The sequence below is a fragment of the Aquidulcibacter paucihalophilus genome (genome assembly GCA_030285985.1).
GTDB lineage: Bacteria > Pseudomonadota > Alphaproteobacteria > Caulobacterales > Caulobacteraceae > Brevundimonas.
In genome coordinates, this window is the sequence record CP127384.1 from 2169817 (window position 1) to 2277750 (window position 107934).

At 67.8% G+C, this 107934-nt stretch carries 124 protein-coding genes, 7 tRNA genes and 2 pseudogenes (2 of these 133 cut by a window edge); 39 read left to right on the plus strand and 94 right to left on the minus strand.

Features of this window, described 5'->3' with window-relative positions:
- A protein-coding gene (locus KB221_10650) for a DUF2189 domain-containing protein (GenBank protein WIY68550.1) crosses the window boundary here: on the minus strand, positions 1 to 179 show its 5' portion. 586 nt of this gene lie to the left of the window's left edge; the window shows 179 of its 765 coding nt (coding positions 1-179); it begins with the start codon at positions 177 to 179; its stop codon lies off the left edge, out of view.
- Positions 180 to 267: 88 nt separating this feature from the next.
- Positions 268 to 1710, minus strand: a complete 1443-nt coding sequence (locus KB221_10655; protein WIY68551.1) for an aldehyde dehydrogenase family protein — start codon at positions 1708 to 1710, stop codon at positions 268 to 270.
- 124 nt (positions 1711 to 1834) lie between these two features.
- On the opposite strand from KB221_10655, the gene KB221_10660 reads away from it, so the two are divergent.
- From KB221_10660 to KB221_10680, 5 genes are all read left to right on the plus strand, one after another.
- The gene (locus KB221_10660; GenBank protein ID WIY68552.1) at positions 1835 to 5476 is read left to right on the plus strand and encodes a hydantoinase B/oxoprolinase family protein; all 3642 of its coding nucleotides are present in this window, start codon (positions 1835 to 1837) and stop codon (positions 5474 to 5476) included.
- 42 nt (positions 5477 to 5518) lie between these two features.
- Positions 5519 to 6244: a DUF969 domain-containing protein gene (locus KB221_10665; protein ID WIY68553.1), complete on the plus strand. Its 726-nt coding sequence runs from the start codon at positions 5519 to 5521 to the stop codon at positions 6242 to 6244.
- Positions 6241 to 7206: a DUF979 domain-containing protein gene (locus tag KB221_10670; protein WIY68554.1), complete on the plus strand. Its 966-nt coding sequence runs from the start codon at positions 6241 to 6243 to the stop codon at positions 7204 to 7206. Before KB221_10665 ends, KB221_10670 begins: the two co-directional genes overlap by 4 nt.
- A complete protein-coding gene (locus KB221_10675; GenBank protein ID WIY68555.1) occupies positions 7206 to 8219 on the plus strand; it encodes a DUF2891 domain-containing protein in 1014 nt (337 codons plus the stop codon). Before KB221_10670 ends, KB221_10675 begins: the two co-directional genes overlap by 1 nt.
- 55 nt (positions 8220 to 8274) lie before the next feature.
- Positions 8275 to 8350: transfer RNA gene (locus KB221_10680), tRNA-Thr, on the plus strand.
- Positions 8351 to 8360: 10 nt separating this feature from the next.
- On the opposite strand, the gene KB221_10685 is transcribed toward KB221_10680, so the two are convergent.
- The 3 genes from KB221_10685 to KB221_10695 all read right to left on the minus strand — a co-directional run bounded on the left by KB221_10685 (position 8361) and on the right by KB221_10695 (position 11084).
- Complete coding sequence (locus KB221_10685; GenBank protein WIY68556.1) at positions 8361 to 8690, minus strand: hypothetical protein; 330 nt, start codon at positions 8688 to 8690, stop codon at positions 8361 to 8363.
- A gap of 247 nt (positions 8691 to 8937) precedes the next feature.
- Positions 8938 to 10809, minus strand: a complete 1872-nt coding sequence (locus KB221_10690; GenBank protein ID WIY68557.1) for a ferrous iron transporter B — start codon at positions 10807 to 10809, stop codon at positions 8938 to 8940.
- A complete protein-coding gene (locus KB221_10695) occupies positions 10809 to 11084 on the minus strand; it encodes a FeoA family protein (protein WIY68558.1) in 276 nt (91 codons plus the stop codon). The genes KB221_10690 and KB221_10695 overlap by 1 nt, the downstream gene beginning before the upstream one ends.
- 148 nt (positions 11085 to 11232) lie before the next feature.
- Here KB221_10695 and KB221_10700 point away from each other — a divergent pair, with 148 nt between their 5' ends.
- Positions 11233 to 11751: a cytochrome c family protein gene (locus tag KB221_10700; GenBank protein WIY68559.1), complete on the plus strand. Its 519-nt coding sequence runs from the start codon at positions 11233 to 11235 to the stop codon at positions 11749 to 11751.
- A gap of 12 nt (positions 11752 to 11763) precedes the next feature.
- Here KB221_10700 and KB221_10705 read toward each other — a convergent pair whose 3' ends face one another.
- The 4 genes from KB221_10705 to KB221_10720 form a co-directional block, all read right to left on the minus strand.
- Positions 11764 to 14979 carry an efflux RND transporter permease subunit gene (locus KB221_10705; protein WIY70911.1) on the minus strand — a complete coding sequence of 1072 codons (3216 nt, stop codon included), beginning with the start codon at positions 14977 to 14979 and terminating at the stop codon, positions 11764 to 11766.
- Positions 14979 to 16133, minus strand: a complete 1155-nt coding sequence (locus KB221_10710; GenBank protein ID WIY68560.1) for an efflux RND transporter periplasmic adaptor subunit — start codon at positions 16131 to 16133, stop codon at positions 14979 to 14981. Before KB221_10710 ends, KB221_10705 begins: the two co-directional genes overlap by 1 nt.
- A gap of 122 nt (positions 16134 to 16255) precedes the next feature.
- The gene (locus KB221_10715; protein WIY70912.1) at positions 16256 to 17041 is read right to left on the minus strand and encodes a hypothetical protein; all 786 of its coding nucleotides are present in this window, start codon (positions 17039 to 17041) and stop codon (positions 16256 to 16258) included.
- A 2-nt stretch (positions 17042 to 17043) separates the two neighbouring features.
- A complete protein-coding gene (locus KB221_10720; GenBank protein ID WIY68561.1) occupies positions 17044 to 17808 on the minus strand; it encodes a class II aldolase/adducin family protein in 765 nt (254 codons plus the stop codon).
- A 143-nt stretch (positions 17809 to 17951) separates the two neighbouring features.
- Between KB221_10720 and KB221_10725 the strand changes: the two genes are divergently transcribed.
- The 3 genes from KB221_10725 to KB221_10735 all read left to right on the plus strand — a co-directional run bounded on the left by KB221_10725 (position 17952) and on the right by KB221_10735 (position 20452).
- On the plus strand, positions 17952 to 19094 hold the full coding sequence (locus KB221_10725; GenBank protein ID WIY68562.1) for a DUF2336 domain-containing protein: 1143 nt from the start codon (positions 17952 to 17954) through the stop codon (positions 19092 to 19094).
- Between the two features lie 34 nt (positions 19095 to 19128).
- On the plus strand, positions 19129 to 19908 hold the full coding sequence (locus KB221_10730) for an NAD kinase (protein ID WIY70913.1): 780 nt from the start codon (positions 19129 to 19131) through the stop codon (positions 19906 to 19908).
- Between the two features lie 67 nt (positions 19909 to 19975).
- Positions 19976 to 20452 carry an Hpt domain-containing protein gene (locus KB221_10735; GenBank protein ID WIY68563.1) on the plus strand — a complete coding sequence of 159 codons (477 nt, stop codon included), beginning with the start codon at positions 19976 to 19978 and terminating at the stop codon, positions 20450 to 20452.
- Positions 20453 to 20508: 56 nt separating this feature from the next.
- Here KB221_10735 and KB221_10740 read toward each other — a convergent pair whose 3' ends face one another.
- Together KB221_10740 and KB221_10745 are read right to left on the minus strand one after the other, a co-directional pair.
- On the minus strand, positions 20509 to 21651 hold the full coding sequence (locus KB221_10740; GenBank protein ID WIY68564.1) for a DUF2336 domain-containing protein: 1143 nt from the start codon (positions 21649 to 21651) through the stop codon (positions 20509 to 20511).
- Positions 21652 to 21726: 75 nt separating this feature from the next.
- The gene (locus tag KB221_10745) at positions 21727 to 22524 is read right to left on the minus strand and encodes a transglycosylase SLT domain-containing protein (GenBank protein ID WIY68565.1); all 798 of its coding nucleotides are present in this window, start codon (positions 22522 to 22524) and stop codon (positions 21727 to 21729) included.
- A gap of 195 nt (positions 22525 to 22719) precedes the next feature.
- Here KB221_10745 and KB221_10750 point away from each other — a divergent pair, with 195 nt between their 5' ends.
- A complete protein-coding gene (locus KB221_10750) occupies positions 22720 to 23448 on the plus strand; it encodes a TonB family protein (protein ID WIY68566.1) in 729 nt (242 codons plus the stop codon).
- Here KB221_10750 and KB221_10755 read toward each other — a convergent pair whose 3' ends face one another.
- The gene (locus KB221_10755; protein WIY68567.1) at positions 23449 to 24459 is read right to left on the minus strand and encodes an FAD-dependent oxidoreductase; all 1011 of its coding nucleotides are present in this window, start codon (positions 24457 to 24459) and stop codon (positions 23449 to 23451) included.
- A 39-nt stretch (positions 24460 to 24498) separates the two neighbouring features.
- Positions 24499 to 26346 carry a phosphoenolpyruvate carboxykinase (GTP) gene (locus KB221_10760; GenBank protein WIY68568.1) on the minus strand — a complete coding sequence of 616 codons (1848 nt, stop codon included), beginning with the start codon at positions 26344 to 26346 and terminating at the stop codon, positions 24499 to 24501.
- A gap of 214 nt (positions 26347 to 26560) precedes the next feature.
- On the opposite strand from KB221_10760, the gene KB221_10765 reads away from it, so the two are divergent.
- From KB221_10765 to KB221_10775, 3 genes are all read left to right on the plus strand, one after another.
- A complete protein-coding gene (locus tag KB221_10765) occupies positions 26561 to 27184 on the plus strand; it encodes a DUF938 domain-containing protein (protein ID WIY68569.1) in 624 nt (207 codons plus the stop codon).
- A 75-nt stretch (positions 27185 to 27259) separates the two neighbouring features.
- Positions 27260 to 27769 (plus strand): heme-binding protein, encoded by a 510-nt coding sequence (locus tag KB221_10770; protein ID WIY68570.1) that lies wholly within the window; start codon positions 27260 to 27262, stop codon positions 27767 to 27769.
- A gap of 42 nt (positions 27770 to 27811) precedes the next feature.
- A complete protein-coding gene (locus tag KB221_10775) occupies positions 27812 to 28567 on the plus strand; it encodes a pseudouridine synthase (GenBank protein WIY68571.1) in 756 nt (251 codons plus the stop codon).
- A gap of 613 nt (positions 28568 to 29180) precedes the next feature.
- On the opposite strand, the gene KB221_10780 is transcribed toward KB221_10775, so the two are convergent.
- The 10 genes from KB221_10780 to crcB all read right to left on the minus strand — a co-directional run bounded on the left by KB221_10780 (position 29181) and on the right by crcB (position 35921).
- Entirely contained in the window at positions 29181 to 29561 is a 381-nt protein-coding gene (locus tag KB221_10780) for a VOC family protein (protein ID WIY68572.1), read from the minus strand.
- Between the two features lie 232 nt (positions 29562 to 29793).
- Positions 29794 to 29976 (minus strand): phosphotyrosine protein phosphatase, encoded by a 183-nt coding sequence (locus KB221_10785; protein ID WIY68573.1) that lies wholly within the window; start codon positions 29974 to 29976, stop codon positions 29794 to 29796.
- 149 nt (positions 29977 to 30125) lie between these two features.
- The gene (locus KB221_10790; protein ID WIY68574.1) at positions 30126 to 31658 is read right to left on the minus strand and encodes an acyl-CoA carboxylase subunit beta; all 1533 of its coding nucleotides are present in this window, start codon (positions 31656 to 31658) and stop codon (positions 30126 to 30128) included.
- 68 nt (positions 31659 to 31726) lie between these two features.
- The gene (locus KB221_10795; protein ID WIY68575.1) at positions 31727 to 32059 is read right to left on the minus strand and encodes a transcriptional regulator; all 333 of its coding nucleotides are present in this window, start codon (positions 32057 to 32059) and stop codon (positions 31727 to 31729) included.
- Positions 32056 to 32505 (minus strand): hypothetical protein, encoded by a 450-nt coding sequence (locus tag KB221_10800; protein WIY68576.1) that lies wholly within the window; start codon positions 32503 to 32505, stop codon positions 32056 to 32058. The genes KB221_10795 and KB221_10800 overlap by 4 nt, the downstream gene beginning before the upstream one ends.
- Before the next feature lie 20 nt (positions 32506 to 32525).
- Positions 32526 to 32975 carry a hypothetical protein gene (locus KB221_10805; protein WIY68577.1) on the minus strand — a complete coding sequence of 150 codons (450 nt, stop codon included), beginning with the start codon at positions 32973 to 32975 and terminating at the stop codon, positions 32526 to 32528.
- 79 nt (positions 32976 to 33054) lie between these two features.
- The gene (locus KB221_10810; protein ID WIY68578.1) at positions 33055 to 33816 is read right to left on the minus strand and encodes an ATP12 family protein; all 762 of its coding nucleotides are present in this window, start codon (positions 33814 to 33816) and stop codon (positions 33055 to 33057) included.
- A 7-nt stretch (positions 33817 to 33823) separates the two neighbouring features.
- On the minus strand, positions 33824 to 34498 hold the full coding sequence (locus KB221_10815; GenBank protein WIY68579.1) for an HAD-IA family hydrolase: 675 nt from the start codon (positions 34496 to 34498) through the stop codon (positions 33824 to 33826).
- Complete coding sequence (locus tag KB221_10820; GenBank protein WIY68580.1) at positions 34495 to 35529, minus strand: RluA family pseudouridine synthase; 1035 nt, start codon at positions 35527 to 35529, stop codon at positions 34495 to 34497. The genes KB221_10815 and KB221_10820 overlap by 4 nt, the downstream gene beginning before the upstream one ends.
- Positions 35526 to 35921: a fluoride efflux transporter CrcB gene (crcB, locus tag KB221_10825; protein WIY68581.1), complete on the minus strand. Its 396-nt coding sequence runs from the start codon at positions 35919 to 35921 to the stop codon at positions 35526 to 35528. Before crcB ends, KB221_10820 begins: the two co-directional genes overlap by 4 nt.
- Positions 35922 to 35968: 47 nt before the next feature.
- Here crcB and KB221_10830 point away from each other — a divergent pair, with 47 nt between their 5' ends.
- The gene (locus tag KB221_10830; GenBank protein WIY68582.1) at positions 35969 to 36409 is read left to right on the plus strand and encodes a DUF2214 family protein; all 441 of its coding nucleotides are present in this window, start codon (positions 35969 to 35971) and stop codon (positions 36407 to 36409) included.
- Positions 36410 to 36553: 144 nt separating this feature from the next.
- The gene (locus KB221_10835; protein WIY68583.1) at positions 36554 to 37777 is read left to right on the plus strand and encodes a hypothetical protein; all 1224 of its coding nucleotides are present in this window, start codon (positions 36554 to 36556) and stop codon (positions 37775 to 37777) included.
- 100 nt (positions 37778 to 37877) lie between these two features.
- Here the strand turns inward: KB221_10835 and KB221_10840 are convergent, their stop codons facing one another.
- The 6 genes from KB221_10840 to KB221_10865 all read right to left on the minus strand — a co-directional run bounded on the left by KB221_10840 (position 37878) and on the right by KB221_10865 (position 41958).
- On the minus strand, positions 37878 to 38399 hold the full coding sequence (locus tag KB221_10840) for a hypothetical protein (GenBank protein ID WIY68584.1): 522 nt from the start codon (positions 38397 to 38399) through the stop codon (positions 37878 to 37880).
- Positions 38400 to 38582: 183 nt separating this feature from the next.
- Complete coding sequence (locus KB221_10845) at positions 38583 to 39308, minus strand: RluA family pseudouridine synthase (GenBank protein ID WIY68585.1); 726 nt, start codon at positions 39306 to 39308, stop codon at positions 38583 to 38585.
- Between the two features lie 9 nt (positions 39309 to 39317).
- Entirely contained in the window at positions 39318 to 39746 is a 429-nt protein-coding gene (locus KB221_10850; GenBank protein WIY68586.1) for a hypothetical protein, read from the minus strand.
- Positions 39743 to 40216: a hypothetical protein gene (locus tag KB221_10855; protein WIY68587.1), complete on the minus strand. Its 474-nt coding sequence runs from the start codon at positions 40214 to 40216 to the stop codon at positions 39743 to 39745. The genes KB221_10850 and KB221_10855 overlap by 4 nt, the downstream gene beginning before the upstream one ends.
- A gap of 63 nt (positions 40217 to 40279) precedes the next feature.
- Positions 40280 to 40654 (minus strand): VOC family protein, encoded by a 375-nt coding sequence (locus KB221_10860; GenBank protein ID WIY68588.1) that lies wholly within the window; start codon positions 40652 to 40654, stop codon positions 40280 to 40282.
- The gene (locus KB221_10865; GenBank protein WIY68589.1) at positions 40651 to 41958 is read right to left on the minus strand and encodes a replication-associated recombination protein A; all 1308 of its coding nucleotides are present in this window, start codon (positions 41956 to 41958) and stop codon (positions 40651 to 40653) included. Before KB221_10865 ends, KB221_10860 begins: the two co-directional genes overlap by 4 nt.
- Before the next feature lie 70 nt (positions 41959 to 42028).
- On the opposite strand from KB221_10865, the gene KB221_10870 reads away from it, so the two are divergent.
- Complete coding sequence (locus KB221_10870; GenBank protein WIY68590.1) at positions 42029 to 42442, plus strand: VOC family protein; 414 nt, start codon at positions 42029 to 42031, stop codon at positions 42440 to 42442.
- Between the two features lie 7 nt (positions 42443 to 42449).
- Here the strand turns inward: KB221_10870 and KB221_10875 are convergent, their stop codons facing one another.
- Both KB221_10875 and KB221_10880 read right to left on the minus strand, forming a co-directional pair.
- Positions 42450 to 43838, minus strand: a complete 1389-nt coding sequence (locus KB221_10875; protein WIY68591.1) for a trypsin-like peptidase domain-containing protein — start codon at positions 43836 to 43838, stop codon at positions 42450 to 42452.
- A 61-nt stretch (positions 43839 to 43899) separates the two neighbouring features.
- Positions 43900 to 45234: a TCR/Tet family MFS transporter gene (locus tag KB221_10880; GenBank protein WIY68592.1), complete on the minus strand. Its 1335-nt coding sequence runs from the start codon at positions 45232 to 45234 to the stop codon at positions 43900 to 43902.
- A gap of 81 nt (positions 45235 to 45315) precedes the next feature.
- Between KB221_10880 and KB221_10885 the strand changes: the two genes are divergently transcribed.
- The 3 genes from KB221_10885 to KB221_10895 are packed head-to-tail and all read left to right on the plus strand — an operon-like array spanning position 45316 to position 47518.
- Positions 45316 to 45708 (plus strand): VOC family protein, encoded by a 393-nt coding sequence (locus KB221_10885; protein ID WIY68593.1) that lies wholly within the window; start codon positions 45316 to 45318, stop codon positions 45706 to 45708.
- Between the two features lie 48 nt (positions 45709 to 45756).
- Positions 45757 to 46668: an ABC transporter ATP-binding protein gene (locus KB221_10890; GenBank protein WIY68594.1), complete on the plus strand. Its 912-nt coding sequence runs from the start codon at positions 45757 to 45759 to the stop codon at positions 46666 to 46668.
- Complete coding sequence (locus KB221_10895) at positions 46658 to 47518, plus strand: hypothetical protein (protein WIY68595.1); 861 nt, start codon at positions 46658 to 46660, stop codon at positions 47516 to 47518. The genes KB221_10890 and KB221_10895 overlap by 11 nt, the downstream gene beginning before the upstream one ends.
- A gap of 64 nt (positions 47519 to 47582) precedes the next feature.
- On the opposite strand, the gene KB221_10900 is transcribed toward KB221_10895, so the two are convergent.
- The 29 genes and pseudogenes from KB221_10900 to rpsJ all read right to left on the minus strand — a co-directional run bounded on the left by KB221_10900 (position 47583) and on the right by rpsJ (position 63150).
- The gene (locus tag KB221_10900; GenBank protein WIY68596.1) at positions 47583 to 47954 is read right to left on the minus strand and encodes a DUF4180 domain-containing protein; all 372 of its coding nucleotides are present in this window, start codon (positions 47952 to 47954) and stop codon (positions 47583 to 47585) included.
- Between the two features lie 83 nt (positions 47955 to 48037).
- Positions 48038 to 48457 (minus strand): 50S ribosomal protein L17, encoded by a 420-nt coding sequence (gene rplQ, locus KB221_10905; protein WIY68597.1) that lies wholly within the window; start codon positions 48455 to 48457, stop codon positions 48038 to 48040.
- Positions 48458 to 48559: 102 nt separating this feature from the next.
- Positions 48560 to 49579, minus strand: coding sequence for a DNA-directed RNA polymerase subunit alpha (locus tag KB221_10910; GenBank protein ID WIY68598.1), 1020 nt, complete (start codon positions 49577 to 49579; stop codon positions 48560 to 48562).
- An 87-nt stretch (positions 49580 to 49666) separates the two neighbouring features.
- Positions 49667 to 50056: a 30S ribosomal protein S11 gene (rpsK, locus tag KB221_10915; protein ID WIY68599.1), complete on the minus strand. Its 390-nt coding sequence runs from the start codon at positions 50054 to 50056 to the stop codon at positions 49667 to 49669.
- A 9-nt stretch (positions 50057 to 50065) separates the two neighbouring features.
- Entirely contained in the window at positions 50066 to 50434 is a 369-nt protein-coding gene (gene rpsM / locus KB221_10920) for a 30S ribosomal protein S13 (GenBank protein WIY68600.1), read from the minus strand.
- Positions 50435 to 50572: 138 nt separating this feature from the next.
- Positions 50573 to 51268: an energy transducer TonB gene (locus KB221_10925; GenBank protein WIY68601.1), complete on the minus strand. Its 696-nt coding sequence runs from the start codon at positions 51266 to 51268 to the stop codon at positions 50573 to 50575.
- A 79-nt stretch (positions 51269 to 51347) separates the two neighbouring features.
- Positions 51348 to 51920: an adenylate kinase gene (locus KB221_10930; GenBank protein ID WIY68602.1), complete on the minus strand. Its 573-nt coding sequence runs from the start codon at positions 51918 to 51920 to the stop codon at positions 51348 to 51350.
- Positions 51921 to 51942: 22 nt separating this feature from the next.
- The gene (gene secY / locus KB221_10935; GenBank protein ID WIY68603.1) at positions 51943 to 53331 is read right to left on the minus strand and encodes a preprotein translocase subunit SecY; all 1389 of its coding nucleotides are present in this window, start codon (positions 53329 to 53331) and stop codon (positions 51943 to 51945) included.
- A 251-nt stretch (positions 53332 to 53582) separates the two neighbouring features.
- Positions 53583 to 54029: pseudogene (gene rplO / locus KB221_10940) on the minus strand (50S ribosomal protein L15).
- 142 nt (positions 54030 to 54171) lie between these two features.
- On the minus strand, positions 54172 to 54369 hold the full coding sequence (rpmD, locus tag KB221_10945; GenBank protein WIY68604.1) for a 50S ribosomal protein L30: 198 nt from the start codon (positions 54367 to 54369) through the stop codon (positions 54172 to 54174).
- Positions 54370 to 54371: 2 nt separating this feature from the next.
- Entirely contained in the window at positions 54372 to 54989 is a 618-nt protein-coding gene (rpsE, locus tag KB221_10950) for a 30S ribosomal protein S5 (protein WIY68605.1), read from the minus strand.
- Between the two features lie 12 nt (positions 54990 to 55001).
- Positions 55002 to 55364 carry a 50S ribosomal protein L18 gene (rplR, locus tag KB221_10955; GenBank protein WIY68606.1) on the minus strand — a complete coding sequence of 121 codons (363 nt, stop codon included), beginning with the start codon at positions 55362 to 55364 and terminating at the stop codon, positions 55002 to 55004.
- A 3-nt stretch (positions 55365 to 55367) separates the two neighbouring features.
- The gene (rplF, locus tag KB221_10960) at positions 55368 to 55901 is read right to left on the minus strand and encodes a 50S ribosomal protein L6 (GenBank protein WIY68607.1); all 534 of its coding nucleotides are present in this window, start codon (positions 55899 to 55901) and stop codon (positions 55368 to 55370) included.
- 1 nt (position 55902) lies between these two features.
- On the minus strand, positions 55903 to 56301 hold the full coding sequence (gene rpsH / locus KB221_10965; GenBank protein WIY68608.1) for a 30S ribosomal protein S8: 399 nt from the start codon (positions 56299 to 56301) through the stop codon (positions 55903 to 55905).
- A gap of 14 nt (positions 56302 to 56315) precedes the next feature.
- On the minus strand, positions 56316 to 56621 hold the full coding sequence (gene rpsN, locus KB221_10970; GenBank protein ID WIY68609.1) for a 30S ribosomal protein S14: 306 nt from the start codon (positions 56619 to 56621) through the stop codon (positions 56316 to 56318).
- Positions 56622 to 56640: 19 nt separating this feature from the next.
- Entirely contained in the window at positions 56641 to 57201 is a 561-nt protein-coding gene (gene rplE / locus KB221_10975; GenBank protein WIY68610.1) for a 50S ribosomal protein L5, read from the minus strand.
- Positions 57201 to 57509 carry a 50S ribosomal protein L24 gene (rplX, locus tag KB221_10980; protein ID WIY68611.1) on the minus strand — a complete coding sequence of 103 codons (309 nt, stop codon included), beginning with the start codon at positions 57507 to 57509 and terminating at the stop codon, positions 57201 to 57203. Before rplX ends, rplE begins: the two co-directional genes overlap by 1 nt.
- Positions 57510 to 57511: 2 nt before the next feature.
- Entirely contained in the window at positions 57512 to 57880 is a 369-nt protein-coding gene (gene rplN / locus KB221_10985) for a 50S ribosomal protein L14 (protein ID WIY68612.1), read from the minus strand.
- 18 nt (positions 57881 to 57898) lie between these two features.
- Complete coding sequence (rpsQ, locus tag KB221_10990) at positions 57899 to 58147, minus strand: 30S ribosomal protein S17 (protein ID WIY68613.1); 249 nt, start codon at positions 58145 to 58147, stop codon at positions 57899 to 57901.
- 10 nt (positions 58148 to 58157) lie between these two features.
- Positions 58158 to 58355, minus strand: coding sequence for a 50S ribosomal protein L29 (rpmC, locus tag KB221_10995; GenBank protein ID WIY68614.1), 198 nt, complete (start codon positions 58353 to 58355; stop codon positions 58158 to 58160).
- Positions 58352 to 58795, minus strand: coding sequence for a 50S ribosomal protein L16 (rplP, locus tag KB221_11000; GenBank protein WIY68615.1), 444 nt, complete (start codon positions 58793 to 58795; stop codon positions 58352 to 58354). The genes rpmC and rplP overlap by 4 nt, the downstream gene beginning before the upstream one ends.
- Before the next feature lie 3 nt (positions 58796 to 58798).
- Positions 58799 to 59554 (minus strand): 30S ribosomal protein S3, encoded by a 756-nt coding sequence (gene rpsC / locus KB221_11005; protein WIY68616.1) that lies wholly within the window; start codon positions 59552 to 59554, stop codon positions 58799 to 58801.
- Positions 59554 to 59934 (minus strand): 50S ribosomal protein L22, encoded by a 381-nt coding sequence (gene rplV / locus KB221_11010; GenBank protein WIY68617.1) that lies wholly within the window; start codon positions 59932 to 59934, stop codon positions 59554 to 59556. The genes rpsC and rplV overlap by 1 nt, the downstream gene beginning before the upstream one ends.
- 3 nt (positions 59935 to 59937) lie before the next feature.
- Entirely contained in the window at positions 59938 to 60216 is a 279-nt protein-coding gene (gene rpsS, locus KB221_11015) for a 30S ribosomal protein S19 (GenBank protein ID WIY68618.1), read from the minus strand.
- Positions 60217 to 60218: 2 nt separating this feature from the next.
- Complete coding sequence (rplB, locus tag KB221_11020; GenBank protein WIY68619.1) at positions 60219 to 61052, minus strand: 50S ribosomal protein L2; 834 nt, start codon at positions 61050 to 61052, stop codon at positions 60219 to 60221.
- A 4-nt stretch (positions 61053 to 61056) separates the two neighbouring features.
- Positions 61057 to 61362, minus strand: coding sequence for a 50S ribosomal protein L23 (locus tag KB221_11025; GenBank protein WIY68620.1), 306 nt, complete (start codon positions 61360 to 61362; stop codon positions 61057 to 61059).
- Complete coding sequence (rplD, locus tag KB221_11030) at positions 61362 to 62063, minus strand: 50S ribosomal protein L4 (GenBank protein ID WIY68621.1); 702 nt, start codon at positions 62061 to 62063, stop codon at positions 61362 to 61364. The genes KB221_11025 and rplD overlap by 1 nt, the downstream gene beginning before the upstream one ends.
- A complete protein-coding gene (gene rplC, locus KB221_11035; GenBank protein ID WIY68622.1) occupies positions 62063 to 62824 on the minus strand; it encodes a 50S ribosomal protein L3 in 762 nt (253 codons plus the stop codon). Before rplC ends, rplD begins: the two co-directional genes overlap by 1 nt.
- 20 nt (positions 62825 to 62844) lie before the next feature.
- Positions 62845 to 63150, minus strand: a complete 306-nt coding sequence (gene rpsJ, locus KB221_11040) for a 30S ribosomal protein S10 (protein ID WIY68623.1) — start codon at positions 63148 to 63150, stop codon at positions 62845 to 62847.
- An 816-nt stretch (positions 63151 to 63966) separates the two neighbouring features.
- Between rpsJ and KB221_11045 the strand changes: the two genes are divergently transcribed.
- Positions 63967 to 64716: a hypothetical protein gene (locus KB221_11045; protein WIY68624.1), complete on the plus strand. Its 750-nt coding sequence runs from the start codon at positions 63967 to 63969 to the stop codon at positions 64714 to 64716.
- A gap of 154 nt (positions 64717 to 64870) precedes the next feature.
- Here KB221_11045 and KB221_11050 read toward each other — a convergent pair whose 3' ends face one another.
- The 3 genes from KB221_11050 to KB221_11060 form a co-directional block, all read right to left on the minus strand.
- Positions 64871 to 65761, minus strand: a complete 891-nt coding sequence (locus KB221_11050; GenBank protein WIY68625.1) for a DUF2807 domain-containing protein — start codon at positions 65759 to 65761, stop codon at positions 64871 to 64873.
- Between the two features lie 108 nt (positions 65762 to 65869).
- Positions 65870 to 66787, minus strand: coding sequence for a transcriptional regulator (locus KB221_11055; GenBank protein WIY68626.1), 918 nt, complete (start codon positions 66785 to 66787; stop codon positions 65870 to 65872).
- 5 nt (positions 66788 to 66792) lie between these two features.
- Positions 66793 to 67941: a GNAT family N-acetyltransferase gene (locus KB221_11060; protein ID WIY68627.1), complete on the minus strand. Its 1149-nt coding sequence runs from the start codon at positions 67939 to 67941 to the stop codon at positions 66793 to 66795.
- A 155-nt stretch (positions 67942 to 68096) separates the two neighbouring features.
- Between KB221_11060 and KB221_11065 the strand changes: the two genes are divergently transcribed.
- Both KB221_11065 and KB221_11070 read left to right on the plus strand, forming a co-directional pair.
- On the plus strand, positions 68097 to 68267 hold the full coding sequence (locus KB221_11065; GenBank protein ID WIY68628.1) for a hypothetical protein: 171 nt from the start codon (positions 68097 to 68099) through the stop codon (positions 68265 to 68267).
- An 81-nt stretch (positions 68268 to 68348) separates the two neighbouring features.
- On the plus strand, positions 68349 to 69398 hold the full coding sequence (locus KB221_11070) for a L,D-transpeptidase (GenBank protein WIY68629.1): 1050 nt from the start codon (positions 68349 to 68351) through the stop codon (positions 69396 to 69398).
- Between the two features lie 81 nt (positions 69399 to 69479).
- On the opposite strand, the gene tuf is transcribed toward KB221_11070, so the two are convergent.
- From tuf to KB221_11085, 3 genes are all read right to left on the minus strand, one after another.
- Positions 69480 to 70670 carry an elongation factor Tu gene (tuf, locus tag KB221_11075; GenBank protein WIY68630.1) on the minus strand — a complete coding sequence of 397 codons (1191 nt, stop codon included), beginning with the start codon at positions 70668 to 70670 and terminating at the stop codon, positions 69480 to 69482.
- Positions 70671 to 70720: 50 nt separating this feature from the next.
- Positions 70721 to 70794 (minus strand) — tRNA-Gly (locus tag KB221_11080).
- 76 nt (positions 70795 to 70870) lie between these two features.
- Positions 70871 to 70954: transfer RNA gene (locus KB221_11085), tRNA-Tyr, on the minus strand.
- Positions 70955 to 71100: 146 nt separating this feature from the next.
- On the opposite strand from KB221_11085, the gene rlmB reads away from it, so the two are divergent.
- Positions 71101 to 72018, plus strand: coding sequence for a 23S rRNA (guanosine(2251)-2'-O)-methyltransferase RlmB (gene rlmB, locus KB221_11090; protein WIY68631.1), 918 nt, complete (start codon positions 71101 to 71103; stop codon positions 72016 to 72018).
- A 56-nt stretch (positions 72019 to 72074) separates the two neighbouring features.
- A complete protein-coding gene (locus KB221_11095; GenBank protein WIY68632.1) occupies positions 72075 to 72899 on the plus strand; it encodes a YjbE family putative metal transport protein in 825 nt (274 codons plus the stop codon).
- Here the strand turns inward: KB221_11095 and KB221_11100 are convergent.
- From KB221_11100 to KB221_11110, 3 genes are all read right to left on the minus strand, one after another.
- Positions 72856 to 73404: a hypothetical protein gene (locus tag KB221_11100; GenBank protein WIY68633.1), complete on the minus strand. Its 549-nt coding sequence runs from the start codon at positions 73402 to 73404 to the stop codon at positions 72856 to 72858. The genes KB221_11095 and KB221_11100 overlap by 44 nt on opposite strands.
- Before the next feature lie 2 nt (positions 73405 to 73406).
- Positions 73407 to 75113 carry a methionine--tRNA ligase gene (metG, locus tag KB221_11105; protein WIY68634.1) on the minus strand — a complete coding sequence of 569 codons (1707 nt, stop codon included), beginning with the start codon at positions 75111 to 75113 and terminating at the stop codon, positions 73407 to 73409.
- A gap of 98 nt (positions 75114 to 75211) precedes the next feature.
- On the minus strand, positions 75212 to 76555 hold the full coding sequence (locus KB221_11110; protein WIY68635.1) for an MATE family efflux transporter: 1344 nt from the start codon (positions 76553 to 76555) through the stop codon (positions 75212 to 75214).
- A 298-nt stretch (positions 76556 to 76853) separates the two neighbouring features.
- On the opposite strand from KB221_11110, the gene KB221_11115 reads away from it, so the two are divergent.
- Positions 76854 to 78461: a carboxyl transferase domain-containing protein gene (locus tag KB221_11115; GenBank protein WIY68636.1), complete on the plus strand. Its 1608-nt coding sequence runs from the start codon at positions 76854 to 76856 to the stop codon at positions 78459 to 78461.
- On the opposite strand, the gene KB221_11120 is transcribed toward KB221_11115, so the two are convergent.
- The gene (locus tag KB221_11120) at positions 78462 to 78824 is read right to left on the minus strand and encodes a DUF2200 domain-containing protein (protein WIY68637.1); all 363 of its coding nucleotides are present in this window, start codon (positions 78822 to 78824) and stop codon (positions 78462 to 78464) included.
- A complete protein-coding gene (locus tag KB221_11125; protein ID WIY68638.1) occupies positions 78825 to 79148 on the minus strand; it encodes a hypothetical protein in 324 nt (107 codons plus the stop codon).
- A 150-nt stretch (positions 79149 to 79298) separates the two neighbouring features.
- Between KB221_11125 and KB221_11130 the strand changes: the two genes are divergently transcribed.
- Both KB221_11130 and KB221_11135 read left to right on the plus strand, forming a co-directional pair.
- Positions 79299 to 80198, plus strand: a complete 900-nt coding sequence (locus KB221_11130) for an enoyl-CoA hydratase-related protein (GenBank protein WIY68639.1) — start codon at positions 79299 to 79301, stop codon at positions 80196 to 80198.
- A 136-nt stretch (positions 80199 to 80334) separates the two neighbouring features.
- On the plus strand, positions 80335 to 82242 hold the full coding sequence (locus KB221_11135; protein ID WIY68640.1) for a biotin carboxylase N-terminal domain-containing protein: 1908 nt from the start codon (positions 80335 to 80337) through the stop codon (positions 82240 to 82242).
- Positions 82243 to 82249: 7 nt separating this feature from the next.
- Here the strand turns inward: KB221_11135 and KB221_11140 are convergent, their stop codons facing one another.
- The gene (locus KB221_11140; GenBank protein ID WIY68641.1) at positions 82250 to 82543 is read right to left on the minus strand and encodes an antibiotic biosynthesis monooxygenase family protein; all 294 of its coding nucleotides are present in this window, start codon (positions 82541 to 82543) and stop codon (positions 82250 to 82252) included.
- 120 nt (positions 82544 to 82663) lie between these two features.
- Positions 82664 to 82855: a DUF2892 domain-containing protein gene (locus KB221_11145; GenBank protein ID WIY68642.1), complete on the minus strand. Its 192-nt coding sequence runs from the start codon at positions 82853 to 82855 to the stop codon at positions 82664 to 82666.
- Positions 82856 to 82989: 134 nt separating this feature from the next.
- Here KB221_11145 and KB221_11150 point away from each other — a divergent pair, with 134 nt between their 5' ends.
- Both KB221_11150 and KB221_11155 read left to right on the plus strand, forming a co-directional pair.
- On the plus strand, positions 82990 to 83376 hold the full coding sequence (locus KB221_11150) for a DUF1489 domain-containing protein (protein WIY68643.1): 387 nt from the start codon (positions 82990 to 82992) through the stop codon (positions 83374 to 83376).
- Between the two features lie 96 nt (positions 83377 to 83472).
- Positions 83473 to 85323, plus strand: a complete 1851-nt coding sequence (locus KB221_11155; GenBank protein ID WIY68644.1) for a patatin-like phospholipase family protein — start codon at positions 83473 to 83475, stop codon at positions 85321 to 85323.
- Between the two features lie 310 nt (positions 85324 to 85633).
- On the opposite strand, the pseudogene KB221_11160 reads toward KB221_11155, so the two are convergent.
- From KB221_11160 to KB221_11225, 14 genes and pseudogenes are all read right to left on the minus strand, one after another.
- Positions 85634 to 85990, minus strand: a pseudogene (locus KB221_11160) (methyltransferase domain-containing protein).
- Between the two features lie 30 nt (positions 85991 to 86020).
- Positions 86021 to 86097 (minus strand) — tRNA-His (locus KB221_11165).
- 221 nt (positions 86098 to 86318) lie between these two features.
- Positions 86319 to 87035, minus strand: a complete 717-nt coding sequence (locus KB221_11170; GenBank protein WIY68645.1) for a TonB family protein — start codon at positions 87033 to 87035, stop codon at positions 86319 to 86321.
- 14 nt (positions 87036 to 87049) lie between these two features.
- The gene (locus KB221_11175; protein WIY68646.1) at positions 87050 to 87487 is read right to left on the minus strand and encodes a biopolymer transporter ExbD; all 438 of its coding nucleotides are present in this window, start codon (positions 87485 to 87487) and stop codon (positions 87050 to 87052) included.
- Positions 87488 to 87492: 5 nt separating this feature from the next.
- Entirely contained in the window at positions 87493 to 88377 is an 885-nt protein-coding gene (gene exbB / locus KB221_11180) for a tonB-system energizer ExbB (GenBank protein ID WIY70914.1), read from the minus strand.
- A 380-nt stretch (positions 88378 to 88757) separates the two neighbouring features.
- A tRNA-Phe gene (locus KB221_11185) sits at positions 88758 to 88833 on the minus strand.
- Positions 88834 to 88897: 64 nt separating this feature from the next.
- On the minus strand, positions 88898 to 89062 hold the full coding sequence (gene yacG, locus KB221_11190; GenBank protein ID WIY70915.1) for a DNA gyrase inhibitor YacG: 165 nt from the start codon (positions 89060 to 89062) through the stop codon (positions 88898 to 88900).
- 2 nt (positions 89063 to 89064) lie between these two features.
- Complete coding sequence (locus KB221_11195; protein WIY68647.1) at positions 89065 to 90096, minus strand: RNA-binding protein; 1032 nt, start codon at positions 90094 to 90096, stop codon at positions 89065 to 89067.
- On the minus strand, positions 90093 to 90668 hold the full coding sequence (locus KB221_11200; GenBank protein ID WIY68648.1) for a nucleoside triphosphate pyrophosphatase: 576 nt from the start codon (positions 90666 to 90668) through the stop codon (positions 90093 to 90095). The genes KB221_11195 and KB221_11200 overlap by 4 nt, the downstream gene beginning before the upstream one ends.
- 10 nt (positions 90669 to 90678) lie before the next feature.
- The gene (gene infA, locus KB221_11205; protein ID WIY68649.1) at positions 90679 to 90900 is read right to left on the minus strand and encodes a translation initiation factor IF-1; all 222 of its coding nucleotides are present in this window, start codon (positions 90898 to 90900) and stop codon (positions 90679 to 90681) included.
- Between the two features lie 239 nt (positions 90901 to 91139).
- Positions 91140 to 91604: a UPF0262 family protein gene (locus tag KB221_11210; protein ID WIY68650.1), complete on the minus strand. Its 465-nt coding sequence runs from the start codon at positions 91602 to 91604 to the stop codon at positions 91140 to 91142.
- Complete coding sequence (locus KB221_11215; GenBank protein WIY68651.1) at positions 91601 to 92080, minus strand: DUF2948 family protein; 480 nt, start codon at positions 92078 to 92080, stop codon at positions 91601 to 91603. The genes KB221_11210 and KB221_11215 overlap by 4 nt, the downstream gene beginning before the upstream one ends.
- Entirely contained in the window at positions 92070 to 93359 is a 1290-nt protein-coding gene (murA, locus tag KB221_11220; protein WIY68652.1) for a UDP-N-acetylglucosamine 1-carboxyvinyltransferase, read from the minus strand. The genes KB221_11215 and murA overlap by 11 nt, the downstream gene beginning before the upstream one ends.
- A 100-nt stretch (positions 93360 to 93459) precedes the next feature.
- Positions 93460 to 93642 (minus strand): hypothetical protein, encoded by a 183-nt coding sequence (locus KB221_11225; protein WIY68653.1) that lies wholly within the window; start codon positions 93640 to 93642, stop codon positions 93460 to 93462.
- Between the two features lie 99 nt (positions 93643 to 93741).
- Between KB221_11225 and KB221_11230 the strand changes: the two genes are divergently transcribed.
- Positions 93742 to 93816, plus strand: a tRNA-Thr gene (locus KB221_11230).
- 72 nt (positions 93817 to 93888) lie between these two features.
- Here KB221_11230 and KB221_11235 read toward each other — a convergent pair.
- The 4 genes from KB221_11235 to KB221_11250 all read right to left on the minus strand — a co-directional run bounded on the left by KB221_11235 (position 93889) and on the right by KB221_11250 (position 97451).
- A complete protein-coding gene (locus tag KB221_11235; protein ID WIY68654.1) occupies positions 93889 to 94449 on the minus strand; it encodes a hypothetical protein in 561 nt (186 codons plus the stop codon).
- Between the two features lie 49 nt (positions 94450 to 94498).
- Positions 94499 to 94990, minus strand: a complete 492-nt coding sequence (gene msrB / locus KB221_11240; protein WIY68655.1) for a peptide-methionine (R)-S-oxide reductase MsrB — start codon at positions 94988 to 94990, stop codon at positions 94499 to 94501.
- Between the two features lie 132 nt (positions 94991 to 95122).
- On the minus strand, positions 95123 to 95725 hold the full coding sequence (locus KB221_11245; protein ID WIY68656.1) for a hypothetical protein: 603 nt from the start codon (positions 95723 to 95725) through the stop codon (positions 95123 to 95125).
- Between the two features lie 235 nt (positions 95726 to 95960).
- Positions 95961 to 97451, minus strand: coding sequence for a hypothetical protein (locus tag KB221_11250; protein ID WIY68657.1), 1491 nt, complete (start codon positions 97449 to 97451; stop codon positions 95961 to 95963).
- A gap of 219 nt (positions 97452 to 97670) precedes the next feature.
- Between KB221_11250 and KB221_11255 the strand changes: the two genes are divergently transcribed.
- Positions 97671 to 99668, plus strand: a complete 1998-nt coding sequence (locus KB221_11255; protein WIY68658.1) for an acetyl/propionyl/methylcrotonyl-CoA carboxylase subunit alpha — start codon at positions 97671 to 97673, stop codon at positions 99666 to 99668.
- A gap of 3 nt (positions 99669 to 99671) precedes the next feature.
- Here the strand turns inward: KB221_11255 and KB221_11260 are convergent, their stop codons facing one another.
- Together KB221_11260 and lipB are read right to left on the minus strand one after the other, a co-directional pair.
- On the minus strand, positions 99672 to 99935 hold the full coding sequence (locus KB221_11260) for a hypothetical protein (protein WIY68659.1): 264 nt from the start codon (positions 99933 to 99935) through the stop codon (positions 99672 to 99674).
- Positions 99936 to 100047: 112 nt separating this feature from the next.
- Positions 100048 to 100764: a lipoyl(octanoyl) transferase LipB gene (gene lipB / locus KB221_11265; protein WIY68660.1), complete on the minus strand. Its 717-nt coding sequence runs from the start codon at positions 100762 to 100764 to the stop codon at positions 100048 to 100050.
- A 30-nt stretch (positions 100765 to 100794) separates the two neighbouring features.
- On the opposite strand from lipB, the gene KB221_11270 reads away from it, so the two are divergent.
- The 8 genes from KB221_11270 to KB221_11305 all read left to right on the plus strand — a co-directional run bounded on the left by KB221_11270 (position 100795) and on the right by KB221_11305 (position 107623).
- Positions 100795 to 101103 (plus strand): FliM/FliN family flagellar motor switch protein, encoded by a 309-nt coding sequence (locus KB221_11270; protein WIY68661.1) that lies wholly within the window; start codon positions 100795 to 100797, stop codon positions 101101 to 101103.
- A 66-nt stretch (positions 101104 to 101169) separates the two neighbouring features.
- Complete coding sequence (locus tag KB221_11275) at positions 101170 to 101544, plus strand: four helix bundle protein (GenBank protein ID WIY68662.1); 375 nt, start codon at positions 101170 to 101172, stop codon at positions 101542 to 101544.
- 98 nt (positions 101545 to 101642) lie between these two features.
- Positions 101643 to 101729, plus strand: a tRNA-Leu gene (locus KB221_11280).
- 59 nt (positions 101730 to 101788) lie between these two features.
- Positions 101789 to 103201 (plus strand): magnesium transporter, encoded by a 1413-nt coding sequence (gene mgtE, locus KB221_11285; protein ID WIY68663.1) that lies wholly within the window; start codon positions 101789 to 101791, stop codon positions 103199 to 103201.
- A 64-nt stretch (positions 103202 to 103265) separates the two neighbouring features.
- Positions 103266 to 104699 carry a lysozyme gene (locus tag KB221_11290; GenBank protein WIY68664.1) on the plus strand — a complete coding sequence of 478 codons (1434 nt, stop codon included), beginning with the start codon at positions 103266 to 103268 and terminating at the stop codon, positions 104697 to 104699.
- Positions 104700 to 104736: 37 nt separating this feature from the next.
- The gene (locus KB221_11295; protein WIY68665.1) at positions 104737 to 105900 is read left to right on the plus strand and encodes an isovaleryl-CoA dehydrogenase; all 1164 of its coding nucleotides are present in this window, start codon (positions 104737 to 104739) and stop codon (positions 105898 to 105900) included.
- Between the two features lie 258 nt (positions 105901 to 106158).
- Complete coding sequence (locus KB221_11300; GenBank protein WIY68666.1) at positions 106159 to 106749, plus strand: hypothetical protein; 591 nt, start codon at positions 106159 to 106161, stop codon at positions 106747 to 106749.
- A gap of 190 nt (positions 106750 to 106939) precedes the next feature.
- The gene (locus KB221_11305) at positions 106940 to 107623 is read left to right on the plus strand and encodes an exopolysaccharide biosynthesis protein (GenBank protein ID WIY68667.1); all 684 of its coding nucleotides are present in this window, start codon (positions 106940 to 106942) and stop codon (positions 107621 to 107623) included.
- A 25-nt stretch (positions 107624 to 107648) separates the two neighbouring features.
- Here KB221_11305 and flaF read toward each other — a convergent pair whose 3' ends face one another.
- A protein-coding gene (gene flaF, locus KB221_11310) for a flagellar biosynthesis regulator FlaF (protein ID WIY68668.1) crosses the window boundary here: on the minus strand, positions 107649 to 107934 show its 3' portion. Its footprint extends 83 nt past the window's final position; only the last 286 of its 369 coding nucleotides appear in the window; its start codon lies off the right edge, out of view; the stop codon is at positions 107649 to 107651.

Here is a 107934-nt window from a genome sequence, read left to right on the forward strand (position 1 = left end):
GCGCCGTTGGTGGCGTAGAGCCCGTAGCAAAGCGCAAAGCTGGCGACCGCGAGGCCGAGGCCGTACAGCAGCAGGGGCACCGGCGCCTTGGTCAGATCCCGAAAGCCGTCGGCAAGCCATCCAAATGGTGCCAGCAGACCGACCGTCCTTACCGGTGGCAGACCTGAAGTCCCGTCCATTTGCTCCCCCGGGGCCACATCAAGACATGATCCTGCCGACGAGGATGTCCCTGATGCCAGCCACTGGCAAGCGCCGGACGGTCTGTCCTCAACCCGCCGAATAGCTGGTCTTGGTCTGGGTGAAGAACTCCACCGCCGCGAAGCCCTGCTCACGGGCACCGTAGCTGGAGGATTTCGAGCCGCCGAACGGGACGTGATAGTCGACGCCGGCGGTCGGCAGATTGACCATGGTCATGCCCGCCTTCGCCCGCCGCTGGAAATCGCGGGCATGTTTCAGCGAGCTGGTCACGATGCCGGCCGAGAGGCCGAATTCGACGCCGTTGGCGATCTCCAGCGCCTGCTCATAGTCCTTGACGCGGATGGTCGAGGCGACCGGGCCGAAGACCTCTTCGTTGTTGATCCGCATGCCGGCCTCGGTGTCGGCGATCAGGGTCGGCTGGACGTACCAGCCCGGCTTTTCCATCTGCAGCCGCTCGCCGCCGGTGACCACCCGGCCACCCTCACCGCGGGCCACCTGGATGTAGCGATAGGAGGTCTCCATCTGGTCCTCGGACACGGCCGGCCCCATCTGGGTCTGGGGGTCGAGCGCATCGCCGACCCGCAGCGCCGCGACCCGCTCGGCCAGGGCGGCGACGAAGCGGTCATGAATGCCGTCCTGCACGATCAGCCGGCTGGAGGCCGTGCAGCGCTGGCCCGTGGCGAAGAAGGAGCCGTCGAGGGCGATCTGGACCGCCCGGTCGAGGTCGGCGTCGTCCAGCACGATCAGGGGGTTCTTGCCGCCCATCTCCAGCTGGACCCGCGCCTGACGCTTCACCGCTCCAGCGGCTACGCCGGCACCGACGCCCTGCGATCCGGTGAAACTGAGACCCGCCACGTCCGGATGATCCACGATCGCCTGCCCGACCCGGCCGCGCCCGATAACCAGATTGAGCACGCCCTTCGGCAGACCCGCCTCATGCAGGATAGCAACCAGTGCCTCGGCCGTCGCAGGCGTCGGCCCCGCGGGCTTCATCACCACCGTATTGCCGAAGGCCAGCGCCGGGGCCGCCTTCCACGCCGGGATGGCGATGGGGAAATTCCATGGCGTGATCAGGCCGTAGACACCGACCGCCTGACGATAGGTCTGGATCTCCACGCCGGGCCGGACCGAGGCGAGGTTCTGCCCGTGAACGCGCAGGGCCTCGCCGGCGAAATATTTCAGCACCCGGCCGGCGCGGACGGTTTCGCCGATCCCCTCGGCGAGGGTCTTGCCCTCCTCACGCGACAGCAGCCGGCCCAGAGCCTCGCGCCGCTCCATGACCAGCGTCCCTGCGCGGTCGAGCACATCAGACCGGACTTCCGGAGACGCTTCGGACCAGCCCGTGAAGGCCTCCTTGGCCGCGGCCACCGCGGCATTGACCTCTGCCTCACCGCCATCGGGCGTACGGGCAACCACCTCTCGCGTGTCCGACGGATTGAGGCTCTCGCCGGGCCGGTCCGCGGAGACCCGCTCGCCGTTGATCCAGTGGGACAGTTCGATCGTATCGGTCATGGCGCGTCCTTGGCGTGGTCCGGTCGATCTAGCAACCGGCGGGGTCTTGCGACAGACCTCTAGCCGAACAGACGCCGCGAAGTCTGCGATAAGCTGATCCCGTGGAACGAGTCGGAGCCCCTTCATGAGCGCAGCGCAGACCGGGATGCCGACGGGCTGGCGCTTCTGGATCGACCGGGGCGGCACCTTCACGGACATCGTTGCCCGCGCGCCGGACGGGTCGCTGCAGACCCGCAAACTGCTGTCGGACAATCCCGAGCAGTACGCCGATGCCGCGGTCGAGGGCGTGCGGCGGATTCTCGGGATCGCGACCGGCCCCCTCCCCGCCGGCCTCGTCGCCGAAGTCCGCATGGGCACCACCGTGGCTACCAACGCCCTGCTGGAGCGCAAGGGCGAGCCCGTCGTCCTGGCGATCACCCGAGGGTTCGGCGATGCCCTGCGCATCGGCTGGCAGAGCCGTCCGGACCTGTTCGCCCGGCACATCGTGCTCAACGACCAGCTCTGTGACCGGATCGTCGAGATCGACGAGCGCGTCCGCGCGGACGGAGTGGTCGACCGCGCGCTGGACGAGGCGCAGGCGCGAGCGGACCTGATGGCGGCGCGCGCCGCCGGTTTCCGGGCCGTCGCGATCGTCCTGGTCCACGGCTGGCGCTTCACCGACCACGAACGGCGACTGGCGACCATCGCCCGCGAGGTGGGCTTCGGGCAAATTTCGGTCAGTCATGAGATCGGAGCCCTGATCAAGCTGATCGGCCGCGGCGACACCACGGTGGCGGACGCCTATCTGTCACCGATCCTGAGGGCCTATGTGGACCGGGTCGGCGCCGACCTGGGTGCCTCGACCCCGCTGCTGTTCATGCAGTCGAGCGGCGGGCTGACCGCGGCGGAAGCCTTCCGCGGCAAGGACGCGATCCTGTCCGGACCGGCCGGCGGCGTGGTCGGAATGGCCGGGACCGCCCGCGCGGCGGGGTTCGACCGCGTCATCGGCTTCGACATGGGCGGCACATCGACCGACGTCTCGCATTTCGCCGGTGACTATGAGCGGACCTCCGATGCCGTGGTGGCGGGCGTGCGGCTGCGGGCACCGATGCTCGGCATCCATACGGTGGCGGCCGGCGGCGGATCGATCTGCCGCTTCGACGGCTCGCGGCTGAGGGTCGGGCCCGAGTCGGCCGGCGCTGTACCTGGGCCGGCCGCATATCGCCGGGGCGGGCCGCTGACGGTCACAGACTGCAACGTCATGCTCGGCAAGCTCCGACCCGACCAGTTTCCGTCAGTCTTCGGCCCGAACGGCGACCAGCCGCTCGACGCCACCGCGGTGACGACCGGTTTCGAGGCACTGGCCGCCGAGGTCCGGCGCGCCACGGGCCGCGACGCGACGCCGGAAGCGCTGGCCGAAGGCTTCATCACCATCGCCGTCCAAAGCATGGCCGAGGCGATCAAATCGGTCTCGATCCAGCGCGGCTACGACGTCACCCGCTATGTGCTGAACTGTTTCGGCGGCGCGGGCGGTCAGCATGCCTGCCTGGTCGCCGACGCCCTCGGCATGACCCGGGTCATGCTCCACCCGTTCGCGGGCGTGCTCTCGGCCTACGGCATGGGCCTGGCCGAAGTCCGCGCCATCCGTCAGGCCACGGTGGCGGTGCCGCTCGATCCCGCCGGCGACGCCGCCCTTTCCGATCAGGCGAAAACGCTCGAACGTCAGGCGCGCGGCGACCTGATCGCCCAGGCATTCACCGAGGCCGCGCTGACCACCCTGGTCCGGGCCGAGATCAAATTCGCCGGGTCCGACACGCCGTTGGTGGTCCCCTTCGGACCGGCCAGCGAGATGCGCGCCGCCTTCGAGGCCCTGCACCGGCTAAGGTTCGGCTTCTTCGCAGAGGACAAGGCCCTGCTGGTCGAGGCCCTCGAGGCCGAGGCGGTCGCCGCTTTCGGCCAGACCCCGTCGGCCCTCGCCGCCAGCGCCCCCGACCTGGCCCTGACCGTCATCACCCGCGTTCCGGTGCGCATGGCGGGCACCGCGCATGAGGTGCCGGTCTATCGCCGCAGCGATTTCGGGCCCGGCACCGCCGTGGACGGGCCGGCCCTCATTCTCGAGGACACCGGCACCACCGTCGTGGAACCCGGCTGGTGCGCCGCGGCCGACCCGGCCCTCAACCTGATTCTCGAGCGCACCGTGCCCCTGCCCGCCCGCACGGCCATGGGCACGGACGTCGATCCGATCATGCTGGAGGTGTTCAACAGCCGCTTTATGGCCTGTGCCGAGCAGATGGGAGAGGCGCTGCGAGCGACGGCCTATTCGGTCAACATCAAGGAGCGGCTCGACTTCTCCTGTGCCATCTTCGACACCACGGGTGCCCTGATCGCCAACGCCCCGCACATCCCGGTGCATCTGGGCTCGATGGGCGAGAGCATCCGCACCGTCATCGCCTCGCGCGGCGGTGGCGCGGACGGTCGGGGCATGAGGCGCGGCGACGTCTATATGCTCAACGCCCCCTACAACGGCGGCACCCACCTGCCCGACATCACCGTCATCATGCCGGTCTTCCTCGAGGCGGATGACGCACCGGCCTTCTTCGTCGCCTCGCGCGGTCACCACGCCGATGTCGGTGGCATCACGCCGGGTTCGATGCCGCCCGCCTCGCGGACGGTCGAGGAGGAAGGGGTTCTGATCGACGACTTCCTGCTGATCGACGCCGGGAGTTTGAGGGACTCCGAAACCCGCGCCCTGTTCGCCTCCGGCCGCTATCCGTCGCGCAATGTCGATCAGAACATGGCCGACCTGAAGGCCCAGGTGGCCTCCTGCGCCCGCGGCGGCGACGAGCTGACGCGTATGGTCGCCGAGTTCGGCCGGCCGGTGGTCGCCGCCTATATGGGCCACGTCCAGGACAATGCTGAAGAGGCCGTGCGCCGCGCCATCGCGGCGCTCAAGCCCGGCGCGTTCGCCCTGGAGATGGACGACGGGGCCGTCATCCGGGTCAGGATCGATGTTGACCCCGAGGCCCGCAGCGCCGTCGTCGACTTCACCGGCACAAGCGATCAGCTGCCCAACAACTTCAACGCCCCGCTGTCGATCGCGCGGGCGGCGACCCTGTACGTCTTCCGCACGCTCGTGGACGACGCCATCCCGCTGAACGAAGGCTGTCTGAAGCCGATCCGGCTGATCGTGCCCGAGGGCTCGATGCTGAACCCGCGCTATCCGGCGGCCGTCGTGGCCGGAAACGTCGAGACCAGCCAGGCGGTGGTCGATTGCCTCTACGGCGCGCTCGGCGTGCTTGCGGCCAGCCAGGGGACGATGAACAATTTCACCTTCGGGGACGAAACGCGCCAGTACTACGAAACCATCGCCGGCGGCTCGGGCGCCGGGCCGGGCTTCGATGGAACCGCGGCGGTCCAGACCCATATGACCAATAGCCGCCTGACCGATCCCGAGGTGCTGGAGACGCGCTTGCCCGTGCTGCTGGAGGAATTCTCCATCCGGCGCGGCTCGGGCGGCGACGGCGCCAACCGGGGCGGCGAGGGCGCGGTCCGGCGCGTGCGTTTCCTAGAGCCCCTGACGGCAGGCATCCTGTCCAATCACCGGCGTACGGCCCCGTTCGGTCTGGCCGGCGGATGTGCCGGGGCGGTCGGCGTGAACCGCGTCGAGCGGGCGGACGGCTCGATCGAGCCACTGGGGGCGACGGCAGAGGTGGAGATGGGCGAAGGCGATGTCTTCGTCATCGAAACGCCGGGCGGCGGCGGCTTCGGCGCGAATAGGGCTTCCTGAACCGGACGTTCGGCGCAACCATCGCCCAAGGGGGAGAATCCGATGCTGGTGCTTCTGGGAATAGCGGTCGTGGTCGTGGGCTTTGTCGCCCGCATCAATCCGCTGCTGGTCATACTGATCGCCGCCATCGTCACAGGGGTGACGGCGGCGGTGGCACCGGGCGTCGACATACGGGCGCTGGCGCAGGCGGGCGTGGACACGCTCGCGGCCTTCGGCGACGCCTTCAACGACAACCGCTATTTCCACATCACCTGGCTGATCCTGCCGGTCATCGGCCTGCTCGAGCGGGCCGGCCTGCAGGAGCGGGCCCGCATGTTGATCGCCCAGGTCAAGGCGGCCACGGCTGGCCGGCTGCTGCTGAGCTACCTTGTTGTGCGTCAGGCCACGTCGGCGCTCGGCCTGACCTCACTCGGCGGACATCCGCAGATGGTCCGGCCGCTGGTCGCACCGATGGCCGAGGGGGCCGCCGAGGTCCAGGCCGGTGGCGACCTGCCTGACAGGATCCGCTTCCGCATCCGCGGCATGTCCGCCGCCACCGACAACATCGGCCTGTTCTTCGGCGAGGACATCTTCATCGCCATAGGCTCGATCGTCCTGATGGTCGGCTTCCTCGAACAGGCGGGGATCATCGTCGAGCCCCTGCAGCTGTCGGTCTGGGCCATCCCGACGGCCATCGCCGCCTTCGCCGTCCACGGCGTACGACTGCTGATGTTCGACCGGGAGATCCGCCGCGATCTTGCCGCGCGTGACGCGGAGGCGGGCCAATGATCACGCTCGAGCACGCCTACATCCTCGTCGGCCTGATGTTCCTGGGCTTCGCCATCCTGACCCTGCGCGACAGCGCGCACCCGACACGGATCCGAAGCGCCCTCTTCTGGGGCCTGATCGCGGCCTCGATGCTGTTCGGCTCCTGGCTCGGCGGACTGGGCAACGGCATCCTCGTGCTGGCGCTCGTCGCCCTTGGGGGCCTGAAGAAGCTCGGCGTCGGCCAGCCCTCCACGACCACGCTGGAAGAGCGGCGCGAGAGTGCGACCCGGCGCCGCAACACCCTGTTCATTCCGGCCCTGATCGTCCCCCTGATCGCCGTCGGCGGCACGCTCGCCGCCAAACACACCAGCGTCGGGGCGTGGTTGATCTCGCCGACCCAGACGACGCTGATCGCACTGGGCCTCGGCTGTGTCCTCGCCCTGGTGGCCGCCATGGCCTGGCTGCGCCCGCCCGTCATCGCCCCGGTGCAGGAGGGACGACGGCTGATGGACTCCATCGGCTGGGCCGCCCTGCTGCCGCAGATGCTGGCCTCGCTCGGGGCCGTCTTCCTGGCGGCGGACGTCGGCGGCGTGGTCGGGGAACTGGTCACCCAGGCCGTGCCGATGAGCTCGCCCCTGCTGGCCGTCGCAGCCTACTGCCTCGGCATGGCGCTGTTCACCGTGATCATGGGCAACGCCTTCGCCGCCTTCCCCGTGATGACCGCTGCCATCGGTCTGCCCTTCGTGGTCGGCCAGTTCGGCGGCAACCCGGCCATCGTCTGCGCCATCGGCATGCTGGCCGGCTTCTGCGGCACGCTGATGACGCCGATGGCGGCCAATTTCAACGTCGTGCCCGCCAATCTTCTGGAACTGCCTGACCGGAATTCGGCCCTGAACGGCGTCATCCGGGCCCAGCTTCCGACGGCCCTGATCCTGCTCGGGGTCAATATGGCGCTGATGTATTTCCTGGCCTTCCGGTTCTGATGATGACCCATACCCTCGACCCCGCGACGGCCTCGCGCTTCGCCGCCGCCGCCCTCGGCCACGTCACGCGCGAATATCCCAACAAGATGGACCACGTCCTGTCGGGCCCCGAAGACGTCCTTGGCCCCCGCGCCCTGCATCCGATCTTCTTCGGCAGCTTCGACTGGCATTCCTGCGTCCACGGCTGGTGGACCCTCTTCACCCTGCTGCGGCTCTACCCGGACATGCCGGAGGCCGGGCGGATCCGCACGCTGGCCGATGAACTGTTCACGCCGGAGAACGTAAGCGTGGAAACGGCCTATCTCGAGCGCCCGGGCAGCCGTGGCTTTGAGCGGCCCTACGGCTGGGCCTGGCTGTTGATGCTGGCCGCCGAACTGGCGCGGCACGAGAGCCACCTCGGTGAAACCCTGCGGCCCCTGTCCCGGGCCTTCGCAAGCCGGTTCAAGGATTTCCTGCCGCTGGCTGGCTATCCCGTTCGGGTCGGGACCCACTACAACACGGCCTTCGCCCTGCGTCTGACGCTGGACTATGCCGGGAGCGCCGGTGACGATGCCCTCGCCGACCTTTGCCTGGACCGCGCCCGCCTCTGGCATTCAGGCGACCGAGACTGTCAGGCGTGGGAGCCGTCGCAGGACGAGTTCCTGTCCCCCGCCCTCATGGAAGCCGCCCTGATGCGCCGCACGATGGAGCCGGATGCGTTCGCCGACTGGTTCAAGGCCTTCCTGCCCCGGCTGTCACAGCGCGAACCCGCCACCCTGTTCCAGCCCGCCAGCGTCAGCGACCGGTCGGACGGCAAGATCGCCCATCTGGACGGCCTCAACCTGAGCCGCGCCTGGTGCTGGCGCGAGATCGCGTCAGCCCTGCCGTCCGGCGATCCGCGCCGCGCGATCGCGCTGCAGGCGTCAGAAGACCATCTCGACGCCGCCCTGCCCCATGTGACCGGCGACTATATGGGCGAGCACTGGCTGGCCAGTTTCGCCCTGCTGGCGCTGCTGGCCAATCCCGCCCCCTGAGGCGCTTGACGTCATCCGTCATGCGCCAGCATAAGAGCCGCCCGTCAAGGCGGCGGCCGGCTTAGCTCAGTTGGTAGAGCGCCAGTTTTGTAAACTGGATGTCGCGGGTTCGATTCCTGCAGCCGGCACCATCGCGCCCTCTCAGAAGATCAGACCGTCCCGTGCTTCGTGCAGCCGGGCGAAATGACCCGCCGCCTCTGCGCCGAAGAGCACAGGGTCCGCGGAATGCGCGTCTTCGATCACGGCCAGGATGGCGTCGAGCGTGTCCTTCCGGCTCGGCTGTCCGCCCTCGGCGATCCGGTCCAGCAGGGCGAGAAGGTTTTCACGCCGCTCCCGCGCCTGGGCCTTGAGAACCTTGGCACTGGGCGTCGACCGCATCGGTGCCATCACCGCCGACGTGGACCCGTCTGGCTCGGGTATATCGAAGACGGCGCTTTCCAGCGGGCCCGGCAGTCGGTGATGGTCGAACACGACAGAAGCCTCAAAGGCCCGGCTCCCTTCCGGCGGGAGGGACCTCACGTACGCCGGGGCCGCCGCGACGCGGGTTTTGCCGCAACGTCGGCAAAGATCCGACTGATGGCGCTCTGACCAGTAGAATTCATGTCGACACAACAATGGCCTGAGCGGCGAAAGCATGGAAATCCCCGGAATAGTCAGGGAAATCGCCTCAACGCCTCGCGCTTGTCAACCGCCGTTAGGTGACGAGCGCCCGTCCAGTTTAGCCGCCACCCAGAGCGACAGCGACGCGGTAGACGATCCAGGCCGCCAGATAGGCCAGCCCAAACATGTAGATGACCATCACCCACATCCATTTCCACGAGTTCAGTTCGCGCTTGACCACGCCCAGCGTCGCCACGCACTGCGGCGCGAAGACGTACCAGGCGAGGAAAGCCAGACCGGTCGCGAGCGACCACTGCGCCGCCAGGGTCGCGCCCAGCAGGCTGGTGGCGCTCTCGGCATCAGCGACCGCATAGACCGTACCGAGGGCCGCCACGGCGACTTCACGGGCCGCCATGCCCGGCACGAGGGCGATGACCATCTGCCAGTTGAAACCGATGGGTGCGAAGATCGGCTCCAGCGCATGGCCGATCATGCCGGCGAAACTGTAGTCGATGGCGGGCTGGGTCGCGCCCTCGGGCGGATAGGGGAAGGTCGCCAGGGCCCAGACGATGACCATCAGTGGCAGGATGATCCGCCCTGCCCGCTCAAGGAAGATACGGGCCCGGATCCACAGATTGAACAGCACGCTCTTGAGGTCGGGCGTCTTGTAGGCCGGGAGCTCCATCATGAAGGGCTCGACGGCACCCCGCCAGAACACCTTGCGGATGACGAAGGACACGGCCAGCGCGCTGATGATGCCCGCGGCGTACAGGCCGAACATCACCAGACCCTGCAGGCTCGCAAAGCCCCACACCCGCTCGTTCGGGATGAAGGCGGCGATGATCAGGGTGTAGACCGGAATCCGCGCGGAACAGGTCATCAGCGGCGCGACCATGATGGTCGTCAGGCGGTCGCGTTTGCTGTCGATCACCCGCGCCGCCATCACTCCGGGAATGGCGCAGGCGAAGCTGCTGAGCAGGGGAATGAACGCCCGCCCGTGCAGGCCGGCACCGCCCATGATCCGGTCCATCAGGAAGGCGGCCCGGGCCATATAGCCGAAGTCCTCCAGCATGATGATGAAGAGGAACAGGATCAGGATCTGCGGCAGGAAGACCAGCACGCTGCCGACCCCCGAGATCAGGCCGTCGACGATCAGGCTTTGCCAGATGCCGTCGGGCATGACCGCCGCCACCCAGCCGCCGAGGGCGCCGAGACTGGCCTCGATCCCGTCCATCAGCGGCGTGGCCCAGGTGAAGACGGCCTGGAACATCACGAACAGCAGTACGCCGAGGATCAGCAAGCCGCCCACCGGATGCAGCAGAACAGAATCGATCCGGCCGGTCAGGGTATCGGGCCGTTCCGGCGGGCGGACGCAGGCCTTCATGATGCGCTCGGCCTCCCGCGCCGCGCCGCGCAGGGCGTCCGCATCCGGGGCCGCCCAATGGTTTTCCGCCGTCGCGGACAGGGTCCCCGCTGCCGCGTCGATTGCGGTGACCAGTTCGTCGATGCCGCGCTTTCGCGTGGCCGTCGTCGGCACGATCGGTACACCCAGCTCGCCCGACAGGCGCTCGAGGTCGATGCGCAGCCCCTGACGCTGGGCGATGTCATACATGTTGAGCGCCAGCACCATCGGCCGACCGACGGCCTTCAGTTCCAGCACCAGCCTCAGCACCAGTCGCAGGTTGGTCGCGTCGGCGACGGCGACGATCACGTCCGGTGCCTCCTCGCCGGCCAGCTTGCCCAGCACGGCGTCCCGCGTGACCTCTTCGTCGGGGCTGCGGGCGCGCAGGGAGTAGGTGCCCGGCAGGTCGAGGACCGACATCGGCCGGCCCGACGCCGAACGGATCAGACCTTCCTTCCGCTCCACCGTGACGCCGGCATAGTTGGCAACCTTCTGGTGAGCGCCGGTCAGGGCATTGAACAAGGCGGTCTTGCCGCTGTTCGGGTTTCCGACGAGCGCGACTCTCGCGCTCCGCATCGCCATATCCATCAGGCGGCCCGGGCCGGTTCAAACCGCACGGTCAGGCAGGCAGCCTCCTGACGGCGCAGGGCGACCCGCATGTCGTCCACCTTCATGGCGATCGGATCGCGGCCGAACAGGCCCTCATGGAGCAGCTCGACCTGCGCGCCCTCGACGAAGCCGAGTTCCAGCAGACGACGCTCCAGTTCCAGCCCATGCTCATCCGACGCAACGTGGTCCCCCACCCGCACGATGACGCCGCGGTCGCCCTTGCGGGCATGGCTGAGTTTCAGGGTGTCGGACATTACGCTCGTGGGCCAGCGGCGCGGCTCGGCGCCTGTTGACACTGATTATCAGGTGCGACTGGCCCTCGTCCAGCCCGGCATCTCGCCGCAGCCCATTGAACGGCGCCATGGTTGGGCTATCACGGGCGCAGACACCCGGAGACTAACGATGCACCGTCCCGCTCTCATCGCTCTCGCCACGTTCGCCCTGACCGGTTGCGGCCAGGCAGAACAGCCGGCCCAAGAGGCGCCTTCGGCCGCCGCCGCGACCGCCGCTCCCGCTGCGGCTGCGGCCCCGCCCGCGCCCGCGCCGGACGCCGCAGAAAAGACGGCGATCCTCGCCACCCTTCCCGCGCCCTGGAATGCAGGGGATCTGGACAACGGCCGTCGGGTCTTCGCGCGTTGCCGCTCCTGCCACACCATCACCGAAGGCGGCCCGAACATGACGGGCCCGAACCTTTACGGGGTCTTCGGCCAGCAGGCCGGTGCCCATCCCGGGTTCAACTACTCCACCGCCATGAAGGAGGCCGGGTTCGTCTGGGACGGAGAGCGGCTGGACCAGTGGCTCGAGAACCCGCGCACCTTCCTGAAGGGCACGAAGATGAGCTTCGCCGGCATCCCCGACGCAACGGACCGCCGCGACGTGATCGCCTTCCTCAAGGTCGAGACCGGCTACGCGCCGGAGTAGACGTCCTGTCGCCTACTCCGCCGCCGCCGGAACGGCGTCATTGGCGGTCGTCTCCTGGGCTTCCCACTCCTCGATCTTGCGAGCGGTGTAGTCCGGCGACTTGGTGAAGCGAGCCAGCGCGCCATAGATCACGGGCACCACGAAGAGGGTCAGCAGCGTCGCGAACATGGCGCCTGCAAAGATCACCACGCCGATGGTTTGACGGCTGCCCGCGCCCGCGCCCTGCCACAGCACCAGCGGCAAGGCGCCGAAGGCGGTGGCGATCGAGGTCATGATGATCGGGCGCAGGCGCAGCGTTGAAGACTCGATGATCGCCTCCTGGATGGACCGGCCCTGGTCGCGCAGCTGGTTGGCGAATTCCACGATCAGGATGCCGTTCTTGGCCGCCACGCCGATCAGGATGATCAGGCCGATCTGGCTGTAGATGTTGAGGCTCGAGCCCGCCATGACCAGACCGAACAGGCCGCCGGCGGCCGCCAGCGGCACGGTCAGCATGATGACCGCCGGCGTGATCCAGCTCTCGAACTGCGCCGCCAGCACAAGGAAGACCAGCAGCAGGGCCAGGCCGAAGGCCGCGGCAACGGCGCCGCCCGCCTCCTGCTGATCGCGCGCTGCTCCACCCCACTGGGTGGTGACGACACCCTGCGGCTGCTCCTGCGCGACACGGGTCATGAACTCGGTCGCGTCCACGAGGGTCGTGCCCGGGTTCAGATCGGCGGAGATCGAGATGGCCCGCTGGCGATCCAGCCGCCGCCGGTCCGGCGTATCGCCCGAGGTTTCCGTGGTGACGACGGCGGACAGCGGCACCAGCTGGCCGGATCCTGTCGCGACATACAGGGCCTCGAGGTCAGCGACGCTGCGGCGGTCGGCGCGTTCGGTCTGCAGGATGACGTCATACTCCTGGCCGCCGCGCAGATAGGTGGTCGCACGCCGGGAGCCGAACATCGTCTCCAGCGTACGGCCGATGGCCTGTGACGAGACGCCAAGGGCTGCGGCCTTCTCCGGATCGACATCGACCAGCAGGCGCGGCGCATTCGGCTCATAGTTCAGACGAGGCCGCGAGAAGCCGGGGTTCTCCAGAGAGGCCGCGAGGACCGGCTGCAGCCATTTGTAGATGTCCTCGTATTCGGCGCCCGTAACGACCATCTCGATCGAGTTGGAGTTGCCGCCGCCGCGCTGGAATGCGCCAGGGACCGAAGCATTGACCTGGGCGTCGGTCTGGCCGCGCAGCTTGCCGTTCAGCTCCTGTGCGATCTCGTCCGCGGCGCGGTCGCGTTCGGACCAGTCGCTGAGGATCAGGCTGCCGTTGCCGGAGTTGTAGCTGCCACCGCCGAAGCCGGGCGCGGAGATCAGGAAGCTGCTGGCTTCGCCGCTGGCCTTGTACTCGGCGAGGATCGGCTCGATCCCCATCATGATGTTGCGCGTATAGTCGAAGCCCGCGCCCTCGGGGCCCTGGACACGGATCTGGACCCGTCCGCGGTCTTCCGCGGGCACCAGCTCATTGGGCAGGGTCACGAACATGAAGGCCGCCCCGGCGGCGACGGCCACGATCAGTCCCACCATGCCGGCGACAGCGATCCGCTTGCCCAGCAGGGCCTGCAGCGAGTTCTGATAGGAGTTGCGCAGCGCCTCCATGGCGCGATCGACCTTGCGCGCGACCCAGCCACCGGTCTTCGCCGGACGCAGGATTCGGGAGGCCATCATGGGAGAGAGCGTGAGCGCCAGGAAGGCCGAGAAGGCCACGGCCGCTGCAATGGCCGCGGCCAGCTCCACAAACAGCCGGCCGACATAGCCCGGCAGGAACAGCAAGGGCGCGAACACGGCCAGCAGCACCACGGTCGTGGCGACCACGGCGAAGAACACCTGACGCGCGCCACGCTCTGCGGCCACCAGCGGGGGCTCGCCGTGGTCCAGACGGCGTTGGATATTCTCGGTCACCACGATGGCGTCATCGACCACCAGACCGATGGCCAGAACGAGGGCCAGCAGGGTCAGCAGGTTCAGGGAAAAGCCCAGCGGGGCCAGAACGATGAAGGTCGACAGCAGGCAGATCGGCGCGACGATCGACGGAATGAACGCCGCCCTCAAACTGCCGAGGAAGATGAAGTTCACGAGGGCCACAAGCGCCAGCGAGATGCCGATCGTGATCCAGACCTCGTCGATGGCGTGGGAGGTGAAGACCGAATTGTCCGAGCCGATGACCAGCTCCGTGCCCTCGGGCAGGCTGGAACGCACGTCTTCCAGCATCGCTTCGACGCCTTTGGAGATGGCGAGGTCGTTGGACTGGGCCTGACGGGTGACGGCCAGACCGATCTGGTCCTGTCCATTGCCGCGGAACAGGCGGCGGTCCTCGGCCGGTCCCTCGACGATGCGGGCAATGTCACCCAGCCGGGTGACGTAGCCGGACTGACCCTGGATGGCGCCCGACGCGCCGCTGGGCAAGGCCGTCGCGCTGCCGGTCTGGGCAGCTGCGGTGCCGCCCGAGCCGCGGGTGCCGATCGGCAACTGGCGGAAGTCCTCGGCGCGGGCATAGGTGCGGGCGACGCGGACCGTATAGTCCTTCTGACCGGACTCGAGCTGGCCGGCGGGCAGTTCGACGTTCTGGGCGGTCAGGGCGGCCTCAACATCGGTGACCGTCAGGCCGCGCGCCGCGAGGGCGGCGGCGTCCAGCCAGATGCGCATGGCGTAGCGCTGCTCACCATAGATCTGCACCTGGGCCACGCCGGGTACGGTGGCCAGGCGGTCGATCAGGTAGCGATCGGCATAGTCCGTCAGCTCAAGCCGGTTCATCGACGTCGAGCGCAGGAACAGGATCATGATCGGCTGGCTGTCGCTGTCCGCCTTGGACACTTCCGGCGGCTGCGCCTGATCGGGCAGACGACCGACGACACGGGACACGCGATCGCGCACGTCGTTCGCGGCGTCATCGATGTTGCGGTCCAGCGAGAATTCGATCGAGACGTTCGAGCGGCCGTCGCGACTTGAGGAGTTGATCCGCTCAACGCCCTGGATGCCGGCGATCTGCTGTTCGATCGGCTCGGTGATCCGGCTCTCGATGACCTCGGCGGAGGCCCCGGCATAGCTGGTGCTGACCGACACGATCGGCGGATCTACGTCCGGCAGCTCGCGCACGGGCAGGAAGAAGAACGCCGCGGCGCCGATCACGCACAGCACGATGGCCGCCACCGCCGCGAATACCGGGCGGCGGACGGCGAGATCGGAAAGCATCATTGGGCGGCGCCCCGCGCCGGAGAGGCTCCCGCAGCCGGGCGGCGTCCACCCTGCCCTCCGCCCTGGCCCGCGACGCGGACGGGCGCGCCCGGCTGGATGCGGTTCAGGCCCGAACCGACAATCCGGTCGCCGACGTTCAGCCCGGACAGGATTTCCACGAATCCGCCTTCGACCGACCCGGTCTCGACCTCGACCCGCTGGGCGGTTGAGCCGCGATCACCCCGGGCGATGCGATAGACGAACGCGCCGTCGCCCTCATATTGCACGGCCGCTTCGGGCGCGGCCGGGGACGTCCGCTGACCCTGCTCGACAGCCACCCGCACCGCCATACCTGGCCGGATACGGGCACCCGGATTGGGGATTTCCGCCCGCGCCGTCACGGCCCGGGTCTGTTCATTGATCCGGGTGTCGATCAGGGCGATCCGGCCGCCGAAGACTTCGTCGCCATAGGCGTCGATCGAGGCGCGGATCGGCGTGCCCGCGCGCAGAACGCCGAGGTAGCGTTCCGGCACCGGGAAATCGACACGAACAACCGAGATGTCATCCAGGGTGGTGATGACCCCGCCCGGGCTGACCAGGGTGCCCGGCGTCACGGAGCTGAGCCCCAGCACGCCCGCGAACGGCGCGCGGATCATGCGGTCGCCACGCCGTGCCTGGGCGGCGTTCAGCGCGGCCTGCGCGGTCTCCAGTCCGGTCTCGGCGTCCTCGGCGGTGACACGGGGAGCGATGCCCCGGTCGGCGAGGGTCTTGTAGCGGTCGTACTGGCGCTGGGCCTGGGCCACCTGGGCCCGCGCCTCGATGATGCCGGCGTCTTCCTCGCGCGCCTGGAGCTCGACCAGAGGCGTGCCGGCAGCGACCCGCTGGCCATCGGTGAACAGGACGCGGGTAATCAGCTCGCTGGTCGATGAGGTGATGTTGACCGAGCGCCGGCCCCGCGCGACGCCGAGGACCCGGATCTCGTCGGTGAAGGACCGCGTGCCGATGACCGCTTCGGAAACCGACTGGCCGCGCCCGCCGCCGGGGCCGCCACGGCCTCCCGGACCGCCGCCGTCCTTCTCATCGCCGGCGAAAGCCATCCTCAGGACAACGGCCAGGACCATCAGGCCCAGCAGGAGCGCAGCAGCGACGAGAAAGAAGTGGCGTTTGATCACGCGGAGGCTCTCTGGTGAATGGACGAGCCGACTTAGCGGCCGGGGCCGTCGACGCAACTAAAGTCCTTGTAACGGATGCTGTTCCGGTTTCCGTCGCCGAAATGCGCGCTCCAATGTCGCGCTCAGAACCGCCTCCAGACGGCGATCACCGGACCGCCGCTCTCTGGCGTCTCGCGACCCGCAACGGCCCGACGCCAGCCGGCCTGCAGGCTCCAGTCGCCGAAGTCCCGAACGACGGACGCCTCAACGGACAACCACCGCGGTCCGCCCTCGTCAGCCCGCCCGCCGAACGCCTGGGCCAGAACCATCCAGTCCTCATTGAGGTGCGCCCCCACCGTCGCGTCAATGCGGGTCTCGTCCGGCAGGCCGTCGCGCATCCGCCGCGCCGCCTGCAGGTCGATGAATGAACCGCTGGGACCCCACCGCCCCGATCCACCGGACGAGGGGCCGCCGAACGACCGTCCGACCGAGGCCCGCACCTCCCAGTCGCTGTCGCCGACGCCGGGTGCCGCATAGCCGGCGTTGCGTCCCTCGCCGCCGTCGGCATAGCCGGCATAGAGGCTGGCCGCCGCACGGTCGTCACGCCACACCTGCCAGGTCACGCCGATCTCGACCGGTCCCCGGCCCTCGTATTCGACAAAGGCGTCCTCTCCGGACTGCCAGTCGCCCTTGAACTGGACCGTCAGCCGGTCGGTGACGCCATACTCTGCGAACACCCCGGCGACGATGTCGAGGCGTTCGCCCGGCAGGTCGGCGAGCACGCCATCAGGGCCGAAACCTCGGTCGGCCCTCATGTCCTCGTATTTGACGATCCATTGACCCTGGCCCTTCGGCTGGGTCCAGGGGCCGGCGACTGCGGGACCAGCGACCGCCGCAAAGGCCATCGCGGCCAGAAGTCGGCCGACCAGTCTCACACGTCGTAGCCCGGCGATTTCCGGTCCAGCATCCGCAGCGCACCCGGCCAGGCCAGGGCGGAGACGAAGCCGATGCCCCGGCCCTGTTCCCTGGTTTCCGCCTGGGCGGCGTCCGGCGCGAACAGCACATGCTCACGCCCTCCCGACAGGGCCGCGATCTGCTGGGCGCAGGCGCGCTCGAGGAAGAACATTCCGATCCAGGCCTGGGCCGCCGTCTGTCCAACCGCCAGTGTGCCGTGGTTGCGCAGCAGCATCAGCGGCTTGTCGCCCAGATCAGCCACCAGCCGCTCGCGTTCCTCGTGGTTCAGCGCCAGCCCTTCATAGCCGTGATAGGCGACCTGATGCTGGAGCAGACAGGCGTTCTGACCAATAGGCAGCAGGCCTTCGGTCTGCGCCGCCACGCCGACACCCGCGACCGTATGCAGGTGGATGACATAGTGGGCGTCCTCGCGCGCGCCGTGGATCGCCGAATGGATGGTGAAGCCAGCGGGATTGATGAAGCTGGTGGTGTCCTGGACGATGTTTCCGTCCAGATCGACCTTCACCAGGCAGGAGGCCGTCATTTCCTCGAAATAGTAGCCATACGGGTTGATGAGGAAATGATGCTCCGGCCCCGGCACGCGCGCCGAAATATGGGTGAAGATCATGTCGTCCCACCCGTGCAGCGCGACAAGACGGTAGAGGGCCGCCAGTTCGACCCGCGCGTTCCATTCCCCCTCGGACACCCTGGACTTCAGGGAAACAGCGGCACCATCGGCCATGGGCTTGATCCTCGTTCTACTTGGCCGCGCACGCTCGCGCCGTGTGGAGCCGCCGTCAAGATTCAGCTTCCGTTAACCGCGTCTTAGTGGGGGCGGCCTAGCTTCGATCAAGCTGCCCCTTCATCGGTGCGCCGGAGACGCCTGTGGTTCTCGTCCAACTCGTGCCCGCCAGTCCCACCGCAGGTGCCACGCCGCGGCCCAGCGAGCTGTTGGCCCTGGCGCACAACCCCAGCACCGAGGCCCGCCAGCGCCTGTTGCTGGGCGTGGTGGCCCTGTGTGACGCCTGTCCGCCGTCCGGAGAGGTCTCTCCCGTCCTCGGCGAAATATTCCTGACCCTCGCCCGCCAGGCAGAGCGTGAGGTGCGAAAGGCCCTTTCAGAGAAGCTGGCCCACGCCGAATGGGCGCCTGCCGCCCTGGTGAACGTCCTTGCGCTGGACGAGATCGAAATCGCGCGACCCATCCTCGAGTCCAGCCCCATCCTCCAGGATGAAGACCTGCTGCGGGTGCTGATCGAGGCGTCGCTGGAACATCAGATCGCCGTCGCGCGCCGTCCGCACATCAGCGGACGCGTGGCGGACGCCGTGATCGACCAGGCCGAGCCCGCGGTGCTCATGGCGCTGACCACCAACCGCACCGCCGAGATCAGCGCCGAGGGCGTCAGGCGGCTGGTCGAGCATTCCCGTCGCATTGCCGCCCTGAGAGGCCCCCTCATCCGGCACCCGCTGCTGACCGAGGCCCTGGCGGAGCAGCTCTATCAGTGGGTCGGCACCGCCCTTCGCCAGTCAATCGCCGCCCGCTTCAACGTCGATGAGGCCGCATTGGGCGCGGCGATTCATGACGCAGTCAAAGGTGCCATGCGTCCCGCCGGTCCCGAGCTGGAGCCGGTGGATCAGGGCGACCGCGATGAGATGGAACGGCGACTGATCGACAAATTGCAGGCCGCGGGCCAGTTGCGTGCGGGCCTGCTGATCCGCGCTGTGCGCGAAAAGCGGCTCAGCCTGTTCACCCATGGCCTGTCGGCGCTGGGCGGATTCGCCGCGTGCCAGGTCCGCGCGGCCATGACGGCTCCAACGCCCGAGGCGCTCTATTACGCCTGCGCCGCCGTCGGTATTGATCGCGCCGTCTTCCCCACGCTGCTGACCGAACTCCGCAAACTCAACGAATCTCTCCCCGGCGACCAGGGGGAGCCGGTGTGGCTGCGGGGTGCCCTTTCGCAGGGCTCGGCAGCCCGGGCTTTCAAGGTCCTGATCGGGGCCGATCGGGACGAACTGAAAGCCGCCGTTTGACTTCGCCCTCGGGCTCGGCTTGCGTGCGACGGTGATCGATCCAGCGCCGCCCCCCCTCCGCATCGCCTTCGCCGCCTCCGACCGGCCCGAGGCGCAGTCGGCGCGTGAACGGCTGACGGCGCGATACGGTTCGGTCGAACCTGCCGACGCACAGGTCATTGTCGCGCTCGGCGGCGACGGTTTCATGCTCGAGACGCTCCACACGGTCATGGACCAGCGAACGCCCGTCTTCGGGATGAACCGCGGCTCGGTTGGCTTCCTGATGAATGATTTCGAGGAGGATGGACTGCTGGAACGGCTCGCAGGCGCGGGTCGCGCGGTGATCCATCCCCTGCAGATGGACGCCTGGACCGAGGCCGGTCAGGCGCACAGCGGCCTGGCCATCAACGAGGTCTCCCTGCTGCGCCAGACGCGCCAGAGCGCCAAGCTGCGGATTACCGTCGACGGCCGCGTCCGGCTGGAGGAACTGTCCTGCGACGGCTGTATGCTGGCGACAGCCGCCGGCTCGACTGCCTATAACCTCTCGGCGCACGGCCCGATCATTCCACTCGATTCCCGCGTGCTGGCGCTCACGCCCATCAGTGCCTTCCGGCCGCGGCGCTGGCGCGGCGCCCTCCTGCCGCACCAGTCCAAGGTGTGTTTCGAAGTGCTGGAGCCCGACAAGCGGCCCGTCAGCGCGACCGCTGACGATCTGGAGATCCGGCGTGTCGCGCGGGTCGAAGTCAAGGAACGCCGGGACATCGCCCTGACGATGCTGTTCGACGCCGGCCGGTCCTTTGAAGAACGGGTCCTCGCGGAGCAATTCGCATCCTGACGAGCGTGCACCGCTTTTTAATGACGTGAGTGCGAGGGTCGCCGCAGTCCGTTCTCAGGAGTCAGCCGTGAGCAACCCGGCCCAGGTCATTCGCCCGCCAAACACCCTTCGCATGAAGGTCGGCGGAGGCTTCGGCGGCATCGACGCCAACGCCATCGCCAAGGCCGAGCAGGCCTTGCAGGCGATGTCGTCGCAGTTCGGACAATGGCTGCAGGACGAGATCGTCAAACTGGACAAGGCCCAGGCCGACATCCGCGAGTCGGGTTACAGTGCCGAGACAGCGGAGGCCCTCTATTTCCGGGCCCATGACCTGAAAGGGCTTGGTACGACCTACCAGTATCCGCTGGTGACGCGCCTCGCCGGCTCGCTTTGCAAGCTGCTGGATGATCCCGCCAAACGTACTGCCGCGCCGGTCGTGCTGCTGGACGCCCACATTGACGCCATCAAGGCCGTCGTTCGGGACGAGATCCAGACCGACGATCATCCGGTCGGCAAGATCCTCGCCGAGACGCTGGAAGCGCGGGTCGCAGACCACCGCCGCTGAACCGCTTCCGGACCTGCCACCGACGCTGACGCCCGCCTTCGGCGGGCGTTTTGCGTTCAGGCGGCGACGCTGACCTCGGCCTTGGCCGGCAGCGGATCATGGTCCAGCCGTTCCATCAGATAAGCCAGGTCCTCACGCGGTGCGTTCGGGCGCTGCGTCAGGAAACGCTCCAGCATCTGCTGGCGGAAGGAATCCCCTGCGGTATCCGCCCCCTCAGCCTGCAGCGTGCGCCAGGTGTCCACCCCGGCGCGATAGGCCTGGAAAAGCCGCGGCGGCAGGCCCGCCCGGTCGTAGATGGCCTTGAGGCCCAGCGGCCCAGCGTCGTGGATCATCAGCCAGGCGCGCGCGTGCGGCGTCCCGGCCAGTTCCGCGATGCCGTGCTCGAACAGGGCCATCTGACCCCTGGCAAGGGCGCGAAGCAGGAGGGAGGCCGTCAGCACCCGGCGGGCGTTGAGCTTGGCGACAAACTGCGGCAGGTCGGCATGATTGGACGCCTGGTCGACCAGGTCGACGGTCGCGCGTTCACGGGCGAAGGCGGCCAGACGGATCGCGGTCTCGGGGGCGACGGCGTGCCGGGTGACCAGATGCTCCCGCACGGCTTCGGAGGCCAGCTCAACCAGCCGCTCCGTCACCGACAGCGGCAGGACCTGGCGGTAGGCAAGGGCGGCGACGATCTCGGGAGAGGTCCCGAAACGGTCAATACAACGGCCCAGCGCAGCCTCGGCCACGTCAGCATTGTCGTTGGCCGCGAGGGTGCGCACGGCCTGTTCGCAGCCCACTTCAGCCAGCGCCGTCGCCACGTCGCGGCCGACACCGGGACGGCCGGCCACCGCGACCTGACGCAGGGGCGATCCGGCCTGGACGATCTCGATCAGATCCTCGTCGGTAAAGGCCGGAGAGAAGTTGATGATCGGCAGGGCCACGCTGTCGACGTCCGCCGCCAGCTTTCTGGCGACATCCCGCGGAATAAGGTCGGACGACTTGAGGGTCACGGCCATCGCCCGTCGCACCAGCTCAGCCGCGTCCTGGGCCAGCATGCGCAGGATCTTTTGCGCCGCCTCACGATCGTCGTCGTGCAGTTCCGCCTTCTCCATGCTGCGGCACAGCTTGTGAGCTGCGGCGGCTCGCTCGTCTTCGTCCGTCGCCTTGATCAGGCGGCGGATGTCGATCTCGGTCAGGCGGGCGCGGTAAGCGGTCATGGGCGGGTCCAGGCTTTGCCGGTCAGCATCGGCCCGCCATCCTTAACGGGCGGTTCACCATCGCCGGATTCGGGCTCAGATGCTCTTGGCGGGTTCCGGTGCAAACGCGCCTCCAAAGCCGCCGCCCTTGCTCTCGCCGTCCTGCCCCATCAGCAGGGCCAGAAGGCTCTGGTCCTGCTTGAGGCGATCCAGCCGCGCCGCGAGCATACGATCGCGCTCGCTCAGGTCAGGGGCATCCGGCAAGGCACCGGCGGCCGATGCGGGAGCACCGTCTCCGGCGCTACGCTGCAGATTGGCATGAACCTCGGCCACGGTGGCCGGCCGGCCGTCGCGATAGAAGATCGATCGATTGGCCGCGGCAGCCTGCGGGAACAGGGCGACAGCGCTGGCCCCCGGCCGTCGCTCCATCGCATCCATGAGCTGGGCCGCGCCCGCGGGGCCGAGGAAATGGGCGGCATAAAGATCACCCGCGCCGGGCTCGCGTCCGGATCGGCCCCGCAGATAGGCCGCATTCGAAGCCGTCAGCTCCGCCGCCATGGTCGAGGCCGCCTGCGGATCGAACCGCAGATCCAGCACGACGTTGCGTGCCGAGCCCTCGACCCGCCAGCGCCCGTCCCCGCCGCGATAAATCAGATCCGCGTACTGGCCGTAGCCATGCTTGGCGCCGTGCGCCTTCACCGTGCCGAGCCAGGTCTGTTCGATGAACTGGAAAAGGCCCGCCGCCGATGACGTAGGAGCCCGGGCCGACGGGTTCATCGCGCTTTCGCGACGCGCCGTCCGGACCAGGAAATCGGCGTCCACGCCGGTCGCGTTCGAGGCGCGCCGAATGGCTGCCTCAACCCCGCCAGCGGATGGAATCGCTCCGATGTTCATGAGTCATGAGGCTGGGGGTTTGTGGTTAATCAAATCCTAACAGCGATCTTCCGGTCCACAGACTCTTAACCTTCGGACGGCCGCCCGCTCGGTGGCGCTTTCAAGGCAAGGCTCGCCCCAAACTTGCCGCGAGGGCGGCGCTCAACTTCACCGTGGGACGCTGTGGGGACGGCGATAGACAGGGATGAGACGGCCATGATGATCAAGACAGCAGGCGGCCCCGGACTGGTGAGCCCCATCGACTTCCACGAGCGCAAGACACCCCGATTCTCGAAAGCGACCTGGGTCGCGGTCGGCATCGTGGTCACGGCCCACGTCGGTCTCGGCGCGGCGATGTACTATCAGCGGTTCGAGATGCCCCAGATCGTCTCTCCGGACCTGCCGGACCCGATCGAGGTGACATTCGAGCGCCTGCCCAAGCCCCTGCCCCAACCCAAGCCGGTGGATCCGGCACCGCCCAATACCCGGGTCAACGAGCCCACGACCCCGGCGCGAGATGTCGAGACCATTGTCGTGACCCAGGGCGAGACGGTGGCCGACAGCACCAGCATCACCACCGCGACGACCTCACCCGAACCGGTCAACGACGCCGCACCGGTCGAAACTGTGCAGCCGCAACCCCCGGCCATCATCCGCAATCCCAGCTGGTCTCGTCAGCCCTCGGCCGACCAGATGACGCGGGCCTATCCCGACCGGGCGATCGCTGCGAACGTCGCCGGCTCGGCGTCGCTGAACTGTCTGGTCCTGCCATCCGGGGCGGTGACGGACTGCAATGTCCTGCGGGAGACCCCGGGCGGTTACGGCTTCGGCCGTGCGGCCCAGGGTCTGTCGCGCCACTTCCGGGTCAATCCGCGGACCGTCAACGGCGCGGCCGAAGGATCGCGGGTGAACATCAACCTGCGCTTCACGCCGCCGGCAGACTGATCAGGCGAACCTGAGCGGATCGAGGGCGGCGGCGTCCGCCATGGGCGGCCTGCCCTCGATTCCATCCGCCGTGATCGCGGCCACAAGCGGCCCCATCAGCCAGCCGTTCCGGCGCGGCGCCAGGGCCAGGTGCAATCCGGGCTCGCCCGACGATCCCGCCAACGGCAAGCCGTCGGCGGTCGCGCCCCGGATGCCCACGCGGGTCGGGCCGGCTTCGGCCGTCGCATTCAGCAGCGCCAGACCGGCCGCGACCTGACGCCTTGCTTCCTCGGGATCCGGCTCCAGATCACGGCGGCCGGGTTCCATGGTCGCGCCGATCACGACGCCGGCTTCGCAGGGCGCGGCATAGACGCCGGCGCCCCTGACCACGCGGGGCGAGGTCGGGGTGGCGACGAAGGTCAACTGACCGCGGATCGGCGTAATCGCCCCGACAATCGCGGCGGTGGTCTCCGGCAGGCCAGCGACCGGCTCACCGGCACCGGTGGCCAGAACCACCGTGGGGCTGAACCAGACACGGCCGTCGTTCGCTTCAACGCGCCAGCGGCGGGCATCGCCGGTCAGGCGCATGACCTGCCCGCGCACCATGGTGACACCAAAGGTCCGCGCCAGCGCCTTCAGGGCCGGCGCGACCTCCATGCGCCAGTCGTCGGCGGTCGTGAGGCCGGTGGGCGTGAGGCGTGCTTCAAAACCCAGTTCGACCAGGCGGGCCAGGATGGCCTCCGGGTCCGGCCCGCGCCAGTCCGCGCCTTCGCGCAGCAGCGTCAGCCCATGGGTCTCGGCGAAGGCGGGCCAGACGTCGCGCGCGCGCTTCAACAGGGCGGCGCGGTCGGCGGTCACCTCTTCCGGCAGGCTTTCCAGCGCGGGGGCGATCATGCCGGCGGCGATGGAGGAGGCGTTCGGACCACCGGGGTCGATCACGGTCACGGCGTGGCCGCGCGCGGCCAGTTCGGCTGCGGTGCAGAGGCCGAGCACGCCGGCGCCGATGACGATCACATCAGGAGAGGAAGCCACGGGCGATCTGATCGACCGCCCGCAGCCTGAATGCAAGCGCTACTCGGCCGCGATGGCCGCGGCGCGGTTCGCGTCGATGCGGGTCGTCAGGGCCGCGTGCTGGTTCCAGAGGGCTGCCGGCAGGCGATCGCCGAACTGGGCGTAGAACTCGGGGATCAGTGACGCTTCCTCGGCCCAGACCTCGGCGTCGACATCCAGCAGGGTCGACAGGTCCGCGTCCGACAGGCTGAGGCCCGACAGGTCGAGCGCTTCACGGGTCGGCACGCGGCCGACCGGGGTGTCGACGGCCTCCGCCGTGCCGTCGAGACGTTCGGCGATCCACTTCAGCACGCGGGCATTGTCGCCGAAGCCGGGCCAGACGAACTGGCCGTCCTCGTTCTTGCGGAACCAGTTGACGAAGTAGAGGCGCGGCAGCTTGGCCGCCTCGGTGCGTCCGCCCATCGACAGCCAGTGGGCGAAATAGTCGCCCATGTTGTAGCCGCAGAAGGGCAGCATGGCGAAGGGATCGCGGCGCAGGGTCCCGATGGCGTTCTCGGCGGCGGCGGTGCCTTCCGAGGCGACCGACGAACCCATGAACACGCCGTGCTCCCAGTCGAAGGCCTCGGTGACCAGCGGCACAGCCGAGGCGCGGCGGCCGCCGAACAGGATGGCGTCGATCGGCACGCCCTTGGGGTCTTCCCACTCGGGCGCGATAGTCGGGCACTGCGAGGCCGGGGCGGCGAAGCGGGCGTTGGCGTGGGCGGCAGGCTCACCTGAGGCCGGGTCGTGAGGCACGCCCTTCCAGTTGGTCATGCCTTCGGGGGCGACCTTCGACAGGCCTTCCCACCAGACATCGTTGTCGGCGGTCAGGGCCGTGTTGGTGAAGACGGTGTTGGAACCCATCGTCGCCAGGGCGTTGCCGTTGGTGTTGCGGCTGGTGCCCGGTGCGACGCCGAAGAAGCCGGCTTCCGGGTTCACGGCGTACAGGCGGCCGTCGTCGCCGAAGCGCATCCAGGCGATGTCGTCGCCGATCGTCTCGGCCTTCCAGCCGGGGATGGTCGGCTGGAGCATGGCGAGGTTGGTCTTGCCGCAGGCCGAGGGGAAGGCGGCGGCGACGTATTTGGCGCGGCCAGCCGGATCGGTCAGCTTGAGGATCAGCATGTGCTCGGCCAGCCAGCCCTCGTCGCGGGCCATGACCGAGGCGATGCGCAGGGCGTAGCATTTCTTGCCCAGAAGGGCGTTGCCGCCATAGCCCGAGCCGTAGGACCAGATCTCGCGGGTCTCGGGATAGTGGACGATCCACTTGTCCTCATTGCAGGGCCACGGCACGTCCGCCTGCCCTTCGGCCAGCGGCGCGCCGAGCGTGTGGACGGCCGGCACGAAGACGCCGTCCTCGCCCATCAGATCCAGCACCGGCTGGCCCATGCGGGTCATGATGCCCATCGAGATGGCGACATAGCCGCTGTCGGTGATCTCGACGCCGAGGGCGCTGAGCTCCGAACCCAGCGGGCCCATGGAGAAGGGCACCACATACATGGTGCGGCCGGCCATACAGCCGTCGAACAGGCCGTTCAGACGGGCGCGCATCTCGACCGGATCGGCCCAGTTGTTGGTCGGGCCGGCGTCGACCTTGTCGGCCGAGCAGATGAAGGTGCGGCTCTCGACACGGGCCACGTCCTTCGGGTCCGAGGCGGCGTAGTAGCAGCCCGGGCGCTTGGTCTGGTCCAGTTCGCGCAGCGTGCCCTTGCCGATCAGATCGGCGACGATGGCGGCCTTCTCGGCCTCCGACCCGTCGCACCAGTGGACCCGCGCCGGTTTGGTGAGCGCAGCGATCTGCTCGACCCAGGCGACGAGGCCGGCGTGTTTGGTGGGAGCCGGGTAAAGGCCCTGGATGGCGGATGCGGTCACGATCACTCTCCTGAACGTCGCCCGGCGATCTGCGCCGCCGTGGCTCTCCCTTGCGCGGATCATCACGCAATGTTTCAGCGGGAATGACACCGATGCGGACGCGGCGTCAACCGATGCACGTTTCAACCTCTCGCGAGCGGGACGCCCGGCGAGGGCTGCATAATTCCGGTCGCGGACAGGCGCGGCGCGGGGTATCCGGGCAGGCATGCAGACCATGGACCCCCTCACCGCCACGCCCCGGGGCGCCCTCGCCTCGCCCGCCGTGGCGCGGAATACGGGGCCGATCCTGGAGGTGCTCAAGGCGCACATGCCGGCCCGTGGGCGGGTGCTGGAGATCGCCGCGGGGTCTGGCGAGCACGCCGTGGCCTTCGCGAGTGCCCTGCCCTATCTCGACTGGACGCCCAGCGATCCATCGGCGGAAGCGCGGGCCAGCATAGCCGCATGGGCCGAAGCGGCCGGCCTGCCGAACCTGCGGCCGCCCCTTGAGCTGGACGTGCTGGATTCGGCGACCTGGCCGGAGGGGTCGCTGCAGGCGGTGGTCTGCATCAACATGATTCACATCAGCCCCTGGGCGGCGACCGAGGCGCTGATGGCGCTGGCCGGGACCCGGCTGGCGACCGGGGGGCTGCTGGTCCTGTACGGGCCGTACCGCGAGGCCGAGGTTCCGCTGTCGGCTTCAAACGCGGCGTTCGACGAGAGCCTCAAGGCGCGTGATCCGGTCTGGGGACTGAGGGACCGGGACGCGGTGGCGGCGGTGGCGAAAGCCGGGGGGCTGGCACTCACCCGGCGAATCGAGATGCCGGCGAACAACCTCATCCTGCTGTTCCGGCGAGTCTGACCCGCCCTTGCGCTTCCCTCGGGGATGTGGCGGCATCGGCCCCGAGCCTGGCCGAACCTGATCGAAAGCACTGACATGAAACGTCTCCTTCCTGCTGTGGCCGTTCTGGCCCTCGCGGCTCCGGCGTGGGGGCAGACGCCGCCGACACCGGCACCGGCTGCTGCGCCGGCTCCGCCCCTGTCCTATGGCGCGCCGATCGGGCTGGAGACGGCGCAGGCGCTGGTCGACCGGGCTGTCGAGGCCGGCCGCGCCCGCGGCTTCCGTCTGGCCATCGCCGTGGTCGAGCCGTCGGGCGAGCTGGTCGCCTTCGGACGGATGGACGATGTCCAGTACGGGTCGATCAATGTCGCCCAGGCCAAGGCCCGGTCCGCGGCCCGGTTCCGCGCCTCTTCCGCCTCGGCGGAGGAGCGTCTGGCCGCCGGGCGCATGGCCCTGCTGGCCATCGACGGGATCGTGCCGGTCGCGGGCGGCGTGCCCATTGTGGTCGATGGCCGGGTGGTCGGGGCCATCGGCGTGTCCGGCGCATCGTCAGCGCAGGACGATGAGGTGGCGCGAGCCGCCATCGCCGCCGTCCTCGGCGGCTGATCGGCGGCTGGACCCGGCTTCGCCCGGCGGCTACGGACCCGCATGGCGTTTTCCAAGACCTATGACGGCGACGAGCCGGTCCGGATCAACAAATGGCTGGGCCAGAGCGGCGTCTGCTCGCGGCGCGAGGCGGATGCGCTGATCGCCGACGGCCTGGTCTCGGTCGACGGCGAGGTCGTGGCCGATGCGGGCCGCAAGCTGGAGCCGGGCCAGACCCTGACCCTGAGCGACCGGGCCACCGCCCAACTGGCCGAGGGCGTGACCATCGTGATGCACAAGCCGATGGGCTATGTCTCGGGCCAGCCGGAGCCGAACAAACTGCCCGCGGTCCGGCTGGTCACCGACAACAACCGCGTCGGCGAAGGCGTCACCCCCGCAGACGAGGTCTCCCTGCCCCCGATCGGGCGGCTGGACGAGGATTCCCGTGGCCTGCTGCTGCTGTCATCGGACGGGGTGGTGGCCAAGGCGGTGATCGGACCGGAGTCCGATCTGGACAAGGAATACCTCGTCCGGGTGACGGGCGACATCACCGAGAAGAAGCTGAAGATCCTGCGGCACGGCCTGATGCTGGACGGCCGTCAGCTGAAGCCGGCCTATGTCAGCCGGATGGAGTCCTTCCGACTGAAATTCATCCTGCGCGAGGGCCGCAACCGCCAGATCCGGCGGATGTGCGAGATGGTCGACCTCGAGGTCGTGGATTTGATCCGTGTACGGATCGGCCCGCTGAAACTGGACAATCTGCCCGAGGGCAAATGGCGGATGCTGACCCCGGACGAGCGGGCGGCGCTGGTCGGCTGAAGGGTCGAAAGGGTACGGTTTCGCGCGGAAAATTGCGGGCCGGATTTCAGGAAGCCGGCCCTTGTGGCCCGAAGGGTGCGCGCCGGGTCCTGGGCGGACGCGGCGGTGATGTGAAAGGCTGTCAAAGACCGGCCCGGCGGGCATTTGACCAGTATGCACGCGCCTGCGTCAGATACGGTCGCAGGGGCCGGCGGGCCGTCGTCCAGAGGGTCGGGACGGCACCTTCGCGGCTCGCGAGGGGCGAGATTATACGGGGCGGGAAGACACTGTTTGGGGGGTATCCGGACCCTTCTCCCCGTGAGGAGGGTGCCCCCTTGTCATCCCCGACGGAGCGAAGCGGAGATCGGGGACGGACCAGCCCCCTTTTCAGCCACGCCCGGACAGCCCGCAGGGCTGAGCCGGGCGAAGGGCGGCCTTCGAACGGTCTGTGTGAGCGGGCACCGCCGTAGTGACGTCTACCCGTCTCCCGGCTCAGCCCTGCGGGCTGTCCGGGAGGAGTCAGGGGGTGTGGGAGCATGCCGTCCCGGCTCTTCGCTTCGCTGCGGCCGGGATGACAAGATGGGTCATGAGGTGAACACTGGATCGGCTCCGGGGCGAGCGAAGATCCTGCCCCTCAGACCGATGTCAGGCTGAGGGCATTGCCGTCGGGGTCGTTGAAGAAGGCGACCTTCGCCTTGCCGTCCGGCGCGGTCCAGATGCCCAGTTCGTCCTGACCCAGTCCCGGGTAGATCGTCATGGTCACGCCGCGCGCGACGAGCCGCCGGATCGTGCCCTCGATATCGTCGACCATCCAGCCCAGGACCGGATGCCCCTGGGCGACGTGGTTGTCGATCCTGGTGATCCTCAGGGTGGTGCCGTTCAGGTCGAAGACGTTGGCGAACCCGTCGTCACCGACGAATTTGAACCCCAGCGTCTCGCCATAGAAGGCCTTGGCCGTCTCCGGGTCGCGCGTGTTGATGAAGGTGATCACCCCGGCCGAAGCCCCGATGGCCATGTCCACTCTCCCGCCTCTGTCCGGAGGCGAGGATGGCCCGGGCGGGGTCGCGGGTCAAAGCCCCCTTGCTTTCGTCATCCTCCGGCGAGCGCAGCGAGACCGGGGGACCCAGCGGCGCCGAAGGCGAACGTTCCAGCCGCACGGGTTGGACAGATGTGTCCGCGACAGGGTCGCGCTCACGCGCGCCGCTGGGTTCCGGGTCTTCGCTACGCTTCGCCCGGAATGACGAAAGCTATTTGAGGTAAGCCCCCACCTTCTTCTCCAGCAGGGCCACCAGCTCGGGCTGCATGAAGGCGTAGTCGTCGGGGATATCCAGACAGATCACCCGCGCCCGCTTCAGCTGGGCCCTGAAGCGGCGCTGGAGCCTGGCGCGGTGGGCGCGCTCCATAACGAAGATGATGTCGGCCCATTCCACCAGTTCGGCGGAGCATGGCTCCTCCGCATCGGGTGCCAGGCCGGCGGAGGCGGTCTCGACGCCGGGCCAGGACGCGAAGATCTGCTCGGCCGTGGGTGAGCGGAGGCGGTTGCGGGAGCAGAGGAAGAGGAGGTTGGTCAGGCGCGCTCCTAAAGCGGAATATTATCGTGCTTCTTCCACGGATTTTCCTGCGACTTGTTCTTCAGCGTCCGTAGCGCCTTGATCAGCCGGCGCCGGGTCCCGTGCGGCATGATCACGTCGTCGATATAGCCGAGGCCTGCCGCGACGAAGGGGTTGGCGAACTTCTCCTTGTACTCGGCTTCACGGGCCGCCAGCGCCGCCGGGTCGCCGGCCTCCTTGCGGAAGATGATCTCGACCGCGCCCTTGGCGCCCATGACGGCGATCTCGGCCGAGGGCCAGGCGTAGTTGACGTCGCCGCGCAGGTGTTTGGAGCTCATCACGTCATAGGCGCCGCCATAGGCCTTGCGGGTGATGACGGTCAGCTTGGGCACGGTGGCCTCGGCATAGGCGAACAGCAGTTTGGCGCCGTGTTTGATCAGGCCGCCGTATTCCTGGCGCGTGCCGGGCATGAAGCCGGGCACGTCGACGAAGGTCACCAGCGGGATGTCGAAGGCGTCGCAGAAGCGCACGAACCGCGCGGCCTTGCGGCTGCTGTCGATGTCGAGAACGCCCGCCAGCACCTGGGGCTGGTTGGCGACGACGCCGACGGTCTGGCCGTCGAGGCGACCGAAGCCGGTGACGATGTTCTTCGCAAAGTCCGGGCCGATCTCGAAGAATTCGGCCTCGTCGACCGTCTTCAGGATCAGCTCCTTGATGTCATAGGGCTGGTTCGGATTGGCCGGGACCAGGGTGTCGAGGCTGGCCTCGTCGCGCTCCGGGTCGTCGTAGGAGTCGCGGACGGGGGGCTTTTCGCGGTTCGAGAGGGGCAGGAAGCCGATCAGACGGCGGACCTCGCTGAGGGCCTCCAGATCGTTCTCGAAGGCGCCGTCGGCGACGCCGGACTTCTGCGAATGCACACGCGCGCCGCCGAGGTCCTCGTGGGTGACGAGCTCATTGGTGACCGTCTTCACCACGTCGGGGCCGGTCACATACATGTAGCTCGTGTCCTTCACCATGAAGATGAAGTCCGTGATGGCCGGGGAATAGACGTCGCCACCGGCGCAGGGGCCCATGATGACGCTGATCTGGGGGATGACGCCCGAGGCCAGGGTGTTCTGCAGGAAGATGTCGGCATAGCCCGCCAGGGCCTCGACCCCCTCCTGGATGCGGGCACCGCCGGCGTCGAACAGGCCGATGATCGGGGCACCGTTGGTCAGGGCCATGGTCTGGATCTTGACGATCTTGGCCGCATGGGCGCCCGAAAGGGAGCCGCCGAAGACCGTGAAATCCTTGGAGAAGACATAGACCAGACGGCCACCGATGGTGCCGCGGCCGGTGACCACGCCGTCGCCGGGGATGCGCTGGGCCTCCATGCCGAACTGGGTCGAGCGGTGCTCGACGAACATGTCGGTCTCCTCGAAGGAGCCTTCGTCCAGCAGGACGTCGATCCGCTCGCGCGCGGTCAGCTTGCCCTTGGCGTGCTGGCTGGCGATCCGCTTTTCGCCGCCGCCGAGCTTGGCGCCGGCGCGGCGGGCTTCGAGCTGTTCGAGGATGGTGTTCATGCGGCGTCTCCTTGAGCGGGAGGCTTAAGGAGGGCCGGCGGCGGAGGCAAGCGCCCCCTCCACCCTTCCTAGCCCGAGAACCCCTGCCCCAGCGCCGGAGGAGCCGTCATCGCCGCCAGCCGCTGAAGCTCGGCGACATGGGCGGCGAAGGCCTTGCGGCCGGCGGGGGTCAGGCTGATCCAGGTGCGCTGGCGGCCGTTCTCGGCGGCCTTGGTGAGGGCGACATGGCCTGCCTCCTCCAGCTGTTTCAGGTGTTTGGAGAGGACAGAGTCCGAGACCTTGATGGCGTCGCGCAGCATGGCGAACTCGGCGCTGTCCACGCTGGAAAGGATGGCGCAGATCTGCAGCCGCCCGGGGGCGTGGATGACAGGGTCGAACACGGGCACAGGCCGGGCGCTCATTGACCGCCCCCGGCCAGCTCCCTGCGATAGACGTGCGCCCACCAGCGGCCGAAGACGATCACGATGACGAAGGCCAGTGCGCCGCCCAGGAACGGTGCCCACCAGGGTCCGTCGAACAGCCGGGTCCAGCCCGACAGGCCGAGACAGCCGAAGAACGGCGGCAACATGCCGTAGGCGATCCAGCGGGCCCGCTTCGGCGCATAGGCACTGACCCACCAGCCGAAACGATCGCGCCACCATTTCATCATCCAAAACAGGCCGGCGAGCGTGCCCAGCAGGACGAGGGCGATCGAAATCTGTGGCAGGCCCTGGGCCGTGACCATGGCCGCGACGAGGAGGCCGAAGACGATGTCCCAGGCGGGGGGATAGTCCATGCTGCGCCCAACCCCGGCGCGGGCTTCATGGATTGAGGCCAGGGCCTCGCGGGGATCGATATCATCAGCCATGTCTGATCTCGCTTTCCGGCTCATACCGCCGACCGCGACAGATCGCGGCGGTAGGCGCGCATCCACAGGCGCGAGGCGACCATGGCGACGACCGCGGCGATCCCGCCCGTCACCAGCGGACCCCACCAGAGGTCAGCCACGCGGGTCAGATAGAGGCTGCCGAGCATCAGGCTGATCAGGAGGGCGCCGAGGCCGACGGCGACCCAGCGGGCGCTCTTCGGCGAGAAGCCGTCGACCCAGAAGCCCGTCTTCGCCTTCCACCAGCGGATCATCAGCGCCAGGCCGCCCAGGGCGATCGGCACCGTGAGGACCGCATACGGCTGGGGCAGCCCCTGTCCGGCGACCAGTAGGCCGCAGGCGAGACCATAGAGGAGATCGTAGGACCAGTGGATCTGCAGGCGGTCATTCAGCGCGCCGCGGGCGGTCTCGATCGACGCGAGCGCCTCGGCGGGAGTGGGGTCGTTGCCCATGGCGGATATCTCACTTTCTGGATTGGAAAGTGAGCTTCACTTTCCACTTCGTCAAGTGATTATTTTCCGGATTGGAAAGTCAGCCCAGCGCGCGGAACCAGCGGTCCAGCATGACGGCTTCGGCGCGGCGGGCGGCGGTGCGTTCGGCGGCCTCGGCGTCGACGCCCCACTGGCGTTCCTGGAAGGCCTCGTCGAGGCGGCTGAGCTCGAAGGCGGCCTCGCCGGCCAGAACGCCGCGCTGGAGCGCCATAGCCAGCACGGCCGAGCCCAGCAGCGGCGTGGCCAAGGCCAGTCCGGTCAAGGCGAAGTCGTCGAGGCGCAGGGCCAGTTCGGCGACGCGGGCGATCGCGGCGGGGTCCTGCGGCCGATGGACGATGCCCTCGGCGGGCTCCAGCACCACGCCCAGTTCCAGCGCCGCCCAGTCACGCCAGGGCGTCCATTCGCGGGCCTGTTCGACGGCCAGGGAGGTCGGATGCTCCGCGAGGTAGCAGAGCAGGTCCGAGCCGGCGAAGGCGGCGATCTCTTCGGCCACGGCCTCGCGGACCTGCGAGACCCGGTCGATGGCGGTCGAGGCCAGACGGGTGGCGGGCATGGTCGCGGGATCGATGAACTCGCCCTGGGCGGCCCATTCGTCCGCCGCCAGCCGCGCGGCGGCCTCGGTGGGCAGGCGCAGCGGGGCGTGGGCCGGCGTCTTCGGCGTGCGCCCGTCCAGCGTAACGGCCCAGCCACCCTCCCCTTCAAGCACGTCGACCGCCTTCCAGAAGCGCTTCAGTCGCTCCTCGGACTCGCGGAAACCCTTGCGGGCGGCGACGTTGGGGTCCAGCGGCGGGATGTGGGGCATGTCGGTCTCAGGCGGCGCGGGTCAGGTCGGCGAAGCCGTCCAGCACCACGGTCAGTTCGGCGAAGGATCGGGCGACGTGGCGGGCCCCGGCGGCCTGCTGTTCCTCGACCGTATGGAAGCCCCAGGCCACGCCCAGCGGCAGGACGCCGGCATTGATCGCCATCTCGATGTCATGGGCGGTGTCGCCGATCATGATCGTCGTGGCCGGACAGGCGTCGCAGGCGGCCATGGCGGCGTGGAGCATGGCCGGGTCCGGCTTGCCGGGGCCGTCCTCGGCGCAGTGGGAGGAGATGAACAGGTCGGCCCAGCCCTCACGGGCCAGATTGCGGGCCACGCCGCGGCGGTTCTGGCCCGTCGCCAGCGCCAGCCGCCAGCCGTCCCGGTGCAGCCGACGCACGGTCTCCATGGCCCCCGGATAGAGGGGCTCCTCGTGCCCCTCCTGGTACATGCGGTTGAAGCTGGCGCGGAAGCCGGCGACGAACCGGGCCAGGGTCGGCGCATCGAGCCCCGGCTCCAGCACCGCCATGGCGTGCTCGAGCGACAGGCCGACGATCTGGCGCACCCGGTCGTACTCAGGCTCGGGCAGGCCGATGTCCCGCGCGGCCTCGCAGGCGGCGCGATGGATCGAGGCGCGGCTGTCGACGAGGGTTCCGTCGATGTCGAAGACGGCGAGGGGTCTCATCGCTGGCGGCGGACCCCTTCGAACGGATCACTCTCGTTCCCTTCGGCTTCCTCGAAGCCGAAATGGATGAAGCCGGCGCGCATTTCGGGGCTCAGGGGGGCCTCGACCTTCAGCATGCCGCCGCGCGGGTGCTCCAGCTCGATACTGCGGGCGTGGAGTTGCAGCTTCAGCGGGCCCGACAGCTCTTTCGACTTCTCATCCCCGTATTTGGGATCGCCGAGGATCGGATGGCCGATGCCCGCCATATGGGCGCGCAGCTGGTGGGTCCGGCCAGTGAAGGGGCGCAGGGCCATCCACGAGGCGCGGTGGGCGGCGCGGCTGATGGTGGCGAAGGCGGTCTCGGCCGGTTCGGCGCGCGGATCCTTGCGGTCGGCCGGGCGCATCATCTCGAAATCGTTGATGCCGGTCTTCTTCAGCGGCATGTCGATCTGGCCGGCGGCGGGCTTGGGGTTGCCGATGACGATGGCCCAGTAGGTCTTCTTGGCCTGACGCCGGGCGAAGGCCCCGGCCAGGCGCTTGGCCGCCTCGGGCCCCTTGCCGAGCAACAGGACACCGGAGGTGTCGCGGTCGAGGCGGTGCACCAGACGCGGGCGGTCCATCCCCTCTCCCCAGGCCGACAGCAGGCGGTCGACGTGCCGGCTGGTCTTGGTGCCGCCCTGGACGGCGAGGCCGTGGGGCTTGTTGATGGCGATGACCATGTCGTCCTCGTAGAGCACGAGGGATTTCGCGAATTTGATGTCCTGGGCGCTGAGGGTGTGGACGTCGCCGGCCTGACGCGAGGTGTCGTCGGGGATCGGCGGGACGCGCACGGCGGCACCGGCGGTCAGGCGGCCTTCGGGCTTGATCCGGGCGCCGTCGACGCGGATCTGGCCGCTGCGGGCCATCTTCTGCACCTGGATGTTGGACAGGTGCGGCCAGCGCCGACGGAACCAGCGGTCCAGCCGGATGCCGTCCTCGGCCTCCGCGACATAGATGGTCAGCACCTCGCGCTTGGGAGCGGGTTCGGCTTCCTGGATGGGTTCGTCAGTCAAAGGGCGGCTCCGAAGGCGCGGCGGGCGACCATCAGGCCGATAAACAGGGCGGCGATCGACAGGATCACCGAGGCGGCGACGTAACCGCCCGCCATGGCCAATTGACGGCGCTCGATCATCAGCGCCGCCTCCAGCGAAAAGGCCGAGAAGGTGGTGAAGCCGCCCAGCACGCCGACGGCGGCGAACAGGCGCAGGCTCTCGCTGTAAGCCCCGCCCCGGAAGGCCAGCCAGCCGGCCAGCAGCCCCATCAGCAGGCCGCCGGCAACATTGACCGTCAGCGTGGCCCACGGCCACTGCGCAGCCGGAAACAATCGCGTGGTCCAGACGCCGACCCCGTAGCGGGCGACAGCGCCGAGGGCGCCCCCGGCTGCAACGATGAGAAAACGTGTCATGGTGCGGGGCTTATACTCGACCCGGCGTCAAAGCGAAGGAGTCTGACGTGCTCGATCTTGGACTGGCCATTGCCCATCACATCGCGGCCTTCGGGCTTGTCGCCCTGCTGGCGATGGAAGGATTGGCCCTGAAGGACGGCGTGGTGGATCCGGTCCGGCTGGCGAAGATTGACGGAGTCTACGGCCTGGTCGCGGGTCTCGTCATCGCCATCGGCGTCTGCCGGGTGATCTGGGGGGGCAAGGGCTGGGCCTACTACGCCGAAAACCCGTTCTTCTGGAGCAAGGTGGGCCTGTTCCTGGCCATCGGCCTGCTGTCCATCGGGCCGACCCTGCTGATCCTTCGCTGGCGCAAGGCCGCGGCAGGCGCGGCCCCGTTCACGCCGCCTGCCGTCGAGCTGAAGCGGGCGCGCCAGTGGGTCGGACTTGAGGCCTTGCTGCTGCTTCCGCTGCTGGCGTGCGCGGCCGCCATGGCGCGATATCCGTTCTGACCGAAACTTCACTTGCCGCGAGGCAGGGTTAACGCCGATATCTAGCGACATGGCGCGGCTTCGCGCCAAGGGAGAACGCCGTCCGCCCGGCGGCGCGATCTGCCATACTGACGGGCTGACGACTCAAGGGACCGCCGAAGCGCCATGTCGCACGACGATCACAGCCACGGACACGATGCCCACGGGCATGACAGCCACGGGGCGCCGCATGACGGCGGCCACGGTGGCCATGGCGCGGACGCCCGGCTGCAGGCTGCGCCGAATCCGCCGCCGCGCGGAGCCCAGGACAGCCCGAACCGGGCCGTTCCGCCGGCGACGCCGAGCCACGGCCGCGAAGCCCTGCGCGGCGGTGACGGCATCCTGCGCCCCATCTCCGAGAGCGAATATTTCTCCGCCACGCCCGAGGCCGAGGCGATCGTCGGCTCGCATATCGACGAATATTTCAACCAGCCGCTCGACATCTTCCCCTTCTGGGAGACCGACGGAAAACCGGACCGCTTCCACGTGCTGTTCAGCCGTCAGATCGAGGAGCGGTTCCCGGTCGACACCGACATCCGCAGCCGCATCCACGGCTACGGCCGGCGGGTGTTCAAGGCGCTGGTGACCCATGTCACGGTCAAGCGGCTGAGCCAGGCCGGCGCGCTGGTCGCCTTCGCCGCCCTCGCCATTCTCGGCCCGGGCTGGTTCACAAGCTGGACCGGGTCCGCGGCGATGGGTCTGGGTCTGGCCGCCGGTGCCATGATCGCCGCCTTCGGCCTCTACTGGGGTCTGCAGGCGGTGCTGTTCATCCAGTACCGGTTCCAGCTCGAGAACGACTCCTATGAGCTGTCACGGGAGATCGTGCAGCGGACCCGCGAGCTGCAGAACCTGTTCACCAGCGCCCGCGCCATGGCCGACCAGGCCGAAACCCAGTTCGCCAACGACGGCAAGGCCTGGGGCCAGCGCGCCCTGTATCTGACGCGGCTGACCATGTGGCTGGGCGCGCGGATGGAATACCTCGAAAAGCACGTCCAGATGGAGCTGTGGCGCGTGCGCCGCGAGCGCTACTGGATGCGCTGGGCCCAGCGGATCATGACGCCGCTGGTGCTGATCGTCGGGCTCACGGTGCTGGCGCTCGAGCCCGCGCCGGCCACCGGCGAAGTCGGCTTCCGCGCCCTGCAGGGGCTGGCGGCCGTGCTCGGCCTGCTGGTCAGCTGGTTGTCCTATTTCCGCTGGCGCACGCCGACGGCGGCGATCCAGGACAAGCTGGGCGTCGACGGCTGGGTCCGCTACGCCTCGCTGGACGTCGACAACGCCGTCGCCGACCAGGTCCGACGCGACAAGGAGCGGCTGGTCGAATACCGGGCCCTGACGCGCGGCGGCCGCTGAGAAGAAGTGATTGGTGGTTGGTGATGGGTGGCTGGCCGCCGCCTGTGCGGTGGCGCAGGCGGCGCCGCCCCTCCGCCGACAGAAGCGCCGAAATCACCAATCACCAACCACCAATCACCCCTACGGCCGCAGCCCGTCCTGAACGCTCCGGGCGTCGTAGGCGTTCGGGCGGTCCGGTTTCGACCCGTTCCCCATCACCACCTCGAGCGTGGTCGAGGTCGGCGACGGGCCGCTGAAATTCAGGCCCACCCCGACGCCGACGCCCGAGGTTGAGTAGCTGCCGTAGCGTCCCGATCCGCGACCGGCGCCGTAGCTGACCCCGAGGCTGGGTCGCATACCGCCGGCGCTGTCCAGCGCGGCCGTCGGTCCAGCGCTGGGTCACTTCAAACCAGTCATAGCCCTCGGCGGTGGTCAGCTCGGCCGCGCGCAGCAGGGCCATGTCCATCACCGGCCCGGGCGCACCGACACCGTTGTAGGTGACGCGGAAGCGGTTGGATTCAATCCGCTGCTCGGCATAGCCCTGCCCGCCCGGCCCCATCTGCGCACCATAGGGGGCGAGGCTGGCGCAGGCTGACAGCGCAAGACCGGCAGCGGCGATCAGGGGAAGGGTCAGGCGGCTCATGGCGGGTCTCCGGGCGTCCATGGGAGAAGCGTCGGGACAGGGGCGCGGGTTCCACCCCTCCACCATGCTTCGCATGGTCCCCCTCCCCATCCGCTTCGCGGACAGGGAGGAGACAAGAGGCGCCGCCCGTCTCCTCCCCATGCAATGGGGAGGGGGACCATGCGAAGCATGGTGGAGGGGTGCCTACAGACCCGCCGCCGCCTTCAGCGCCTCGAAATCCTCCGGTGGCGGGGCCTCGACCGTGCGGTAGCCGCCTTCGGGATGGGGAAACACCAGCTTCGCCGCATGCAGCATCAGCCGCGGCGCGCCCCGACCCGCGAACGTCAGCGCCCCGCCATAACGGGCGTCGCCAGCCAGCGGGCGACCGATCGAGGCCATGTGGACGCGCAGCTGGTGCATCCGGCCGGTGGCGGGGTCCAGTTCGACCAGCGCCCCGTCATCCGAGGCCGACAGGGTGCGGTAGCGGCTCAGCGCGGCCTGGGCACCCGGCGTGTCGGCCGTGACCGCGCGCATATAGCTCTCGCGGCCGATCTCCTGCCGCAGCAGCGGTGTTTCGATGGTCCCGGCGCGCGGCTCGGGCGCGGCGGACAGCAGGGCCAGATAGGTCTTCCTGAACCGCCGCGCCTGCATGGCCTTGCCGAAGAAGCCGGCGGCGGGCTTGGTTTTGGCGGCGAGGATGACGCCCGAGGTGTCGCGGTCGAGCCGGTGCACCAGGTCAGGCCGCTTTCCGTTCGAGCGGGCAAAGGCCCACAGCAGGTCGTCCAGCGTATGGGCCTGGATGCGACCGCCCTGGCTGGACAGGCCGGCGGGCTTGTTGAAGGCGATGACGGCCTCGTCCTCGTGGATCACCCACGAGCGGACGGCGGCGATGTCAGCTTCGCTCAGGGAGACGGGGGTACGGTCGGTCACCGCGCCCGCTTAGCGCAGCAGCTCCCGCTTCGCCATGACCCATGCGTAGGCAGCGAAGCCTGCGAAGACCAGACAGAGGATGATCGGCATCCCGATCCCCTGGGCCCGCCAGGCGGCCGCATCAGGGTGCAGGACATAGACATAGGCCTGATCCAGCATGATGGCGGCGGCAGCGACCGTCAGCAGCCATGCAGCCCAGACGCGACCCAGCCACAGGCTGACCGCGCCGAAGAAGAGGCCCCATACCGCGACCGCCCAGGCGATGCTGACCCAGAGCGGCTGGCCAAACACCAACGCCTGCCAGTCCGCCGGGACCGTGGCCAGATAGCCCGCGTCGCGTCTGGTCATCATCAGCCAGTCCCAGGCCCCCTGCGTCCAGACCAGGAGCGCGAGACCGCCGACCAGCCAGAGATGCCAGACGCGCCGCTTCGGGCTCAACGCAGGACGCCGCGCTTCGACATCGTCCAGGCGTACCAGGTGAAGAAGGCGCAGCCGGCGGCGATGACGACGTTCATGATCACGATCATCGACGAGGCCACCTTGACCCCGTCCTGCATCATGAAGCCCATCACCTTGCCACCGTCGCTGAGGCCATAGGTGTAGAGCAGGCTGAGCAGGAAGGCCCCGAATGAGGCGGCGAAGACCGGAAAGGCCAGCTTGTTGCGCAGCAATAGCAGGAGCGAGCCCAGCACCCCGCCCCAGACGCCCACAGCCCAGATGGCGGTCATCCAGACCGGCATGGCCTCATAGTAGGCGATCTGGTCCGGCGTCATGCCCGCGGTCGCCATATAGGCGGCCCCCTGGGTCATGCTCATCGTGTAGTCGTAGCCGCCGTAGGCATTCCACAGCACGGCGATGACGCCTACCGCCCACAGGTGCCAGGGCGTTTTCACAGTCATATCGGTCATGGTCCCCTCCCAAGGTTGATCGATGAGGGGGACGGTAGTCCCAAAACCACTGTTACGGCAACGTCAGGCAGGCGCGACCCGCCACGGTGGATTCACGCGGTTTTCGCCGGCAAAATACAGGCACAGGCGATTGCCGTCAGGGTCACGAAGCCGGGCCTCGCGCCAGAGCCAGCTCTGGTCCACCGTGTCACTGTCGAAATCGACGCCGGCGGCCTTGAGGGCGGCGACCCGATCATCGAGGTCATCGCACTCGAAATAGACCATGGTCCCGCCGGGTGCGGGGACCTCGGCGAGGTGGATCGAGAAGGTCGCACCGCCCGGGCAGAGGAAGCGGGCGTAGTGGTCGCTGGACACGATCAGTTCCAGCCCGAGCCGCTGGTAGAAGGCGCGGGCGCGGGGAATGTCGGAGACCTCGACGGTGACCTGGTTGAGGTTCATGCCTCGCCCTGCCGCGCGGCCCGCATCGCCGCCCAGCGTTCCAGCCGTTCCTTGACCTTGGCCTCATGCCCCTCGCCTTTCGGGGCGTAGAACACGCGGCGCTCCATCCCGTCGGGGAAGAAGTTGGCACCGGAGAAACCTTCCGGCGTATCGGGGTCGTACTGATAGCCCTGACCGTAGCCGAGCGACTTCATCAGCCTGGTCGGGGCGTTGCGGATGTGGGCCGGAGGCATCAGCGAACCGGTTTCGGCGGCCGCCCGTTTGGCCGCCTTGAAGGCCTCATAGACGCCGACCGACTTGGGCGCGGTGGCGAGATGGACGACGGCCTGGGCGAGGGCCAGTTCGCCTTCGGGAGAGCCGAGGAAGTCGTAGGTGTCCTTGGCGGCGTTGGCGACCAGCAGGGACAGAGGGTCCGCCTCGCCGATGTCCTCGACCGCCATGCGCACGATCCGGCGTGCCAGATAGAGCGGATCCTCGCCGCCGTTCAGCATCCGCGCCAGCCAGTAGAGGGCCGCGTCAGGGTCTGAGCCGCGAACAGATTTATGAAGCGCCGATATGAGGTTATAGTGTTCTTCTCTACTCTTGTCGTAAGCAGGCGCGCGCTTCTGCAGGATGCCGGCGAGCGCCTGCACATCGAGCGGCTCGACCGAGGTCAGGTCGAATAGCACCTCTGACATGGTCAGCAGATAGCGGCCGTCCCCGTCCGCCAGGGCCAGCAGGGCGTGGCGCGACTCCGGCGTCAGCGGCAGGGCCTTACCCTCCTGCGCCTCGGCTCGAATCAACAGTTGATCAAGCGCCGCATCGTCCAGTCGCTTGAGCACATAGACCTGCGACCGCGACAGCAACGCCCCGTTCAACTCGAACGACGGGTTCTCGGTCGTGGCCCCGACGAGGGTGACGATCCCCTCCTCCACGAAGGGCAGGAAACCGTCCTGCTGGGCGCGGTTGAAGCGGTGGATCTCGTCGACGAACAGCAGGGTCGACTGGCCGGCGGCGCGGCGCATGCGAGCGGCCTCGAAGGCCTTCTTCAGATCGGCGACACCGGAGAAGACGGCGCTGATCTGCTGGAACTGATAGCCCGCGGCCTGGGCCAGCAGGCGGGCGATGGTGGTCTTGCCGGTGCCCGGCGGCCCCCACAGGATCATCGACCCCAGACGGCCGGCCTCGACCATCCGGCGGATCGGTCCGCCCTCCCCCAGCAGATGATCCTGACCCACCACCTCCTCAAGCGTGCGGGGCCGCAGGCGATCGGCCAGCGGGGCGTCAGGGGGATGGATGCCGGAGGCTTCAAACAGGTCAGTCATGGACGCTCACAGATAGGCGTTCCGGGCGCGCTTTTCACGCGTTAGTGTGGGGACGGCACAGGAGACCGACATGGCCGAACCCAACCTCATCCCGCCGGGCGGCGTCATCCCCTATCTGACCATACCGTCGCGAGGCGGCCAGGCGGCCGTGGAGTTCTATCGCGCGGCCTTCGGCGCCGAAGAGCTGTTTCGCAATCTGGCCGAAGACGGCGAGCGGCTGATGCACAGCCGGCTGCTGATCAATGGCGGCCTGATCATGCTGTCGGATGAATTCCCCGAATATGGCCAGGAGGCCGACGTCGTCCCCAAGGGCATCGCCCTGCATCTGCAGGTCGATGACGCCGACGACTGGTGGGGGCGCGCCCTGCTGGCGGGCGGTATCCCGGTCATGCCCCTGGCCGATCAATTCTGGGGCGACCGCTACGGCCGGCTGATGGACCCGTTCGGCCACTGCTGGTCGATCGCGAGCCCGATCAAGGCCTAGCTCCCCGTCAGCGCACCACCAGGACGCCGCGCTGTCCGCGGCGCTCGACCAGCAGCTGGGAGCCGCGCGGCAGGTTGGCCAGTTGCTGCGGCGAGGTCACCGGGCGGTCGTTGACCGCCATGATCACATCGCCGGTCTGCAGGCCGACGCCGCGCCGGGCATAGCTGTTGGACGCGACCCGACCGACCACGACCCCGCTGGCGAAGGGATCCCCGCCCAGGCTGTCGGCGAGGGCCGGATTGAGCGCCAGAACCTGCGCGCCGGTCAGGCCGCCCGACTGGATCACCATCGCCCCGTCTACATCTGCATCGCCGGGGAGGCGCTGGACGCGCGCATCGACGACCAGCGGTCGGCCGTCGCGCAGCACGGACACGCGGACCGTCTCATTGGGCTCACGGGTGCCGACGCGGAAATTCAGACCGCCCTGGTCGTTGACCTCGGCGCCGTCGATAGCAGTGATGACGTCGCCCAGTTGCAGGCTGGCGCGGTCGCCGGGGCCGTTCGGCCAGACCTCGGTGACCACCAGACCCTGCGGCCGCTCAAGGCCGAGACTGCGGGCCATGTCGGCGCTGACGGTTTCGCCCTTCACGCCCAGCCAGGGGCGGATCACGGCCGTGGCACCGCCGACGGCGGAGTCCACCACCCGACGCACCGCCGCGGCAGGCACGGCGAAGCCGACGCCCGAGGACGAGCCCGAACGGGAGAAGATGGCCGTGTTGATGCCGATCAGGTCGCCGTCCATGTCGACCAGGGCGCCACCGGAATTGCCCGGATTGATGGCCGCATCGGTCTGGATGAAGGAGCCGCTGTCGGAAATGCCGGTCTCGGTCCGGTTCAGGGCCGAGATGATGCCGTTGGTCACCGTCTGGCCGACCCCGAACGGATTGCCGATGGCCAGGACCAGATCACCGACCTCCTGTTCCTCGCGGTCATCGATGTTCAGCGTCGGCAACCGCTCATTGACGCCTTCAAGCTGAAGCACGGCGATGTCGGAGCGCTCGTCGGCGAGGATGATGCGGGCGTCGAACTCGCGCCGGTCGTTCAGCACGACCTTGATCTGCTGCATGCCGTTGATGACGTGATAGTTGGTCACCACCACCCCGTCGGCCCGGACGATGACGCCCGATCCGACCGAACCCACCTGCTGGGCGCGGGGGCCCTGGCCGAACATCGACCAGAACGGGTCCTGGACCTGCTGGACGCCGCGCGCGGAGACATTGACCACGGCGGGCGCGGCGGTCCGCACCACGGGCGCGAAGCTGGACTTCATCGCCAGGGCATCGCCGGGGACGACGCGGTCGTCTGCGAAGACCCCGTCCTGGGCGACGCTGTCGGTCGGGTGGCCGAGGCCGGCAAGGATCAGGACGGCGGCGAGGGCGACGGCAGGTGTTTTCATGGTCATCCGGCAGGTCAGGAGAACGAAAGCACCGCTATTCCGCTCCGGATTCTGGACCGTATCAAGGCATCGGAGCCGGCCCGGCGGCTGCCGATTCCTGACGCTCGGCCTGACGGCCCACCCACCAGCCGATCAGCGCCGCCAGCAACAGGGCGACGGCGGCCAGATAGAAGGCCAGGCCCGGATCGGTCAGGAGCCGCACGGCGGCGCGCTGGACCCCGTCGGATGCGAAGGCCAGCGTCTCCGCGATCCACAGCCGCGTGCCGATCGCGCCGTCGCCCACCGAGAAGGAATAGACCCAGCCGAAGAACAGCGGCGACATGACCCCGGCGATGGAGGCGACGCTCATATTGGCGCCCTGGAGCTGGCCCTGTTCGTCCTCGCCGACCCGGCGCGTCATGAGGGATTGCAGGGTCGGCATGGCCAGGCCCCACAGGGCGTTGGGCAGCATGGCGAGGATGAACATCAGACCATCCGGGGCCCAGCCCATGGCCGCGATGCCGACCGTGCCGCCGACCAGGCCCAGGACCATGGTCATCCGGTCGCCCAGCCGTTTGACAACCGGCCCGACCAGAACCCCCTGCACCAGCATGTCCAGCACGCCGACAAGGGCCAGCAGCAGGCCGACCTCGCGCGGGCCCCAGCTGTAGCGGTAGGCGGCGTACAGGACGAAGACCGCCGAGAAGAGGTGGTGGGCGAAATAGAGCAGGAAATTCACGACCGCGAGGCCGCTGAGCTCGGTGTGCCGCTTCAACAGGATCAACGCGCCGACGGGATTGGCCCGCTTCCAGCCGAACGCCATCCGCTTCTCGACGGGCAGGCTCTCGGGCAGGACCAGCAGGCCATAGAAGAAGGCCACGGCCGACAGGGCGGCGGCGAACCAGAACGGAACCCGCGGCCCGAATTCGCCGAGGAAACCGCCGAAAATCGGCCCCAGCACGAAGCCGGCGGAGAAGGCCGCGCCGATCAGGCCATAGGCGCGGGCGCGTTTCTCCGGGGCGGTGATGTCGGCCATATAGGCATAGACGGTGGTGAAGCTGGACGAGGTGATGCCGGCGATGATCCGCCCCAGCGCCAGCCACCAAAGGTCCGGTGCCACGGCCATGAGCACATAGTCGAGCGCCAGGCCGGCGCAGCTGATCAGGATCACAGGCCGCCGGCCGTACTGGTCCGACAACGAGCCGATGATCGGCGAGCAGATGAACTGCATCCCGGCCCACAGAGCCACGAAGACGCCATTGATGATGCCCGCCTGGGCGTTGGAGCCGACGAAATCCTCGATCAAGCCGGGCAGCACCGGAATGATGATCCCCATGGCCACGATATCGAGCACCGCCGTCACGAAGATGAAGGCGAGCGCGGCGCGGTGGGAACGGAGGCGGGACAGGGCGGACATGGGGCTTTCCGGGCGGGAGGGCCTTCTAGCGGACGCGTGCGTCGGCGTCAGCCCCGTGGCACACTGACGACGGAGGCCACCATGACCAACTTCCTTCAGGTGACGCCGTTCCTGCACGTCGCGGACCTGCAGAAGGCGCTGGACTTCTTCACCGACATCCTCGGCTTCACCGTGCCTTTCCGGCAGCCGGGCTACGCCTACATCCATCGCGAGACGGTCGGATTTCGTCTGTTACAGGCGGAGGACGGCGAGGCGACGCCGGGCCATCGGCGTTTCGCCTACTATATCGACGTGCGCGACGTGGACGCCCTTTACGCCGAGCTGAAGCCGAAGCTCGACACCCTGCCCCCCGGCGACGTGCACGGTCCGGCGGACAAGCCCTATGGCCAGCGCGAACTGCTGGTCCTCGCTCCCGACGGGGAGTTGATCTGCTTCGGCATGGCCATCGCGCAAGCCGAGGTTGCGAAAGCTTAATGCCGTGACGGCTTGCGCCGCGCCGCTCGGCGAGGCCAAGCTGCGTGCATGACAGCCGTGATCGAAACGCGTGGGCTCACCAAGACCTACGGAACCGTCCGCGCCCTCGACGGGCTGGATCTCTCCATACCGCGAGGCGGGGTGTATGGCGTGCTGGGGCCCAACGGGGCCGGCAAGTCGACCCTGTTCCGCATCCTGCTGGGCCTGATCCGGCCCACGGAAGGATCGGCGGCGGTGATGGGCGGGGCTGTGGGCCAGGTCGCGTCCATGCGGCGCATGGGCTCGATGATCGAGACGCCGCGCTTCCCGCCCTACATGACCGCGCGCCAGGTGCTGCGCTGGCTGGCGCTGGAACACGGCGTGGGTGCCGAGGTGGACATTCCCGGCTGGCTGGAACGCGTCGGCCTGACCGAAGCCGCCGACCGCAAGGTCAAGGGCTTCTCGGTCGGCATGCTGCAAAGGCTGGGCGTCGCCGCCGCGCTGATGAGCAAGCCGGAGCTGGTAATTCTGGATGAACCCACCAGCGGCATGGACCCGCCCGGCATCCAGGAGATGCGCGCCCTGATCCGGTCGCTCGCCGACAACGACGGCGTGACCGTGGTCCTGGCCAGCCATCAGTTGCAGGAGGTGCAACGCATCTGCGACCGCGTGGCGATCATGCACAAGGGGCGGCTGGTGCGCGAAGGCGCGGTCAGCGAGCTGACGGCGTCCGGCGAGCAACTGCGCCTGTCGGTGAAGCCTGCCGAGCAGGTCCTCAGCATCCTCGGTGCCCGCGGTTCGCGGGACGGTGCCGGCGTGCTGGCCAACGTCCCCCGCGCCGAGGGCCCCTCCCTGATCCGCGCGCTCGTGGAAGCAGGGATCGAGATCGACGAGGCCCGCTGGGTTGGTGCCGATCTGGAAAGCGTCTTCTTCACCGAAACCGGCTCTGTCCGCGCCCCGGAGGCCCCCCATGCTGGCTGATGCAATCCGGGCCGAGGTCTACCGGTTCTCGCTCAACCGGATGCAGGTGTTCGTCAGCGTCGTGCTGACGCCCCTGCTGTTCGCGGTCGGCGGCGTCTTCTTCCACATGATCAGCAAGTCCAAGGGCGAGGAGGCCGCCCAGGCGGCCGGACTGACCCTCCCCGCCTCGACCGAGGCCGTGAATCTGGCTGAGGCCTTCTCGTTCGCGGCTGCGGGCAGCGCCAACGGTGTGATCCTGATCTGCATGCTGATCGGCGCGGCGACCATCTATGCCGGCGACTACCGCTGGGAGTCATGGCGGCTGATCAGCGCGCGCAACGACCGTATCTCGCTGATCCTCGCCAAGGTCGGACTGGTCAAGCTGCTGGCGATCGCCGTGAGCCTCACGTTCCTGGCCGCCAGCTTCGTTTTCGGGATTGCCCAGGCGGTGATCTATGACCGCGGCATGAGCTTCTCGATGGACGGCGCTGAAGCCGGGCAAGCCGCCCTCGTCTGGCTGTTGTCCTATGTGCGCATCGTCCAGTTCACGATGATCGCCCTGCTGACGGCGGTGATGACCCGCTCGCTGCTGGCCGCGCTGTTCGTGCCCTGGGCCCTCGGCTTTGTTCAGGGGATCATCGGCACCGCCATGCCGCTGCTGGGTTGGGAGCCGCAGATGTGGCTGCCGCAGCTGCTCCTGCCGGGTCTGGCCTATGACACCCTGAAGGCCGCCGTGGCACCCGGTGCCCTGGCCGCGCCTCTCACGGATGAGACAGTGTGGCGTTCGCTGACCGGGCTGGCGCTGTGGACGATCCTGCCGCTGATCGGTGCCCTGGCCTGGTTCCGGAAGCAGGACCTGTCGAAGGAATAGCCGTCAGAGCGGCATTTCTGTCCGGGCGCAGCAGGGTGTCCCGGGCGGCGGCGGGGCCGGCCGTTCAGCCCCGCGCAGCGAGGCGGGTCTCAAACGCAGCCAGATCCGGCACGAACCAGACCCGGTCGCCGGCGTTGGACTCGCGCACGAAGTCTCGAAGGGCGTCGCTTGCCGCCGTCTCGGCCGATACGTCTCCGACGATCGCCAACCGAACGCGGTAGTTGACGAATTTCAGGATCACCGCGCCGGCCAGCCCGGTTCTCAACTTGAGAAAGTCTTCGCTCAGCCGGGCCGTGGGCAGAGCCAGACAGTCGACCTCCTGTCCCCAGAGGCTGCCCACCAGATCGAGAGCGTCAGCCTCGCTGGAAAGACGCGGCCCGTCTGGCGTGCACAGCAGCACGGCGCACCCGGCCACTTTCCTGATCTCGTCGCTCATACCGATCGCGCCTTTCCGGAAACGAAAGAGGGCGGCCGGTTTGCACCGGCCGCCCTTTTCTCAAGCCCCTGACGGGAAGCGGCTTACGCTTCTTCGTCGCCCTCGATCGCATAGACCGGACCCGAGTCCAGGCCCTTGGCGGCGGTGTCGCGATCGACGAACTCGATCACGGCCATCGCGGCGTTGTCGCCGTGACGGTAGCCGGCCTTCATGATGCGGATGTAGCCGCCGTTACGGTCGGCGTAGCGCGGGCCGATCGTTTCGAACAGCTTGCCCACCTGCGGCACGTCACGGACGTGGCTGATGGCCTGACGACGCGCGTGCAGATCGCCTTTCTTGGCGAGCGTGACCAGCTTCTCGACGAAGGGACGCAGTTCCTTCGCCTTGGGAAGCGTGGTCGTGATCTGCTCATGCTTGATCAGCGACGCAGCCATGTTGGCGAACATGGCGGTCCGGTGTGCGCTCGTACGACCGAGCTTGCGATAGGCGGCGCCGTGGCGCATCGGGGTCTCTCCTACTCACCCTGGTTTCCGGAGCACCGGACCTGGGGTTCTCACATTCTAACCGCTCCGCGATCCGGATGGATCAAGGGCGGAGGGTTGAAACTAGATCTGGTCGTCGAACTTCTTGGCCAAGTCTTCGATGTTTTCGGGCGGCCAGTTCGGCACATCCATGCCGAGCGAGAGGCCCATCGTCGCGAGAACTTCCTTGATCTCGTTCAGCGACTTGCGGCCGAAGTTCGGGGTGCGAAGCATTTCGCCCTCGGTCTTCTGGATCAGGTCGCCGATGTAGACGATGTTGTCGTTCTTCAGGCAGTTGGCGGAACGCACCGACAGTTCCAGCTCGTCCACCTTCTTCAGCAGGGCCGGGTTGAAGGGCAGGTCCGGCTTGCCGTCGATGGCTTCCACGGCCTTCTTGGGCTCGTCGAAGGTGATGAAGATCTGGAGCTGGTCCTGGAGGATGCGCGAGGCGTAGGCCACGGCGTCCACCGGCGAAACAGCGCCGTTGGTTTCGACCTCGAGGATCAGCTTGTCATAGTCCAGCGACTGGCCCTGACGGGTGGGCTCGACGCGATAGGCGACGCGCTTGACCGGCGAATACAGGGCGTCGACGGCGATCAGGCCGATCGGCGCGTCTTCCGGACGGTTCAGCTCGGAGGCGACATAGCCCTTGCCGTTCTGGACGGTCAGTTCCATGCGCACCGAAGCGCCCTCGTCCAGCGTGCAGATCACGTGGTCGGGGTTCAGCACCTCGATGTCCGCGGGGACGTCGATCTGGCCGGCCGTGACGGCACCGGGGCCCGTGGCGCGCAGGGTCATGCGCTTGGGGCCTTCAGCGTGCATGCGCAGCGCCAGTTGCTTGATGTTCAGCACGATGTCGACGACGTCTTCCCGCACGCCTTCCAGCGAGGAGAATTCGTGGACGACGCCGTCGATCTGGATCGCGGTCACGGCGGCGCCTTGCAGCGACGACAGGAGAACGCGACGCAGGGCATTGCCGAGCGTCACGCCGAAGCCGCGTTCCAGGGGCTCAGCAACCAGGCGCGACTTGCGCTGCGGGTCGGAGCTCGCCTCGATCTGCGGCTTCTCGGGACGGATCAGCTCTTGCCAGTTACGTTCGATCATGGGTGTCCCTCGAAAACGGAGCGCCGGTCCCTCGCCCCTCGTCAGGCGCGCCAGGACCGGCGGAATAGATAGTCAGTCGCAGTTCGCTTAGACGCGGCGGCGCTTGGGCGGACGGCAACCGTTGTGCGGCATCGGCGTGACGTCGCGGATGGTGGTGATGGTCAGGCCGACCGACTGCAGGGCACGCAGGGCCGACTCACGGCCGGAGCCGGGACCCGAGACGTTGACTTCCAGCGTCTTGACGCCGTGTTCCTGGGCCTTCTTGCCCGCGTCTTCGGCGGCCATCTGGGCGGCGTACGGGGTCGATTTGCGCGAACCCTTGAAGCCCATGTGTCCGGCCGACGACCACGAGATCGCGTTGCCCTGGGCATCGGTGATCGTGATCATGGTGTTGTTGAAGGACGCATTCACGTGGGCGACGCCCGAGGTGATGTTCTTGCGCTCGCGCTTCTTTACGCGACCCGGTTCCTTGGCCATGTGTCTGTCTTACTTCTTCTTGCCGGCGATCGGCTTGGCGGGACCCTTGCGGGTGCGGGCGTTGGTGTGGGTGCGCTGGCCGCGGACCGGCAGGCCCTTGCGGTGACGCAGGCCGCGGTAGCAGGCCAGGTCCATCAGACGCTTGATGTTCATGGACGTCTCGCGGCGCAGATCGCCCTCGACGGTGTGATCGCGGTCGATGGTCTCGCGGATCTGCAGCACCTCAGCGTCGGTCAGCTGGTTCACCCGACGGGCGGATTCGATACCGACCTTCGAGGTGATTTCCTTGGCGGCGTGGGCGCCGATGCCATGGATGTACTGCAGCGCGATCTCTACGCGCTTGTTGGTCGGGATGTTGACACCAGCGATACGGGCCACGAAGCTCTCCAGATACGCGTTGACGGACGCAACAAACGCTCCGGTCAACAGACCAGGAGCGCCGACGTCCTTCGCGGAAGCGCGCCTTATACAGGGGATTCACGGCTCGTCAACGGTTGTCGGCCGCCCCGGACGGTCTCAACGCCCCAGATTGACGAAGGTGGTGACCCTCTGCCCTTCGACCGGTCGGCCGGAGGCGGTCATCGGCGGGCGATAACGGAAAAAGGCGGTCGCCCGCAGCGCCTGCTCGCCGAAACCGAAGCCGCGCGGGCTTTCCTCGATGATGCGGCAGTCGTCCAGGCGCTGATCGATGCGGATGACGCAATTGACCACGACCCGGCCCGGCGGGCGGCGCACACCGCGGACCCGCGGCGGCGCGACCGACTGGATCTCGGCCGAGGTGGCCGGGCGCAGGATCATCGGTCCGGTTCCGCCTGAACCCGGTCCGTCCCCGTCGCCCTCGCCTGTGCCGCTGCCGGTGCCCGTACCGCCCTGCCCCATGCCCGGCGTCGGGCCGGCGACCGCAGCCACGCCGACGACCAGCGCCGGCTCGGGGGCCTGAACGGGCGGCGCAGGCAGCTCACGTGCCTTGTCCGCCGGTCTGGGCGTCACGTGGATGCGTGAGGGGGCCGCCGGCGCGCCCCCGCCCTGCGTCATCGCAGGGGCTGCGGGCGGTGGCGGTGGCGGTGGCCGGAACAGGAAGACGCTGATCGGGGGCGCTGGATCGGGCAGCGGGACCGGCGCGTCGGCGCGGGCCATGATGCTGAACACGCCCAGATGCGCCGCGGTGACGCCCACGACGAAGCCCAGCTTGCGCAGCCGGTCCCTGGTCAACAGTGGAGCTTTAGAAGTCACGGGCCGATCCTATCACGCACGACTGAACGCGCGGGACACCGGATCGGTCAGGTCAGGTTCAGGCGGCCGGGCCGTCCAGCACCGCGTCGATGGCGGCGGCGACGGTGGCGATGGCCCCCATGCCGTCGATCTCGCTGAGCAGGCCCTTGTCGGCATAGTAGGGCAGCAGCGGCGCGGTGTTGCGGTTGTAGGCGTCGAGCCGGACCTTGAAGCTCTCCGGATTGTCGTCCGGGCGGCCCTGGTCGGCGAAGCGGACGGCGACCCGATCCAGCAGGGCGGCGTCATCGACCTTGAGCCGGATCACATGGTCGATCTGCTTGCCCAGCTTGGCCAGCATGGCGTCGAGGGCCACAGCCTGGGCCACGGTGCGCGGGAAGCCGTCGAAGATGGCCCCGCCGGCGTCCCCGGCCTCTTTCAGCCGGGCTTCGATCAGGGCGATGACGATGGCGTCGGACACCAGTTCGCCACGCGACATGATGGCCTGGCACTCACGCCCGAGCTCGGAGCCCGAGGCGATGGCCTCGCGCAGCATGTCGCCGGTCGAAAGCTGGACCATGCCGCGAGCCTCGACCAGACGCTTGGCCTGGGTGCCCTTGCCCGCCGCCGGCGGTCCGAACAGGATCAGGTTCATCGCCGCCCCTCCCCGGCCGGCTCTAGCGCCGGGCGGGGGCGGTGACGCCCTTGCCGGAGGGCTTGCCGCGACCGCGCAGCTTGGCCTTCTTGATCAGGCCTTCGTACTGGTGCGCCAGCAGCTGGGACTGGATCTGCGCCACGGTGTCCATGGTCACCGAGACCACGATCAGGATCGAGGTGCCGCCGAAGGCGAGGCCCGACCCGAAGTTGGCGATGACCATTTCCGGCAGCAGGCAGACCGCGGTGATGTAGGCGGCACCGATCACGGTCAGACGGGTCAGGACATAGTCCAGATATTCCGCCGTCCGCTTGCCCGGACGGATGCCCGGCAGGAAGCCGCCGTATTTCCGCAGGTTCTCGGCCGTGTCCTCGGGGTTGAAGGTGATCGAGGTGTAGAAGAAGCAGAAGAAGATGATCAGCGCACCGTACAGCAGCATGAAGATCGGCTGGCCGTGCTGCATCTGGGCGGTCACCAGCGGCAGCCAGTCCATCCAGGACGGCAGGTCCGCATTGGCGGTCATCTGCGCGACCGTGGTCGGCAGCATCAGCAGCGACGAGGCAAAGATCGGCGGGATGACGCCGGCGGTGTTGACCTTCAGCGGCAGGAACGAACGCTCGCCCCCCGCCATCCGGTTGCCTTCCTGGCGCTTGGGATACTGGATCAGGAGCCGACGCTGGGCGCGTTCCATGAAGACGATGAAGACCACGACCGCGATCATCATCACGGAGATGAACAGCAGGGTGAAGGGCGACATCTGACCCTGCTGGGCCAGGCCGAACATACGGGCGACGGTGCCCGGCAGGACGGCGACGATGCCGGCGAAAATGATCAGGGAGATACCGTTGCCGACGCCGCGCGCCGTCACCTGCTCACCGAGCCACATCAGGAACATGGTGCCGCCGGTCAGAACGGTGACCGTCGAGATGATGAAGAACAGGCCCGGGGTGTCGATCAGATTGGGCTGGGCGTTCAGGCCGAAGGCGATGCCCGTCGACTGGAACAGGGCCAGCACCACGGTCAGATAGCGGGTGTACTGGTTCAGCTGCTTGCGGCCGCTTTCGCCGCCTTCCTTCTTCAGCTTCTCCCAGGGCGGATAGACCGCGCCCATGAGCTGGACGATGATCGACGCCGAAATATAGGGCATCACGTTCAGGGCGAAGACGGCGAACCGCTCAACGGCGCCGCCCGAGAACATGTTGACCATGTCCAGGACGCCGCGCTGGCTGTCCGGATTCTGGAAGAAGGCCAGGAAGGCCTCCGAGTTGATCCCGGGAACCGGCACATAGGTGCCGATGCGGTAGATCAGCAGCGCCAGGAGCGTGAACAGCAGACGTTTATGCAGCTCGGTCGCCTTGGCGAACGAGCCCATGTTCATGTTTGCTGCGAGTTGTTCGGCGGCCGAAGCCATATGTCGTCACCCCGACTGGTCAGAACGCGGCGCATCGGACCTGAATCCGGCGCCAGCGTCCAGATAGGCGAAGGGCGCCCGCTTAGCGAGGGCGCCCTTCAAGCTTATTTCTTGGCGGCAGTCCGCGTGGTGCGGGCCGAGATCTTGTTGGCGTCGCCGCGCGGCGCCTTGGCGGGCGGAGCCTTGCCCTTGGCGGCGTTGCGCTTCTCGAGGCGCGCAGCGGCCTTGGCTTCAGCAGCGATACGCTCCTGGACGACGGTGCCGCCAGCGGCTTCGATCGCCTTGACGGCGCCGGCCGAGGCCGACCAGACGACGAGGTTCAGCTTGGACTTGATCTCGCCGGTGCCGAGGATGCGGACGCCGTCCTTGACGCGACGGATCACGCCGGCAGCGACCAGGGCGTCGCCCTTGATCTCGCCCTTGATGTCCAGCTTCTTGGCGTCGATGGCGTCCTGGAGGCGCCACAGGTTCACTTCAGCCAGCTTCAGCGCGCCCGGATTGTTGAAGCCGCGCTTGGGCATCCGCATGTACAGCGGCATCTGGCCGCCTTCGAAGCCGCCGATGGCGACGCCCGAACGCGACTTCTGACCCTTGACGCCGCGACCGGCAGTCTTGCCCTTGCCCGAACCCGGGCCGCGGCCGACGCGCATGCGCTTCTTGTGGGCGCCTTCGTTGTCGCGAATTTCGTTCAGTTTCATGTGCCTGATCCTTTCGGGTGCTAGCGCCCGGGTCAGACCCGGACTCGGCGTTGAAATAATTGAAGGGCCGCTTCTAGGCGGCCCCCTTCAGCATCGCAAGACGCGAGACGCCCTCCCCCGGTTCGGGAGAGGGCGAAACAGCTTACTTTTCGACGATCTCGGTCAGATGGGCGACCTTGGCGATCATGCCGCGAACCGAAGGAGTGTCTTCCAGCGTGGACTCGCGGCCCATGCGGTTGAGACCCAGGCCCGACAGGGTGGCGCGCTGGTCCGACTTGCGACGGATCGGGCTGCCGGTCTGGCGGACGGTGACGGTGGCTTTGGATTCGGTCTTGGCCATGGTCAGGCTTCCTGGGCTTCAGGCGCCGCTTCCGGAGCCGAGGCGCCGTCGTTGCGACGACCCATCAGATCGGCGACCTTCTTGCCGCGCTTGGACGCGACCTGACGGGGCGACGACTGGACCTTGAGGGCCTCGAACGTGGCGCGGATCATGTTGTAGGGGTTCGACGAACCGGTCGACTTGCCCACGACGTCCTGGACGCCGAGGGTTTCGAGCACGGCGCGCATCGGACCGCCCGCGATGACGCCGGTCCCGGGAGGGGCAGCGCGCATCATGATCTTGCCGGCGCCCCAACGGCCGTTGCCGTCGTGGTGCAGGGTGCGGTTCTCGCGAAGCGGAACGCGGATCATGGTCTTCTTGGCTTCTTCAGTCGCCTTGCGGATGGCTTCCGGCACTTCGCGCGCCTTGCCGTGACCGAAGCCGACGCGGCCCTTGCCGTCGCCGACGACCATCAGGGCCGCGAACGAGAACCGGCGACCGCCTTTGACGGTGGCGGCGACACGGTTGATGTGAACCAGCTTCTCGACGATGTCCGAATCCGGACCGTCGACGGGAGCGTTGCGGTTGTCACGACGGTTGCGATCGTTGCCGCCGCCGCCGCGTTGGGGTGTTTGCGCCATCTGTCGCGTCCCTTAGAAATTCAGGCCGGCTTCACGCGCGGCTTCCGCCAGCGCCTTCACCCGTCCGTGATAGATGTAACCGCCGCGATCGAAGACGACGTCCTTGACGCCCTTCTCGATGGCGCGTTCGGCGATCAGTTTGCCGATCAGGGCGGCGGCCGCCACGTCGGAACCCTTGGCCTTCTTGCCCTTCTCGCCTTCCAGCGAGGAAGCAGCGGCGATCGTGACGCCGTTCAGGTCGTCGATGATCTGGGCCGAGATGTTCTTGTCCGAACGGTGCACCGACAGACGCAGGCGTCCGTTGGCGACAGCCTTCAGGCGGCGGCGAGTGCGCTCGGTGCGGCGCTGGGCTTGTTGTCGAAGAGAGAGAGCCATGACCTACTTCTTCTTGCCTTCCTTGCGCCGGACCTTTTCGCCCGTGTAGCGGACGCCCTTGCCCTTGTAGGGCTCCGGCGGACGCAGCTTGCGGATGACGGCGGCGATCTGACCCACGGCCTGCTTGTCAGCACCGGAGATCTTGATTTCCGTCTGCTTGGGCACCGCGAAGGTGACGCCGGCAGGCGGCTGGATGTCGACTTCGTGCGAGAAACCGAGCTGCAGCGACAGGGCGTTGCCCTTCATCGCGGCGCGGTAACCGACGCCGACCAGGTCCAGGCTCTTTTCAAAGCCCGTGGTGACGCCGACGACCATGTTGTCGACCAGGGTGCGCGAGAGGCCCCACATGGCCCGCGAACGCTGGTTGTCTTCGCGCATGGTCAGGTTCAGGCCGTCGTCGCCCTGGTTGACTTCGATCTCGTCGGCGACGGTCCAGGAGCGTTCGCCCTTGGGACCCTTCACCGAGACCGTCTGGCCGTCGAGCGTGACGGTCACGCCCTTCGGCACTTCAATGGTGCGTTTTCCGATACGGGACATCTTAGTAGACCCTGCAGAGGACTTCGCCGCCCACCTTGGCTTCGCGAGCCGCGGTGTCCGACATGACGCCCTTGGACGTGGAGAGGATCGAGATGCCGAGGCCGTTCTTGATCGGCTTCAGATCGGAGATCGCGGAGTAGACGCGGCGGCCCGGCTTGGACACGCGGGCGATCTCGGCGATGACCGGCTGGCCGTCGAAGTATTTCAGCTCGATCTCGAACTGCGGGAACTCGCCGGGGTTCTGAACCAGCGAATAGCCGCGGATGTAGCCCTCGTCCTGCAGCACGTCGAGGACGCGCTGGCGCAGGCGGGAAGCCGGGGTGAGCACCTTGGAACGCTTGCGCATGTGCGCGTTCCGGATGCGGGCGATCATGTCGCTCAGGGGATCGTTGATCATCATGTCTGTCGCTCCCCTTACCAGCTGGACTTGGTCAGACCCGGGATCTGACCCAGGTTGCCGAGTTCACGAAGCGCGATACGGCTCATCTTGAGCTTGCGATAGAAGGCCCGCGGACGGCCCGTCACTTCGCAGCGGTTGCGAATCCGGTTGGCGGCCGAGTTGCGCGGCAGCTTGGCCAGCTTGAGGCGCGCCTCGAAGCGCTCCTCGAGAGGCAGGGATTCGTTGTTGGCGGTCGCCTTCAGGGCGGCACGCTTGTCGGCGTACTTCGCGACGAGGGCCTTGACCATCTCGTTGCGGTTTACGGCGCTTTTCTTAGCCATGGTTTCTTTCCCTTCCCGCTCAGTTCGTCACGAACGGGAACTTGAACTCGGTGAGAAGCGCGCGCGCCTCGTCATCAGTCCTGGCCGTGGTGCAGACGATGATGTCCATGCCCCACATCTGGTCGATCTGGTCGTAGTTGATCTCGGGGAACACGATGTGTTCCTTGAGGCCCATGGCGTAGTTGCCGCGACCGTCGAACGAGGTCGGCTTCAGGCCGCGGAAATCCTTCACGCGCGGCAGCGCGATCGTGATCAGGCGGTCGAGGAACTCGTACATCTGGTCGCCGCGGAGGGTGACCTTGCCGCCGATGACCATGCCTTCGCGCAGCTTGAAGCCGGCGATGGAGTTACGGGCCTTGGTGGCGACGGGCTTCTGACCGGCGATGGCGGCCAGGTCCTTGAGGGCGGCAGTCGCCTTCTTGGAGTCAGCCACGGCTTCACCGATGCCCATGTTCAGGACGATCTTGTCCAGCTTGGGCATCTGCATCGGGTTGGTGTAGCCGAACTTCTCGGTCAGCACGCCCTTGATGCGGTCGTTGTATTCGCTCTTGAGGCGCGGGGTGTATTTGGTGTCGGCCATTAGATGACGTCTCCCGTCGTCTTGGCGAAGCGGACCTTCTTGTCGCCTTCCATGCGGAAGCCGACGCGGGCCGCCTTGCCGTTGGCGTCGGCGATCGCGACGTTCGACAGGTGAAGCGACGCTTCCTTGTTCTTGATGCCGCCCTGGGGGTCGGCCTGGGTCGGGCGGGTGTGGCGCTGGACCATGTTGATCCCCTGCACCATGACGCGGTTCGTGGCCGGCAGGACCTTGGTCACCTTGCCGGTGCGGCCCTTGTCCTTGCCCGTGAGCACCACGACGTTGTCGCCGGTTTTGATCTTGGCGGCCATGACTACAGGACCTCCGGAGCCAGAGAGATGATCTTCATGTGGTTCTTGGCGCGCAGTTCGCGGGGAACCGGGCCGAAGATCCGCGTGCCGACGGGCTCGTTCTGCTTGTTGACGATGACGGCGGCCGACTTGTCGAAGCGAATGACAGAGCCGTCCTTGCGCATGATGTCCTTGGCGGTGCGCACGACGATGGCGCGCACGACGTCGCCCTTCTTCACGCGGCCGCGAGGAATGGCTTCCTTCACCGAGGCGACAATGGTGTCGCCCACCGAGGCGTAGCGGCGCTTGGAGCCGCCCAACACCTTGATGCACATGACCCGGCGAGCACCCGAATTATCGGCTACCTCCAGGTTAGTTTGCATCTGGATCATAGGATCAGATCTTTCTGATTACGAAGCGGAGGCCGAGGAGTCCGACAGGACTTCCCAGCGCTTCAGCTTGGACTTGGGGGCGCACTCGATGATGCGGGCCTGGTCGCCCACCTTGAGGGCGTTGGCTTCGTCATGAGCGTGATACTTCTTGGACAGGCGCACGATCTTTTTCAGGACCGGGTGCAGCAGCGTGCGTTGGACGACGACGACGACAGTCTTGTCGCCCTTGTCGGAGACGACCACGCCTTCGAGAACTCGTTTCGGCATCTTCGTTTCCTTAAACCGCTGCGCGATTTGCACGCAGGAGCGTGGAAATGCGGGCGATGTCCTTGCGCACTTCCGAGACCCGATGGGTCTTTTCCATCTGGCCGGTGGCGGCCTGGAAGCGCAGGTTGAACTGTTCCTTCTTGAGCTTCAGAAGCTCATCGGCCAGCTGGTCGGGCGTCTGGGCCCGAAGGTCGGCGATCTTGGTCATGCGCCTACGTGCTCCACGTGCGAGACACCGGCGTCGAGGCGGGTGACCACCTTCGTACGGACCGGCAGCTTGGCGGCGCCAAGACGCAGGGCCTCGCGGGCGATGTCGTCCGGCACGCCGTCGATTTCAAACAGGATCCGGCCCGGGTGGCAGCGCGCCGCCCAGTGATCCACGGCGCCCTTGCCCTTGCCCATGCGGACTTCGGCCGGCTTGCCCGTGACGGGCAGGTCGGGGAACACGCGGATCCAGACGCGGCCCTGACGCTTCATCTGGCGGGTGATCGCGCGGCGGGCCGCCTCGATCTGACGCGCGGTGATGCGTTCCGGCTCCACCGTCTTCAGGCCGTAGGACCCGAAGTTCAGTGAGAAGCCGCCTTTGGCGGCACCGTGGATGCGGCCCTTGAAGGCCTTGCGGTACTTGGTTTTCTTCGGTTGCAGCATGACTTAGCTCTCACGTGCCCGGTCGCGGCGCGGACCGCGATCACCGCGGGGACCGCCGCGTTCACGGCCTTCGTTGGACGACGGACCAGCAGCCTCGGCAGCCCAGCGCTTGTCCTGGGCCATCGGATCGTGCTCGAGCACCTCACCCTTGAAGACCCAGACTTTGACACCGATGATGCCGTAGGTCGTCTTGGCCTGGATGAAGCCGTAGTCGATGTCGGCGCGCAGGGTGTGCAGCGGCACACGGCCTTCGCGATACCATTCCATCCGCGCGATTTCCGCGCCGCCGAGGCGGCCCGACACGTTGATGCGGACGCCCTTGGCGCCGAGACGCATGGCCGACTGCATCGAACGCTTCATGGCGCGGCGGAAGGCGATACGGCGTTCCAGCTGCTGCGCGATGTTCTCGGCGATCAGCTGGGCGTCCGTCTCGGGCTTGCGCACTTCGACGATGTTCAGGTGAACTTCACCCTCGGTGCGCGCCGAGATGTCCTTGCGGAGCTTCTCGATGTCAGCGCCCTTCTTGCCGATCACGACACCCGGACGGGCGGCATAGATCGTCACGCGGCACTTCTTGTGCGGACGCTCGATGATGATGCGCGACACGCCGGCGGCGTTCAGGCGTTCCTTCAGCCACGTGCGCAGCTTGAGGTCCTGGTGCAGCAGCTTGGCGTATTCGCCGCCGCGGGCGAACCAACGGCTGTCCCACGTACGGTTGATACCGAGGCGCAGACCAATCGGATTGATTTTCTGACCCATCAGGCGGCCTCACCGGCTTCGCGAACCACGATGGTGATCTCCGCGAAAGGTTTCAGGATGCGCGACGAGCGACCACGAGCACGGCTCGCGAAACGCTTCATCACCAGGTTCTTGCCCACGAAGGCCTCGGCGACGACCAGGTTGTCGATGTCGAGGTTGTGGTTGTTCTCGGCGTTCGAAACGGCCGAATACAGCACCTTGCGGACGTCGGTGGCGATGCGCTTGCGGCTGAATTCCAGCTCGTTCAGCGCCTTCTGCACCGGCAGGCCGCGGATCGACTGGGCGACCAGGTTCAGCTTCTGAGGGCTGATCCGGACGTTCACCAGCTTGGCGCGCGCTTCGGTCGGGGCGACCCGACGGGGGTTTTTTGTCTGGGCCATCAGTTACTTCCTTTTGGCCTTCTTGTCCGCCGCGTGGCCCGGGAAGTTCCGGGTCGGGGCGAACTCGCCGAGCTTCATGCCGACCATTTCTTCGGAGACGGACACCGGCACATGCTTGAGGCCGTTGTGGACGCCGAAGGTCAGGCCGACAAACTGCGGCAGGATGGTGGAACGGCGCGACCAGGTCTTGATCACGTCCTTGCGGCCCGACGTCGAGACGGCGTCGGCCTTCTTGAGCAGATACCCGTCGACAAACGGGCCTTTCCAGGAGGAGCGGGCCATCTTTAGCGAGCCTTCTTAACGTGGCGGGTACGGATGATGAACTTGTCCGTCGCCTTGTTCTTGCGGGTGCGGGTTCCCTTGGTGTCCTTGCCCCACGGCGTAACCGGGGTACGACCACCAGAGGTCCGGCCTTCACCACCACCGTGCGGGTGGTCGATCGGGTTCATGGCGACGCCGCGAACGTGCGGACGCCAGCCCATGTGACGGACGCGGCCGGCCTTGCCGAGGTTCTGGTTCATGTGGTCGGGGTTCGAAACCGCGCCCACCGTGGCCATGCAGCCGTCCAGGACCATGCGAAGCTCGCCCGAGCCCAGACGGATCTGGGCGTAGCCGGCGTCGCGACCGACGAGCTGGGCGTAGGCACCGGCCGAACGGGCCAGCTGGGCGCCCTTGCCCGGCTTCATTTCGACGTTGTGGATGATCGTGCCGACCGGCACCGAGCGCAGCGGCATCGCATTGCCCGGCTTCACGTCGACCTTTTCACCGGCAACCACCGAGTCACCCGCCTTCAGGCGTTGCGGCGCGATGATGTAGGCCTTTTCGCCGTCCTCATAGACGATGAGGGCGATGAAGGCGGTCCGGTTCGGATCGTATTCCAGACGCTCGACGGTCGCCGTGGCGAACTTCCGGCGCTTGAAGTCGATCTTGCGGTACAGCGTCTTGGCACCACCGCCGCGGAAGCGAACGGCGATACGACCGCCAGCGCCCCGGCCGCCCGACTTGGTCAGGCCTTCGGTCAGCGACTTCTCGGGGCGGCCCTTGTGCAGCTCCGAACGGTCGATCAGCACCAGGGCGCGACGGCCCGGCGATGTCGGATTGTAAGTCTTCAAGGCCATCTGATCAGAGCCCCGTGGTGACGTCGATCGACTGGCCTTCAGCCAGCGTCACGATCGCTTTTTTGATGTCGACCCGACGGCCCATGATGCCGCGGAAGCGCTTGGTCTTGCCCTTCTGGACGAGGGTGTTGACCTTCAGGACGTTGACCTTGAACAGGCTTTCGACCGCAGCGGCGATCTCATCCTTGGTCGAGGTTCCGGCAACGCGGAAGACGACCTTGTTCTGCTCCGACAGGATCGTGGCCTTTTCCGTGATGATCGGAGCCAGGATGGTGTCGTAGTGTTTTGCGGTGGGGTTGGCGCCAGCCATTACGCGGCCTCCTTCTTCGTCTTGGCAGCCGGTTTGGCGGCCTTGGCGGCCTCGGCTTCACGACGCGACGGGGTGTAGTCGGCGTAGGTGGCCTCGATGGCTTCAACAGCCGCCTTGGTCAGCACCAGCTTGTCCGCGCGCAGGATGTCGTAGACGTTCAGGCCGGCGTTCGGCAGGACGTTGACCATCGGGATGTTGCGAGCCGCCAGACCGAAGTTCGTGTCGACTTCCGGACCGGCGATGATCAGCGTGCGGGTCCAGCCCAGCTTGCCGAGGGTTTCGCGCAGACCGGCGGTCTTGGCGTCCTTCAGCGAGAGGCTGTCGACGACGACCAGATCACCGGCGACGACCTTGGCCGATAGCGCGTGACGCAGGGCCAGGGCGCGAACCTTCTTGGGCAGGGAGAAGCCGTGGTCGCGAACGACCGGGCCGAAGGCGCGCGAACCACCGACGAACTGCGGGGCGCGACGCGAACCGTGACGAGCGCCGCCGGTTCCCTTCTGCTTGTACATCTTCTTGCCGGTGCGAGAGTTCTCGTTCCGGGTCTGGACCTTGTGGGTGCCGGCACGGCGCTTGGCCAGTTGCCAGTTGACGTAACGGGCCAGGATGTCGCCGCGGATGTCGGTGATGCCGAAAACGGCGTCCGACAGGTCGACGTCACCGGCGGCCTTGCCGTCGAGTTTGATGACCGAGAGTTTCATTACGCTTCACCGCCTTCGGTGGTTTCGACGGCCGGGGCCTCTTCAGCCGGCGTTTCAGCCGGTTGAGCCGCAGCAGCCGAACCGCCCTTGGACTTCACGCCACCGGGGAACGGGGCGTCGGCCGGACGGGCCTTCTTGATGGCGTCGCGAACCTTGACCCAGGTGCCTTCGTGACCGGGGACAGCGCCCTTGATCAGCAGCAGGCCACGCTCGACGTCGACGCGGAACACGGTGAGGTTCTGGGTGGTGACGACTTCCGTGCCGTAGTGGCCGGCCATCTTCTTGCCCTTGAACGTCTTGCCCGGATCCTGACGCTGACCGGTCGAACCGTGCGAACGGTGCGAGACCGAGACGCCGTGGGTCGCCCGCAGACCGCCGAAGTTCCAGCGCTTCATGGCGCCGGCGAAGCCCTTGCCGATGGTCTCGGCCTGGACGTCGACCTTCTGGCCGGCGACGAAGTGGTCAGCCGAGAACTCGGAGCCCACTTCCATCATGGCGTCCGCATCGATGCGGAACTCGGTGACATAGGCCTTGGGTTCAACTTCAAGCTTGGCGAAAGATTCGCGCTGAGCCTTGTTGGTATTCTTGGCCTTTTTGGAGCCAGCACCCAGCTGCAGGGCGACGTAGCCGTCCCGCTCCTGAGTCCGCTGACCCACGACCTGACAGCCATCCAGCTGCAAGATCGTGACTGGAACATGCGCGCCGTCTTCAGCGAAGACACGCGTCATACCCAGTTTCTTGGCGATCACGCCCGTGCGCATCGGATCCCGCCTCTTTCTTATTAAATCTTGATCTCGACATCCACACCGGCGGACAGGTCGAGCTTCATGAGCGCGTCCACAGTCTGCGGGGTGGGGTCGACGATATCGAGGACACGCTTGTGCGTGCGGATTTCAAACTGCTCGCGCGACTTCTTGTCGACGTGCGGCGAGCGGTTCACGGTGAACTTTTCGATCAGGGTCGGCAGCGGGATCGGACCGCGAACGGTCGCGCCGGTGCGCTTGGCCGTGTTGACGATTTCGCGCGTCGAAAAGTCGAGGACGCGGTGATCGAAGGCCTTGAGCCTGATGCGGATGCTTTGATCCATATCGGTAGCTATTCCCAAGCAGGCGAACCTGCGTCCCTGTGAACCATTTCAAAGACCGGAGGTCTTCAGGCCGTAAGGCCTTCAGAGTACGCACGTCCGCAAAAACGATCGGCCCACGCAGCGAACCGCGAAGGCCGTTGAAGTCCTGGGTCACTGCAAAGAACAGGGTCTCAGGTCGTTCCTGCGAACCGCGTCTGCATCCCAAAATCACGTGGGGTGCACAGCCGGTCCAACAAGAGTTGGCGCTTATGACGATTGAGTCCCGCTTCGTCAAGCGGCGAAACTGTGTCGGAGCCCCGGTTTGCGCCTGTTCAGCGGGGACGCCCCTCGGGACGTCAGGCCGGAGTCCGGTTTGTCGACCGGCCGGAAGCCCCCCGCCCAGGTACGCGCGTGTCCCGCGCCGGGTTATTGAGCCACTCGGTGCGGTCGAGATAGGCCCCGTTGATCTCGTTCAGCACCCTCCCGGTCAGTCCGTCCGGCGGCGTCCGTGCCGTCGCCGGCGCGGCAGCGGCCAGTATAAGGAGGGCGCTTGGCGCGGGGCTGAAGGCTTTCATGGCCGATTCTGCACCTGGACAGCGCCAGCCCGGGCGCCGGCCACCCTGCCCCCGGTCCCTCCGGTTTCTGACAGCGAGGCAAAGGTCCGCCGCTATCTGTCCGCAGGATCGCCGCAGCGGTGCCACATTGCGTGGCCGCCTGGACACACCAGCCCCAAGTCGCTGTTTTGTGACGACTTTGTAATAGCAGCGCCCGGATAGGCGCTGATAGCGGGGCGGTCTGGCGTTGCGTCTCCCCGACGCCGCCCAAAAAGGAAAATCCATGAAGTCTCTCCTCCTCCTCTCGACCGCCATCGCCACCCTCGCCGCCGCCCCCGCCCTGGCCCAGGACGGTCCGGCCGGCTCGATCGGCGTCAGCTACACCGACACCAGCATCGACACCCCCCTCGGCGATGCCGACCTGGAAAGCTGGTCCCTGAACGGCGTCTCCGCCATGCCGGCCTTCGGTGAGTGGACCGTCACCCTCGCCGCCGACGTCACCAACACCGAGTTCCTCGGTGACGACGACACCGCCGGCACCGGTTCGGTCGGCCTGTCGCGGATGTTCGGTTCCGACATGCGTCTCGGCGGCTTCGTCGCCGCGTCGGACGCGGGCAACGACACCGCCTGGACCGGTGGCTTCCGCGCCCAGAAATACCTGGCCAACTCGACCCTGACCGGCGTCGTGGCCTACACGGACGTCGACGGCGTCGAGATCTGGACGGCCGGGGCCGACGCCGCCTTCTACGTCACCCCCAGCCTGCGCCTGAACGCCGGCATCACCTATGACTCGGTGGACGAGGCTGACGTGGACGCCTGGACCTACGGCATCGGCGCGGAATACGACATCGGTGCCACGCCGTTCTCGGTGACCGCCGGCTACGCCCGTTCGGACCTGGGCGACCTCGACCTGGAAGTCGACAGCTTCAACGTCGGCGTCCGCTACTCCTTCGGCGGCGACCAGCAGTCGCGTGACCGCGCCGGCGCCGGCGCATCGGGCGTGGGCATCGGCTCCCTGCTCGGCATCCTGTAAGCCCAACCGGCTGACAGTCTGACAGACAGAACCCCCGGCGGAGCGATCCGCCGGGGGTTTTTGCTGTGCATGCGTCCGTCCTGCAGCGGGCAAGGAAAAAGGCCCGGAGGGTTCCACGCTCCCGGGCCTTCTCACTCGCGGCGGCTGAGGGGGATCAGCTGCCGATGCGAATATCTCCGCTGCCGGCGATGGAGCGGCTGACGGCGCCGGTAGCGCGGGCGATGGTCACGTCGCCACCGCCGGCCATCGAAACATCGACGTCTCCGGCCACGCCGCCGAAGGTGACGTCGCCCGAGCCCATGATGCTGATACTGACTTCGGGGCTGGTCCCGTCGCGAACCACGACATCGCCTGAACCGGCAATGGAGACACCCATCGGCCCGTCGATCCGTGCGACAGCGACGTCCCCCGAACCCGCGATGGAGACATCAAGTTCGCGCGTCACGCCCCCCGAAGCCGAACCCGATCCAGCGATGCTGATGTCCAGCGAGGCTGACGTTCCGGCGCGCATGTCACCGGATCCGGCGATGCTGAGCGATACCGGGCCTTCCGTATTTGCGACATTCCAGTAGCCGCAGCCGCTTGCGCCCAGGTCGACGGAGGATGCGCCCCGACCGACCGAACCGAACACCGCGCCTGACGCCGATACGTTCACCTGGCGCGGCGTACGGATGACGATCAACGGCGCATCCGAGATATTGATCCGACCATGGTCTCGCACCTCGACCGAGGCACCGTCGCCGGGGCGTGCGGCGTTGTCGGGACCGGAGCGGCATTCCTGAATGCTGTCGCGGCGATTGAGGAAGCCGCGGCGGCGCAGTCCCCCATCGATACGAACCTCATTGCCGACACGGGTCACCTGGATGGCCGGCAGGCCGGACGAGCCCTGTTCGACCTCGACGGCGATGTCGGCGCGATCCTCGACGATGACGGCGACGCGGGCGACGGCGTGGTCGATTTCGACCTCGGGGCCATCCTTGGCGAAGGCGGGGGCCGCCATGGCGGCGACGGCGGCGATGACGGCGGACGTGATAACGGGTTTCATGACACGGGTTCCCTCTCCGGAATGTGCCCGAAAGGTGCGACCACCCCGCCGCCAAGTCAGCTTAAATCGAGGTCATGACCTCGATGTAAGGAAAGGCCCGCCGCGCGTTCAGCCGCGCAAGGCCCCTGCCCCGTCCGCCACGCCGACCTCCGGTTCGAAGTCGCGCTCGAAGCTTTCCAGCCGGCTCTTCAGCGCGCCGGCCCGCTTCAGGGCGAGGGAAGCGGCCCAGCGGGCGGCGAGCTCGGGCGTGGCCATCCGGTCCGTCATGCGCGGCCGGGCACCCCGGCTGCGCAGCACGGCGTTGGTGAACAGGGCCCCGTTGCGCAGGCGCGAGGTCCAGGTCTGGAAATCCATCGACAGGGAGACGCAGAACCGGTCGAGGTTCTCGACCCGGTGCGGCGCATAGATCGGCCAGGTCAGGGCCTGGCCCGGCTCCAGGTCCACGATCTGGGCGTCGGCCTCGAAGGCGCGGACATAGGGCAGTTCCTCGGTGGTCTGGCGCGACACCACCTGTTCCATGTCGACCTCGGCCAGATGGGCCTCGTCGCCCGGATAGACGAAGATCCGCTTGCGGCCGCGCATGTGGAACAGCACCACGCCCGCGGCGTCGAAATGATAGGGCACCCGCGCCTTGGGCGAGGACAGGATCAGCTGGCCGGCGTTCTTCACCGCCCGCAGGCCCGGATAGGCCGCCTGGACCTTGCCGAACTCGCCCATGGCCGCGACCCAGAGTTCGGGCCAGCCGGTCTCGACCGAGCGCAGATTGACCCACAGACGACCCTGCTGGATCGCGGCGAGCAGTTCCGCTCCGTCCAGCCTGCCCCGGGCCCCGGTGCGCAGCGAGACCTGACCCTCATCGTCGTAGTCATAGAGATTGATGTCGAACAGCTCGGCCGGATAGCGGTCCAGCACGGCGGCCAGCGCCTCGTCGGTCGCGAAGCCCTGCTCGACCAGACTGTGGGGGTGGACCCCGGCCTCGGCGATCGGGCCGGCGTAGCGGGTGCGGGTCTGGAGGTTGCTTTTCATCTGTCTCAGGCCGGAATGCGGTTTGCGGTCGTACGGACCTTGGCAAGGGCGGCACCCGCCGCCTGCATGGCGCCCTTCATCCGGGCCGCCGGCGTGGTCTCGCAGGCCTCGATAGCGGCCCAGCGACGGCGCACGCTGGTGCGCAGGCGTTCGCCGCGCCCGCTGCCCGCCAGATTCAGCGCCCCGACGGCCGCCTGGCTCATGGTCGCGCCGAGGCCGGGCCTCAGCACCACGGCCTCGCGCACCAGCTTGAAGCCGTTGCAGAAATATTTCTTGTAGTGCTCGCCCTCGAACCCGAAGTCGAAGGTGCGATAGCCGCGCACCGAGGCCAGTTGCATGGTGTCGAGGCTCAGCAGGATGCCCGGCGAGCAGCGCGCCAGGCTGGGCTCATAGCCCGGGAACCAGAAATGATACTGGTCCCCCGCGTGCAGCGAATATTCCACCGCCGTCAGCCGGTCGCCGGCCCACAGGGCGGCCATCGAGGCGCCGAAGCCGGCACCGTCTTCCTTGAGCAGAGCGTGCAGCAGATCGGCGGTCCAGCCGCAGGCGAAGATGTCGTGCCGGCCCGTGCGCCGGTACTGGTCGCGCTTGAGGTCGATCAGCCAGTCCAGCAGCGCCGGATCGCGCAGGTCCTCCTCGACCCGCATGGGACCGAGTTCGGCCTCCATGCTGCGACGGGCCCGTTCCTTGTCCTTGAAGAATTTGCCGTGGGTCGCGCGCCGCTCGGCGTACCAGCCGTCATAGCCGGCGTCGCCCAGCTCGACCTGGACCGTACGGCGATCCTCACCCAGGGCGGTCGGCCCGACCCAGGCGGTGAGGTTCAGCCGGGTGGCGTCCAGCGCCCCGGCGGCCTCTTCCAGCGACGGTGCCCCGCCCGGGAAGGCGATGAGGCCGTGATAGTCGTTCATGGGCGCCGCCAGCGGCTGCATGGCGCCGCCACGCCGCTGGTGCGGGAAGAAGCCGACGGTCTCGCCCCCGCGGGAGAACACCGCCACCGCCGCCCTCGGACTGACCTGGCCGGCCACGCGGGCGAACTCGGGACGGAAATAGGGACTGGCCAGCGCGGGGTTGGCGGCCAGCATGGCGCGCCAGGTCGTCCACTCAGCCTCGCCGAGCGTGTCGATCCCGACGATGTCTACCTTCAGCGAAGTCATGCAGCCGTCCTTCGGCGCCCCATGCCGGACGCCTTTCCCACGACGTCTAACCCGGCGCCCGTTTCAGGCCGGTGAGCGTTCATGGTGAACGAAGTCTGTCCGGAGCCTTGGCGCGGGACGGACGTTGCCCCTGCAGGCAATTCAACGGAGCACCCATGTCCACACCCGCCCGGCCCGACAATCGCGAAACCGAGACGGAAGACCAGCGAACGCCTGCGCGCGAGGGCGAACCACCGCATCCGGCGACAGAACCTGAGGGTTCGGAGGGCTCATCCAACTCCGGCGAGACCGCCACCGATCCGGCCACGGGCAAGCCCAATCCCTGACCCGCAGTCCGGCGCCGCGACCGTGCTGGAACAGGCGGCCGAGTGAGGGGTTCGGACCGGACCTCAACCATCCGGAATCCCATGTCCTTTCGCCTGATCCTCGCCTCCGCCAGCCTGTTCGCCCTCACCGCCTGCCAGGCACCGGCTCCGGCTCCGGCCGGGTCGCCCGAGCCCACCGAAGCGGCCGCGCCCCAACCGCTTCTGACCGCGAGCCAGATCGAGGCGGGTCTCCCGCGGCCGGACCTGCGTCCGGCGAGGCCGCCGTCCGGGGACGCAGCGCCGGCCGCCTATGCCCCCGACGCCGGCATGGTGCGGCTGCAGATCCTGCTGGACCGCTCGCGCTTCTCGCCGGGCGTGATCGACGGGCTGGGCGGCGAGAATACCCGCCAGGCCATCGCCGCCTGGCGCAAGGCGAATGGCCTCGGTGAGACCGGGGACGCCGACGCGGCCCTGCTGCAGGCCCTGGCCGCCGCCGATACGAGCCCGGTCATGACGCGCTATACCCTGACCGCCGCCGACCTCGCCGGGCCGTTCAGCCCGCCCGCCGGCGCCGACCTGGCCACGACCGCACGCGCAGGCACCAATTTCACCGGCGCCCTCGAACGTCTGGCCGAGCGCTTCCATGTCACCGAGGCGCTGCTGCAGGGCCTGAACCCCGGCGTCGACTTCCGGCGCGCCGGCCAGATCCTCGTGGTCCCCGCCGTCAATGACACACCCCTGACGGGGGTCGCCCACATCGTCATCGACAAGACCGAACGCTCGGCCCGCGCCTTCGACGAGGCAGGAACCCTGCTGGCCTTCTACCCGGCCACCATCGGCTCGAGCGAGCGCCCGGCCCCGTCCGGCACGGTCACCGTGGTCGGCGTGGCCCCTGAACCGAACTACACCTACGACCCCGATCGCGTCAGCTACGACCGCGGCGACGCACGGATCGTGGTGCCGGCCGGTCCGAACAATCCGGTCGGCACGGTCTGGATCGACCTGTCGCGCGACACCTATGGCATCCATGGCTCGCCCGACCCGTCGAAGATCGGCAAGACCGCGTCGAACGGCTGCGTCCGCCTGACCAACTGGGACGCCGAACAACTGGCGGCCGGGGTCAAGCCGGGCGTGGTGGTGCGGTTCATCTGACCGGGCGGCGGAGGCCCGGTCAGCAAAACGGCCCCGGAGTTTCCTCCGGGGCCGTCTGCATTCAGATCGTCAGAAGATCGCTTACTCGGTGATCTTGGAGACGACGCCGGCGCCGACGGTGCGGCCGCCTTCACGGATGGCGAAGCGGAGCTTCTCTTCCATGGCGATCGGGGTGATCAGCTCGACGTTCAGCTCGGCGTTGTCGCCGGGCATGATCATCTCGACACCTTCCTTGAGGTGCACGATGCCGGTCACGTCCGTGGTGCGGAAGTAGAACTGCGGGCGGTAGTTGGTGAAGAACGGGGTGTGACGGCCGCCCTCTTCCTTGGTCAGGATGTAGGCCTCGGCCAGGAATTTGGTGTGCGGGGTGATCGAACCCGGCTTGCACAGAACCTGACCGCGCTCGACGTCTTCACGCTTGGTGCCGCGCAGCAGCACGCCGACGTTGTCGCCCGCCTGGCCCTGGTCCAGCAGCTTGCGGAACATTTCCACGCCCGTGCAGGTCGTCTTCTGGACCGGACGGATGCCGACGATCTCGACTTCCTCGCCGACCTTGACGATGCCGCGCTCGACGCGACCCGTGACCACGGTGCCGCGGCCCGAGATCGAGAAGACGTCTTCCACCGGCATCAGGAACGGCAGGTCCAGCGGACGCGCCGGCTGCGGGATGTAGTCATCCACAGTCTGCATCAGCTTGATCACCGACTGCTCGCCGATTTCCGGGTTCACGCCGTCGGTCGCGGCCTTGGCCGAACCCGCCGTGATCGGAATGTCGTCGCCCGGGAACTGGTACGACGAAAGCAGCTCGCGCACTTCCATCTCGACCAGCTCGAGCAGCTCGGCGTCGTCCACCAGGTCGACCTTGTTCAGGTAGACGACCAGGGCCGGCACGCCGACCTGACGGGCCAGCAGGATGTGCTCGCGCGTCTGCGGCATCGGGCCGTCAGCGGCCGAAACCACCAGGATCGCGCCGTCCATCTGCGCGGCACCCGTGATCATGTTCTTCACATAGTCGGCGTGGCCGGGGCAGTCGACGTGGGCGTAGTGACGGTTGGCCGTCTCATACTCGACGTGCGCCGTGTTGATCGTGATGCCGCGGGCCTTTTCTTCCGGGGCCGCGTCGATGTCGGCGTAGTTCATCGCCTTGCCGCCGCTGGCCTTGGCCAGAACCATCGTGATCGCCGCCGTCAGCGTCGTCTTGCCGTGGTCAACGTGACCAATCGTGCCGATGTTGCAGTGCGGCTTGTTACGTTCGAACTTTTCCTTGGCCATGGCCAAAACTCCTGTGGCCCGGAAGGGGGCGTTGGTCAGCTAGAGAATTCTGGAGCGGGTAGACGGAATCGAACCGACATATTCAGCTTGGAAGGCTGCTGTACTACCATTGTACTATACCCGCACGGAGACGGCCTCAGGCCCGAAAGCCTTTGACCGCCGACCCGATATGGGGTCCGGCCCCTCGTTTCGAAAGCGCGTGGTGGGGGAAGCAGGACTCGAACCTGCGAAGCTTACGCAGGGGATTTACAGTCCCCCCCCTTTGCCGCTCGGGACATTCCCCCAGCGCGTTTTCGAACCGTCGGACCGATGCGCCGGCGACCTTTCGGTCGTCGAAACAACAAAAGCTCTCGGTGTCCTGCGTCGCCTGGTTTAGGAGGGGCGACAGACCCGAAAGCCCTCAGGGCTCCAAATCGGAGGGCGTCTTATAGTGTCGAGAAATCCAGAACGCAACGACCGGAAATCGGGCAAAAAACCGGCCTTCGGCGACCGGTCCGCGCCCCGCGCCGGCGGGCCCGGAGGCGGTGCCAAGGGTCCGTCTGCGGGCGGTCCCGACCGCGGCGGCTGGAACCCCAATCCCAAGCCGAAGGCCTTCTCTGATTCCGCACCGCGCGCTTCGCGGGCCAAGGCCGACGCCGACAATTTCGTCTGGGGCCGCCATCCGGTCATCGCCGCGCTCGCCAATCCGGCCCGCAAGGGCATGGGCCGCCTGCTGGCGACCGCCGATCGCGCCGCCGAACTGGAACGCGACAAACTGGCCAACGGCCACAGGATCGAGATCATCGAGGTCCAGGCCCTCGACCGCATGCTGCCGCCCGGTGCCGTGCACCAGGGTCTGGCCTTCAAGGTCCAGCCGCTGGAAGGCGTGGCGCTGGAGGACATCGCCGGGGACGGCGGCGTCATCGTCATGCTGGACCAGCTGACCGACCCCCAGAACGTCGGGGCCATCTTCCGGTCGGCCCTGGCCTTCGGGGCCAGGGGGATCGTGGTCCAGGACCGCCACTCGCCCGCCCTCGCCGGTGCCCTGGCCAAGGCCTCGGCCGGTGCCACCGAGCGCCTGCCCTGCGCGCGGGTGACCAATCTCAGCCGGGCGCTTGAGACGCTGGCCGACATGGGCTGGCGCGCGGTCGGCCTCGACGGTTCGGCCGAACTGACGCTGGAACAGGCGCTGGACGACCGCCCGACCGTTCTGGTCATGGGCTCGGAAGGCGACGGCATCCGCCGTCTGGTGGCCGAACATTGCGACACCATGGCCCGGATCCCCATGCCGGGCGGATTCGAGAGCCTGAACGTTTCCAACGCCGCCGCGGTGGCGCTCTATGAGGCCAACCGGAAACAGACGTCCTGATTTCCCTGATCGATCACCGCTTGCCCCCGCCCCACTCACTGCCCTAGACGCGCGCCATGGAATTCCTCTCGTCTCCCGAACTCGCCAGCCAGGCCACCGCCCTCGGCCAGGTGCTGATGATCGATCTTGTGCTGGCCGGCGACAACGCCGTGGCCGTCGGCCTCGCCGCCGCCGCCCTCGCGCCCGAACAGCGCAAGAAGGCCATTCTGATCGGCCTGGCCGCCGCTGTCGTCCTGCGCATCGGCTTCGCCCTGATCACCGTTCAGCTGCTGGCCATCATCGGCCTGCTGCTCGCCGGCGGCGTCCTGCTGCTGTGGGTCTGCTGGAAGATGTGGCGCGAACTGCAGGAGCAGAAGACCCACGACCAGGCCGAGGCCGAGGCCGAGCTGGAGACCGCCCTGTCCGCCCACCATGGCGGCGGCCCGCCCCCCGAAGCCCTGGGGATCAAGCGCAAGACCTTCGCCGCGGCCCTGATCCAGATCATGATCGCCGACGTCACCATGTCGCTGGACAATGTGCTGGCCGTGGCCGGCGCGGCGCACGAACATCCCTGGATCATGGTCTTCGGCCTGATCCTGTCGATCGCCCTGATGGGCGTCGCCGCGACCTTCATCGCCAAGCTGCTGACCAAACATCGCTGGATCGGCTACGTCGGTCTGGTCATCGTCCTCTATGTCGCCGTGCACATGATCTGGGACGGCGCGCGGTCGGTGATCGTGCGGACGGACCGCATGGACGCCTTCAACGCCTCGGCCCCGGCCTTCCTCGACATCAGCGAGGAAGAGAAGGCCAAATTCCTGAAGGGCGTTGAAAGCCAGGACGCGCCGCCGGCCACCGCTACGCCTCCGGCATCGTCCCCCAGCGCCGCATCGCCCGCCTGAGCGACTCCGGGGCCCCGGCCATATCAGGCTGGGGCGTGGTGATCGCCGCCGCGCGGTCCTGCATCTCGGCCAGCGGCGGCACGTCGTTGGCGACCCGCTCGGCATCCGTGGTCGCCGGATCGACATCCCAGAGCCGCCAGCCGACGCCGTCGGGCACGATGTTCGTCCCGAATTTCTGGGGCTGTTCCGCATACATCAGCGACCGGTCCAGCGCCGCGGCGGCCAGCCACCGCGCACCGGGCCGACCCAGCTCAGCGGCCCGCGCCGCAAGCCGGCTGCCCAGCGCGGCCTCCACGGTCAGATCGCCGTGGTTCAGAACCCATGCGGCCGCATAGAGGGCGTCCGCATCGTCCGGCCAGCCGTCCGACAGCAGTTCCATGACCGCTTCACGCCGCGCCCGGTCCCGCTCGCGCAGGGCCACATAGGCGGGCTCCCCGGCCAGCAGCGCACGATCCTCGGCCTGGTCTTCTGCCAGCAGCCTGACGAAGGCGGCGGGCCGGTCCATGGTCAGGCGTCCGAGCCGCCGAAGCGTTCAGACCATTCGGCCACCTGGGTGTCCTCGATCTTGGTGAACAGCACGCCCGCCGCCGCGACGGTCTGACCGTGCGGCAGGGCGTCCAGCAGGGGCTCGTCCGCCGTCGGCCAGCTGAGATCCGTCGCCCCGACCGCCGCCCCGATCTTCACCGCCGAATGCGGCATGACCGGCGCGGCCAGACGGGCGAACAGGGCGACGAGGTTCAGGCCGGTGCGCACGCCGACGGCGGCGCGGTCCACATCCGTCTTGAAGGCGGTCCACGGGGCCGCCTCCTGCAGATATTCATTGCCCAGCACCCAGACGGCGCGCAGGGCCACGGCCGCCTTGCGGAACTCCATGGCCTCGAACTGGGCCGTGGCCTCGGCAATGCCGGCGCGCAGGTCGGCCTCCAGCTTCACCTCCAGCGGACCGGGCTCGCCCGCGTCCGGCACGACGCCGTCGAATTTGCTCTCCGCGAACTTCACGATCCGGTTGACGAAATTGCCCAGCACATCGGCCAGGTCCTTGTTCGTCGTCGACTGGAACTGCTCCCAGGTGAAGGCGGCGTCGGAATGCTCGGGCCCATAGGCCGTCAGGTGCCAGCGCCAGTAGTCGGCGGGCAGCAGCTCCAGCGCCTGGTCCATGAAGACGCCGCGCTTCTGGCTGGTCGAGAATTTCCCGCCGTACCAGTTCAGCCAGTTGAAGGCCTTCAGCGTGTCGACCGTCTTCCACGGTTCGCCCGATCCCAGGATCGTCGCCGGGAAGCTGACGGTGTGGAAGGCGACATTGTCCTTGCCCATGAACTGGACGTAGCGGACGTCGTCCGCCCCCTCGTCCGTCCGCCACCAGTTGCGCCAGGTGGTCCCGGTCGCATCGGCCCATTCCTCGGTCGCGCCGATATATTCGATCGGGGCGTCGAACCAGACATAGAAGACCTTGCCCTCCATGCCGGGACGCGGCCCGCCGTCGGGACCGACCACCGGCACGCCCCATTTCAGGTCACGGGTGATGCCCCGGTCGATCAGCCCTTCATCGAGGTGTTTCAGGGCAATCGACTTCGCCAGCGTCTGCCAGTCGGTCTTGGAATTGATCCACGTCCGGATCCGGTCCGCCAGCTTCGTCTGCAGCAGATAGAGGTGGCGGGTGTCCCGCACCTCGAGGCTCCGCGAGCCCGACACCGCCGAATAGGGATCGATCAGGTCGGTGGGGTCCAGCAGCCGCCCGCAGTTGTCGCACTGGTCGCCGCGCGCGCCGACATGGCCGCAGTGCGGACAGGTGCCCTCGACATAGCGGTCGGGCAGGAAGCGGGCGTCGTCGACCGAATAGATCATCCGGTCGACCCGCTCCTCGATCAGGCCGTTCTTCTCCAGCACCTCGGCGAAATGCTGGGTCAGCCGCTGGTTGGGCGCGTTCGAGGACCGGCCGAACCAGTCGTAGCTGAGGCCGAACGCTTCGCCCGCCGCCTTCTGGACCTCATGCTGTTCGTCGCAATAGGTCCGCACGTCCTGACCGGCGGCCGCGGCGGCCAGCTCGGCCGGGGTGCCGTGCTCATCGGTGGCGCAAATGTAGAGGACCTCATGGCCCTGCGCCCGCTTGAACCGGGCATAGACATCCGCCGGCAGCATGGAGCCCGCCAGATTCCCCAGATGCTTGATGCCGTTGATGTACGGCAGGGCCGAGGTGATGAGGATACGGGACATGGAGGCCGGGGATCAGGGATGAGGGATGAGGGATTAGTCACGGTTAGTGGCGAGTGCGGTGACATATCGCAACCCTGCCTCCCCTAATCCCTAATCCCTCATCCCTGCGGTAACCGCCGCGCCACCCGCACGAACCGTCCGGTCAGCAGCACGGACGACACAAGGCTGGCGACGATGATGGCCCAGACCAGGCCGTTGACGCCGACTTCATGCGCCCACCACCAGCCCAGCGGCATCATCACCACGCTGTAGGACAGGAAATGCATGATGGTCGGCCACCAGACGTCGCCCGCCGCCCGGTTGGCGGAGGCTGAGACGACCTGGATCCCGTCGGCGACGAAGAACAGGGTGGTCAGCACCAGGGCCGGAATAACGACCGCCAGCAGCGCCGGATCGCGATTGTAGGCGCTGGCGATCAGCGGCGCGCCCGGCCAGACCAGCAGGGCGACCGTCAGCGTCAGGGCGGTGACCACCCCGATCCCGACCAGACCGGCGCGCATCACGCCGCGCCCGTCCCCGGCCCCATAGGCCCGCCCCACCAGCACGGCGGTCGCGGCCGCCAGTCCCATGGGCAACATGAAGACCATGGCCGAAACATTGAGCACGATGGCCCAGGCCGAGGTCTCGATCGCGCCCAGCTGGCCGGCGATGAAGGTCATGGCGGCGAACGCCCCGACCTCGATGAAATAGCTGGAGCCGGCACCGTAGCCGATCTTGCGCTGCTCGCGCTCGGCCGGCAGGTCGCGCTTCGGCCGGTTGAACACGCCCAGCGCCCGCGCCTCGGGCAGGCGCAGGATGTAGACGATCAGGAACACCGCCAGCGAGGTCCGGGCCACGAAGGTCGCCCAGGCCGACGCTACAGCCCCGTCCAGGCCGATGCCCAGCAGGTCGGGTACCAGCAGCAGGTTCAGCGCCAGATTGAGGCCATTGGCGATCCACATCGCCCACATGCCCGCGCGCGGCCGGTGCATGGCCTCGAGGAAGAACTGCGCCGCCACGCTGACCAGATAGCCGGGCATGGACAGGGCGAAGACCACCAGCACCGGTGAGGCGCCCTCGGCCAGGCCGTCGGCCAGGCCTATATGCTGGAGCGCCCAGGGTCCGAGCAGGATCAGGCCGAACATCGAGGCGAAGCCGAGCTGGAGCGAATAGGTCACACCGCGCCGCAGCACCCCGCCGACCTCGCTGCGGCGACCCTCGCCCAGCAGGCGCGCGGTCATCACCTGCACCCCCATCATCAGGCCCACCGCGGTGGTGATGATGATCGACGTCGGCGCCAGGGCCAGCGAACTGAAGGCCAGCTCCAGTCCCGAGAAATTGCCGACCACGATCACATCCGTCAGCCCCATGGTCATGATGCCGATGCGCGCCAGCACCACCGGCCACGCGAGATGCAGCAGGTCTTTCAGGGTGACGCGGGTCTGGAGGCTGAGGCCGATCATGGGAGGCGCGACAGGCCATGGGGAAGGCGCGGGGTCAACTGGATTTGCTAGCAGGTGACATAAGGAGCGCTATGCCCCTCTTGGCTATCGTCATTCCGTGCGAAGCGCAGCGGAGACCCGGAACCCAGCGGCGCGCGAGAGCGCGAACCTGTCGGGAGCTTGCCTGGCCGAACCATCGCCTTCGCTGCGCTTCGGCGCCGCTGGGTTCCGGGTCTGCGGCTCGCTGCGCGAGCCTCCGCCCGGAATGACGATAGCTTTTGGTATGGAGCGTTCGCCGGAACCGCCCTAAACCAGCCGCATGCCCAAGCTGACGTCCGCCATCGATCCGCACAGCCCCGCCTTCAAGGCGCTCGACGCCCATAACCGGGCGCTCCGTGACGAACTGCAAGAGAAGGTGGCGAAGGCCGCGCACGGTGGCTCGGACGCCAGCCGCGACCGCCACGTCTCGCGCGGCAAGCTGCTGCCCCGCGATCGGGTCGAGCGGCTGCTGGACCCCGGCTCGCCCTTCCTCGAGATCGGCCAGCTGGCGGCCAACGGCATGTATGGCGATGCCAAGGATCCCGACGGCGCGCCCGGCGCAGGAATGATCTGCGGCATCGGCCGGGTCTCGGGCCGCGAGGTCATGATCGTGGCCAACGACCCGACGGTGAAGGGCGGTGCCTATTTCCCGATGACGGTGAAGAAGCACCTGCGGGCCCAGGAGATCGCCGAGCAGAACCGCCTGCCCTGCGTCTATCTGGTCGATTCCGGCGGCGCCAACCTGCCCCACCAGGCCGAGGTCTTCCCCGACCGCGACCATTTCGGCCGCATCTTCTTCAACCAGGCGCGGATGTCGGCGAAGTCGATCCCGCAGATCGCCTGCGTCATGGGCTCCTGCACCGCCGGCGGGGCCTATGTCCCGGCCATGTCGGACGAGAGCGTCATCGTCCGCAACCAGGGCACGATCTTCCTGGCCGGTCCGCCGCTGGTGAAGGCCGCCACGGGCGAGGTCATCTCCGCCGAGGAACTGGGCGGGTCCGAGACCCACGGCCGCAAGTCCGGCGTGGTCGACTACGTCGCCGAAAATGACGAACACGCGCTCGAGATCGTCCGCACCATCGTCGACAGCCTGAACACGGTGAAGTCGGTCGAGCTGGACGTGCGCGAGCCCCGCGCCCCGGCCTATGACGCCGAGGAACTGTACGGCCTCATCCCGGACGACGTCCGCGCCCCCTACGACGTGCGCGAGGTCATCGCCCGCCTGGTCGACGGCTCGGAGTTCGACGAGTTCAAGGCCCTGTACGGCACGACCCTGGTCTGCGGCTTCGCCCGCATCTGGGGCTATCCGGTCGCCATCCTCGCCAACAACGGCGTGCTGTTCTCCGAGAGCGCGCTCAAGGGGGCCCATTTCATCGAACTGGCCTGCAAGCGGAAGATCCCGCTGGTCTTCCTGCAGAACATCTCGGGCTTCATGGTCGGGGGCAAATACGAGGCCGAGGGCATCGCCAAGAACGGGGCCAAACTGGTCACCGCCGTCTCCTCGGCCGAGGTGCCGAAATTCACGGTCCTGATCGGCGGCAGCTTCGGGGCCGGCAACTACGGCATGTGCGGCCGGGCCTTCGCCCCCCGCTTCCTGTTCACCTGGCCGAACAGCCGGATCAGCGTCATGGGCGGCGAACAGGCCGCCGCCGTCCTGGCCACCGTCCACCGCGACGCCGACAGCTGGACGCCGGACCAGGCCGAGGCCTTCAAGGCCCCGATCCGTCAGAAATACGAGGACGAGGGCAATCCGTACCACGCCACCGCCCGCCTCTGGGACGACGGCGTCATCGACCCGGTCCAGACCCGCGACGTGCTGGGGCTGGCGATCAGCGCCTCGCTGAATGCGCCGATCCCGGAGACGACCTTCGGCGTGTTCCGGATGTAGTCAGGGCTGGCGGAGAACCTTCTCCATCGCCTTCCCCTTCGCCACCTCGTCGACCAGTTTGTCGAGGTGGCGGATTTCCCGCATGAACGGGTCCTCGATCGCCTCGACCCGGTGGCCGCAGATCATCCCGGTGATGAGGAAGCGGTTCGGGTTCATGGCCGGGGCTTCGGCGAAGAAGGTCTCGAAGTCCGTTTTCGCCGCCAGCAGGGCCTCCAGCTGATCCTGCGAATAGCCGGTCAGCCAGCGGATCACCTCGTCCACCTCGGCCCGTGTCCGGCCCTTCCGTTCCGCCTTGGCGACGTAGTGGACGTGGACACTGGCCACGCTCATGCGGCGGACGCGGTCGTTCGGGCTGGTCTGCATTCAGAACGGTATGGCGGACCGCACCGGCTCGTCCAGCGCCCAGCGGTAGGAGCCCGGACCGAACGGCAGATCGAACAGGCGCGGGGCCTCGCTGTCGGGGGTCGGGTCCATATGCAGTTCGAAGGCCGACAGCAGGGCGCGGCGGGTGCGTTCGGCGGCAGGGCCGTGGACGCCCTTGCGTTGCAGGATGCGCCCGATGACCACATCACGATGGGCCGCTCCGCCCTGGGCCTTGAGCTGTTCCCGGATCTCTGCGGCGAGCTTGACCTTGGTCGGGGTCAGTCGGGCCGGCTTCCTGACGGTGGACGCGACAGCTTTCGACATGGGTGGCCTCGCCCCGCGGACGTTCTCGTTAACGATCCGGTCATCAAGACGAGCAGCCCCTGCCTGTCAAGATAACGCCGGTCTTTGCGCGAGCGCGATGCGATTTGCCGGGCGATGCGTTACAGACTCACAGCCTCAAGAGGACCCGCCATGAGCCAGCCGACCGACGCCGACCTGAACGCCCTCGACATCACCCCGGCCGAGGCCGCCGAGATCAACGCCATCGCCCACCCGCTGCTGGCCGACGCCGCGCCCGACGCCAATGGCGATCTGGTGCGGATCGACTCCACCGCCGACGGCGTGGTCTTCGTCACCATCAACCGGCCCGACAAGCGCAACGCCTTCGACGCCCCGACCATCGCGGCCCTGTATGAGACGTTCGAGACGCTGCAGGGCGCCGACAACGTGCGCGTGGTGTTCATCCGCGGGGCGGGCGGGACGTTCAGCGCCGGCGCGGACCTGGCCTGGATGGCGGACGCCGTCCGCTGGTCCGAGAGCGACAATCGCGATGACGCCATGGGTCTGGCGAAGATGCTCAAGGCGCTGCACGACGTACCGGCGATGACCGTGGCCATCGTCGAGGGCGCGGCCATGGGCGGCGGGGCCGGCATCGTCGCGGCCTGCGACATGGCCGTGGCGGTCAAGGGCGCGAAATTCGCCTTCTCCGAGGTCAGGCTCGGGCTCATCCCCGGGACCATCGCCCCCTATGTTGTCGAGGCCGTCGGTGCCCGCACCGCCCGGGCCTTGTTCATGACGGCCGAACTGTTCGACGCCGACGCGGCCAGGGGCTTCGGCCTGGTCAGTCAGGTGCTGGACAGCGCCGACCAGATCGACGGCTTCATCGCCAGCTTCTCCGACAGCATGAAGGCCTGCGCGCCCGGAGCCGTGGGCGACGCCAAGCGACTGGTGAACCACGTCGCCGGCCACCGCATCGACCATGCCCTGATGGAAGAGACCGCCAAACGCATCGCCCGCGCCCGCGTCTCGCCCGAGGGCCAGGAAGGCGTCGGGGCCTTCCTTGAGAAGCGGAAGCCGCGCTGGGCTGAGTAGCGCGGTGATTGGTGGTTGGTGATTGGTGGTGGCAGCCGCCGCCATCCTGCCCGGTTGGCTCACACCCTGACTGACTGGCCGAACCAATCACCAACCACCCCTCGACCCTCGACCCTCGCCCCTCTAAACCGGACCCATGTTCAAATCCGTCCTGGTCGCCAATCGCGGCGAGATCGCCTGTCGCGTCTTCCGCACCGCCCGCCGCATGGGTATCCGCACGATCGCGGTCTATTCCGAGGCCGATGCGAAGGCCCTGCATGTCCGCGAGGCCGATGAAGCCGTCCTGATCGGCCCCGCCCCGGCCCGCGACTCCTATCTGGACGCGGCGAAGGTTCTGGCCGCGGCCAAGGCCACGGGCGCCGAGGCCATCCATCCCGGCTATGGCTTCCTGTCCGAGAACGCCGACTTCGCCGAGGCCGTCATGGCCGCCGGTCTGGTCTGGATCGGCCCGCCCCCGGCCGCCATCCGGGCCATGGGGCTGAAGGACGCCGCCAAATCCCTGATGATCGCGGCCGGCGTGCCCGTCACGCCCGGCTATCTCGGCGAGGACCAGTCGCTGGCCCGCCTGCAGACCGAGGCCGACGCCATCGGCTATCCGGTGCTGATCAAGGCGGTCGCCGGCGGCGGCGGCAAGGGTATGAGGAAGGTCGAGCGCGCCGAAGACTTCGCCGACGGCCTCGCCTCGGCCCAGCGCGAGGGCCAGGCCTCCTTCGGCGATCCCCGCGTCCTGATCGAGAAATACATCACCCGCCCGCGCCATATCGAGGTGCAGGTCTTCGGCGACAGCCACGGGTCCGTCGTCCATCTCTATGAGCGCGACTGCTCCCTGCAGCGCCGCCACCAGAAGGTCATCGAGGAGGCCCCGGCCCCCGGCATGGACGCCGCCGCCCGCAAGGCCATCACCGACGCCGCCGTCCGCGCCGCCAGGGCCGTGAACTATGAGGGTGCCGGCACTATCGAATTCATCGCCGACGCCTCCGACGGGCTGAAGGCCGACCGCATCTGGTTCATGGAGATGAACACCCGGCTGCAGGTCGAACACCCGGTCACCGAGGCCGTCACCGGCGTCGATCTGGTCGAATGGCAGTTCCGCGTCGCCGCCGGCGAGCCCATGCCGCTGAAACAGGACGAGATCGAACTCAGCGGCTGGGCCATGGAGGCGCGCCTCTACGCCGAGGACCCGGCCAACGGCTTCCTGCCCAGCATCGGTCGGCTGGACCATTTCGTCATGCCCGAAGGCGTGCGGGTGGACACCGGCGTCGAACAGGGCGGCGAGGTCAGCCAGTTCTACGACCCGATGATCGCCAAGCTGATCGTCCATGCGGAGACGCGGGAAGAGGCAGCGGAGGACCTGGCTGAGGCCGCCCGTCAGGTCGAGGTGTGGCCGGTGAAGACCAATGCCGCCTTCGTCATGAAATGCCTCGAGCATCCCCGGTTCGTGGCCGGTGATGTCGACACCGGCTTCATCGCCGCCGAGGAGAGCGATCTCGCCGCTGAACCGCTGTCGGAGATGGGGATCGAGGACGCGGCCAACAGGCTGCGCCAGTTCGCCTCGCCCCGGGGCGACCGGACCATATCACCCTGGGACCATCTCGACGGTGCCATCGGCTTCCGCGCCAATGCCCCCGATCAAAGGACCCAGTCCGTCCGCGTCGACGGCGCGCACCATCTCGCCCAGCTGCTCGGCGAGGACGATCATCCGATGACGCGCCTGATCGGCCTGTCGGCGACACGGGTGATCGCGTTCGAGAATGGCTCGGCCTTCGACGTCAGCGCCTTTGGCCGGGCCGGGAGCGGGTCGGGCTCCGGCCCCGCCTCCGACGGTGCCCTCCGCGCGCCCATGCCGGGCAAGATCGTCGCCACGCCCGCGAAGGCCGGCGATACGGTAACCAGGGGCCAGCCCATCGTCGTGCTGGAAGCCATGAAGATGGAGCACGCCCTCGTCGCTCCGTTCGATGGCGTGGTGGGCGAAATCGGTGTCTCGGTCGGCGATCAGGTGGCGGCGGACACGGTGCTGGCCACCGTCACGGCCGGCGCGGCCTGAGCCCGCCCTAGCGGAACCCCACCCCGCCCACCGGTGTCGTCACCTGGGCATCCGCGAAGGTCGCCATCAGTTGCATGGCCCGGCGGATCGCCGCCTTTATCTCGGGAACCTGCAGCGACGCGCGGTGCGCGGCCTCGTCGGTCCAGACCTCGGTCACCCAGACGGCGTGATCATCCGCCGGGTCGTGGGCGACGATATAGCTGAGGCATCCCGGCATGGTCCCGAGGTTCTCCAGCAGGACCGCGGTCAGCGCCTCCCGTTGACCCGGTGTCGCCGTCATCTTGCCGATCAAACCGTACATGATGCGCCCGTTCGTTTCTGCGCCCGGGGCGGTCCGTGAATGTCAGGGCCGCCGTCAGGTCGCACCCCGAGTCCTTACGCCCCCGGCCCGACCTTGTCTCCTGCGTCGGTCTGCCACGACCTATCGCCGGGGACAGGTCCGGATGCCGACCAGACTGTAGAGCGGACAGGTGCCGAACAGGCCGGTCAGCAGCGGTACGAGGCCGACCCAGCCCCAAGGCGTCTGGGGCCCGACAAAGACGATCGCGATCAGGCCGAGCCCGAGGATGACCCGCAGAATTCGATCCAGCCCGCCGACATTTGCCTTGAACATGATGTATCTCCCGCAAGGTGTTCACTGATGCTGGGCGGCTCCGGCGCGGCGCGCCTTGTCCTGGAACAATCTCCGCCCGGGACACGGGGCATCGCCGGCCGCACTGCGAGAAAGAGGATCGTTTGCCGCTTCACATGATCAAGCTGTGCGTCGGCGTCGCCAAGGTGGAGACGCTCGAACGCCGCGCGGCCAGGGGCGACTGGCTGACCGTCCATACGCGCATGACACCCAAGCGGGCAGCGGAGCTGGAAGACGGCGGATCGCTCTACTGGGTGATGAAGGGCTCGGTGACCTGCCGGATGCCGATCCTCGACATCGCAACCCTGGGCGAGGGCAAGACCTCGATGTGCCACATCACCCTGTCGCCCGCCGTCGTCCGCACTGCCCCCCAGGCCCGCCGCCCCTTCCAGGGCTGGCGCTATCTGGAACCGAAGGACGCCCCGCCGGACCTGTCGACCCTCGACGCCGGCGAGGTGCCGGAGGATCTGGCCAAGCGGTTGAGGGAGATGGGAGCCTGGTAGGGATGAGGGATTAGGGATTAGGGCAGGATGCTGCGACCATCCCGTCGCGGCGTCCTCGATTCCCTCATCCCTCATCCCTGATTCCTAGTCCCTCCAATGCCCGCTCCTCGCTCCGACCGGCTGGAAGACGCCCTTCACCGCATCTTCGAGGGGGGCAAGACCACGCGCGCCAGCTGGTTCGCCCTGACGGGCGGCGAGACCCTGTTCGCAGAGGGCGACAGCGCCGACACACTCTATCTGCTGCGCAGCGGCCGTCTGGGCGTGTTCCGCCGCGATCACGGCGAGGCCCGGCCGCCCCAGTTTGTCGGCGTCATCCGGCCCGGTGAACCCGCCGGTGAAATGGCCATGCTGGCCGGGACCGAGCACACCGCCGACGTCGTCGCCCTGCGCGACTGTGAGGTCCTCGCCCTGCCCCGCGACGCCTTCTTCGAGGCCGCGCGGACCGAGCCGGACCTGATGGTCGAACTGTCCCGACTGATGATCCAGCGCGCGCGAGACCGGCGCTCCGGCGGCGGCGAGCCCAGCGTGTTCGGCTTCATCTCCGCCCGCCCGCAGCCGATCCGCGCCTTCGTCGAACGCATCGCCGCGGCCATCGAGGCCGATGGCTTCACCTGTCAGGTGATCGACCATTCCGCACTCGCCTCGGCCGCCGAATGGTTCAGCCGGGTCGAGGACGCCCACGACTTCGTGCTGTACGTCGCTGAAATGGATGAGCCCGCCTGGGCCGCCCTGTGCGCGCGGCAGGTCGACCGCGTCTTTGTGGTGGGCAATGGCCTGATGGCCCCGCCCAACCGGCCCATGCCGCATGCGGGGGTACTCGACGCCCAGCGCCGCACCGATCTGATCCTCTTGCGCGACCCGCGCATGGCCCGGCCGGCCAATACGGCGGTCTGGCTGGACGCCATCCAGCCTGGCCGCTGGTTCCAGGCGGTCGAGGGCGACAAGGCCGACGCCGACCGGATGGCGCGTGTCATCACGGGCTCGGCGGTCGGGGTGGTCATGTCCGGCGGCGGTGCGCGGGCCTATTCCCACATCGGCGCGCTCAGGGCGCTGCATGAGGCCAGGGTGCCGATCGATTTCGTGGGCGGCTCATCCATGGGGGCGGTCATCGCCGCCGGCCCGGCCATGGGCTGGTCGCAGGAAGAGCTGGAAGCCCGGATTCACAGGTCCTTCGTCGAGAGCGACCCGCTGTCCGACATCACCTTCCCGATGCTGGCCATGACCCGGGCGAAAAAGGTCGAGCGCCTGCTGCTCGAGGCCTATGGGGACGTGGACCTGGCGGACCTGTCCCGGCCCTTTTTCGCGGTCTCCACCAATCTGACCAGCGGCAAGATCGAGGTGCACCGGCGCGGCCTGATGCGACGCGCCATGCGGGCGTCGATCGCCATACCCGGCCTGCTACCGCCCATCGTCATCGACGGTCAGGTGCTGGTCGACGGGGCGGTGCTGAAGAACCTGCCGACCGAGGTCATGCGCCAGATGCACAGCGGGCCGATCGTCGGCATCGACATGTCCGAGACCCGGGGCGTCGACCCGGACCTGATCGAGCATCCGCCGTCGATCTGGCGGCTGATTGTCACCGGCGCCTGGCGGCGGGGTCCACCGATCGTCTCGATCCTGATGCGCTCGGCCACCCTGACCACGGATGCGGACATCGAGAGCTCACGCGCCGCCACCGATGTGCTGATCCAGCCGACGCCCGACGGGCTCGACATCCGCGACTGGAAGGGTTTCGACACCGGCGTCTCCGCCGGCTATCTCGCCGCCGCCGCGGCGCTGGCGAAGCTGGATGGACCCGTCACCGGCCTGCGGCGGCGACGCTCCGTCAGCGACGTCGCGCCACCAGAAACAGGCGCGGAAACGGCAACAGGGTCACGCCGTCCGGACGTCGTGGAAACGCCCCGGACAGCCGCGCGCCGAGGGTGGACAGAAAAGCCGCGCCCATAGACGGGTCGTCCAGCGCCGCAAGGAAGGGTCGCAGCGCCGTGCCCTTCATCCATTCCAGCACCGCCTCGGGTCCCGTGAGGGCGTGCAGATAGGTGGTGGCCCAGATGTCGATCTCGTCACAGGACCCCGCCAGAACCTCATAGTAGCGCTCGGGCGACGGCAGGGGCGCGATGCCCCCGACGCCGGCCAGAGCGGCGGCCCATGGCCCCTCGGCAGCCACCGCACGCATCAGGGTGTGATGCCGGGTCTCGTGCGCCATGGGCATCTGGATGGCGAGGACACCGCGCGACGACAGCGACTCCGCCAGACGAACCAGCAGGGCGGGATGATCGAGCAGCCAGTGCAGGGAGGCGTTGGCCAGGATGAGGTCGGCGGGCCGGTCGGGGCGCCAGTCGGTGATATCCCCCAGCCGCCAGTCGACATCGGTGCCCAGCGCCTGCGCGCGCGCCAGCATGTCGACGCTGGAATCCAGTCCATGGACTGCTGCGCCGGGATGGCGACGCTTCAGCAGGGCGGCGTGCTGGCCGGTGCCACAGCCCAGGTCCCAGATCTCACGCGGCTCCAGATCGCCAGGCAGGCGCAGCAGCAGGTCGAGGGCGGCGCGGTCGCGCTCTGCCTCGAAGCGGCTGTACTGTCGGGGGTCCCAGGCGGGGGGCGTGTCGGTCATGCCGGAAAACGCCTGCACGAAGTGGGGAGATGGTACCGCCTCTCAGGCTTGAACTGAGGACCTCCGGTTCCACAAACCGGCGCTCTAACCAACTGAGCTAAGGCGGCGCGCTCTCGCGAGGGGCGTGTCTAGCGGGGTCTCGGTCGGCGATCAAGACGGATAAGAGATCGCGCGCGCTTGTCTTCGGGAACATCGCACTGCGGCGATCCGGGTCGGCGGACCAATGTCGCTTCCGACCCCCGGTCAGCCGCCAGGCCGTTGCGCTGACGCCAGAAACAAAAACGCCCCGGAGGCGGACCTCCGGGGCGTCTTCGTCAGATTTTGAGCCTTACTCGGAGGGCAGGACGAACGTCATGTTGAACGTCACCCGCGCACCGACCGCAGCACCATCAACCTCGCGAGGCGAGACCCGGGCGCGACGGGCGCCCGCGAGCGCCGCCTGGCCGAAGCCGGCACCGGCCGGATCCTCGGAAATGATCCGGCAATCCGACATGGAACCGTTCGGATTCACCAGGCACTCGAGGCCAACCCGTCCACGCTCGATGCCGCGCGACTGAGCCCGCTCAGGGAACTCTGCCGCCGGTTGGCGCGACCAGGCCGGGTTCCGGATCACCGACGGCCGCGGCGGAGCCGGGGGCGCGGGAGGCGGAGGCGGTCCAGGGACGATAACCGGGGGACCCCGATACTCGACGCGGTCTTCCTTCTTCGTCGGCTCGATCGGCAGCGTCACCGGAGGCGGCGGTGCGTTCGGAACGACGACCGGGGGACGCACCTGCAGCTTGGGCGGCGGGGGCGTGTCCGGCGGAGGCGGCGGCGGCGGAGGCGGAGGCGGCGGGATCGGTTCAATCAGCTCCACGTCGACCGAGTCGTCAGAGTAGTTGATCTCTTTCAACTTGAACGTGGCGTTGATGAAGTAGATCGCCAAGATCGAGAACAGGATGCTGACGACCAGAATGCTGACCAGGAGCACGCCGGGGGGAACCCCGAAGAAGCCCTTGCGCTTCGGCGCGTCGTACCTGGAACGGTGATATTCAATATCTGTCATGATTTCACCGTTTCCTACTGAGCATCCGTATCTTCACCGACCAGGGCAACGCTGTAGAAGCCGTTGTCCTGCAGCGAGTTCATGACCTGCATGAAATCGCCGTACCGGGTCGTTTTGTCGGCCCGGATGAAGATACGTTCGTCGGCGGGATTACGCCGGCCGATCTGCGCCTGCAGCTCCGTACCGATCTGGTCCAGTTCAACCGGGGAGTCGCCAAGGTACGACTGACCATTGCTCTGGATCGAAATATAGATCGGCGTGGGCGGGTTAGCCTGTAGCGGAGCGACGGCACGCGGCAGTTTCACTTCCACGGACGGTGCGGCAAGAGGGGCCGCGACCATGAAGATGATGAGCAGAACCAGCATGATGTCCACGAAAGGCGTGACATTGATCTCGCTGTTCTGCTCAACGGTGTATTTGCCGCCGCCGCCGCCTGAAAGTTTGGCGGCCATCGAGCTTACGCTCCCTTGTCGAGGTTACGCGAGATGGCGTTGGTCAGTTCGGCGCTGAAGCCATCCGAACGGGTGCCGAAAGCCGAGATGCGGGTGTTGAAGTAGTTGTAGAAGATAACGGCCGGGATAGCGGCGAACAGACCGATACCGGTGGCCAGCAGCGCCTCGGCGATACCGGGGGCGACGACGGCCAGGTTGGTCGTGTTGGTGTTCGCGATGCCGATGAAGGAGTTCATGATGCCGTAAACGGTACCGAACAGACCGATGAACGGACCGGTCGAACCCACCGAAGCCATGAACTGCTGGCCGCCCGAGAGGCGCTTGGCCAGGCCGGCCTGAACAGCGGCGACAGCTTGCTGTGCGCGCATCAGGGCCGAGTCAGCGTGATCGCCGGTGACCGAGAGGCCAGCCTGACGCGACAGTTCGATTTCGTCGGTCGCCGCGGCGGCCATATCGGCCAGCGGGTTACCGTCGAACTCGTCCGACGTCGCCACCTTGCGCATGTCCGCGATGGTGCGGGCCTGGCGGAAGGATTCGAGGAACTGGTCGGTCTTGCGGTTGAGCGCGCCGAACTCGAACATTTTGATGAGCAGCAGAACCCAGGTGAAGATCGAAGCCAGAACGAGGCCGATCATCACGGTCTTAACGACCGGGTCAGCGTCCATGAACATGCTGGCCGGCGTCATCTTGCCGTGGTTTTCACCACCGACGACGGCGGGTTCAGCGGCCGGGGCGGCTTCTGCGGCGGCCGGGGCGGCAGCGGCCGGAGCGGCGGCTGCGGCGGCCGGATCAGCGGCGGGGGCATCCTGCGCGAGAACCGGCGTGCCGGCCATAAGGACGCCGGCGGCGGCCATGGCCAGGAGGATGTTGGTCTTCTTGATATCGAACATAGTTCGCCAGTTCCTGCTGTTTGGTCTGACTTGTGGAACCCAAAAGAAACGGCCGCAGACGACGACCGCCCTCGATGAAATTCTAGTCCGCCGATGCGAGGAAAATTCCCCGATCCTTGGAACGCCTTCTAACGCTTCCGGTTGCCTGATGGCTTCCGGCGCGGCGCTGACGGTCTTGGGGAAACCGTTTTCCCCGCCTCCGACAACTGCCCGCAAAGGAACGCGGTCAAGCTCCTTTGGCGAACGCATACCAGAGCGTCAAGTGCGGGGTGGTGCTTTTCCCCTCGCAAGGGAGCCAGCACACCCGAAGCCGAAGATTCAGGCGGAAAGCGACATTTTCATGATGGGGGCCGTCTCTTTTCCCGATCGGGAAAAGGCGATGGTGCCTGGGGGCGGATTCGAACCACCGACACGTGGATTTTCAATCCACTGCTCTACCAACTGAGCTACCCAGGCGCACGCGTCGCGGCGCGGAGGCGGCGTCTATAGGCGAGCCGTTCGGGGGTGTCCAGCCGTCTGATCAGTCTTCGTTCAGGTCGCCCGTCGGGACCTCGTCCACGCCGCCGGGGATGACGTATCCGCCAGTGAACCAGCGCTGCAGATCCACATCGGCGCAGCGCTTGGAGCAGAAGGGCTTGTATTTGGCGTCCGCCGGCTGGCGGCGGCAGGTCGGGCAAAGGGCCATGGTCACCGGTCCTCGATCACAAATGCGCCCGGCGCGATGGCCGGATCACTCACCAGATGGGCCCGCGGACCCAGCCGCGCCACCAGCGGTGCCGCGAGTCCGGCGTCCTCCGGTGCCGCCCGGGCGCTGATGCGGGCGGTCGTCGTGTCGGACTGGAGGGCGAATCTCAGGCTCCGGACAATATCCTGCGCGCGCTGCCCGGGGCGTCTGCGCCGGTCGGGGCCGTTGAGGACCTCTTCCAGCGGCGTTCGCCGCCACGGCAGGGCCAGCTGCAGCACGCCGAACCGGTTGACCGGACCGAACACCACGTCCGGATCGTCGCCGAACGCCGCCTTCGCCGCCGTCATGGCGGAATCACCGTCCTGGCCCGTGCCGATCAGGTCTATGGCCACCAGACCGCCCCAGCGCTTCAGCCGGATCATGCGCGCCGCCGCCTGCAGCCCTTGTCGATTCGCCCGCGTCCGCGCGGCCGCACCGAAGGCCACGCCCGGGGCCGGCGCGAGGTCCAGGTCCACCGCGATCAGGGCCCGGGTGCGCTCGACCCTCAGGTCCAGGCCGGTCTCCATGAACAGCTCGCCGGGCCAGGCCGCCTCTTCCTCGGCGTCCCGACTGGCCTGCACGGCCGCCGCGCCGGTGACCGGCGTCACGCCGGGTGCCAGCCGGGCCAGTATCTCCACGACGGAGGGACCGGGCGTCAGCAGACGCGGCTCGCCCTCCCCGGCCCCGATCAGGCGCAGCGTCGGCCCCTTGCCCTCGCGCGGCTCGGCGGAGACCTCGACCTCGACCTTCTGGCCGACCGTCAACCGGTCCTGCCCCCGGAACGGCAGAAAGCCGTGCAAGACGGCTCCCAGATCGACGAAGCCGCCCTTCAGCCCCGGATGGACCTCGACGATTCGTCCGATGCAGCGGGCGCCGAGCCGATGTTCGGGAACATCGTCCTCGCGCTGGATGAGCAGATGTTCGAACCGGCCATCCCGCACGACCACGCCCCGGACCTCGCCGGGCGTGTCGTCGAGGAAGACCTCGAGGCTCACGACCGCCAGCCCGCGCCGTTCAGCAGATTGACCGTCTCGAACAACGGCAGGCCCATCACGGCGGGATAGCTGCCGACCAGCCGGGTGACGAAGGCACCGGCCCGGCCCTGGATGCCGTAGCCACCCGCCTTGCCCCGCCATTCGCCCGAGGCGACATAGGCGGCGATCTCGGGATCGGACAGAACCTTGAAGGAGACGCGGGTGTCGACGACCCGGTGGGTGGTCCGCACCCCGGCGGTGACCGCCACGCCCGTGAAGACCCGGTGATTGCGGCCCGACAGCAGTTTCAGGAACCGGACGGCCTCGGCCTCGTCGGCGGGTTTTTCCAGCAGGCGACGGCCCACGGCGACCACCGTGTCGGCGGCCAGCACCACCGCGTCGGGCGCTCCGGCTGCCACGGCCTCGGCCTTGGACACGGCCAGCCGCGCGGCGAGGCGCGACGGCGTCTCGTCCTTCAGTGGCGTTTCGTCGATGTCGGCGGGTTCGACGCGGTCGGGCGTGATCCCGACCAGCGCCAGCAGTTCGATGCGGCGCGGGCTGGCCGAAGCCAGCACGAGTTCAGGACGCGACAAGCGCGCGCCCTTACTTGAAGCGGTAGGTGATGCGGCCCTTGGTCAGGTCATAGGGCGTCATCTCGACCAGGACCTTGTCGCCGGCCAGCACGCGGATGCGGTTCTTGCGCATCTTGCCGGCGGTGTGGGCGATGATCTCGTGGTCGTTGCCCTCGAGCAGCACGCGGAACGTCGCATTCGGCAGCAGTTCGCTGACGACGCCGGGAAACTCGAGCAGTTCTTCCTTAGCCATGCGGCCTCTCGCGCCCTGAGAATAGGAGTCAGAACGCGCGCCGGGCGAAAGCGCGCGTCGTTAAGGAGCGGGCGTATGCCTGAAAACGGCGGGTTAGTCGAGGCAGGTAGGTGCTAGGTCGTGATTGGTGGTTGGTGGTTGGTGGTTGGCTGATGCCGACAACCGCGCCTGCAGACTCTTCCGGGGTACCCGGGGCCGGCAATCACCAATCACCAATCACCAACCACCAATCACCCGCTTCACCCCCGCCGGTAAAGCGCCGTCACCAGGGTGAACAGCCGCCGCGCCGTCTCGTGGTCGATGGCGATCTTGCCGTCCAGCCGGGCCTTCAGAATCTCGGCACCCTCGTTGTGCAGGCCCCGGCGGCCCATGTCGACGGCCTCGATCTGGGACGGGGACGTGCCGCGCAGGGCTTCGTAATAGCTGTCGCAGATGGCGATATAGTCCTTCACCACCTTGTTCAGGGGCGTCAGCGACAGGCCGTGAACCCGGTGGAAATCCGGCCCCGTAATGTCGAAGGCCAGACGACCGTCCACCATGGCCAGTTTCAGCGCATAGGGACCGTTCGCCGCCCCGGCCGGCTCGAAACTGTTCTTCTCCAGCAGGTCGAAGATGGCGACCCGCCGCTCGTGCTCGATCTCGGCGGTCGCGGACTGCAACGTCGCAGCATCGAGGTCGATCGAGGTCAGCCGGTGTTCGCTCACGTGGGATCCGCCTCTTCCGACAGATGGGTCGGTGCCAGTTTGGCGGGCCAGCGCTCCGACAGGTCGGTCAGCACCGCGTCGAGGCATTCGACGTCGATGCGCAGGTCGCCGCCGCCGGCGAACATCAGGATGACCCGCCCGCCCGGTGCCTCATCCGGCGCAAACTCCATGGCCAGCAGTTCAAGCGCGCTCTCGGGCAGGCGCGGCAGGCGACGGCTCTTGACCGCGATGACGTCGCCGAACTGCATCGCCGCCATCACCCGCGTCCCGCCGCACTCCCAGCAGAAGCGGCTGAGCTTCAGCGTCACCCGCCGGGACGCCGGCTCCCAGACGATGTCGACCGGGCGCAGGATGGCGTCCTGCAGGGCCGCAGAAATGATGTGCAGATCGTCGGCGTCTTCGGCCAGCAGGCGCAGCGGTTCGACCGGCGCGCGCGCCGTCGTCTCCGTCTCCGCCTCGCCGACCTCAGTGCTCATTCGCATCGTCTTTGACCCGCCGGATCTCGGCCCCGCAGGCGCTCAGCTTCTCTTCCAGCCGCTCGAACCCGCGATCGAGGTGATAGACCCGCCCGACCGTGGTCTCGCCATGCGCCGCCATGCCGGCGATGACCAGGCTGACCGAGGCCCGCAGGTCGGTGGCCATGACCTGGGCCCCGTGCAGCTCCGACACCCCCTTCACCACCGCCTCGCCGGCGTGGACGGAGATGTCCGCCCCGAGCCGCGCCAGCTCCGGCGCGTGCATGAACCGGTTCTCGAAGATGTTCTCGTGGATGACGCTGTCGCCGTCGGCCGTCGTCATCAGGGCCATGAACTGGGCCTGCAGGTCAGTAGCGAAGCCCGGATAGACCTCGGTGGCGACATTGACCGCCTTCAGCCGAACGGCCGGGTCGCGTTTCACGATCACGCCGTCCGAAGTCGGCGTCACCTCGACCCCGGCCTCGATCATCTTCTCGCTCAGCGCCGTCATCAGTTCCGGGCGGGTCTTCGTCAGCCGCACCTCGCCGCCCGTCATGGCGGCGGCGACGGCGTAGGAGCCCATCTCGATCCGGTCGGGAATCACCGACCAGCTGGCTCCGCCCAGGGACGAGACGCCGGTGATGGTCAGGACATCGGTGTCGATCCCCTCGATCCGCGCGCCCATGGCGGTCAGACAGCGGGCCAGGTCACCGATCTCCGGTTCGCGAGCGGCCTTGCGAAGGACCGTCACTCCGTCGGCCAGCACGGCGGCCAGCAGCGCATGTTCCGTCGCCCCGACCGAGACGAAGGGAAACTCGATCTCGGCTCCCTTCAGCCCGTGGGGCGTGCGGGCGATGACATAGCCCTCTTCCAGTTCGATCTCGGCCCCCATGGCGGTCAGGGCCTGCAGGTGCAGGTCGACCGGCCGCGCGCCGATGGTGCAGCCGCCGGGCAGCGAGACCTTGGCCTCGCCGGTGCGGGCCAGCAGCGGCCCCAGAACATTGAATGAGGCCCGCATCTGCCGGACCAGGTCATAGGGGGCGAAGGTCGAGGTCAGGGCCGCGGCGTGGAACAGCGTCTCCTGCCCGTCCGCGCCGTCTCGCTCGCTGACCTGGACGCCGAGCGCCTCAAGGAGCCGGCCCAGAAACTTGGTGTCGGCCAGGCGCGGCATATTGGTCAGCAGCAGCGGCTGATCGGTCAGGATCGAGGCGGCCATCAGCTTGAGGGCGGAGTTCTTGGCGCCGCTGATCGGAATGCTTCCGTTCAGCCGGGCGCCGCCGGTGATGGCGATGCTGTCCATGTCGTCTCTTGCGACCCCGTGCAGGGCGCAAGGGGGGATCGGCTATCTAGCGCGGACAACCACCCCGGCGAAAGGCCGACATCGGTCCGGTCGATGACATTCAGTTGCTCGGCTTTGCAGGCCGGTTGGTCCGGCCCGCCGCCTTGCGACGCCGGAGGTTGTCCCGCAGGGCCGTGGCCAGCCTCTGCGCCCGTGCTGTCGCGGGCGTTTTCGCCGGTGCCAGCGGGTCCGGCAGGGATGCCGGCAGGTCGGGTCGGGGCGCGGCGGTCTCGGACTCATCCATGGGCCGATCAGACCCGCTGCAGAACTTTTCCGCAAGCGGGTGCATTCTGGGCTTCCCCCTTTGTCCCCGGTTGGCTATAGGGCCGCTTCCTCAGAACAGGCCGCCGTAGCTCAGTGGTAGAGCGCATCCTTGGTAAGGCTGAGGTCGTGGGTTCGATTCCCCCCGGCGGCACCACTTCTGAAGACAGAAAGGGCGGAGCTTTTACAAGCTCCGCCCTTTTCCGTTTCGGCCTGCCCTGGCGGGCGCTCAGTTGTCGTCGGCCCGATTCGGCTGGACCAGCGGAAAGCGCCGCGGAGGCCCGCCCGGCCGCATGACCCGCGACTCGAACGCCCCGGCCGCCTCGGGCGGCTGATAGCCCGGGAAGGCATAGCCGCTGTCATCGAAGTAGGGATTGCCGTAGCCGCCGCCATAGCCCCCGTAGGGATAGCCGTTCTCGACCTGGCGATAGCGCAGGTCCAGTCGGCCGTTCTCGCCGATCGGCAGGGAAACGGCGACGCCGTAGTCGCGATAGCCGCCGGTGCCGATGCCGAAACTGACCTCGCCGTGCATCTTGCGATCGTCGGCCGGTTCGCGCGCGGCCTCGGCCCACGGCCTTTCCGCGGTCGAGCGCCCCGCGATCCAGCGATCAATCTGCTGGTCCGTGGTCAGGCCATGCGGCACGGCGTCCTGGGTCGCGCCCGCGGTGGAGGCGGCGACCGGCTGGACGTTGGCTTCAAGGTCGACCGTGGTGGCCGGAGCGGTGACGACGACGCCGTCAGGGTCCGAAGCCATCAATGCGGCCGCGAGGATCAGTCCGGATACGGCCATGCAAGGAACTCCACTGGAAGGATCACCCTAGCCGCAAATGAGGCCAAGGTCAGGCCGTTCCGTCGCCGCGGCCGAGGGGGTCGGGCAGGGTGCCGCCCAGGGGGACGAAGCTGAGCGCCACGGAGTTGATGCAGTAGCGCAGGCCGCCCGGTCCGGGTCCGTCCGGGAACACATGCCCCTGATGGCTGTCGCAGCGGGCGCAGCGGGTCTCGGTGCGGGTCATGCCGTACGACCGGTCGGTGATGGCCCGGACGTGGGCCGGATCGACCGGCTCGGTGAAACTGGGCCAGCCGGTGCCGCTCTCGAACTTGGTCCCGGTCCGGAACAGCGGCAGACCGCATTCCCGGCAGCAGAACACCCCTGCCCGCTTCTCGCCCAGCAAGGTCCCGCAGAACGGGGCCTCGGTACCGTGCGCGAGCAGCACGCGCTTCTCCTCGGCGGACAGGTCGGCCTCCAGCGCGACGCGCTGGCTGTCGCTCGGCGGCGTCAGGTCATAGCCGGACTGGGAACGCAGGGCCGGGGCGGTGTCTGGATCGGTCATGGCCATGAAATAGGAAGTGCCGGCCGTGGGTTCCAGCCTTCTTCCTCCGCTCCATGCGGAGGAGCGCATAGGACTTCGTCCTGAAGCACCGATCCAGGCCCGCGCGGGCCCTCGTCGGGGGCGGATCGTGGATCAATCGTCGCCGTAGACTGTGCTCGGAATGCCGTTGCTGCGGAGCAGATCGGCGGCCAGCAGGTGCCGGTCACCGTACTGGGTCCCGTATTTCGCATGAAGTTCGGTGTACCAGATCGCCCGCCGCCGGGTCATCTCGGCGAGCAGAAGGCGCATTTCGTCGTAGCTATGCTTCTGAACCAGACGGTCGACCGTGGTGCAGTCCGGCGCCAGGGGCAACTGGATTTCGTGCCGGTGCCAGGCCCGGCCCTGGCCGAGCACGTCGAGATAATCCATCCGCGCAATATCGGACATGGCCATAACGGTCGGCTCGTCGAGCCCTTGAGCGAGGATGGCGGTGAGGTTCGCCATGCGTGCGGCGGCGGCCGCCTCGGTGCATGCGGTTTCCCAATCGCGGATGGAGCGCGCGACGACGCTTTCAGCCTTGATCGCCCGGATTTCAGACGAAAGCGCTGACGTGTCGCCCGCAATCCAGGCGTCAATGGCCGGGGTCAGCCGGGCTGCGGCGACACCCTCGCCAAAAGCCTTCTGCGCCCCCGGACTCACGGCCGGGACCGACGCGCCGTCAGAGCAGCCCGCAAGGAGCACAGCCAGGGCCAGCATACGCAGCCCCTGCCCGTGTGGTTGTCTGTCGACACGGCCCATTGTCGTCCCCCCGCCCCGGGTCCCTAGGGGAGGACAAGTCAACGGGGGTTTAACCGCTCGCCATCGGGGCAGACATCGGACAGCGGGGCGGCTCGGCTTCGTTTCAGCCGGGATGACCAGAGGCGGTGCGGGAATCGAAAAGGCCGGCCGGGATGCCCCGGCCGGCCTTTCCTGTCTCTCGAGACTGTCCTGCTTACTGGAACAGCGTTCCAACCCAGGTCCGGACCGCGGTCTCATCGACCGGGTTGCCGGTGTAAACGAGGCCCTGCGCGGGCGTGTAGGGCTGGTTGTTGGCGCGCGGGCGCGAGGTCCAGGCCTTGTGGCCGTAGCTGAGGTCCGAATAGTTCGACGGCAGGCGCAGCAGCGTCGGCTCGACGAAGATCGAGTCGGTCGCCGTGGTCGTGCCCGCGATGCGGACGTTCGGCAGTTTCGACAACAGGTCCAGCGTGTCGAGGCAGCCACCCGAGCAACCGGCGTCGACCAGCACGATCACCGGCCCCTGGACGGGGTTGGGCGCGCCGGTGTCGGCCACGGCGGGTCGGCCCGCGAGGGTGAAGGTCGGACGGCCGGCGGCGATGGCGGCGTCAAAGGCGGCCACGATCTCGCGGGTCTGCTCGATCACGGACATCGATTCCTGAACGAAATAGGGATCGGCCTCCATGCGGCCGAGGGCGGCGGCGTACCAGTCGCGGTTGCCCTGGGTGGCGCGGTAGGTGATGTCACCGGCGGCCGGCTGGCGGCTGACCGTGAACTCCGGCGTCCAGATGCGGTTGGCCATGCCGTAGCCGCGGGCGGTCGAGGAGTTCTCGCCCGAACCCGAGGCGGCGCGCAGGTCCAGGACGAAGCCTTGCGGCCCGCGCAGGGTCGCGGCCTGGGCCTCGACGGCGGCGTTGAAGGCCGGCCAGCCGGCGCTGTCGGCGAAGGAATGAACGTGCAGCCACGGGCGGCCGTTGACCGTCTCAACAGCCAGCGGCGTTGCGGGCGGCATATATACGGTGGCGCGGTAGGCGGCCTCGAGGTCACCGGCAACGACCGGGATCGGGCGGATCTGGATGTCGCGCGGGCGGCCGCGGCCGGACTGGAAGCTGCACTGCGACGGCACGCCCGTGGTGAACGGGTTGTTCCGGTTCCACATCAGATAGGGGGCCGAGGTGACCCGGCCCGCCTCGGTCTCGAGGTTGCCTTCCCAGCGGTCCAGCTTGGCGCGGGCGAATTCCTCGATCGGGGTCAGGTTGCAGCCCGTGACCACGTCGCCGACCCGCGGCGCGCTGCGGGTGCCCGGCTTCACATAGGTCACGACATAGCGGCCATCACGCCAGCCGGTGGCGAAGCCCGGCCAGCTGATGCCGAAATAGGGGCCCATGCCTTCAAAGGTCGGGCTGACCAGGATGTTCGAATCGCGGAAGCCGCCGGCGTAGTAGCGCAGCAGATAGGCGTGGCTGTCGCCGCTGTTCACGCGCGACGAAAGACCCAGCGCTTCCTGCAGACCGCTGTCCAGCCAGGCGCGGAAGCCCTGGCTGGCCGTGCCCTGAACCGCGGGGGCGGGGTGGTTGGCGGCCAGTTCGTCGTGCGACCTTTGAAGATCCTGCCGCGCCAGGGCCCGGAAATCCTGGGCGGAGGCGGCGCTGACGCTGACAACGAGCGACAGGGCGGCGGCGGCGACAAAGGTAAGCGGTCGGGACATCAGGTCAGGCTCCAGGCCAGTAAGCGGGACAGGGACGGATCAAGATTGAAAGAATGGCAATGAATGGAACTCGAACGGGTTAAACCCCATCGGAACCGCCCTTGCCAAGCCCATACCCGGCTCAGGTGAACGCCCCCTCGGTTTACTCCCGTGGGATCGCGGCCTAATCGGGGCGATCACCCCACGCTGCGATCACGTTCGCTTCATATTCAAAGACACATGTTCTCCAAAATCCTGATCGCCAACCGCGGCGAGATCGCCGTCCGCATCATCAAGACCTGCCGCCGCATGGGCATTGCCACAGTGCAGGTCTATTCCGAAGCCGACGCCGGTTCGCTGGCGGTCGAAATGGCCGACGAGGCGGTGCTGATCGGCCCGGCCCCCGCCGCCCAGTCCTATCTGCTCGCGGACAGGATCGTCGAAGCGGTGCGTCAAACGGGCGCGGAGGCGGTCCACCCCGGCTTCGGCTTCCTCAGCGAGAACGCCGGCTTCGCCCGCCGCCTGCGTGATGAGGGCATCGCCTTCATCGGTCCGAATCCCGAAGCGATCGACGCCATGGGCGACAAGATCAGCTCCAAGAAGCTGGCCGCCGCCGCCGGTGTCTCCACCGTCCCGGGCCATATGGGCCTGATCGAGACGACAGAAGAGGCGGTCCGCATCGCCAATGAGATCGGCTATCCGATCATGATCAAGGCTTCGGCCGGCGGCGGCGGCAAGGGCATCCGCGTCGCCCACTCCGACGCCGACATGGCCGAGGGCTTCGCCGCAGTGAAGGCCGAGGCGCTCAACGCCTTCGGCGACGACCGCGTCTTCCTCGAGAAATTCATCATCGACCCGCGCCACATCGAGATCCAGGTGATGGGCGACAAGCACGGCCACGTCGTCCACCTGTTCGAGCGCGAATGCTCGATCCAGCGGCGGAACCAGAAGGTCATCGAGGAGGCCCCCTCCCCGCTGCTCGATCCGGCCACCCGCGACGCCATGGGTGCCCAGGCCGTCGCCCTGGCCAAGGCCGTGAACTACGACAGTGCCGGCACGGTCGAGTTCGTCGCGGGTCAGGACAAGTCGTTTTATTTCCTTGAGATGAACACGCGACTTCAGGTCGAACATCCGGTGACCGAACTGATTACCGGCGTCGATCTGGTCGAGCAGATGATCCGTTCCGCCTGGGGCGAGAGCCTGGCCTTCGAGCAGAAGGACCTCGCCATCAACGGCTGGGCCATCGAGAGCCGCATCTATGCCGAGGACCCCTACCGCGGCTTCCTGCCCTCGATCGGCCGCCTTGTCCGCTACGAACAGCCCGAGGAAGGCGACCAGGGGGACTATATCGTCCGCAACGATTCCGGCGTCCGCGAGGGCGACGAGATCTCCATGTTCTACGACCCCATGATCGCCAAACTGTGCGCCTGGGGCGAGACCCGCGACGCCGCCGTCGACGGCATGGCCCGGGCGCTGGAGGACACCCACATCCAGGGCGTCGGCCACAACATCCCCTTCCTCGCCGCGGTCATGGACCAGCCCCGCTTCCGCTCGGGCAACATCTCGACCAGCTACATCAAGGACGAGTTCCCCGACGGCTTCCACGGCCTGATGCCGGACCGCCGCCAGACCGACATCCTGATCGCCTCGGCCGCCGCGATGAACGAGATCGCGGCCGAAGCGTCCGGCGACCCCTCCGGCCGCACCGACTGGATCGTCCTCATCGCCACGGGATCAGGCGCAGGAGAGGCCCATGGCGTCTCGCTCGCCTATGACGACGATGAGGCCCTGACCCTCGACCTCGCCGGTGAGGAGCGCGCGCTGCAGCTCAGCGACATCGACTGGCGCCCGGGCCTGGCCCAGTTCCGCGCCGTGCTGGACGGCGTCCCCTTCACCGCCGAGGTTGCCCGCGTCGCCGACGGCTTCAGCATCCGCACCCGCGCGGCTCGCGCCCGCGTCCGCGTCCTCAGCCCCGCCGTCGCCGCCCTCTACGCCCGCCTGCCGGAGAAGGTCGCCGCCGACACCTCGAAGCTGATCCAGTCCCCCATGCCCGGCCTCGTCGTCTCCATCCCGGTGACCGTCGGCCAGGAGGTCAAGACCGGCGAGACCGTCGCGATCATCGAGGCCATGAAGATGCAGAACATCCTCAAGGCCGAGCGGGACGGCGTGGTGAAGGCCGTCAGCGCCGCGGCGGGCGACCCGGTGGCCGCGGATGACGTGCTGGTGGAGTTCGAATAGGGGTCAGCCCTGCCGCACGAACCGCAGCCCGCGCAGCAGTGGGTCGCTGTAGCTGAAGCTGGTCACTTCGCCGTCTGCGTTGCGGTGAAACCGCGCAATCATCGCCCCTTGCCGGAACAGGTCCGGCGAGGCCTCCGCCAGCTCCAGCCGCCCGAGCGATCCCCGCCCGAAGCGCACGGCCACGCCCCCGGCGGCGACCATGACCTCGGCGGAGGCGGCGGATTCCCCGGCGTAGCATCCGGCGTAGGCGTGCAAGGCAGGCATCATGACGGCGTCCCGGTCAGCGAGGCCTGCACCGTGACCGCCGCGCCCATGAGCGGCATGAGCGAAACCTGAGCATTCGCTGAAACCGCAGCACTCGTGAGGGCAACGCGACGCCTCAGATCGGTGCTGCGCCCTCAACGACCGCTCCGAACACCCGTCGGAAGCTGGTCCGAAGCGCCGCGTCCGCCTCATCCATCGTCGCCGGCACGCCCAGATCGACCAGGCTGGTCACCCCATGCTCGGCGATGCCGCACGGGACGATGCCGCTGAAGTGGTCCAGGTCCGGCTCCACGTTCAGGCTGATGCCGTGGAAACTGACCCATTTGCGAACCTTGACGCCGATGGCGGCGATCTTGTCCTCCCGGCTCCAGCCCGGGCCCTTGCGCTCGACCCAGACGCCGACGCGACCCTCGCGCACATCGGCCGGCACGCCGAATTCACCGAGCGCGCCGATGATCCACTGCTCCAGCCCCCGCACGAAGATCCGCACATCCTTGCCGCGGTGGTTCAGGTCCAGCATCACATAGGCCACCCGCTGACCCGGCCCGTGATAGGTGAACTGCCCGCCCCGGCCGCTGCGGTGGACGGGGAAGCGCGCCGCGTCCAGCAGGTCGCCGTCCTTCGAGGAAACGCCCGCCGTGTAAAGCGGTGGATGCTCCAGCAGCCAGATCAACTCCCCCGCCTCGCCCGCGGCGATGGCCGCCGCCCGGGCCTCCATGGCCGCGACGGCCTCATCATAGGGAACGTAGCCGGTCGACACCGCCCATTCGACCGGGCGGCCGTCGGTACGGACCAGCTTCGACAGGGTTTCGCTTAAGGCTTGGGAAAGCATGACGCCTCCAATGTGGGGGTCGGGAGCGCCATGCAAGTCAACATCGCCCAGAACCCCGTCTCCTCAGCGTCAGCGTCAGAGTGCCCAGTGAGTCAGATCGAAGCCGTCGAAGTCGAAATTTCGGTCGTCCTGGGGCGTTCCGTCCTGCCGATGAGTCAGCTGCTGCGGATGGGCCGCGGGGCGGTGATCCCGCTTGACGCCTCGGAAACCGACGAAGTCTGGATCCTCGCCAACAACCATCCGGTGGCCCGCGGCGAGATCGAAATCCGCGACGACCGCATCGCGATCACGGTGACCCGGGCGGCGGATGTTTACGACTTCATGGCCGGAGCGGCCTGAGGTCAGGCAGTAGGCAGTAGGCAGTAGGCAGTAGGCAGTAGGGTGTAGCGCGGGACGGAGGGTCACATGGCCGAAGTGCGCAGCTATCGAGACCTTCTTGTCTGGCAGCGAGCCATGGACCTTGCGGCCGCTACCTACGAACTTAGCCGCGCCTATCCTCGCGATGAGCAGTTCGGCCTGACCTCGCAAACGCGTAGAGCGGCCACATCAATCGCAGCCAACATAGCCGAGGGCTACGGACGATCGACGAAGCCGGCCTATCTGAACTTCCTCCGGATCGCGCAAGGCTCGCTCAAAGAGCTGGAAACGCATCTGATCCTTGCCGAGCGGGTCGGCGTGACCGCTTCCGGATCAACCGACAGCCTTCTGAGCGCCGCCGATGAACTCGGAAGAATGCTCAATAGCCTCATCTCCAAACTGCAAAGCCATTCCGCGCGATGAAGGGCGCTTTTTCCTACTGCCTACTGCCTACTGCCTAATCCCTATTCAGCCCCTTCCCTTCCACGCCGACCTCCGCTATCAGCCCCCCTCCGATGCGAGCGGTCGTGGCGGAATTGGTAGACGCGCAGCGTTGAGGTCGCTGTTCCCTAACCGGAGTGGAAGTTCGAGTCTTCTCGACCGCACCATCTGATTTGACAGGGCGAAACATCGGCGAACAGCTGATCTGAAAACAGGGGGGCCAAGCGTGAGCAAGTTCGCAGACGCCCCCCTGCCCGTCGCCTCCCAGACTGAAATCGAGCACGTGGCACTGGATGAGGACTATGTCCTCACCGCGCATTTCGTCGAGAAGGTCGTCGACGCCTCCGACTCCGGCGACGGGCTGAAGCTCCGTTCGCTGCTGGAAGACCTGCACCCCGCCGACGTCGCCGACCTGATGGGCTTCCTGACCGCCGAGCACCGTGCGGTCGTCGTGCTGTGGATGCCGCCCGACCTGCTGGCCGAGACCCTGCCGGAGCTGGACGACAACATCCGCGAGGAAGTGCTCGAGCGCGTCCCGCACCTGACCCTGGCCGAGGCGCTGCAGGAGCTGGACTCCGACGACGCTGCCCTGGTGGTCGAGGATCTGGAGGACGACCAGCGCGAGAAGGTGCTGGCGGCCATGCCCGAGGTCGACCGCGCCGCGATCGAGAACTCGCTGCGCTATGACGAGGATTCCGCCGGTCGCCTGATGCAGCGCGAGGTGATGGCCGCGCCGTCGTTCTGGAACGTCGGTGACACCATCGACCACATCCGCAAACAGGGCGAAGATCTGCCCGAGCTGTTCTTCGACATCTATATCGTCGATCCGCTGAACAAGCCGGTCGGCGGCCTGCCCGTCAGCGGCCTGCTCCGCGCGGCCCGCTCGATCGCCCTCGTCGACATCATGGAGCCGATCAATGCGATCGCTGTCGACCAGGACCAGGAAGAAGTCGCCTACATCTTCGAGAAATATCACCTGATCTCGGCCCCCGTCGTCGACGCGGCAGGCCGGCTGGTCGGTCAGATTACCGTCGATGACATCGTCAACATCATCCAGGAAGAGAACCGCGAGGACATCCTGCGCCTCGCCGGCGTCTCGGATGAGGACCGCGGCTCGTCCGTGTCCGAGATCGTGCGCGGCCGCGTGCCGTGGCTGGCGATCAACCTCGGTACGGCGGTGCTCGGCTCGATCGTCATCTCCTGGTTCGAGGTCACCATCGCCCAGATCGTGGCGCTGGTGATCCTCCTGCCCATCGTCTCGGCCATCGGGGGCAATGCCGGTACCCAGGCCCTGACCGTGACGGTGCGCGCCCTGGCGACGCGCGAGCTGAACAGTTCCAACGCGGCCCGCACCTTCCGCCGCGAGCTGGCCGTCGGTCTCGCCAACGGTCTCGTGCTGGCCCCCCTGATCGGGACGGCCGCCGGCCTGTGGTTCCGGGACTGGCGCATCGGCGCCGTGATCGGCATGGCCATGGTGCTGAACCTGCTGGTGGCCGCCACGGTCGGTGTCCTGACCCCCCTGACCCTGTCCCGGCTGAAGTTTGACCCGGCCGTATCCTCCGCCGTCTTCGTGACGGCGACGACGGACTTCTTCGGCTTTTTGATCTTCCTCGGTCTCGCCACCCTCGTCCTGCTGTAGAACGGCGCGTCCCTTGCTGGCTCTCTGATCGGGCGAGCGCGCCCGTCTCGATTTGGGTCAATCCGTGTCCGAAACGCCCACGCCCCGTCTGAAGGTCTCCCGCGAGGGGATAGTCCTCATCAAGAGCTTTGAGGGCTTCCGTCCGCGCGCCGTACAGGACGAGGACGGCCGCTGGATCATCGGCTACGGCCACACCGCCTCAGCCCGCGAGGGCCTGACCGTCGCCGAGGCCGATGCCGAGCTCCTGTTGCAATACGATCTGATGCCGGTGGTGAAGGCGCTGAACGAACAGGTTCACAGCGCGCTGAACCAGCACCAGTTCGACGCCCTGGCCAGTTTCGCCGTCTCCGTCGGCGTCGACCGCTTCCTCGCCTCCGATGTCCTGCAAAGGCTCAATGAGGGCCATGCCGGCCAGGCCGCCGACGCGCTGATCGGCTGGCCCGAAGACGCCTCCGCCGACGCCCGCCTGCGCCGCCGGGCTGCCGAGCGCGCCCTGTTTGTCGCCGATCCGGCCTCCGCCGTCACCCTGGCCGAGCTGCTGGCCGCGCCCCTCCCGCCGCCGCCGGTCGAGGCTGCCGTCGCGCCCCGGCCCCCCGAACCCGAGCCCGAGGCCGAGGCAACCGCGCCTGACGCGCGGGCCGCGGCCCTGGCCACCCTGCTGGGGGAAGCGTCCGTCCTGCCCGAGGCCACACCGCCGCCGGCACCCGAACCCGCTGATCCCGAACCTGCCGAGGCCCCGGCGACGCCCGCCGCGGACGCCCCGGCGTTCCAGTCGGTGGATGCGGTGACGCGGGTCAATCTGAGCCGCTACTCGCCCTACGCCGCCGCCATCATCGGCCCCCTCCCCGGCTTCGCGCAGGCCGAGCCCGTCGCGGCACCGGTGCTGCAGCCGGTCTTCACCTTTGAAACGCCAACCGCGGCACCCGAGCCAGAGCCCCAGCCTGAGCCGGCCCCCGAGCCCAGGCACGAACCCGAACCCGAGCCCGAGCCGGAACCCGCGCCCGAGCCGGAGCCGGAGCCCCAGCCCGACCCGGAGCCGGTCACGGAGCCCACGCCCGTTACACCACTGGTCTCCGCCGCGCCGATCGCCTCGCCCTTCCCGGCGATGGACCCGGAACTGGTCCTGACGCCCGCCACCGAGGCCGATTTCGTCGAGCCCGAACGCCCCGTCTGGCCGTCGGATCAGCGGGCCCCAGCGCCCGTGGACGAGGAAACCGTCCTCTTCGAGGACGAGCCCACCCTGTCGGTGCTGCGCCACGAGGTCGAACCGGCCGGCCCGCGCCGCTTCGACTGGAGCGAGACCGGCGCCTTTCTGATCATGGGCGTCACTGGACTGGCGGCCTGCGCTGCTTCGGCCGCCGCCTTCCGGCTGTCGATCGAACAGCCCTCCGACATGGGTGAGACCACCGTCCTCGGCTGGGTCCTTGCCCTGATCGGCATCATCTGCGTCGGCGTGTCGTCCTGGCACCTCTATGTGCGCTGGGGCAAGCCGGACTGACTTTCCGGCGAGGGCGGGCGGTGCTAACCCCGCCCTTATGAGCATTCCCAACGCCCCCCAATCGATGGAATTCGGCCTCGGCGAAAACGCCGACATGATCCGCGAGACCACCGCCCGCTGGGCGACCGACCGTCTGGCCCCCCTGGCCGCCGAGATCGACGAGACCAACGCCTTCAAGCGCGAGCTCTGGCCCGAGATGGGCGAACTGGGCCTGCACGGCGTCACCGTCGAGGAAGAGTACGGCGGCCTCGGCCTCGGCTATCTCGAACACGTCGTGGCCATGGAAGAGGTGTCCCGCGCCTCCGCCTCGATCGGTCTCGCCTACGGGGCCCACTCCAACCTGTGCGTCAACCAGATCCGCCGCTGGGGCACCGAGGCGCAGAAGCAGAAATACCTGCCCAAACTGATCTCCGGCGAGCACGTCGGCTCGCTCGCCATGTCCGAGGCCGGTTCGGGCTCCGACGTCATGTCGATGCGCACCCAGGCCCGCAAGGAAGGTGACCGCTATGTCCTGAACGGCACCAAATTCTGGATCACCAACGCCCCGCACGCCGAGACCCTGGTGGTCTACGCCCGCACCGGCGAAGGCAACGGCGGCGTCACCGCCTTCCTGATCGAGAAGGGCATGAAGGGCTTCAGCGTCTCGAAGAAGCTGGACAAGATGGGCATGCGCGGCTCGGACACCGCCGAACTGGTGTTCGAGGACTGCGAGGTCCCGGAAGAGAACGTCATGGGCCCGGTCGGCGGCGGTGCCGGCGTGTTGATGAGCGGCCTCGACTATGAGCGCGCCGTGCTGGCGGCCGGCCCTCTGGGCATCATGCAGGCCGCGCTCGACGTGGTGCTGCCCTACGTCCGCGAGCGCAAACAGTTCGGCAAGGCCATCGGCAGCTTCCAACTGATGCAGGCCAAGGTCGCCGACATGTACGTCGCCCTGAACAGCGCCCGCGCCTATGTCTATGCCGTGGCCCGCGCCTGCGACCAGGGCAAGACCACCCGCTACGACGCCGCCGGCGCCATCCTGCTGGCGTCCGAGAATGCGGTGAAGGTCAGCCTCGAGGCCGTCCAGGCCCTCGGCGGTGCCGGCTATACGAAGGAGTGGCCGGTCGAACGGCTGGTCCGCGACGCCAAACTCTACGACATCGGCGCCGGGACGAACGAGATCCGGCGCTTCCTGATCGGGCGGGAATTGCTGGGCAGCTGACTCTTCCCAGCCGGCCGTTCGGTGTTACATTGAGGGTCATGACGAAGTCCGCCGGACACTATTCGGGTTGGGTGAAGCGAAGCTCTGCAACGGGTCGCTTCACCGCTCCCATCGGACAAACGACCACTGGCAAGGGTTTTCGCGTTGTCGAGTTCGCACCCCCGGCACGTGTTCGGGAAGGCAAGCTGGCAGACGCTCTGAACAAGAAGAAATAGGGCTCTGCGGTTGTCTCGCGCCCCGAATGGATACCGGAAATCGGTGTTCATCAACGCACCATTCAGCGCTGACCGTCGCGACATTTTCAACGCCATCGTTTTTTCGGTCCAGGCCTGCGGTTTTGCTCCGCGCTGCGCCCGCGAGTTTGATGATGCTGGTCAGGTCAGGATGGACAAGATCACCAGTCTCATCCGGGATTGCCGGCTCGGCATCCACGACATTTCCTTCATGGGACTGGATGACGGGGTACCGCGCTTCAATATGCCCTTCGAACTCGGCGTCTTCCTCGGCGCGTGTCGTTTTGCCGAGGGCTGGGTCGGGCGGAAGGCGTGCACCATCTTCGATAGCGAGCCATTTCGTTACCAGAGAGCTCTGTCTGATATAGCGGGGCAGGACATCCGGGCGCACAACTGCGATCCGAGGCAGGCGTCCGACGGGACGCGAGACTGGCTATCTCATCAGGTTCAGCGTCATGAGCGCGTTCCGGGCGCGGCCGCTATCTGGACCATGTACGAAGCATTCTGCGCAGACTTGCCCGGCCTGGCGGCTGCGGCTTTGCAGGAAGACGCCCAGCTGACATTTAACGAGCGTCGATATTTTGCCAGCGAATGGCTGGCCACCCGGCTGTCCTAGGAACCGGTGCCCGGGTTCATCGGTTGCGCCTCCACGGAAGAAGCCTGCCCACACCAGCCACAAGGGCAAGCCGGAGCACGTCAAAGCCTGAGCGGGTCGCTCGGGGTGCCGAGGATTGACGATTGTTAAGTGGCGCCGGGCTATCCTCATGCCTAGATCAAGTCACCCTTGACCGGACGCACCGTCGCCGATGCCTGACTACGATTATCAGAGCGACACCCGGCCCTTCTCGCAGGTGATCGAGGACATCGGCGTCAAGGACGACCCGAGACTGTACCTCGGCGAGTTGGTCAACGCGTTCGGCGAGCGCGGCTTCGGCGCCCTCATGCTGTTCTTCGGCCTGTTGAGCGTCGCGATCGGCATCATTCCCGGAACGACCACCATCCTCGGTGCCCCGCTCCTCCTGATGGGCGTGCAGCTGGTCATCCGCCGCGACCAGCTCTGGCTGCCGCGCTGGGCCCTGAGCCGCTGGATCGAGCGCGAGACCTACCGGGCGGGCGTGGCCCGGGTCCTCCCGCGCCTCCGGAAGATGGAGCGGCTGTCGAAACCGCGCCTCGAGGTGATGACCAGCGAGGTTTCGGAGGTGCTGATCGGCATCGCCACCGTCCTGCTGGCGGTCATTCTGGTCCTGCCCCTGTGGGGCGGGAACCTTGTGCCGGCGCTGATCATCTCGACCTTCGGCTTCGGCCTGTTGCAGAGGGACGGCCTGGCCATCCTGATCGGCTGGAGCGCGATCGCCCTGATCGGCGTCGCGGCCCTGATCTTCTGGCTGGCCTGGACCTGGGTGTCGCCCTATCTGCTGCCCTTCTGGGCCTGGCTCAACGGCCTGCTGCCGGATGCCTGGGCCTGGCTGACGGGTCTGTTCGGCGGCTGAGGCGGAGGCGCCGCCCCCGGACGGATCAGGCCGCCTCTTGCGCGCCCGGCCCCGCAAGGCCCTGCATGATCATCCGGTTGATGTCGATCAGGGCTTCAAAATCATCCTCGCCACGCATGATCGCCGACGAATGACGGCTGACGAACAGGCTGATCGAGATGATCTGGGCCTTCAGGCCCGCATTCATGCTGTTGTTCGGGTCGGAGCAGTCTGTCGCCAGGGCCGACCACAGCCGGCGGTTCCAGTCCAGGGCATCGATCCGCGCGGCGATTTCCGACGGGTCGAGCGCCGAGGCCTGCATCAGAGCCCGG

What these genes read in the sequence shown, in the direction of transcription:
- KB221_11275 (WIY68662.1), top strand. Translation starts at nt 101,170, where the DNA reads ATGGCCGAAGTGCGCAGCTATCGAGACCTTCTTGTCTGGCAGCGAGCC.
- KB221_11145 (WIY68642.1), bottom strand. Translation starts at nt 82,855, where the DNA reads ATGTTCAAGGCAAATGTCGGCGGGCTGGATCGAATTCTGCGGGTCATC.
- KB221_10805 (WIY68577.1), bottom strand. Translation starts at nt 32,975, where the DNA reads ATGGGCAACGACCCCACTCCCGCCGAGGCGCTCGCGTCGATCGAGACC.
- rplR (WIY68606.1), bottom strand. Translation starts at nt 55,364, where the DNA reads ATGGCTCTCTCTCTTCGACAACAAGCCCAGCGCCGCACCGAGCGCACT.
- KB221_11060 (WIY68627.1), bottom strand. Translation starts at nt 67,941, where the DNA reads ATGACTTCGCTGAAGGTAGACATCGTCGGGATCGACACGCTCGGCGAG.
- rpsS (WIY68618.1), bottom strand. Translation starts at nt 60,216, where the DNA reads ATGGCCCGCTCCTCCTGGAAAGGCCCGTTTGTCGACGGGTATCTGCTC.
- KB221_11070 (WIY68629.1), top strand. Translation starts at nt 68,349, where the DNA reads ATGTCCTTTCGCCTGATCCTCGCCTCCGCCAGCCTGTTCGCCCTCACC.
- rplF (WIY68607.1), bottom strand. Translation starts at nt 55,901, where the DNA reads ATGTCCCGTATCGGAAAACGCACCATTGAAGTGCCGAAGGGCGTGACC.
- KB221_10700 (WIY68559.1), top strand. Translation starts at nt 11,233, where the DNA reads ATGCACCGTCCCGCTCTCATCGCTCTCGCCACGTTCGCCCTGACCGGT.
- secY (WIY68603.1), bottom strand. Translation starts at nt 53,331, where the DNA reads ATGGCTTCGGCCGCCGAACAACTCGCAGCAAACATGAACATGGGCTCG.
- rpsH (WIY68608.1), bottom strand. Translation starts at nt 56,301, where the DNA reads ATGATGATCAACGATCCCCTGAGCGACATGATCGCCCGCATCCGGAAC.
- rpsQ (WIY68613.1), bottom strand. Translation starts at nt 58,147, where the DNA reads ATGCCGAAACGAGTTCTCGAAGGCGTGGTCGTCTCCGACAAGGGCGAC.
- tuf (WIY68630.1), bottom strand. Translation starts at nt 70,670, where the DNA reads ATGGCCAAGGAAAAGTTCGAACGTAACAAGCCGCACTGCAACATCGGC.
- KB221_10670 (WIY68554.1), top strand. Translation starts at nt 6,241, where the DNA reads ATGATCACGCTCGAGCACGCCTACATCCTCGTCGGCCTGATGTTCCTG.
- KB221_10720 (WIY68561.1), bottom strand. Translation starts at nt 17,808, where the DNA reads ATGGCCGATGGTGCCGCTGTTTCCCTGAAGTCCAGGGTGTCCGAGGGG.
- KB221_10815 (WIY68579.1), bottom strand. Translation starts at nt 34,498, where the DNA reads ATGAGACCCCTCGCCGTCTTCGACATCGACGGAACCCTCGTCGACAGC.
- KB221_11260 (WIY68659.1), bottom strand. Translation starts at nt 99,935, where the DNA reads ATGATGCCTGCCTTGCACGCCTACGCCGGATGCTACGCCGGGGAATCC.
- KB221_10810 (WIY68578.1), bottom strand. Translation starts at nt 33,816, where the DNA reads ATGCCCCACATCCCGCCGCTGGACCCCAACGTCGCCGCCCGCAAGGGT.
- KB221_10880 (WIY68592.1), bottom strand. Translation starts at nt 45,234, where the DNA reads ATGTCCGCCCTGTCCCGCCTCCGTTCCCACCGCGCCGCGCTCGCCTTC.
- KB221_10665 (WIY68553.1), top strand. Translation starts at nt 5,519, where the DNA reads ATGCTGGTGCTTCTGGGAATAGCGGTCGTGGTCGTGGGCTTTGTCGCC.
- rplC (WIY68622.1), bottom strand. Translation starts at nt 62,824, where the DNA reads ATGCGCACGGGCGTGATCGCCAAGAAACTGGGTATGACGCGTGTCTTC.
- KB221_11305 (WIY68667.1), top strand. Translation starts at nt 106,940, where the DNA reads ATGCCTGACTACGATTATCAGAGCGACACCCGGCCCTTCTCGCAGGTG.
- KB221_11250 (WIY68657.1), bottom strand. Translation starts at nt 97,451, where the DNA reads ATGTCCCGACCGCTTACCTTTGTCGCCGCCGCCGCCCTGTCGCTCGTT.
- KB221_10780 (WIY68572.1), bottom strand. Translation starts at nt 29,561, where the DNA reads ATGGCCATCGGGGCTTCGGCCGGGGTGATCACCTTCATCAACACGCGC.
- KB221_11255 (WIY68658.1), top strand. Translation starts at nt 97,671, where the DNA reads ATGTTCTCCAAAATCCTGATCGCCAACCGCGGCGAGATCGCCGTCCGC.
- KB221_10895 (WIY68595.1), top strand. Translation starts at nt 46,658, where the DNA reads ATGCTGGCTGATGCAATCCGGGCCGAGGTCTACCGGTTCTCGCTCAAC.
- KB221_10910 (WIY68598.1), bottom strand. Translation starts at nt 49,579, where the DNA reads ATGATCGAACGTAACTGGCAAGAGCTGATCCGTCCCGAGAAGCCGCAG.
- yacG (WIY70915.1), bottom strand. Translation starts at nt 89,062, where the DNA reads ATGGCCCTTTGCCCGACCTGCCGCCGCCAGCCGGCGGACGCCAAATAC.
- KB221_10655 (WIY68551.1), bottom strand. Translation starts at nt 1,710, where the DNA reads ATGACCGATACGATCGAACTGTCCCACTGGATCAACGGCGAGCGGGTC.
- rplP (WIY68615.1), bottom strand. Translation starts at nt 58,795, where the DNA reads ATGCTGCAACCGAAGAAAACCAAGTACCGCAAGGCCTTCAAGGGCCGC.
- rplQ (WIY68597.1), bottom strand. Translation starts at nt 48,457, where the DNA reads ATGCGCCACGGCGCCGCCTATCGCAAGCTCGGTCGTACGAGCGCACAC.
- msrB (WIY68655.1), bottom strand. Translation starts at nt 94,990, where the DNA reads ATGACCGATCCAGACACCGCCCCGGCCCTGCGTTCCCAGTCCGGCTAT.
- KB221_11140 (WIY68641.1), bottom strand. Translation starts at nt 82,543, where the DNA reads ATGTACGGTTTGATCGGCAAGATGACGGCGACACCGGGTCAACGGGAG.
- rplE (WIY68610.1), bottom strand. Translation starts at nt 57,201, where the DNA reads ATGGCCGACACCAAATACACCCCGCGCCTCAAGAGCGAATACAACGAC.
- exbB (WIY70914.1), bottom strand. Translation starts at nt 88,377, where the DNA reads ATGTTCGATATCAAGAAGACCAACATCCTCCTGGCCATGGCCGCCGCC.
- KB221_11130 (WIY68639.1), top strand. Translation starts at nt 79,299, where the DNA reads ATGAGCCAGCCGACCGACGCCGACCTGAACGCCCTCGACATCACCCCG.
- KB221_11270 (WIY68661.1), top strand. Translation starts at nt 100,795, where the DNA reads ATGCAAGTCAACATCGCCCAGAACCCCGTCTCCTCAGCGTCAGCGTCA.
- KB221_11215 (WIY68651.1), bottom strand. Translation starts at nt 92,080, where the DNA reads ATGAGCACTGAGGTCGGCGAGGCGGAGACGGAGACGACGGCGCGCGCG.
- KB221_10660 (WIY68552.1), top strand. Translation starts at nt 1,835, where the DNA reads ATGAGCGCAGCGCAGACCGGGATGCCGACGGGCTGGCGCTTCTGGATC.
- KB221_10835 (WIY68583.1), top strand. Translation starts at nt 36,554, where the DNA reads ATGTCGCACGACGATCACAGCCACGGACACGATGCCCACGGGCATGAC.
- crcB (WIY68581.1), bottom strand. Translation starts at nt 35,921, where the DNA reads ATGACACGTTTTCTCATCGTTGCAGCCGGGGGCGCCCTCGGCGCTGTC.
- KB221_11025 (WIY68620.1), bottom strand. Translation starts at nt 61,362, where the DNA reads ATGGCTGGCGCCAACCCCACCGCAAAACACTACGACACCATCCTGGCT.
- KB221_11065 (WIY68628.1), top strand. Translation starts at nt 68,097, where the DNA reads ATGTCCACACCCGCCCGGCCCGACAATCGCGAAACCGAGACGGAAGAC.
- KB221_11095 (WIY68632.1), top strand. Translation starts at nt 72,075, where the DNA reads ATGGAATTCCTCTCGTCTCCCGAACTCGCCAGCCAGGCCACCGCCCTC.
- metG (WIY68634.1), bottom strand. Translation starts at nt 75,113, where the DNA reads ATGTCCCGTATCCTCATCACCTCGGCCCTGCCGTACATCAACGGCATC.
- KB221_10765 (WIY68569.1), top strand. Translation starts at nt 26,561, where the DNA reads ATGGACCCCCTCACCGCCACGCCCCGGGGCGCCCTCGCCTCGCCCGCC.
- KB221_11235 (WIY68654.1), bottom strand. Translation starts at nt 94,449, where the DNA reads ATGGCCGTATCCGGACTGATCCTCGCGGCCGCATTGATGGCTTCGGAC.
- KB221_10865 (WIY68589.1), bottom strand. Translation starts at nt 41,958, where the DNA reads ATGACTGACCTGTTTGAAGCCTCCGGCATCCATCCCCCTGACGCCCCG.
- KB221_11135 (WIY68640.1), top strand. Translation starts at nt 80,335, where the DNA reads ATGTTCAAATCCGTCCTGGTCGCCAATCGCGGCGAGATCGCCTGTCGC.
- KB221_10855 (WIY68587.1), bottom strand. Translation starts at nt 40,216, where the DNA reads ATGACCGATATGACTGTGAAAACGCCCTGGCACCTGTGGGCGGTAGGC.
- infA (WIY68649.1), bottom strand. Translation starts at nt 90,900, where the DNA reads ATGGCTAAGGAAGAACTGCTCGAGTTTCCCGGCGTCGTCAGCGAACTG.
- KB221_11170 (WIY68645.1), bottom strand. Translation starts at nt 87,035, where the DNA reads ATGACAGATATTGAATATCACCGTTCCAGGTACGACGCGCCGAAGCGC.
- KB221_11115 (WIY68636.1), top strand. Translation starts at nt 76,854, where the DNA reads ATGCCCAAGCTGACGTCCGCCATCGATCCGCACAGCCCCGCCTTCAAG.
- rplX (WIY68611.1), bottom strand. Translation starts at nt 57,509, where the DNA reads ATGGCCGCCAAGATCAAAACCGGCGACAACGTCGTGGTGCTCACGGGC.
- KB221_10690 (WIY68557.1), bottom strand. Translation starts at nt 10,809, where the DNA reads ATGGATATGGCGATGCGGAGCGCGAGAGTCGCGCTCGTCGGAAACCCG.
- KB221_10870 (WIY68590.1), top strand. Translation starts at nt 42,029, where the DNA reads ATGGCCGAACCCAACCTCATCCCGCCGGGCGGCGTCATCCCCTATCTG.
- KB221_10770 (WIY68570.1), top strand. Translation starts at nt 27,260, where the DNA reads ATGAAACGTCTCCTTCCTGCTGTGGCCGTTCTGGCCCTCGCGGCTCCG.
- KB221_11295 (WIY68665.1), top strand. Translation starts at nt 104,737, where the DNA reads ATGAGCATTCCCAACGCCCCCCAATCGATGGAATTCGGCCTCGGCGAA.
- KB221_11050 (WIY68625.1), bottom strand. Translation starts at nt 65,761, where the DNA reads ATGAAACCCGTTATCACGTCCGCCGTCATCGCCGCCGTCGCCGCCATG.
- KB221_10740 (WIY68564.1), bottom strand. Translation starts at nt 21,651, where the DNA reads ATGACCGCTTACCGCGCCCGCCTGACCGAGATCGACATCCGCCGCCTG.
- KB221_10930 (WIY68602.1), bottom strand. Translation starts at nt 51,920, where the DNA reads ATGAACCTGATCCTGTTCGGACCGCCGGCGGCGGGCAAGGGCACCCAG.
- KB221_10745 (WIY68565.1), bottom strand. Translation starts at nt 22,524, where the DNA reads ATGAACATCGGAGCGATTCCATCCGCTGGCGGGGTTGAGGCAGCCATT.
- rpsJ (WIY68623.1), bottom strand. Translation starts at nt 63,150, where the DNA reads ATGGATCAAAGCATCCGCATCAGGCTCAAGGCCTTCGATCACCGCGTC.
- KB221_10900 (WIY68596.1), bottom strand. Translation starts at nt 47,954, where the DNA reads ATGAGCGACGAGATCAGGAAAGTGGCCGGGTGCGCCGTGCTGCTGTGC.
- KB221_10800 (WIY68576.1), bottom strand. Translation starts at nt 32,505, where the DNA reads ATGGCTGATGATATCGATCCCCGCGAGGCCCTGGCCTCAATCCATGAA.
- KB221_10875 (WIY68591.1), bottom strand. Translation starts at nt 43,838, where the DNA reads ATGAAAACACCTGCCGTCGCCCTCGCCGCCGTCCTGATCCTTGCCGGC.
- KB221_10675 (WIY68555.1), top strand. Translation starts at nt 7,206, where the DNA reads ATGATGACCCATACCCTCGACCCCGCGACGGCCTCGCGCTTCGCCGCC.
- KB221_11150 (WIY68643.1), top strand. Translation starts at nt 82,990, where the DNA reads ATGATCAAGCTGTGCGTCGGCGTCGCCAAGGTGGAGACGCTCGAACGC.
- KB221_10795 (WIY68575.1), bottom strand. Translation starts at nt 32,059, where the DNA reads ATGAGCGCCCGGCCTGTGCCCGTGTTCGACCCTGTCATCCACGCCCCC.
- KB221_11225 (WIY68653.1), bottom strand. Translation starts at nt 93,642, where the DNA reads ATGGATGAGTCCGAGACCGCCGCGCCCCGACCCGACCTGCCGGCATCC.
- rplB (WIY68619.1), bottom strand. Translation starts at nt 61,052, where the DNA reads ATGGCCTTGAAGACTTACAATCCGACATCGCCGGGCCGTCGCGCCCTG.
- rpsC (WIY68616.1), bottom strand. Translation starts at nt 59,554, where the DNA reads ATGGGTCAGAAAATCAATCCGATTGGTCTGCGCCTCGGTATCAACCGT.
- KB221_11110 (WIY68635.1), bottom strand. Translation starts at nt 76,555, where the DNA reads ATGATCGGCCTCAGCCTCCAGACCCGCGTCACCCTGAAAGACCTGCTG.
- KB221_11100 (WIY68633.1), bottom strand. Translation starts at nt 73,404, where the DNA reads ATGGACCGGCCCGCCGCCTTCGTCAGGCTGCTGGCAGAAGACCAGGCC.
- KB221_10885 (WIY68593.1), top strand. Translation starts at nt 45,316, where the DNA reads ATGACCAACTTCCTTCAGGTGACGCCGTTCCTGCACGTCGCGGACCTG.
- rpsN (WIY68609.1), bottom strand. Translation starts at nt 56,621, where the DNA reads ATGGCTAAGAAAAGCGCCGTAAACCGCAACGAGATGGTCAAGGCCCTC.
- rpsE (WIY68605.1), bottom strand. Translation starts at nt 54,989, where the DNA reads ATGGCGCAAACACCCCAACGCGGCGGCGGCGGCAACGATCGCAACCGT.
- lipB (WIY68660.1), bottom strand. Translation starts at nt 100,764, where the DNA reads ATGCTTTCCCAAGCCTTAAGCGAAACCCTGTCGAAGCTGGTCCGTACC.
- KB221_11175 (WIY68646.1), bottom strand. Translation starts at nt 87,487, where the DNA reads ATGGCCGCCAAACTTTCAGGCGGCGGCGGCGGCAAATACACCGTTGAG.
- rplD (WIY68621.1), bottom strand. Translation starts at nt 62,063, where the DNA reads ATGAAACTCTCGGTCATCAAACTCGACGGCAAGGCCGCCGGTGACGTC.
- KB221_10705 (WIY70911.1), bottom strand. Translation starts at nt 14,979, where the DNA reads ATGCTTTCCGATCTCGCCGTCCGCCGCCCGGTATTCGCGGCGGTGGCG.
- KB221_11245 (WIY68656.1), bottom strand. Translation starts at nt 95,725, where the DNA reads ATGCTGGCCCTGGCTGTGCTCCTTGCGGGCTGCTCTGACGGCGCGTCG.
- rpsK (WIY68599.1), bottom strand. Translation starts at nt 50,056, where the DNA reads ATGGCCAAGGAACCGGGTCGCGTAAAGAAGCGCGAGCGCAAGAACATC.
- KB221_10775 (WIY68571.1), top strand. Translation starts at nt 27,812, where the DNA reads ATGGCGTTTTCCAAGACCTATGACGGCGACGAGCCGGTCCGGATCAAC.
- KB221_11155 (WIY68644.1), top strand. Translation starts at nt 83,473, where the DNA reads ATGCCCGCTCCTCGCTCCGACCGGCTGGAAGACGCCCTTCACCGCATC.
- rplN (WIY68612.1), bottom strand. Translation starts at nt 57,880, where the DNA reads ATGATCCAGATGCAAACTAACCTGGAGGTAGCCGATAATTCGGGTGCT.
- KB221_10840 (WIY68584.1), bottom strand. Translation starts at nt 38,399, where the DNA reads ATGAGCCGCCTGACCCTTCCCCTGATCGCCGCTGCCGGTCTTGCGCTG.
- KB221_11125 (WIY68638.1), bottom strand. Translation starts at nt 79,148, where the DNA reads ATGTCGAAAGCTGTCGCGTCCACCGTCAGGAAGCCGGCCCGACTGACC.
- KB221_10860 (WIY68588.1), bottom strand. Translation starts at nt 40,654, where the DNA reads ATGAACCTCAACCAGGTCACCGTCGAGGTCTCCGACATTCCCCGCGCC.
- rpmD (WIY68604.1), bottom strand. Translation starts at nt 54,369, where the DNA reads ATGGCCAAGACCGAATCCAAAGCCACCGTCACCGTCCGCCAGACCGGC.
- rpmC (WIY68614.1), bottom strand. Translation starts at nt 58,355, where the DNA reads ATGACCAAGATCGCCGACCTTCGGGCCCAGACGCCCGACCAGCTGGCC.
- KB221_10750 (WIY68566.1), top strand. Translation starts at nt 22,720, where the DNA reads ATGATGATCAAGACAGCAGGCGGCCCCGGACTGGTGAGCCCCATCGAC.
- KB221_10695 (WIY68558.1), bottom strand. Translation starts at nt 11,084, where the DNA reads ATGTCCGACACCCTGAAACTCAGCCATGCCCGCAAGGGCGACCGCGGC.
- KB221_10790 (WIY68574.1), bottom strand. Translation starts at nt 31,658, where the DNA reads ATGAACACCATCCTCGAACAGCTCGAAGCCCGCCGCGCCGGCGCCAAG.
- KB221_10890 (WIY68594.1), top strand. Translation starts at nt 45,757, where the DNA reads ATGACAGCCGTGATCGAAACGCGTGGGCTCACCAAGACCTACGGAACC.
- murA (WIY68652.1), bottom strand. Translation starts at nt 93,359, where the DNA reads ATGGACAGCATCGCCATCACCGGCGGCGCCCGGCTGAACGGAAGCATT.
- KB221_11120 (WIY68637.1), bottom strand. Translation starts at nt 78,824, where the DNA reads ATGCAGACCAGCCCGAACGACCGCGTCCGCCGCATGAGCGTGGCCAGT.
- KB221_11045 (WIY68624.1), top strand. Translation starts at nt 63,967, where the DNA reads ATGAAGTCTCTCCTCCTCCTCTCGACCGCCATCGCCACCCTCGCCGCC.
- KB221_11055 (WIY68626.1), bottom strand. Translation starts at nt 66,787, where the DNA reads ATGAAAAGCAACCTCCAGACCCGCACCCGCTACGCCGGCCCGATCGCC.
- rplV (WIY68617.1), bottom strand. Translation starts at nt 59,934, where the DNA reads ATGGCCCAGACAAAAAACCCCCGTCGGGTCGCCCCGACCGAAGCGCGC.